Consider the following 111,002-nt stretch of genomic DNA (forward strand, 5'->3'; position numbering starts at 1 on the left):
GAGGCGCTGGCGCTGTGGCGCGGTCGCGCGCTGGCCGATCTCGAGGACTGGGAACCCGGCCGCACCGAGGCCGAGCGGCTCGAAGGTCTGCGGATGGACGCCCAGGAGCTTCGGGTCGAGGCCGAGATCGCGGCCGGGCGGGCTCGCGCGAACCTCGAGGACGCGCGGGCACTGGTCAAGGAAGCGCCGTACCGCGAGCGCCGTTGGGCCCTGTTCGCCCGTGCGCTCTACCAGTCGGGCCGGCAGACCGAGGCGCTCGACGTGCTCGCCCGGGCACGGCGGATGCTGCGCGAGGAGCTCGGGCTGGACCCCGGCGCCGAGCTGCTCGCGCTCGAAGCGGCGATCCTCCGGCAGGATCCCGAGCTCGACGGTGTGGAGGCGCTTCCGAGCCGCCTGGTCTGCCCGTACCGCGGGCTCCTTCCGTACGAGAGCGAGGACGCCGAGACGTTCTTCGGCCGCGAGCTCGACATCGAGGCGTGCCTGTCCAGGTTGCGCACCCAGGGAACCGTGTCCGTCGTGGGCCCGTCGGGCATCGGCAAGTCGTCGCTCCTCCGGGCAGGCGTCGTCGCCACGCTCCAGGGCGAGGGATCGAGCGTCCTGGTCACGACGCCGGGCAGCCGGCCGCTCGACTCCCTGGCGCTCCTGCCGTCGCTTCCGCCCTTCCCCGTGCTGGTCGTCGACCAGTGCGAGGAGGCGGTCACCCTGTGCGGCGACGAGGCGCAGAGGACGGCCTACCTCGACTGCCTCGCGGAGTACGGCGGGCCCGTCGTGATCTCGCTGCGTGCCGACCGCATCGGCGAGCTGTCGACGCATCCCGGTTTCGCGCGGCTCGTCGAGCGAGGTCTGTACCTCCTGTCCCCCATGAGCGAGGACAACCTGCGAGCGGCGATCGAGGGACCGGCCCGACTGGCCGGGCTGAGGCTCCAGCAGGGCCTCGTCGACCTCCTGGTGCGCGAGGTCGAGGGCGAGCCGGGAGCGCTGCCGATGCTCTCGCACGTGCTGCGGCAGACGTGGGAACGGCGGGAGGGTGCAACGCTCACGGTCGACGGGTACCGGGCCACCGGAGGGATTCGCAACGCCGTCGCGCAGTCGGCCGAGAACCTCTACGCCGGTTTCGACGAGCAGCAGCAAGCCCAGGTTCGCGCGATGTTCCTGCGGCTCGTGGCGCCGAACGACGACGGCGAACCCGTCCGCGCACGCGTACCGCGCGAGAAGCTCGCTCTGGACGTGGCCCACGAGCGACTCATCGACCTCCTGGCCGCTGCCCGCCTGGTCAGCAGCGACGAGGGGGACGTCCAGATAGCCCACGAGGCACTCGCGCGCGAGTGGCCGCGGCTGAGGGGATGGCTCGAGGACGACGTCGAGGGCCAACGCGTCTTCCGCCACCTCGCCGCCGCGGCCGAGGGCTGGGAGCTTCTGGGTCGGCCCGACAGCGAGCTCTACCGTGGCGTGCGCCTGGCCGCCGCGGCCGAGTGGGCCGACCCGCACCACGGGGAGCTGACCGAGACTGAGCAGTCGTTCCTGGATGCGTCCGCTATCAACGCCGATCGAGAGCTCAGGGCGAGAGCGCGCAGCAATCGTCGGCTACGGCTCGCGCTCGCGGGCGTCGGCACGATGCTCGTCGCCGCTCTCGTCGCGGGCCTCATCGCGGTCGACGCGGCGGGGCGGTCCGACGCCCAGGCGCGGATCGCCGCCCAGCAGGCAGCGATCGCCGACGACCAGGCGCGGCTCGCCGACTCGCGCCGGCTCTCAGCCGTAGCCCTGACCACGACAGAACCTGATCTCGCTGTGCTGCTCGGCGTGCAGGCCGTGCGGCTCGACGACTCGTTCGCAGCGCGCTCGGCCCTGCACGACGTGCTCGAACGAGCCGGAGACCTCGTCGCGATCGCCCATGGGGCGGGCAACTTCCTCGACGTCAGCCCCGACGGGCGAACTGTCGCGGTCGCCAGCGCGATCGGTGCCGACGTCCCAGGTCAGGAGACCTTCGACGCGCAGGACCTGACGAGGACGGGCGGAAGGCGCGACCTCACCGCGCTCACTCTCGCGTACTCACCGGACGGTACGCGTCTCGCCGTCGCTGTCGTCAACCAGGACCCGTCAGGGAGCAGCATCGACCTCCCTGACCCGCACCCCGTGCGCATCCTGGACGCGCAGTCGCTCGAGGAGGTGGCGACCTTGGGCGGTTTTGCCGACGGCTCGATGGTGGATCGCGACGCACTGGTCTTCAGCGAGGACGGGTCGCGGATCGCGGCCGTCACATGGAGAGACAACTGGACCGACGAGGCCCTGGTCTGGGACACGGACAAGCCCTCCGAACCGGTTCTGCGCATCGACATGCCGGAGATCTATGGCCGGGTTCTGCTCAGCCCGGACGGGGAGACCGTCTATGTCGCCCAGAGGTCCGGCATCGACAGCCTTCGCGCATTCGACGTCGACACGGGCGCACGGAGGCTGGCCACGACTCCCGAGTATCGGGGCGAACGAGAGGCGATCGTCGCCCTCAGTCCGGACGGCTCGACACTCGCTCGTTCCGGCGTCGACGGGGTGGTCGTCCTGGACGCGGCGACGTTCGAGCGACGGTTCACGCTCGTCGGTGAGTCCGAGGGGGTCAACGCGCTGGAGTTCGGTCCGGACAGCGATCGGCTCGCAGCAGGCTACGCAGACGGGAAGATCGTGGTCTGGGATCTCCCCACCCGTGGTCAGGTGCAGTCGTTCCTCGGGCACACCACAGAGGTGACCGACATGGCGTTCAGCCCCGACGGCCACACCTTGTACTCGGTTGCACCGGACCGGATGCTTCTCGCGTGGGACCTGGACGGGACGCGCGGGTTCCCCGGGTGGCGCTCGTTCTCGGCTGAACCGTCCGGCCTCGACCTCGCACGCTCCATCCCGTCGCCGGACGGCTCGAAGGTGCTGTACCAGTCGTACGGCAGCGGTGCGGAGGTGCAGTCGATCCAGTTCCGTGACCTCGCGACGGGCGCCCTCACTCCGCTGACGGCAGTTCCCGGCCGGCTGCCCTCCGAGTTCGAGTGGAGCCCCGACTCGAGCATGGTGCTCAGCGCGCAGACCGACCCGACGACGAAGGTTCGCTGGCTGGAGTCGTGGGACCCCGACACCGGAGCATCGGTCCGGCGGAAGGTCGGTACGCCGGCAAGCTGGCTGACGTTCACGAGCGACGCAGAGCTGGTACTGGCGGTGGACCCTAAGAAGTCGGTCTGGCGGATCGACCCGACGACGCTCGAGGTCGTAGGTCCGCCTATCGTCCTACCCGCGCTGAACGCCGAGGAGTGGGACTACCCCCTCCTCAGTCCCGACGACCGCACTCTGCTGGTGCGTCGATGGAGCAGCAACGAGTGGCTCGCCGTGGTGGATCTGCCGACCGAGACGATCCAGGACCTTCGTCTCGACGGGTTCCCGGCCACGATGGCCTTCTCCCCCGACGGCACCGAGCTCGCGGTCTTCTACGGCAACGAGAGTCAGTGGGGCGTCATCGACGTCGCCGCCCTGCGCGAAGGGCGACTCGAGTACCGCACACCGATGCGCCAGTTCCCGAGAAACCACGTCTGGGAGATGACCTACAGCACCGACGGCTCGAAGATCATCACGACGGGCAACGGGGTGGTCGACCTCTGGGACTCGCAGACCCTCGACCAGCTGGGCAGCCTCACCGCCGGCAGTCGCGACGACGTCGCCACGGCACGGCCGATGGGCGGGCAGTCGTTCGTCATCGCCCAGCCACGAGGGAAGGTGCTCACCTGGGACTCCAGCCCGCAGCACGTGATCGACATCGCCTGCCGGCTCGCCGGCCGCAACCTCACTCAGGGCGAGTGGAACCTGTACCTCCAGCACCGCACCTACGAACCTGCGTGTCCGCTGTTCGGCGGAACCCCGTGGAGACAGGTGCCGATGTGACGGCGCGACAAGGCCGCGACCTGGGCGGGCACGGGTGCGCTCCCGGGGTGAGACTGAGCCCGTGAGCGACTGGAACCAGCAGATCATCGACGAGTTCCGCACCAACGGTGGCACGGTGCAGACCAACGGCTTCGGTCGCGGTCTGGTGCTCCTGCACCACAGAGGCGCACAGAGTGGCGTCGAGCGCATCAACCCGGTCGCGGGGATCCGCACGTCGCCCGATACCTGGCTGGTCGCCGCTTCCGCGGCCGGCCGCGACCACAACCCGGCCTGGTACCACAACCTCGTCGCGCACCCCGAGGTCACGATCGAGACCCCGGACGACGGCACGGTCGAGGTGGACGCGGTCGACCTGCCACGCCCGGAGCGCGATGCGGCGTGGGCGCTGTTCACAGCGCGGTCGGCGGGATTTCGCTCCTACGAGCAGAAGACCTCCCGCGTGATCCCCGTGCTCGAGCTGCGCCGGAGGTAGACCGGGCCGACGTCCTGGTGGGATGGCGTCACTATCGTGACAAACCGTTGTGGCGGCAGTATTGTCGCCCTGACGGATAGCGTCATTATTGCCGCCACCACGAGGCAGGGGCCATGGCCGACGAGAACATCTGGGCACGCCCGCGCAGCGCCGCCGACCTCGGCGCGTTCCTGCGCGGGGCACGCGAGCGCGCGAACCTGTCGCAGGATGCGCTCGCGACCGAGCTCGGCATCGACCGTCGGGTGCTGCAGCGCATCGAGGCGGGCGTTCCGACCTTGTACGCGACGCGTCTGTTCGCCCTGATGAACCGCCTCGACGTCGAGCTCGAGCTGCGTCAGCGATGACGGTCGACGCGCTGGACGCCTGGCTGTACGGCACCCTGGTCGCGAGCATCGCGACGGGCCGGGACCGCCGACCCGAGCTGGCGTTCACCGGCGACGCGCTGGATCGTTGGGGCCTGAACTCGTCGGTCGTCTCGGGGCTGCTCCCCCTGTCCACCCGCGCCCCGAGCTCGGCACGGGTCGGTGCCTGGCTGCGGGGGCTGCTGCCCGAGGGGCGCGCGCGCACGGAGCTCGCGAACCGGGCGGGCGTCGACCCCGACGACGTCGTCGCGTTCCTCGGCGTCTACGGGCAGGACACCGCGGGCGCACTCGTCCTGGTCCCGCAGGGCACCGACCCTGCGGCCGGCGGCGACGCGCGTGCAGCGACCGGCGAGCGCATCGGCGAGCTGCTGGACCAGGCGCGAGTCAGCGGCGCGGCCGACCAGCTGAACTCCCTCGGTGGGCTCGAGACCAAGATCGTGCTGGTCCGCACGCCGGACGGCTGGGCCGAGCCGAGCGGGCGCACGCCGTCCACGCACATCGTCAAGCTCTCCCGTCCCGCCGACTCACGAGCGGCCGACCTGATCGATACCGAGGCCGCCGCCCTCGCGCTCGCCCGCGTGTGCGGACTGAGCACGGTCCAGGCGAGCATCGCGACGTTCGCGGGTCGGCGCGCGATCGTCGTCGAGCGCTACGACCGGCGCGTCCTGCCCGACGGGACGGTCGACCGGATCCACCAGGAGGACGGCGCCCAGCTGCTCGGCCTGGACACCCGCGACCCGGACAGCAAGTTTCAGTGGGGGCGTCGGCTCCCCTCGCTCAAGGCGCTGGCGGAGCGGCTCGTCGCGATGGGCGATGTCCGTCCGACTGGGCTGCTGGCGCTGACGACGTTCAACCTCGCGATCGGCAACACCGACGCGCACGCGAAGAACATCTCCCTCGTGCACCACGACGACGGGTCCGTCGCGCTCGCGCCCGCCTACGACGTCGCGATGCACCGTCACCTCGCCCAAGCGAGCACCCGGTTCGCGATGGACGTCCACGGGGCACGCGACACCGAGACGCTCTCGGCCGACGACCTGGTCGCCGAGGGGCGCACCTGGGGGCTGACGGCGCGCGACGCGACCGGCACGGTCCACGCGACCTTGACGGCCCTGACGGCCGCACTCGAGACGATCGACCACGGGGAGCACCCGGGCGTCGGCGAGCCCGCCTGGGAGATGGTGCGGTCGCGCACCCGCAGGCTCCTCGACGGGGCGAGCGCTCCGGCACCTCGACCCACGCGGGCCACCGGCCGTTCCGCCCAGGCCCGCGCACCACGCGGCACACCGACCGGCGGACGGTTCACGGCCGAGCCGTCCTGACTGGTCACGACACCTGCACGCCCGTGCACACAACGTGCACGCGACCCCCTCCGGAGTGCCGGACAGGGAGCTCACAGGATTCCTAGCGTGACCCCATGACCGATGCGAGCCACCCAGCACAGGTTCCGTCCTTCCGCCCATACGGCACTCCGTCGCCGGTCTACGGCCCGCCTGAGCCGCCCGGGCGGCTCGTCACCCTGCTCGCGACGTTCCGGTCCGCCACGCGCGAGAGGCCGATCACGAACCTCGTGCTCGGCACCTGCCTCGTCGTCGGCGCACTCGCCGGGTTTGCGCTCGTCGGTCACCAGCCCGGGCTCGGGGCGGCCCTCGCCGGCGCGCTCGTGTGGACCGCTGCCGGACCGACGCTCTGGCGGCGCCGGTCTGCGTCCGACCTCGCCACGGCCGCGCTCTCGGTCGCGCTGCTGTCGGTCGTCGCCCTCCGTTCCGCCGGTTGGGTGGCCGGTCTCTGCGCGGTCGTCGCCGCTTGGACGGGTGCGTCGGCGATCATCGGAGCGAGGTCCTCCTCGGCGCATCTCACCGCGCCCCTGTCCTGGGTGGCCGGTGCTTGGCGTGCCACGCCCTGGCTCGGGGCCGGGGTCGGTCGCTTGGCGGGGTCGCGACGAGCACAGCTGCTGGTCGCACTGCGCAGCGTCGGGATCACCGTCGGGTTGCTGCTCGTGTTCGGTCTGCTGTTCACCAGCGCCGACAGCGCCTTCGCCAGCGCCGTGCCCACCGTCGACGCCCGGTGGCTGCCTGCCCAGCTGGCCGTCGGCGCCGTCGTCGTCCTCGTCGCAGCGACGTTCGCGCAGCTCGCGACCGCACCACCGAGCTGGTCCGACGCCCGGCTCGCACCTGCGGCCGCGGCCCGACGAGGCGAGTGGCTGCTCCCGATCGTGGCGCTCGACGCGCTCGTCGTCGCATTCGTGCTCGTCCAGGCGGACACGCTGGTGCGCGGCGAGATCGGGGACCGTACGTACGCCGCGTACGCGCGGCAAGGGTTCTGGCAGCTCGTCGTCGCGACGGCGCTCGCCCTCGTCGTCGTCGCCGTCGCCGCCCGACGGGCACCACGCGCGACCGGACGAGACCGGCTCCTGACCCGAGCCGCGCTCGCCGTCCTGTGCCTCGCGACGCTCGGCGTCGTCGCGTCGGCACTGCGCCGGATGGACCTGTACGTCGACCAGTACGGCCTCACCCGGCTGCGGTTGCTGGTCGCGGTCGCCGAGGTGGTCCTCGGCGTCGTGCTGGTGCTCGTGCTCGTCGCCGGCGTGCGGTGGAAGGGTGGCTGGCTGCCCTCTGCGGCAGTCCAGGTGGTCGCCGTCGCGATGCTCGGCCTCGCGCTCATCAACCCCGACGCGCAGATCGTGCGCCACAACGCCGCGAGCGAGCAGAACGCGCCGGTCGACGTCCTCTACCTGTGGAGCTTGTCGTCGGACGCGGTGCCCGCGATGGATCGGCTCGACGAGCCGCTGCGGTCATGCCTGCTCACAGGTGCGGACCGAGCACCGACGTGGGGCGGACCGATGGCGTGGAACCTCGGGCGGAGCCGGGCAGCCGACGTCCAAGCGGTTCGCTGGAGCGCCGACTGCCCGACGATCAGCCCGCAGCTTCCGTGAGCTCCTCCGTGCTGCTCGGCCGAGCGAGCAGCGTGACGATTCCCAGGATCAGGAGCGCGACCACGGCGACGGCGAACACCGCCTTACCCGTCAGGCGGTCGGCCAGCACCAGGACGAGGACCGCGAGGCCGACCACGACGACGCGGATCAGCACGCGCTGGTTGTACAGCCACGCGCCGACAGGGCCGGTGCTCACGCCGTGCCGGTCGCCGAGCCCCCGCACCCACGCGGCGCCCTTGCCGGACGTCTCGCGCACGGACCGCGCCGCCGACGTGCCACCGGCCAGGAACGCGATGATCGCCACGATGAGGCCCAGCACGAGCCCGACCCGGAGCTCGACGCGCAGCAGCGAGATGACCTGGTCGTAGATGGTGATCGCGACGTCGGGTCGCTGGACGGTCGGCGGCAGCGAGTTCGTGTAGAACCATCGACCGATCGCCAGACCGACCGCCAGGATCGCCATCGACCCCGCGAGCGCCAACCCGGCGATGACCAGAGCACGCGACCGCCGCTGGGCGACCAGGACGCCCGCCGCGAGCAGCAGGAGCGAGATCCACGGGAGTGCCCTGCCGCCGATGTCGACTGCGTTGTACGCGTTCTGCAGCTTGACGAAGTCGGCGCTGGACGCGACCGGGAACGTCACCTTGACGGTCGGGATCCTGCCCGCGAGCTCGAAGCCGGCGTCGACGAGCGACTGCTTGACCTGCTCGATGATCGGCGTGATGTCGATGACGAGCTGGCCGCTGTCGCTGATCTGCCCGATTGCGTCAGGGTCACCGCGCAGCGTGGCGACGATCTGCTCGTGCGCGGTGCGGTTGGCTTCGGTCCACGTCGCTGCGAAGGCGTCGGAGCTGACGATCTTGGCGACCTGCTTGTGGACGAACCCGGTGACCGCGTCCTCGAGCGGCCCCTTCAGCGACTGGATGCCGGTCGCCACGATGGGCGGCAAGTCCAGCTGGGCCAGTGCATCGCCCACCTGGGTCGTGAGGTCGTCGACATTCAGTGCGTCGACAACGGCGGTCGTGACCCGGTTGGTGACGGCGGCCTGAACCCCGGGGTCACTGGCGATCGGCGCGACGGTCTCAACGTAGGCGTCGGTGTCGACGACCAGCTGGCGAGCCCACGCACCCACGACCGCGACGGGCGCGAGCAGCGCGCCGATCAGGATGAGGACGATGGCGGCGGTCGTCCGCAGCGGCTTACGACGACGGCGGACGGGCGGCCCAGCGACCGTCGCGGCGCGCAGTGCAGCGTTCTCGGCCTCGAGCGCCTCGAGGCGGGCGAGCAGGTACGCCGAGCCGTCGGCGGGCTCGGGCACAGGCGCGGCCTCGGTGACGACGATCGGCGCTGTGTCGTTCTGCGAACCGACCACGATCGGTTGCGTGTCGTTCTGCGAGCCCACCACGACCGGCTCCGTGTCGTTCTGCGCCGACTCGACGGACTCCTCGACGACGACTTCCTCGACCGGTTCCTCGACAAGCCCGCCCTCGGCGGTCTCGTCGGCAGCGATGTCCGACGCGATCTCGTCTGCGGGCCCCTCGACCGGGACCTCGGCCGCCTCAGCCGGGGTGACCTCTTCCGGCTCTGCGGCCGGGGATGCCGTCGCATCCGGCTTCCCGCGGGGGCTCCTCGGCTTGCGAGGCGTCGGACTGTTCTCGACCACGGGCCCTCCCGGCACAGGTGAACTGCTCGTCTGGAACCGCGCCATGTCCTGTGGGCGCGGTCTCCTGCAGCATGGCAGTTCCGCTGGTCAGAGCGCGAGGGCATCCCGAGAATGAACGCCGAGATCAGCCGTAGAAGACGCGTTCCACGACGGCGCGGGCCCGTCGCGCGGTCCGCAGGTAGTCCTGCTCGAGCTCGCCGCCGGAACCGGCGGGATAACCGACGACCCGGGCCAGACCGGCCAGCGCCTGCCGGTCGTGCGGTAGAAGGTTGGCGTGGGCGCCGCCGCGACCGGTCCACAGCACGTTGGCGTCCCTGAGCCGCGACGCGAGCTGCCACGCATCCGTCAGAACGAGGGCGTCGTCCTCGTCGAGGAGCCCCGCCTCCGCCGCCGCATCGAGCGCCTCCAGGGTGCCCGTGGTGCGCAGGCCCGGAGCCTCGTACGCGTGCTTCAGCTGCAGGAGCTGAGCGGTCCACTCGACGTCCGAGATCCCGCCACGGCCGAGCTTGAGGTGCCGAGCGGGCTCGACGCCGCGAGGCAGCCGCTCCGACTCGACGCGTGCCTTGATGCGGCGGATCTCGCGCTCGACCGACGGGTCGATGCCACCCTCGGGGTAGCGCAGCGGTGCCACGAGCTCGACGAACCGCTCCCCCAGCTCCTCGTCACCCGCTACCGGGCGCGCGCGGAGCAGCGCCTGGCTCTCCCACGGCGACGACCAGCGGTCGTAGTACTCGGCGTAGGAGTCGAACGACCGCACCATCGGCCCGTTGCGGCCCTCCGGACGCAGGTCGGCGTCGACCTCGAGCGCGGGCTCCGGCCCGACCGACCCGAGCAGCGTGCGCAGCGTCGTCGTGACGGACAGCGCGAACTCCTGAGCGAGCACCTGGTCCGCACCTGGCACGGGGTCGTGCACGAACAGCACGTCGGCGTCCGAGGAGTAGCCCATCTCGGAGCCGCCCCAGCGCCCCATCGCGACCACGAGCATGCGCGTCGGGTTCTCGTCGAGACCACGGGTACGCCTGGCCTCCCACTCGGCGACCCGCAGGGCGCCGACGAGCACGACGTCCGCCGCCACGCTCAGGCTGCGCGAGGCGCGGGTGCCGGTGACAGCACCGGTGACGTCCGCCGCCGCGGTGCGCGCCAGCTCCCGCCGACGAAGGCCCCGCAGCGCCGTCGCAGCCTTCACCGGCTCGTCCGACCTCGTCAGGATCGAGTCGGCCTCAGCCGTCAGGCGCTCGTGGCTGCGCGGCTCGAGGTCGGCGTCGTCGGCCAGCCACGTCACGGACTCGGGCGACCGCGTCAGAGCGTCGGCCACGTACCTGCTCGTCGAGAGCACGCGCGCGAGCCGCTGGGCCGCGGTCCCGGAGTCGCGCAGGAGCTTGAGGTACCAGTGCGTCGCGCCCAGCTCGTCGGAGAGCCGACGGAACGCCAGCAGCCCGCCGTCGGGATCGGCGCCGTCCGCGAACCAGCCCAGCATCACCGGCAGCAGCTGACGCTGGATCGCGGCGCGTCGCGAGAGGCCCTCGGTCAGGGCAGCGATGTGTCGCATGGCGCCCGCGGGGTCGAGGTACCCGATCGCGGCGAGGCGAGCGCGGGCCTCGTCGGGCGACAGGTTCGCCTCCTCCGTCGACAGCTGGGCCGTCGCCGGGAGCAGCGGGCGGTAGAACAGCTCCTCGTGCAGGCGTCGGACGTCGCGCTTGGCGGCCTTCCACCGTTCGACGAGCCCGTCGGCCCCCTCCGAGCGCATCCCCACGGAGCGCGCCAACCTCCGCAGGTCGGGCTCGCTGGTCGGCATGAGGTGCGTCCGACGCAGCCGGTGCAGCTGGATCCGGTGCTCCAGGGCCCGCATGAGCCGGTAGCAGACGGCCAGCTGCGCGGCGTGCGACCGCCCCACGTAGCCGCCCGCGGCGAGCGCCGCCAACGCGGTCAGGGTGCTGGGGCTGCGGATCGACTCGTCGGCGCGCCCGTGCACCAGCTGGAGGAGCTGCACGGTGAACTCGACGTCCCGCAGACCGCCGACGCCGAGCTTGATCTGCCGGTCGGCCTCGGCCGCGGGCACGTAGCTCTCGACGCGCCGGCGCATCGCCTGCGAGTCCTCGACGAAGTGCTCGCGGGTCACCGCGCCCCACACGAACGGCTGAGTCATCTCGACGTACTCCTGGCCGAGCGCCCGGTCGCCCGCCAGCGGCCGGGCCTTGAGCAGGGCCTGGAACTCCCACGTCTTGGCCCAGCGCTCGTAGTACGCCTTGTGGCTCGCGATCGTGCGCACCAGCGGGCCGTTCTTGCCCTCCGGTCGCAGCGCGGCATCGACTGGCCACAGCGCGGGTTCTAGCGACGGCGTCGAGCACGCTCGGGCCAGCCCCGCCGCGAGCCGTGCTCCCGTGGACAGTGCCTCGGCCTCGTCGACGCCATCGGCAGGCTCGGCGACGTAGATCACGTCGACGTCGCTCACGTAGTTGAGCTCGCGACCGCCGCACTTGCCCATGCCGATGACGGACAGCCGGACACCGAGACCGAAGTCGTCGAGGTCCGCACGTGCGAGGGCGAGGGACGCCTCGAGCGCCGCGGCGGCGAGGTCCGCGAGCGCGGCCGCGACACCCGGGAGGCGGCTCAGTGGATCGGTGCTCGTGAGGTCGGTCGCGGCTATCCGCAGCAGGCGGAAGCGGTACGCCTTGCGCATCGCGTCGATCCCTGGCTGACCCGCCACCGAGGCGACGGGAACGTCGGCGTCCGGGTCGGCGCCCACCGCGGCCAGGAGCTCGGCGCGGACCGCGTCAACGGCGACACCGGTGCCCGGGGTCTCGTCCTGCAGGATGGCCAGCGCCTCGGGATGCGCGACGAGCGTGTCGCCGAGGGCGACCGACGCGCCGACGACGGCGAGCAGCCGCGCGCGCGGCCCGCCGTCGTCGACCAGGATCTCGCGCAGCACGTCCCGGAGCTCCGGGTCGTCCACGACCGCGCCCGCCAGCTTCGCGAGCGCGAGCAGCGCCTGGTCGGGGTCGGCGACGTCCGTGAACGACCCGAGCAGCAGGTCCGCGGGCTGCTCGACGATCGCCAGCAGCGCGGCGTCCGCGAGCAACCTCTCGGCGCGCGGCGCGTCGGCGACGCCCACGCGCGTGAGGCGCCCGGCGAGCGTCGCGCCCCGGCCGGACGACGAGATCGTCACAGCACCGGCAGGAACCGCCGCAGCTCGTACGGCGTGACCTGTGCGGCGTAGGCGTCCCACTCCTGGCGCTTGTTGCGCAGGAAGTAGTCGAACACGTGCTCGCCCAGCGTCTCCGCCACGAGCTCGGACTTCTCCATGATCGAGATCGCGGCGTCCAGCGACGTGGGCAGCGGCTCGATGCCGAGCGCGCGGCGCTCCGCGTCGGTCAGCTCCCAGACGTCGTCCTCGGCGCCCTCGGGCAGCTCGTAGCCCTCCTCGATGCCCTTGAGGCCTGCGTTGAGCAGCACCGCAAACGCCAGGTACGGGTTCGTGGCCGAGTCGACCGCGCGGTACTCGATCCGGCTGGAGTTGCCCTTGCCGGGCTTGTACATGGGCACGCGGACCAGCGCGGAGCGGTTGTTGTGACCCCAGCAGATGTAGCTCGGCGCCTCGGCGCCGCCCCACAGCCGCTTGTAGGAGTTCACGAACTGGTTGGTGACGGCGGTGATCTCGGCCGCGTGCTTGAGCAGTCCGGCGATGAACGACCGCGCCGTCTTGGAGAGCTCGAGGCGTCCGCCGGCCTCGTGGAACGCGTTCGCGTCGCCCTGGAACAGGGACAGGTGCGTGTGCATCCCGGAGCCGGGTTGGTCGGCGAGCGGCTTGGGCATGAACGAGGCGAAGACGCCCTGCTCGAGCGCGACCTCCTTGACGACCGTGCGGAACGTCATGATGTTGTCGGCCGTGGTCAGCGCGTCGGCGTACCGCAGGTCGATCTCGTTCTGGCCCGGTCCGGCCTCGTGGTGGGAGAACTCGACCGAGATGCCCATCGACTCGAGCATCGTGATCGCGGCGCGCCGGAAGTCGTGCGCGGTGCCGCGCGGGACGTGGTCGAAGTACCCGCCCTGGTCGACCGGGACGAGCGGCTGGGTCGGGTCCGCCGGGGCGTCGAAGAGGTAGAACTCCACCTCGGGGTGCGTGTAGAAGGTGAACCCCTGCTCGGCCGCCCGCGACAGCGCGCGCTTGAGCACGTTGCGCGAGTCCGCGAGCGACGGCTCGCCGTTCGGGGTCAGCAGGTCGCAGAACATGCGCGCGGTCCCGTGCCGCTCACCGCGCCACGGCAGCACCTGGAACGTCGACGGGTCCGGGCGGGCGATCATGTCCGCCTCGTAGACGCGCGTCAGGCCCTCGATCGCGCTCCCGTCGAACCCGATCCCCTCCGAGAACGCGGCCTCGAGCTCAGCCGGGGCGACCGCCACCGACTTGAGGATCCCGAGCACGTCGGTGAACCAGAGGCGGATGAAGCGGATGTCCCGCTCCTCGACTGTGCGGAGCACGAACTCCTGCTGCCTGTCCATGCGGTACATCCTGCCTGATGAACTGCGGTTCCGAGCGTCACTGTCCGTGATGGGTGTCCTGCGTGAGTCGCGCCACGCGACCACGTGAGTCTCCGACGTGATGGTTAGGCTCGACCTCATGCCTCACGCTCGCGTCGCCCTGGCGCAGATCGACACACGGGTGGGCGACGTCGACGCCAACGCGGCCGCCGTCCTCACGTGGTCGCGCAAGGCCGCCGACGCCGGCGCCGACCTCGTCGTGTTCCCCGAGATGACGCTGACGGGCTACCCGATCGAGGACCTCGCGCTGCGCGCGTCGTTCCGACGAGGCGCCGAAGCAGCGCTCCAGTCCACGGCCACGGCGCTGGCTGACGCCGGACTCGGTGACCTCGCCGTGCTCGTCGGAACCGTCGGCGAGCGGTCCGTGACACCCGTGCACGAGCCCCACGCTCCGGAAGGCCCTCGGCGGCCGACCAACCAGGCGGCCCTGCTGCAGTACGGCACGGTGCAGGAGCGCTACAACAAGCACCACCTGCCCAACTACGGCGTCTTCGACGAGTACCGGATCTTCGCCCCCGGCGACGACGTGCTCGTCATCGACGTCCGTGGGCGCCGGGTCGGCGTCGTGATCTGCGAGGACATCTGGCAGGACGGCGGGCCGGTCTCGCAGATGGACGAGCACGAGGTCTCGCTGCTCGTGGTGCTCAACGCGTCGCCCTACGAGGAGGGCAAGGGCCACCAGCGCGTCGAGCTCGCAGCGCGGCGCGCGCACGAGGTCGAGGCGCCCGTGGCGTACGTCAACCTCGTCGGCGCCCAGGACGACCTCGTGTTCGACGGCGGCTCGTTCGTGATCGCGACGGACGGACGCGTGCTGACCAACGCACCCCAGTTCGAGGAGCACCTGCTGGTCTGGGACCTGCTCGACGACGACGACGCACCGTCGGAAGGCCCGAAGGCCCGGACGCTCGATCCCGACGAGGAGGTCTACCAGGCCCTCGTCGCGGGCCTGCGCGGGTACGTGCGCAAGAACGGGTTCCGCTCCGTGCTGCTCGGCCTGTCCGGTGGCATCGACTCCGCGCTGGTCGCGGCGATCGGTGCGGACGCGATCGGCGGCGAGAACGTGGTCGGCGTCTCCATGCCGTCGGTGTACTCCTCGGAGCACAGCAAGGACGACGCGCAGGACCTGGCCAAGCGGATCGGGGCGGACTACCGGGTCCAGCCGATCAGGTCGATGGTGGACGCGTTCGAGGGCGAGATCCCCCTGGAGGGCGTCGCGGCGGAGAACCTGCAGGCGCGCGTCCGCGGCGTGATCCTCATGGCGATCTCCAACCGCGAAGGTCACCTCGTGATCGCACCGGGCAACAAGTCGGAGCTCGCGACGGGCTACACGACGATCTACGACGCGGGCAGCATCGGCGGCTTCGCCCCCATCAAGGACGTCGACAAGTCACGCGTCTGGGCGCTGGCCCGGTGGCGCAACAACGCGGCGCTCGAGGCGGGCGAGCTGCCACCGATCCCGGAGTCGTCGATCACCAAGCCACCGTCGGCGGAGCTGCGTCCCGGGCAGGTGGACCAGGACTCGCTCCCGCCGTACGACCTGCTCGACGAGGTGCTGGACGCCTACGTGGAGCACGCGGAGGGCCGGCCCGAGCTCCTCGCGCGAGGCTTCGACCCGGCCGTCGTCGACAAGGTGCTCGCCCTCGTCGACCGCGCCGAGTGGAAGCGCCGGCAGTACCCGCTCGGCACCAAGGTCACCGCTCTGGCGTTCGGGCGGGATCGGCGACTTCCCATCACGACTGCATGGCGCGAAGCATGAGACTGACCGACAACAGGAGCCTCGAACGATGAGCCAGACCCCGAAGCGCGTGCGCGTGCACCACCTCCGCGAGGCCAAGGAGCGCGGTGAGCGACTGACGATGCTCACGGCCTACGACGCCGTCACGGCGCACATCTTCGACGCCGCGGGCATCGACATGCTCCTGGTCGGCGACTCGATCGGGAACACCATGCACGGGCACACGACGACGCTGCCGGTCACGGTCGACGACCTGATCCCCCCCGCCCGCGCGGTGGCCCGAGCGGCCCAGCGTGCGTTCGTCGTCGCCGACCTGCCGTTCGGCTCCTACGAGGCGGGAACCGAGCAGGCGCTCGCCACCGCCGTGCGGATGATGAAGGAGACCGGAGTCGCCGCGGTGAAGTTCGAGGGCGGCAAGCGCGTGGCGCCGCAGATCCGGGCGATCACCGACGCCGGCATCCCCGTCGTCGCCCACCTCGGGTACACGCCGCAGTCGGAGAACCTGCTCGGTGGCCCGCGTGTCCAGGGTCGTGGCGACCACGCCGCCGAGGTGCTGTGCGAGGACGCGGTCGCCGTCGCTGCCGCGGGTGCCGTCGCGGTGGTGCTCGAGATGGTGCCGGCACCCGTGGCCGCACGGATCACCGAGATCGTCGCCATCCCGACGATCGGCATCGGCGCAGGCGCCGGCTGTGACGGGCAGGTGCTCGTCTGGGTCGACATGGCCGGTATGACCGACTGGTCGCCGCGGTTCGCCAAGCGCTTCGGCGAGGTCGGTGCCGCACTGTCGGCTGCCGCGTCCGCGTACGCGGACGAGGTCCGCAACGGCACGTTCCCGGACTCCGGGCACCAGTTCGACGCATGACGGCACGCCGCACGGTCCTCGTCGCCGGGATCGTGCTCGGTGTCGTGCTGCTCGGACTCGCCCTACCCGTCGCGTCCGGCGTCTACCCGGTCGCCCAGCTCGTCTCGTTCCGCGCGATCCTCGGGCTCGGGGCGCTCACGGCCGCGATCCTGCTCGTCGTCGTGCCGGGCACACGTCGCACGCTGCTCCCCCTGGTCCTCGCGTTCGCGGTGGGCGCCGTCGCTCAGGCGGCCGTTCTCGTGTGGCGCAGCGTTCCGCAGGAGACCACGGCGGCACCGCGCTCCGACGCCGTCGTCGTCCTGTCGTTCAACACACTCGACATCGTCCCGCCGCACGACATCTTCGACCTCGTCGACGCGTACGACGCCGATGTGGTCGTCCTGCCGGAGACGTCCCCGCACACCGGCCTGAAGGTCGCCGCCCTGATGGCGCAGACCGGCCGGCCGATGCGCACCTTCAACGGGACCGGCAGCACCCCGGACGTCGCCTCCACGACGCTCCTCGTGAGCGAACGTCTGGGTGCCTACGGCGACGCCGAGGAGCTGACTACCCACTTCGGCTCGGTGCGCGTCGACCCCGTGGACCCGGCCGACTCCCCCGTCCTCGTCGCGGCGCACCCGATCTCCCCGGGCGCACGCTCGACGATGTCGGCATGGCGCGACGACACCCGGCTCATCGCCCAGCAGTGCGCGAGGACGCCCGGCGCCATCGTCGCGGGCGACCTGAACGCGACCCTGGACCACCCGGGTCTGCGCGACCTCGGTCCGTGCGTCGACGCGGCCCGACAGGCCGGTGAGGCGGCGTTCGGCACGTGGCCCTCGTCGGCACCGAGCCTTCTGGCGGCACCCATCGACCACGTCCTCGTCGACGGACGCGCGTGGCGGGTCGTCGACTTCCAGGTCCTCCCGGCGACAGGTGGCAGCGACCACCGCCCCATCGTCGCGACCGTGGAACGGCGCTGACGCTCAGCCCTTCTCGTCCTGCTCGTCCCACGCCTGGTTGCGCCGACGCGCCGTCTCGAGCGCCTGCGCCGCCGCCTCACGCGTGGGGTACGGGCCCATGAGCTTGGTGTAGTCGCTCTGTCGGCCCTCCTCGACCTGGTGGGTCTCGATGTTGAAGTAGAACCCGTCAGCCATCGCGCACTCCTCTCGTGGCGGGCATCCACGGACAGCCTCGATGCCCTCCTGTCCGTAGACTGCCAGGTATGTCGTCCGTGCACGCGCCGCGAAGCGCCCTGGTCCCGGGCACCCTCAGCTCCCGTCGGCCCGTCCCGTCGTCGATCGCCCGCCCCGAGTACGTCGGCCACCCAGGTCCCGCGCGCTGGACCGGCCCGAACGTCTTCGACGACGAGATGATCGGCCGCATCCGCGTCGCCGCGCGCCTTGCCGCGCAGACGCTCGCACTCATCGGAGAGCACATCGAGCCCGGCGTGACCACCGACCGGCTCGACGCCATCGGCCACGAGTTCCTGCTGGACCACGGCGCGTACCCCTCGACGCTCGGCTACCGCGGGTTCCCCAAGTCGCTGTGCACCTCGCTCAACGAGGTCATCTGCCACGGCATCCCGGACTCGACCGTGGTCGAGGACGGCGACATCGTGAACATCGACGTCACCGCCTACATCGGGGGCGTGCACGGGGACAACAACGCGACGTTCCTGGCGGGCGACGTGGACGAGGAGTCGCGCCTGCTCGTCGAGCGGACGCAGGAGGCGCTCGCTCGCGCGATCAAGGCGGTCGTCCCCGGGCGCGAGGTGAACATCATCGGTCGCGTGATCGAGAAGTACGCGGCCCGGTTCGGCTACGGCGTGGTCCGCGACTACACCGGGCACGGCGTCGGCCCCGCGTTCCACACCGGACTCGTGATCCCGCACTACGACGCGGCGCCGGCGTACGACACCCTCATCGAGCCCGGCATGGTCTTCACGATCGAGCCCATGCTGAACCTGGGCACACCGGACTGGGTCATGTGGGACGACGACTGGACGGTCCTGACAGCCGACGGTCGCCGCAGCGCCCAGTTCGAGCACACCCTGCTCGTCACCGAGACCGGAGCGGAGATCCTGACCCTGCCATGAGCCACGACACCTTGCACGCGACTGCGTTCGGCATCGACATCGGCGGCAGCGGGATCAAGGGAGCCCCCGTCTCGCTCAAGGACGGCGAGTTCTCAGCCGATCGGCTCCGCATCCCCACCCCGCAGCCCGCGACGCCCGACGCGGTGGCAGCGACCGTCGCGGAGATCGTGGACTCCTTCGACCTCGACAAGCACGTCCCCATCGGCGTCACGTTCCCCGCGGTGATCCTGCACGGCGTCGCGCAGTCGGCTGCCAACGTCGACAAGTCGTGGATCGGCACGAACGTCGAGAAGGCCGTGCAGCGCGCGACCGGCCGCAAGGTCCTCGCCGTCAACGACGCCGACGCCGCGGGCTACGCCGAGGTCCTCTACGGCGCGGCCAAGGGTGTCGACGGCGTGGTGCTGGTCGCCACGCTCGGTACCGGCATCGGGTCGGCCTTGATCGTCGACGGACGCCTGGTCCCCAACACCGAGCTCGGCCACCTGGAGATCGACGGGCACGACGCCGAGTCGCGTGCCGCCGACAGCGCGCGCGACCGGGACGGGCTCGACTGGGCCGGGTGGGCCGAGCGGCTGCAGCGCTACTTCACGGTCGTCGAGAACCTGTTCTGGCCCGACCTGATCGTCGTCGGTGGCGGCGTGAGCAAGAACCACGAGAAGTTCCTGCCCCTGCTCGACCTCCGCACCAGGATCATCCCCGCCGAGCTGCGCAACGCCGCCGGGATCGTCGGCGCCGCCGCGCTCGCCGCCGAGTACCGCGGCTGACTTGCACGTCCTGTCCGAGGTCGCAGACGGAGTCCATGTCGCGACGAGCGCCGTGTACATGACCACGTCGACGGTGATCGTCGCGCCCGACCGGTCGTGCCTCGTCGTCGACCCCGGCGTCACGGCGCACGAGATCGACATGCTCTCGTCCGCGATCCGCGTGCACGGCTGGCGTCCGGTCGCCGTCTGGTCGACGCACGGGCACTGGGACCACCTGCTCGACGGCGGGATCTTCGCCGGCCTGCCGCGCTGGTCCGCCGGCTTCCCGACGGATGTCGAGACCCTCATGTCAGAACGCGACGAGGACGAGGAGCTGGCCCGCGTCCTGCTCGCGGCGCCGGGCGACGCACCCGCGCCGGTCGTCGTCGAGCCGCCCGTGCGGTTCCCCGCGGTGGACGGTGACCAGGTCGACTGGACCGGCCCGGCCGTCCGCGTGATCACGCACGCGGGCCACGCACCGGGCAGCACGGCGCTGGTGCTTCCGTCGGCCGACGTGCTCGTGGCTGGCGACTTGCTCTCCGACGTCGAGATCCCCTTGCTGGACATGTCGGCGCCCGACCCCGTCGCGACCTACCGTGCCGCGCTCGACCTGCTCGACGGCACCGCGACCCTCGTGATCCCGGGCCACGGGCGGGTCGGCCCGCTGGCACCCCGCGTCGCCGCGGACCGCGCCTATCTCGCAGGCGCCGCGGACGACCCGCGCCTGAGCGACCCCTGGCTCGCTGCGGTGCACGAGTCGCAGGCAGCCGCGCTCGGCGACTGACCCCGTGCGACGATGGCTCGATGGACAGGCCGCTCGCGCTCGTCATCGGCGGCACCGCGCTGGTCGCGATGGTGCTCTTCGCCGTGGACCGGATGGTGGCGCGCGGCTGGTTCGACCGCGAGCCGCCGGAGCGTCCGGTGATTCCCTCCGGCAGCGGCAGCGGCTTCCTGGGTGACCTGATCGACGTGTTCCAGCCCAACCACGTGCACCTGACGGCCGAGCAGGAGCGTCAGCAGGCGGACATCCAGCACGCCGAGGATGCCGCCCCGCCGATCGACCTCGACTCCGGTCGCGTCCGCATCAGGCCTCGCCCTTGAATCGCAGTAGCGGGTGTCGGCGCCCGCCTCTAGCCTGCGACGCATGGCACCCGTGATCTCCCAGCTCACGATCGACTGCACGGATCCGCACGCCCTTGCCGCCTGGTGGCGCGACGTCCTGGACTGGACCTACACCTGGGAACCTGCGCCGGACGACGACGAGATCGGCATCGCCCCGGACGACGGCTCAGCGACCGCGTGGCTCTTCATCAAGGTCCCCGAGCTGAAGTCGGGCAAGAACCGGCTGCACGTCGACATCCGCCCGCCCAACGGCTCCTCCCAGCCCGCGGAGCTCGAACGACTCCTGTCTCTGGGCGCCACCCGCGTCGACATCGGCCAGGGCGACGTGCCCTGGCACGTCCTCGCCGACCCGGAGGGCAACGAGTTCTGCCTCCTGAGGTCCACGCCCGACGAGCTCGCGGCGCGCATGGCCGAAGCCGTCGGCTAGCTCTTCAGCGTCCGAGCACCAGGTCGACGCCCTTGTTGGCGAGCGCGTCCGCGCGCTCGTTGCCCGGGTCGCCCGCGTGACCCTTGACCCAGACCCAGTGCACCGTGTGCCGCGCGACTGCCGCATCCAGCGCCTGCCACAGCTCCTGGTTCTTGACCGGCTTCTTGTCGCTCGTGCGCCACCCGTTGCGCTTCCATCCCGTGACCCACTTGGTGACGCCGTTCATCACGTACTGCGAGTCGACGTGCAGCGTGACGTCGCTCGGCCCCTTCAGCGCGCCGAGTCCCTCGATGACCGCCTGCAGCTCCATGCGGTTGTTCGTCGTGGCCGGGTCGCCGCCGAACAGCTCCCGCTCGTGCGGACCCGACCGCATCCACACACCCCAGCCGCCCGGGCCGGGGTTGCCCTTGCAGGCGCCGTCGCTCCACATCTCGATGGCAGGACGGGCGGGCGAAGCAGGCTCGGTCACGGCGCCCACCGTAGTTCGTCGTCGCCAGACCGTCGGGCTGCAGCGCCGCGCTCCGGCGTGAGTGTCGTCGCGGGTCAGGAACCGGCGAGAGTGCGGATGAGTCAGTCGATACGCCGGGTTCTGGCTAAACAGCCTCTGACCTGCACTGATGCCCTTGTGGGTGCTCTCTTGGTGCTCTGGGCTTCGCTCAAGACTCCCCCGGCTCCCGGATCAGCCCGTCCGTGGCGTCCCGCATCCGCTCGTCGTCGTCCGGCCACAGATGCGCGTAGGTGCGCAGCGTCTCGTTCGCGTCCTTGTGCCCCAGCCGGTGCGCGACGGCCACCGGCGAGCACCCGGCCGCGATCAGCAGCGACGCATGGAAGTGCCGCAGCTCGTGCCAGCCGTCGCCCCGCGCGATCCCGAGCCCCTCCGCCGCCTTGCGCCAGATGTCCCACGCGACCGTCTGCGTGATCGCCCCACCCTTGGTGGTGGTGAACACCAGCCCGTGCCCGCGGAGGCCGAGCGCCGCCACCGTCGCCTTCCCGATCGAGATCGTCCGCGGGCTGTACTTCGTCTTGAGCGGTCCCCACTTGGGCTCCATCGCACGGATCCCCGCAGCAGCTGCCGGTCGACCCGTAGCAGCGCCCCGCCCGGCGTCTCGGTGACCCGGTCCCACGTCAGCCCGCGCAGCTCGGCCGGCCGAAGCCCGCTCGCCGCCGCAAGGATGAACATCGCCCGGTACCGCTCGGGTGCCGCGTCCGTGAGTGCCTGCACGAGCTCGACGCGCATCGGCACGACCGGCTCCCCCTCGGCAGGCGGAAGGTTGATCTTCCGGCACGGCGACACCGCGACCCGCCGCTCCTCGACGGCGTGCGCACAGATCGCCGCGAGATAGACGTAGCCCACACGCACCGTCGATGGCTGCAGATCCCGCGACCACCCCGACACCGCACGCTGGATCACGGCCCGGTCGATCCGCGACCACGGCAACCCACCGAGCGAAGGCAAGATCGTCCGGTCCAGACGCCTGCGGATCGCCCCCAGCGACGTCGCCCGCTGGTGCGCCTGCTCCTCGAACCAACGCTCCGCCACCTCACCGAACGTCACCGCGCTCGCGACCGGCGACACGTAGGTCCCGGACCGCTGGTCGACGCCGACCTTCTCGAGGTGCGCGGTCGCCTCGTCCTTGTTCGCGAAGGCCTTGTTACGTCGCTGGCCGTCCGCCTCGGCCCAGCACGCCTTCCATCGCTTCCCGACGCCGTAGCGCGGTCCCCGGACGCGCCGGCCGTGCTCCCCAACGACCGTCCAGCGGTCCTCTACGTGCGCCACGTCAGTTGACCGTGAGCACCATGTCGAGCCCGCGGTCTGGGTGGTAGCTCCACGTCGCGTCGATCCCGTCCCAGGCGGCCTCTTGCTGGCCATCTAGGGAGGTGGTCTGCTCGATCCGCGACATCACGGAATCGGGCACGCCCAGCTTGGTCAGCACGCACAGGCCGTAGACGATGTCCGTCCCGCTTGAGTCCTCTTCGCCCTGGGTGTCGATCGTGAGCGTGCGACCAGAGTCTCCGATTTCCAGTCCGAAGCCGGTGCCGGAATCCGTGCAGCTCTGAGTCGCGCGCTCGAGCGCACTGTTGTGGGTACGGGACGCCAGAACCTGCTGTGCGACGAACAACCCACTCGCACCCACCAGAATCCCGACGGCGCACCCCAAGAGCGCCGGGAGCAGCCACGCGGCCGGCGCCCTTCCAGGCGCTGGGGTCACGGGATCGGGTTCGGTCGCCAGCACAACTGACGGAGCCGGCTCCCCCGCAGCTTCAGGCTCGACCGGTTCGAGCCCAGCATCGTCCGTCGTCGTCACGTGTCCCCCTAGTTCGAGAATGCCTCTCGTCGGCGACGCTAGCGCCGCGGCGACCGGTGCCCGCTGGCCCGATCGGGTGATCTTGCGTCAGTGCCCTCATCCCAATCGCCCCGCGCAGTCCGCCTTGTCATGGAATCCGCGGCGATCAGTGTCCTGGCCCGGCGCAACCATCGATCAAAAGCAAAACGATGGGGAACATCGAGGCGTTGGACGCCCTGACGCAGGTCGAGCGGGACTCCAGGTTCTGGGTCGAGGCGATCACCGGGTCACCGGCGAGGATGCCGGTCGAGGATCTCGTCGCAGCGCTCTCGGAGAAGGTCACGCTGGCGGACCGGGACGACGTCCGCTCGATCGACCACGACGTGCTGCGGTTCTGGGCTCGAGCCCGGATCGTCACGACGTGGGACTCCGAGCCGGCCAAGCCTCACGTCCCCTGCATGAACTGCGACGTCCGCGGGAAGCTCCGAGTCGACCTGGCCAAGAACATCGCCGTCTGCCTGGGCTGCGGTGCGGCGTGGGACTCGACGACGATCGGCATCCTCGGCGAGCACATCCGCATCGCGTCCGACACCGCTCCGCTGCGCCGGCCGCCAGCGTCGGTGTGGCCAGCCAAGGACGGCCGCCCGGGCCACGGCGCGACGCCGCTCCCGGTCTGGCCGGCCGAGGACGGGACCCACGGACACGGCAAGACGCCGTTCCACTGCTCGTGCCACGGCGACCAGCACTTCCCGGCCCGCCTCGCGGCAGAGTGCGAGTCCCGAACCGCCCAGGCCCGTGCGGTTCTGGCGCTCGGGCGTCAGCGATGAACGACGAGGAGCGAGACCTCGACTGGCAGTGCTCGGTCTGCAAGGAGTGGAAGCCCATCAAGCCGCTCGCACGCGAGTGCGAGCGACGTCACGCGGCGCAAGCTGAGGAGAGAGCATGAACCAGCAGGACCACCCGGCGTCGGCGTGCGAGGATCGCCCCATGCGGCTCGCGAACGGATCCAACGTTCTCGGCTGGGGCTACGAAGGCCGCAGTCCTGACGACCTGGTCGACGACGCTCAGCGTTGGGGCGTCGCTACCGTCGTCGACGTCAGGCTGAACCCGATCTCTCGCAAGCCGGGCTTCTCGAAGCGTCGGCTCGCCGAACGCCTGGACGCGGCGGGGCTGAGCTACGTGCACATGCCGGCGCTCGGCAATCCTCGCGACAACCGGGAGGGCTTCTCCGATCCGAGCGGCGAAGCTGGTCGGGCCGCTCGGCAGCGGTTCGCCGACGACGTGCTCGCGCAGTCGGAGGCGGCGGAAGCCGTGGCGCAGCTGCTCACGCTCTCGGACTCCGGCTCGGTCTTGCTCCTCTGCTACGAGGCTGCGGAGAGGTGCTGCCACCGTTCGTTGGTGCTCGAGGCGGTTCGCGACCGCGCAGTACTGATGCCGGTCTAGAAGAGCAGCATGCCGCCGGTGGCAACCTGGTTGGCGGCCGGATAGTACGTGCCGAGGACCGTGAACGACGCACGTCGTTGTACGGACTCCTGGTTACCGACGAACAGCAGCGGCCGCTTGTGGTCGGCGTACATCATCTCGAAGAACTTCTCGTTGATGACGCGCTCGAGGACGTCGTCGGACTGGTTGAGGTGCCTCCGCTGCAGCGCGGTGAGCTCCCAGTCGATGATCCGCTGACTGTGAGTACCGCAGCCGGGCGACTCGCACCGGTAGACGAGGTTGACCTTCATCCTGGGTGGGTCGAGCAGCTGTGGTGGCGTGTCCGTGAAGAGGTCTCCCTGCTGCGAGTACTTCTCGAACCGCGCTAGCTCCGCCGCGGTCCATCCCGGATGGTGATCGATGTCGAGCCGGATCATTTCGCGCGGCCGAACGGCGGCGAGCGACATCACGTTGAGGTCGTCACGGACGGCTGCTCGGATGTCGCACATGTTGGCGACGTTGAGTGGCTCGATCCACTTGGAGCGGTTCGGCCAGCCGTCGACGTGCCCCTCGATGCACAGAGACTGCGCGTCGATCTTGAGACTCTCGTGCCGCTTGTCCCCACCCGCGTCACGCACCTTGACGTCGATCACGTCGTACTTCCGGAACTGCAACTGGCCATCGAGATGGCGGAACGGGACTGGGTAGAGGCGCACCCAACGCAGTGGCCCAGGGTCGAGCACGACGCCGGCGACGCAGACCGTGTCGCCGTAGGTTGCCGAGGGCTGGGGCGAAGCCTTCACGAGCACCATCACGCGAAGTCGCCGAGAGGCTCGGTCGAGCTCCCTGTGCAGGCTGACCTGGTCGTCCATGTCTTGAGAGTGGCGGGCGAGCGGGACCTTGAGGGCGCTCTTCCCGGGTGAAAACCGAGGTCAGTAGAGTCCGAGGCATGTCGCCTGACGCAGCCGCCGCTCTCGCCCAAATCGTCCCTGTCGCGCTCTTGGCGATCGTGCTCGAAGGCTTACAGGTGAACCCTCGCCTGACAGGGTGGAACCGCGCTGGGACTGCACTTGTGGCGACCGTGGTCGTGCTGTGGATCGTCGCCGCCGAGGTTCTCTTGGTTTGGGCCGTGATCGACGACGACCACCTCTCCAAGGGGCAGACGAACTTTGTGGCGCAGGCACTGGCCCTTGCGGTGGGCGTGATCGTGCTGCCGTGGGTCCTCACCGCGTGGGGGCTCGACCCGATCGAGCGGCGGAGCCGGAGGGAAGATCGCGCACGGCAGACAGCGCACGATCTGGCAATGGAGCAGAGCGAGGCACTACGCCTGCAGCTTGAAGCGGCGCTCGAGGTGCTCGCCGCGACACGCCCGGTCAAGCCCGTTGTTGACGACGACGGGCGCCAGACCGCAGAATGACAGCGGTGTAGTTCGCGACCCCAGAGTCAGGAGCCCCGAGCCGGTCACGGCGTCGGGGCTTCGTGCTTCCCGGGCCTGTACGAGGGCGTCGCCGGGAGCAGGCCGTCCCACTCAGCGTGGGTGCGGCTGGCGGGCACCGTCGGGGGGACGGTTGTCGTCGAAGCGTCGAGCGGCCCGACGTCGCCAGCCTTCAGCCCCCAGCTCGCGCGTCCAGGGTCGGACACACTGCATGGGTCGGGCGCGAGTCGAAGCCGCCGGCCGACGCGTTCACACCGGCGGTCGACCCGACGATCGCGTTGTGCAGTTGCGTCAGCAGGGGTGCGTGGTCGATGTCCAAGGCCCGAGCGCCGAGACGCTGCCCGACACCGTCGAGGAGCGCCCACCCGCACAGCGAGCACACCGGCACCCCAGCATGCGCCGGCAGCAGCGGGACGACCTCGGCCAACACCGGCAGGTGCGGGCTCGGGCAGTCACCAGCGTGCGCCGGCACCCACTGCGTCTCGTGAGTCGTCCATCCCTGCAGCAGCTCGTCGAGGCGATCGCGGATCCGCTCGACGACGACCGAGGACGCAGCACGCTCGTCCTGCCGGTCCTGGGCCTGGTTCGTGCTCATCGGTCTCCTCCTGGCCTGCGGGTGTTGCGGGAGCCACCACGGCGTCCACGACGACGAGGGGCTGGTGGTCGGTCTGGCGAGGGTGGGTCAGGTGGAGGACGGTCAGGTGGTGGGTCGCCATCCAGACCCAACCCCTCCAGACCAGAACCCGACCCGACCCGACCCGACCCGGCAGAACGAGTTCTGTCGACCTGCCCATTCGCATTCGGTGCCGCATTCGGCGGAGTCGTGGCGCCATCACCTGCGGGGCCGTCGCTGCGCTGCGTCGCGGGCCGCACACCGTCACCGGGTGCTCGCTCCGCGCCGGCAGCGCGCGCTGGTCGCTGGTCGTCGCCGTCATCGCTCAAGCGCACGTTCTGCGCTGTCGGGTGATCGTGCTCGGTCAGGTATTTCGCCGTCGTCGCGCCCCAGTTCGGTCGCTCCGGTGCGGGGCGCAGCTCGTGATCCGCGGTCCACGTGTCGACCTGGTCCTTGCGGCCCGAGTTGCATCCCAGGCACGCCACGACCATCGTGGCGACCGTCCCCGGCTCGTCCGGCACGAGGTGGTCCAGGGTGCCGCGCCGGTTCGACCGGCGGCCGAGCCACTGCACGAGGACGCCGCACCAGCGGCAGTTGTCCCCGTCGCGTCTCAGGATCGGGACCTTGAGCCGCGGGTCGCGCGTGTCGTCGCGCTGTTGCCGCTCGTGCTCGACCTCCTTGCGGAGGCGGATGTGGATGAACTCCGGGTCGTCGATCATCACGTAGACCTTCAGACCGCCGCGACGCTCCTCCGTCAGCAGGCCGGTCTTCTTGCACAGCCGCACCAACTCGGCCGTGCGCGGCCCGCCGAGCATCTCCGCCGTGCCCACGTCGATCGTGTAGTCCGTCATGTGACCTGCGGACTGCGTGGAGCAACGCCAGAGCCAGCCAGCGACCTCGTTGACAGCACGCTCGTCGGACTTCGAGTCCGCGCGCACGCTCAGCAACTTCGGGTAGGTCGCAGCGTTATCGCCGCTCCGGAGCCAGGGCACAGTGAGTAGATCTCCTCAGCGAGACGTCAGGGGGGCGGTCAGGCGGACGCGTGGCACGCGCAGGCCCGCGGCAATCGCCGATCCCCCTCCTCGTCCCAAGCGTCGCCACCACACGCACGGTGCGAGCCGCTGGCGGGGTCAGGGTTGGACGTACCGACCTCGGGCCGAGACGCGACGTCTTCCAGCACTCCCACACCAACGGCTACGGATGCGGTTGACTTCGCTCCGTGGAGATCAGCCTCAGCTCCGACGCTTGTGGCGTCATCGCGACCGTCATCCCGATCTACCTGATCGTGCTTGTCGCGGGTCGCGACCGGTTGCTCAATGGATCGCGAGGTACGCCGAGGAGGGCGGGGGTCGACGGGATCGCTATGGCAATGGCCGTCTTCCTCAGCCTCGCAGAGGTGGTCACGCTCTGGGGTCTCGTCAACGACCAAGGGCTTCAGCTCATCGGAACCGCGATCGTCGCCACGACGCTCCTCTACGCCGTGACCATGACCGGCATAGGTTTCGCGATCGATATCAATCGCGATGCGGCCAACCGCGATGCGATCGATCGACTCTCGCCGCCCGGCGACGAGTAGCGCCGCTGGCGAAATGCCTGTGCTGCTCACAGCGGCCTCCACCTGATTACGACGGGCGGAGGGAAGTAGCCGTGGCACAGACCGCAGGTCATCGGTGAACCCCGGCGTGCAGCGGCCTCGCGGTCGATCTTGTGGTTGTCGCACATCGGGCCCGAGCACCCGCACGGCGGGGTCGCGTACCAAATCGGCACGCGCGCACACTTCCCGGCCAGGCACTTGAGATGGAGGTCGACGTCGACGAGCTCGTCGATCCGAGCCTCCTCGTCGAGGGCGGTCACGGCTGGTCGATCGGGAACGTTGGTCGCCAGCCCAGCGTGACGAGCATCTCCGCGAGCGCGGGGGTGTTCAGGGGGCCAGTGCGCGTGGCTCGGCGGATGTCGGCGGTGAGCATGGTGACGAGTTGGGCGGAGGGTGGCGGGTTCGGGTCGACGTGTGGGAGGACGGCGGGGTCGAAGTACTCGCCCCTTGAGTTCTCATCGGTGGTGCTCATGTTGGTCGGCTCCCGGTGAGGTCGTCGTGGATGGATGGCTTCGGTGAGGAGGTCGAGAGGGCGCCAGACCTTGGCGTCCTGACCGGCGCGGTTCAGGGCTTCGAGCCACGCCGTCTGCTCCGGGCGGGGACGACCCCGCTGGGTCTTGAGCTCGCGGTACAACACCCGGCCCTGCTTCGCGTGGACCAGGACCAGGTCAGGGAACCCGGGCTGCGAGCGCCGCGAGTCGTGGGTGTGGTAGACGAGCCAACCCAGGGCGCGGGCCTGCGCGATAACACGAGCCTGGAGGGTCGACTCGGACATGTCGCCGGCGACGCTGGCGCGGTACTCCGACTGGGTGAGCATCAGGCAACCGCCGCGCCGTCGATACCTGCGCCGCGTTCGGCTGCTTGTGGTTCGACGTCGTGAGGTACACCATCGGACCGGCCGAGCGTCCCGTGGCGGGATTGCGCACGGGGCCGAGAACGGAGAAGCACATGCCCTTGCGCAGCCCGGTGTACCTCGACATCGACCTGCTCGTCGATGTTGCCGACTACCTCGGCCTGGACTATCCCGTCGAGACGAAGGTTCGAGAGACTGGAGCCCGCGAGCGGAGTGGCTCGGCGGGCGTGGCCGTTCCTGGGACGTCGCTTGGCGTGAAGGGGGCGATGGCCTCCACGAACGAGGTGGAGCGCACCTACGAGACCCCGGTCCGGCCAGTTAAGGTGCTCAACGAGGTCATCGATCGTGCTCTCCTCGCGCAAGACCTTCTCGACTTCACCGGGGGCGCGAACGAGGTCGGAGCGGTGTCCCGGCGCAGCCTGGTTCAGATCGAGGGAGTCGCACGCCTCTCCGCCGCCAGCGACGGTGCTCAAGTGCTGAGCGGGTTCATGTCCATGGTCGAGGACCCGCAACTTGCGCAATTCCTCAACACCGGGGACACCCCTCTCGGATTGATGCAGGAACTCCTGGGTGGTGCCACCGGCGAAGAGCCCGTCCTGTTCGAGCTGGATACCGACACCGTGCCGGTTGCGGTGCTCTTCGAGCTGCAGCCGGGCTTGTTCCACCGCAGCGCCGGGATGGAAGACATCAGCGGCGACCTGACGCTGTTCGCGCTGGTCGACCAACTCGTGCCGGAGGGCAGCGAACTCGACCTGGTCCGGTTCTTGCTGCCAGGCGCCAACCGCGCAGCGCGACGCACTCTTGGCCGAGAACAACTTGACGACCTGCTGTCCAAGATGCCGAATCAGACCGGCGGCAAGGCAGTGGTGGAAGGGCCGGCGTGGTTGCTTAAGCCCGTGGCGGTTTACTAGAACCACCACCGCGCGCGACCGGCCAGTCACGAGGCCTCCCCGTACTTGAACGTCCAGACGTGGAGGGAGTCGAGGTGCTTCAGGCGGTGCTCAGCCACTCCCTCGGCGTCGTCGCCGTACTGGACGACCGCCCGGATCCGCTCCCGGTCCGCGCCGAGCCGGACCCGCTCCGCGAAGTCGTCAGCCGACTCCTCACGCTCGGCGCGCCGGCGAACCGCGTTGCGGTACGCGTAGCCGAGCTCGTCCTTCAGCGGGCCCGCGACCATCGCGTCGATGTGCGCGGCCGACACGTACAGCACGACCGACTCGCCCCGGACCTCCTCGAGGCGGGTCACGACTCCGGCTCCTCGTCCTCGTCGCGGTCGTCGCGCTCGGCGCTTAGGCGATCGAGGTTGACCTCGAAGACGTTGCCCTCGACGAACGTGAAGACACCGCCGTCCTTCATCGCCTTGCGGAGCGCGTCAGCCGCCACGGCCCGCGCCGCAGGGTCCGCGTCCGGTCCAGCCGCGAGCGCGAGGATTGCGGCGTCCCTGGCGTCCGGGGTGACGAGCACCTCGCGGGCGCGGGAACCGTCGGTGGGGCCGACGATGCCGGCCCGCTCGAGGTCGTTGATCAGGGCGCCGGCCTTGGCGAACCCGACGCGGAGCTTGCGCTGGAGCATTGAGACTGACCCGAACTGGGTGGTGATGACGAGCTCGGCCGCTTCCAGGAGCAGCGGGTCGGGTGCGTCGTCGTCGGGCTCGTCGGACTTGGAGCGGTGGCCGAAGCAGTAGGACGGCTCGAGGATCTCGGCCGGTGGCACGTAGTCGTCGTCGAGACCGAGGCGCGCGTCCCACGCCTCAACGTTGCGCTTCGCTTCGAGGCGGGCGTCCTCGTCCGCTGAGATCGGGCAGACCATCCCGAGGAACGACTCACCGCAGCGCACCGACCACGTCGTCGACAGCCCAGCCGTCACGTCGATGATCAGCGGGTCGGCGTAGCAACGCTGCGCGACCTGGAACTTCGCGAGGTGCTTCGCGTGGAACCACGTGCCCCCCGACTGGGGCGTTCCGCCGCCGTGCAGGACGTTGCGGGTGAACAGGGTCCGGACGTTCGGGAACGACTCGTCCGGGACGGTGCGCGGCAGCGTGAGGGACTTCCCATCGATCAGGCCCGCGACGTCGGTGAACGTCACGTCCGCCGCGGTCGAGCGGATCTCGATCGCGACCTCCTCACCGTCGACCGGTGACGGGAAGACGGCGAGGACCTGGCGGACGTCCTCCGGGAACAGGTCGATGACCTCCGCCTCGCCGTCGGACTCCCAGATCGACACGAGAGCCAAGCCGAGGGTGTACCGGTCGGTCGCGGAGACCTCGAGGTTCATCCCGAACGGCGCCAGCCGGACCCGCTTGAGGCGGAACTCCTTCTTCGCCAACGACATGTGCGGGGCCACCGACACCAGCGCGGCACGCATGTCTGACAGGTCGACAGTGATCATGGTCGGACACCCCGCAGCTTCGCGATCAGGCGTGCGTTCGTCTTCGCTGACTGCGACTCGAGGGCGTCCGCGACGTCGTCCGCGCGGACCCACAGGACGTCGCCCTCACGGCGGCCGCGGATCTGCGGGAGCGGCTTGGCCGGCGGTGTCCCGACGCGCTCAGGACCGCTCGACGACGTCGGCCGCGGGCGTGGCGAACCTCCGAAGAGACCACCGATACCGAACGGGTCGCTCATCGCTGGCCGCCGATCTGCTGCAGCTCGCGCTGCATCTGGTCGTTGACGTCGGCCGGAGACGCGAACGTGAACCCGACACGGGTCCGGTCCTCCACCGGGTCGTGGTGCGCGTACAGCGCGACCATCGGCTCACCGAACGTGTTCGGACCCATCACCGGGGCATCCATCACCTCGGCCGACACGTCCCCGACGTACTTCGCGAACCGGTGCGCGAACCGCGGCCGCGGCTCCGCCGGCGGCGCGATCGACAACAAGGGCGGCACAGCGAGACGCCGGGCCGCGCGAGCCTGCTTGCTGCTCACGAGTCCTCCTTGGTCGGGACGGGCGTCACCAGGGCGTCGACGGCCTTGGAGTCGCCGCAGACCGCGCAGCGGCCCTGCTGGGCGGCGACCTGGTGCAGGTGCTGGCGCTCGTCCGCGCGGATTACGGACTCCCAGCACTCACCGCACGCCATCCCACCGACCGAGCGGCCGACCTTGTGCTTCAACCGCCGGCAGCGCGCGGCCGCGAACGAGCTCAGCGCGTGGTCAGGACCCAGGTGCCACGCCCTGGAGACGCCCTTCTTCCCGACGTGACCCGACGCCACCCGGGCCATCCGCACCGCGGCACCCGTCTTCAGGTAGCCCGACCGGACCGCCTCCTGCTCCTCGACCGGCAGCGACAGCAGCTGCAACCGCGCGGACACCGTGGGCTGCGAGCGCCCGACCTCGCGGATGACTCCCCGTGGGGATTCGTGTCGGTCGACCTGCGCAAGCCGCACCACCCCGTCACAGTCCTGATCGGCGGGGTCGAGCGTCACGTGCCCGTCAAGACCCTGATCGGCGGAGTACTCCGGTAGCCCACCTCCCCAGCTCGCGCGCGCCCCGCTCTCCTTCGGGAGGGCGGGGCCAGTTCTTGCGTCTGCGCTCGCGGCGTGGAGCGCGAGCGCTAGCGGCCTGAGCGGGCTACAAGAAAGCCGAAGTCGACACCCCTCCGTCTGGGCCTCAGACCTGACGATCCGATTCCGCGCGGCGCCGACGCGCCTGACCAGGCACATCTCACCCCGTCGAGTCCCAGACGGCGGCACCACCAGGGTGGTTACATGGTCCCGCGGACCACGCGGCTTTCGAAGGGGAGGGCTAGGCATGTCCAAGGACCGGTCCCACCGATCCCTGCGTCGTGCCGCTCCCCGGCCGCACCCTCTCGCTCAGCCGCCAGGTGTCCGGACCTGCATGCAGAAGGACCCGACGGACCCCGCCGAGCTCATCCCGGGCGACGGAGGAAGCTGGTCCTACCCGCGCGATCGCGCGACCGGCTCGAACCTGTGGCTTGTCGAGAAGGCGAGCGCGCTCGGGCAGATCCTTGAGGGTCAGCCGCGTGCGATGCTCGCGGCCGAGATCACGGGAAAGCTCGACCGCGGCAGCCAGGGCAAGCTCAGCTACGGCTCGGGGCGTCAGCACGACGTCGAACAGATGGGCATCTGCGACGACGTCCTTGAGATCCGTCTCACAGTGCAGCTCGGGGCCGGCGGCGGCAAACTCCACACACGGATCTACTTCAACGAGCCATCCGACCAGGTAGGGCGTCTGCTGTTGCTCAAGATCGCAACGAAGACACCCGATGCGATCGGCAAGAAGGAGCAGGATCTGCACGCGCTCGCGGCGCAGGGGCGTCTCGCCTCGTGCGACTTCGAGCCGCTGAGTATGACAGCATGACTTCTACGTCATAAGGAGGCGCGCCGTGAACATCGCAGAGTTGCTCGGGATCGACTCGACCGACCCAGACTTCGTGCTGGCGAGGCGACTGGTCCGTGGCGACGACAAGCTCCTCGACGACCTCGTCGGCATGCGCAGATCCAAGGGCCTGACCCAGAGCGACATCGGCGAACTGATGGGCGTCTCGCAGAGCGCGGTAGCGCGCATCGAATCCGGCGAGCGCGATCCGCGGCTCTCCACACTTCGTCGGTACGCCCTCGCAGTCGGCGCAGACGTCGACCACCGGGTCGAGCCGTTCGATGCCGTCGCGGACAAGCGGACGGAGTTCGCGACGAAGGTCGTTCGCTACACGACGACGGCACACAACGGGTGGTGGACCCCGGGCTTCAGGGAGCGGTTGAGCGCGCCTGTCGGACGGGCCCGGTGAGCCCTCGGAAGGCGAAGCCCTCGTTCGGCCCCTGGCTCGCCGGCGTGCAGGTCGTCCGATGCCAGGCCCAACCTTCGTCGTTCGACGAGGACGCCATCCACTGGAGCATCGAAGGGCTTCCGTTCAGCGACACCGGAAGCAACTCCGAGGCCGCTCTCGGTCTCTTCGGAGAGTTGTTCGTACACACCTCCGAGGCCTCGGTCGCGGTCACGGTACAAGGCTTTCTCGACTACGGCCGCGGTGGCGACGCGTCGGCACTCTTCGACGATGATCGAGACCGGGCACTCGAAGCCTTCAAGCCGATCGCCGCGCACTACGGTGAGGCACTCTGGGACATCGCAGCCGATCAGGCACGCGTTCTCGCAGCCACGACCCGGTTGGAGATCTCCGTCCCACTCAAGTCGCCCGAGCCCGACGCCATCACGATCGTCCGCAGCCCTGAGGAGTTCGAGGCCGACGCGCGTGCGGCCGAGGAGGCAGCAGAAGAGGAGACGGCGGCGGGCGCCTCGCCCGCGTAACTGCCGCTCGTACACTTGTTCGATGCCGCGGGATCGACAGAGCATCGAGCAGGTCCCTTTGCACGACGCCCCGGTCGACGCCCCGGAGGCCGCACGAGCCGGCGAGCATGTGACCGTCCCGGACAACCCGCCTGCCGTCCTCGTGTGGATCGTGTCGGGCCGCGGCCGTGCGATCCACGCCGAGGGAAACGCCATCGCGTGGACTCCTCGCCAAGTCCACGTCAGCTACATCGACCCCGGCGGACGGTTCGGGCGCGCGTGGGTGTGGGCCAACGCGGTCACCCGGCGGTGATCCACGGACTAGTCGTTGTCGAGGTAGTCCAAGTACTCGGGGTACCCCGGGTCGGGCATTGGCGGGTCACCGTCCGCGCTTAGGAGCACGTCGTCGTCGACGTGTCGGCGTTCGAACTTGCCAACCAGCCACATGGCCGCCGCTGCCCCCCCGAAGGCACCGAGGAAGATCGCGATCAGGCTGCCGCCGCTGATCCATCCGACTGCTAGGGCGCCAACGATGGGGCCGAGCATGGCCACCGTGAAGCGTCCGATCCACATGATTCGGACGTTCCTCGCATCCGCCGCGACGATCAAGCGTTGGCCCGGGTGATTCATCCGCAAACGGCCGGGCTCTTCCTCTGGACGCCTCGGACGGGCGTGGGTGTGGGCCAATGCCGTCACCAGACGCTGAGCAGCGCCGGGTGCTCGTTGGGTGCTGCGCGAACTCACAGCCGCCCAAACCCCGCAACATTCCGCAACACCCGTCCAAGCACCCAGGCTCCAGGTTCCGAGCTATGAGGACACTAATGTGCAGGTCAGAGGCGGTAAAGTGCGGATGAGTCAGTCGATACGCCGGGTTCTGTCCTCGCGCGCGGTTGCCCGCAGCTGCGCGAGTGGCGGCCATCCCTCTACGACGTACGTTGCCGCACGCCTCCAGCGGCCTACCCGGGAGCTCGGGCGAGCAGCCCTCGAGCGCTCCCTGTCTGGCCTTGCTCCGGGCGGGGTTTACCTAGCCGCACCGGTCACCCGGCACGCTGGTGGTCTCTTACACCACCGTTTCACCCTTACCGGCCCAGCGAGCTGAGCCGGCGGTCTGTTTTCTGTGGCACTGTCCCGCGGGTCACCCCGGGTGGGTGTTACCCACCGCCCTGCTCTACGGAGCCCGGACGTTCCTCGGCAGGTCCGAAGACCTGACGCGACCGCCTGACTGACTCATCCGCACCGCCAGCCTAACTGGTACCCATCCGCTGGTGGGACGGCACCGAACCATCCCCATGGACACCACACCGCCCCTGACCCAGCGCGAGCGCGTCATCCTCGCGCACCTCGCCCTCCCCCTGACGCTCGGCGAGATCGCCTCGTCGCTCTACGTCACCCGCAACACCGTGAAGTCGCAGGTCCGGTCGATCTACATGAAGCTCGGCGTCGCCGACCGGCAGTCGGCCCTGTCCGCCGGACGCGCGTGGGGGCTCGTGCCCGAAGGACTCGGGGAAGCCGATGAGGTCGAACCCAGGCCGCGCGTGACGGACGTGCCGAGGCCGTCGGTTCAGACGTCGAGGCGGTAGTCCAGCGACAGCTCGTCGCCCGAGACCCCGCGGATGCCCCAGTTCTCCGGCGGGCTCTCGATGATGATGATCTCGAGGTCGTCGGCGGCGAGGCCGAGGGTCGGGGCGACGTCGTCGTAGAACGCCGCGATCAGCGCGCGCCTCGCCGAGCGGGACCGTCCCGTGAAGCAGAGGATCTCGACGACGAGGTACTCCTTGGCACGCGGTGCGACCAGGTCGTCGGCGTCGAGGAGCAGGAACCGGTGGAACCGCTTCTCAGGTGGAAGGCCCCAGGTCCCGACGATGGCCCGGTGCACCGCGTCCGACACCGAACCGCGCCGGTCCTGCCAGACGTCGCGTCGGCCGTAGATCTTCACGTGTGCCATGCGGTCCTCCCAAGGCTGCCTCGTCGCGCGGAGCCTACAGTTCATGCGTGCTCGTCCTCCTGCCGCCCTCCGAGGGCAAGACTCCGCCGCGCCCACGCGGTCCCCAGCTCGACCTCGCCGCCCTCGGCGCACCTGGCCTGACGCCGCTGCGCGAGAAGATCCTCGACGCCCTCGCACAGTCCAGCGCCGCGCCTGACGCGCTCCGGGTTCTCGGTGTCGGGCCGAGCCTTGCCGACGAGGTCGCGCGCAACATCGACCTGCGGACCGCGCCGACCGCACCGGCGAAGAAGGTCTACACCGGCGTCCTGTACGGGGCGGCGGGCCTGGACAGGTTGACGCCGACGGGGCGCGCCCGGGCCGCCGAGTCCGTCCGCATCGTGTCGGGGCTGTGGGGACTCGTGGCACCCGACGACCCGATCCCCGCCTACCGGCTGTCCATGGGCACCGACCTGCCGGGCATCGGGCCGCTGGCGGGCGCCTGGAGGTCGTCGCTGGGCGTGGAGCTCCAGGAACGGGCTGAGGGCGAGCTGATCGTCGACTGCAGGTCCGCCACCTACCTCGCCGCCTGGCACCCACCGACGAACGCCCACTGGGTCGCCGTCCGCGTCCTGCGCGAGGAACCTGACGGGTCGCGGTCCGTCGTCTCTCACAGCGCCAAGCACACGCGGGGCGTGCTCACCCGGCACCTGCTCACGCGCCGGGGCAAGGCACCGCACGACGCAGCCTCGCTGGCGCGCGTCGCGACCGAGCTCGTCGGCACCGACCTGCTCGCGGTCGAGCTGGGTCCGCGCGGCCGTGGAGCCCGGACCCTGTCGCTCGTCGTCGCGTGAGACGAGTCCCCTGGTGGCTCGTCGCGGTCCTCGTGACCGCACTGGTGGTCGTCGCCGGCTGGCTGCCGCAGGACGACGCGCGAGAGCTCGCCGAGCGCACGCTGCCGATCCTGGTGCTGGTCGCCGGCCTCACCGTCGTCGCCGAGATGTGCGCAGGGGCCGGGCTGTTCGAGCAGGCGGCGGGGCTCGCCGCCCGGCTCGCGAGGAACCGGCGCTGGGCCCTGTGGGCGCTCGTCGTCCTGCTCGCGGTGCTCAGCACGGCGGTCCTCTCGCTCGACACGACGGCGGTGCTGCTGACCCCTGTCGTGATCGCGCTGGCCCGACGCACCCACACTCCCCCGCTGCCGTTCGCCCTGGCCGTCCTCGCCCTGGCCAACACGGCGTCGCTGGCTCTTCCCGTCTCGAACCTGACCAACTTGCTCGCCGACCACGTCCTCAAGCAGGCCGGCGTCGGCTACCTCGGCCTGATGTGGGCGCCGGCGATCGTGGCGATCGTCGTGACGGTCGCCATCCTCGCGATCCGCGACCGTCGTGTGCTGCGCGGATCCTTCGACCCGAACCCGCCGCGCGCCCCGCGCGACAAGCCGCTGCTGGTGGTCACGGCGGTGACGGTCGGCCTCCTCGGCATCGCCTTCGCCGCGGGCGTGCCGACCGCACCCGCCGCGGTCGCCGCGGCGGTGCTCCTGCTCGTCGTCACGCTGGTGCGCCACCAGAAGCTGCCGGTGAAGGCCCGTGACCTCGTGCCGTGGCGCACGCTGCTCGTCGTGCTCGGCCTGTTCGCCGTGGTCCAGACCCTGCACGCGCACGGGATGGGGACCCTGCTCGCCGACGCCTCGGGCACCGGGACCGGCCCCTGGGACCTACTCCGGGTAGCCGGCGTCGGAGCACTCGCCGCGAACGGTCTCAACAACCTGCCCGCCTACCTCGCGCTCGAGCCCGCGATGGGCGGCGACCCGCTGCGGATCGCCGCGCTGCTCATCGGCACCGGCGTCGGTCCGCTCGTGACGCCGTGGGGCTCACTGGCGACCGTGCTGTGGTGGCAGCGGTGCCGCGCGGTCATGCTCGACGTCCCGGCCAGGACGATCGTGCGCCAGGGTCTCCTGCTGGCGCCGGTCGCCGTGATTCTGTCGACGTCGGCGCTCGTCGCGAGCCACTAACGCTCGGTGTACCAGCCCTCGCTCGGCACGCCGACGACGGCGACCTCGTTCCGACGGTCCTCGAACAGCCGGATGATGCTGACGGAAGCCGGCGCGACCCGCAGCTGGCTCCACGACGACGCCTGCGCGCCCATGGTGACGCCCAGTGCCGCACGGATCGAGACCGCGTGGCTGACGACGACGACCGTGCGGTCCACGCCCTCGGCGAGCAAGGAGTCCAGGCCCGCGCGCAACCGGACGCCGACGTCCTCGATCGACTCACCGCCCGGCGGGCGGACGTTCGCGGAGGTGTGCCACGGCTCCAGCTGACCGGGCCAACGCTCCTCGATCTGCTCGGCGGTCAGTCCCTGCCAGTCACCGAAGTTCGCCTCCTGGAACGTGGCGTCGGTCCGGACGGGCAGACCGAGCTTCTCGGCGATGACCGCGCTCGTCATCTGGGTCCGGACCATCGGCGAGGCGACGACCAGGCTCGGGTAGGGGATGTCGCCCCAGAGGTCACGGCCGACGCGGTCGACCAGGTCGGCGGCGTCGTGCGCCTGCCGCATGCCGGTGTCGTCGAGCGGCGGACCGGGCTCGCCGGAACCGGAGTACCCGCGCGACACCGTCATCGTCGTCTGCCCGTGCCGAACGAGCACCACCGTGACCGGCAGCTCCTCGTCGAAGCGCACGCCGGCGCCGGACGGACGTGCAGCCCGACCGCTCGCAGGGACGGGTTCCAACGCTCCGGCTACGTCGCTCATGCCCGCAGTCTGTCGGTCTCGCGCGACCTTGTCAGCCGCGAGCCGGCTCCGGCAGCCGGACGAGGATGCGTCCGCACTCCTCGCACCGCACGACCTGGTCCTCGGGCGCCTTGCGGATCGCCTCGACGTCCAGCGGGTTGAGCTCGAGACGGCAGCTCTCGCACCGTGACCCGCGCAGCGCACCCGCACCGCGACCACCCAGCTGGGCGCGCAGCTTCTCGTAGAGGGTGACCAGGCCGGCGTCGAGCCCCTCGGCCGCGACCGCACGCTCGGCACGAACCTTCTCGGCGTCGGCGTCGAGCGAGGCGAACGCGGCGTCGCGCTCCCCTTCGACCGCGGCACGCTTGCCGGCGAGCGAGTCGTGGGCCGTCGTCACCTCGGCGAGCGCGGTCTCGTGAGCCTCGAGCCGCTCCATCACGTCGAGCTCGACCTCCTCGAGGTCCGCCTGCCGACGACCGAGGGTCACCAGCTCGCTCTGCAGCGCCTGCAGGTCCTTCGGGCTGCCCTGCCCCGAGTCGAGCCGCGCCTGGTCGCGCGCTGCGCGGTTGCTCACCTGCTCGACGTCGGCCTCGGCCTTGGTCAGCTCCCGCTTGAGGTCGCCGACCGCGGTCCGGCTCGTGACGAGCGCAGTGTGGAGGTCACCGACCTGCGAGTCGAGCTCGACCAGGCGCGCCAGCTCCGGCAGCGTCCGCCGCTTGTGCGCGATCTGGTCCAGCCGCGTGTCGAGCTCCTGGACGTCGAGCAGTCGGCGCTGGTCCGCTGCGGGGGCTGTGGTCACGGGTGTCCTTCGGTCGAGGCGTCTGGTGCGGTCGGCTCGGGGCTGGCGACGCGACCCGTCCACGGGTCGGTGCTCAGCGTGCTGACGCGCGTGACAACCGTAGCCCCCGCGGCGGCGGCATCCTGCTCCAGCGCCCGTGCGGCGTGCGCGAGCCACGGCCACTCGGACGCGAAGTGCGCGACGTCGACGAGGTAGGGCTTCCCAGCCTCGTGCTCGGCACGCTCGCGCAGCTCGGATGCGGGGTGGTGACGCAGGTCCGCGGTGACGTAGGCGTCGACACCGGAAGCGCGCACGGCGTCGAACAGCGAGTCGCCCGATCCGCCGACGACGGCGACGCGCTCGACGCGACCGTCCGGGTCTCCCGCGAACCTCACGCCCTGGGCCGTGGCAGGCAGGACCTGAGCGACGAGAGCCGCGAACGCGCCGAGCGTCGTCGGCGCCGCCAGGCGCCCCACCCGCCCGATGCCGGAGGTACCCGGCCACGACGCCTGCTCCAGCACGCTGAAGGCGGGCTCCTCGTACGGGTGCGCGGCGCGCATCGCGGCGATCACCGCAGCCCGGAGCCGGCGCGGCGCGACCATCTCCACCCGCGCTTCGACGACGGTGGACGCGACCCCGGCCGACCCGATCGCAGGGTTCGCGTCGCCCGAGGGCGTGAACGTCCCCTCGCCCGTGGTCGTCCACGCGCACCGCGAGTACTCCCCGATCGCCCCTGCACCTGCGGCCGAGAGCGCGTCGACCAACCGCTCCGCCTCACCGACAGGGACGAAGACCACGTGCTGGTCGAGCGCCTCCGCGGGCGCCGCGTCCAGCGGGCCGGTCTCGACGAGCCCGAGCGCCTCGGCGAGCGCGTCGGCGACTCCCCCGGACGCCGCGTCGGCGTTGGTGTGCGCCGTGTAGAGCCCGATCCCGCCGAGCACCAACCGGTGCAGCAGGGCGCCCTTGAACGTGGTCGCCGCGATCGAGTGCACGGGCTTGAGGAGCAACGGGTGGTGGGTCACGACGAGGTCGGCGCGCCACTCGGCAGCCTCGTCGACCACGGCCGCGACGGGGTCGACCGCGAACAGGACGCGCGCGACGGTCTGCGCGGGATCGCCGGTCACGAGCCCGACCGCGTCCCACGACTCGGCCGTCGACGGCGGGTAGCGGCGTTCGAGCAGCCGCACCACGTCGGCCAGGGTCGCAGCAGTCACGTCTGCACCGTACCCAACCCGGGCCTCGTCACCGACGACCGTCCGGGGGGCCGGTTCGAGTCCTGCGCCGACGGACCTAGCGCGAGGGTGGCGCTTCGACCGAGGCGCCCTCGACGAGCCGGCCGCGGACCCACACCTGCTCGATCGCTCGCGTCGGCTCGCGCATCGTCGCCAGGAGAACCCGGGCCGTGCTCTGCGCGATCTCGGCCATCGGCTGGACGATCGTGGTCAACCGCGGGTTGTAGTAGTCGGCCACGTCGAGCCCGTCGAACCCGACCAGCGACACGTCGGCCGGCACCGAGAGGCCCGCCTCGATCAGCGCGCGCCCGGCGCCGATCGCCGCGGTGTCGCACACGCCGAAGAACGCCGTGGCGCCGGCCCCGCCGCCCTGCAGCCATCGGCGCATCGACTCGTAGCCGTTGCGCATGGTGTACACCTGCCCTTCCACGGCCGACGCCACCACGAGGGAGTCGTCGAACGGGATGCCGGCGTCCTGCAGCGCCGCCCGGTAGCCCGCCAGACGCAGGGCCCAGGCGTGCTCGCGGTCGGGCTCGGCCCCTGCCCCGACGAACGCGATGCGGCGGTGCCCCCGGGAGATCAGGTGCGCGGTGAGGTCGCGGGCGCCGGCGTGGTCGTCCACCGAGATCGACGAGTGCTGGGCGGCCGTTCCCGAGTAGTCGGGGGTCGTGCAGAACACCATCGGCACGTCGATCTCGCCGAGCCGGCGGCTGAGCTGCGCCGAGGCCTCGCGGTCGGCGCTGCCGTACCGGCCGAGGAAGACGACGCCGCCGAACTTCCCCTCGCGCACGATGCGCTCGACCAGACCGGCGTGGTCGTTCTGCTTGTCGGCGACGTGCGAGAGGGTCACGTCGTAGCCGGCCTCGGCGAACGCGACCTCGAGGTGCTGGAGCACCTCGATCAGCAGCTGACCGAACTCACCCTGGATGAAGACCGCGATGGTCTCGGTCGAGCCGATCTTCAGGCGCCGCGCACTCGCGTTGGGGACGTAGCCGTACTTCTCGGCGGCAGCCCGGATACGGGTCCGCGTCTGCGGGTTGACGTCGGCGCGGTCGTTCATCGCGCGCGACACGGTGGAGACGGCGACGCCGCAGATGCGCGCCAGCTCTTTGATGGTCATCTCGGACACGGCGCGTTCCTCCTCCGTGTCAGCCCTTGACGGCGCCAGCGACGACGCCCCGGATGATGTGCCTCTGGCTGGCCAGGTAGAACACGATCACGGGGATCATAGCCAGCACGAGGACGCCCATCATCGCGCCCATGTCGACGGACCCGTACCCGCCCTTCAGGTACTGCACGGCGATCGGGATCGTCTTGTAGCTCTTCAGGTCAAGGGTGAGGTACGGCAGCAGGTAGTCGTTCCACAGCCACATCACCTCGAGGATCGCGACGGTGATCACGGCCGGCTTCATGATGGGCAGGACCACCAGGAAGAAGGTGCGCACCGGGCCACATCCGTCGATCGTGGCGGCCTCCTCGATCTCGAACGGGATGCTCTTGACGAACCCGGTGAAAACGAAGACCGCGAGCCCGGCCCCGAAACCGAGGTAGATGATCCACAGGCCGAACGGATTGCTGAGGCCCAGGTAGTCGGCAAACCACGAGAGTGTGAACATCACCATCTGGAACGGCACGACGAGGTTGAAGAGGAACGTCGTGTAGAGGCTCCTGGCGTAGATGTTGTCCATGCGCACGATCCACCAGGCGGTCATCGAGGTGCACAGCAGGATCAGGAAGGTCGACCCGATGGTGATGACCAGCGACCAGCCGAACGACGCGAAGAAGTCGGTCAGGTCGACGCCGCGCACATAGTTGTCCCAGCCGACGAAGCTCTCCGCGTCGGGCAGCGAGAACGGCTCGGACGCGATGTAGACCTTGCCCTTGAAGGAGTTGATGAGCACCAGGGCGATCGGGTACAGGTAGGCGAGCGCGACGACGGCGAACACCGTGGTCCACAACCAGGGACGGCGCACCTTGTCGATCACGCGATCGCCTCCTTCGAGCGGGCGAAGCGGTTCTGCGCGAGCGCGAGGGTCGCGACGATGACGAGGAAGACGACAGCCTTCGCCTGACCGACGCCCTCGAAGCCCGGGCGGCCGTAGAACGTGTTGAAGATGTTGAGCGAGAGCAGCTCGGACAGCCGCGACGGCGCACCGTTGGTCAGCGCGAGGTTCTGGTCGAACATCTTGAACCCGTTGGTGATCGTCAGGAACGTGCACACGGTGATCGCGGGCATGACCAAGGGGATGATCACGCTGCGCAGTCGCCTCGACGACGAGGCGCCGTCCATGTCAGCCGCCTCGAGCAGCTCGGTGGGGATCGACTGCAGCCCGGCGATGTAGATGACCATCATGTAGCCGATCTGCTGCCAGCACATCAGGATGACCATGCCCCAGAAGCCGTAGGCGGGGCTGAACGTGATGGAACGCGCCCACATCGCCAGCACGCCGTTGAGCAGCAGCAGCCAGATGTAGCCGAGGACGATTCCCCCGATCAGGTTCGGCATGAAGAACACCGAGCGGAAGGTGTTGCGTCCACGGAACTTCTTCACCAGCAGGTAGGCGATCGCGAACGCGAAGACGTTGATGAGGATCGTCGTGACCACGGCGAACGACGACGTGTACCAGAGCGAGTGCAGGAAGACGTCGTCGCCGAACAGCTTCTTGTAGTTGTCGAGGCCGACCCAGGTGCTGTGCGTGACCGTGCGGAAGTCAGCGAAGGACAGGTACACCCCGAGGACGAACGGGACGACGAAGCCGATGATGAATGCCAGGACCGTCGGCCCGGTGAAAAGCCAGCCCCATCGGGCCAGGGACTTCTTCATGGTGTGCGCTCCTTGCTGCGCCGGCGCGGACGGATGCGATCGTCCACGCCGGCGCAGCCGCGGGAGGCTGACGCCTCCGTGAGGGGTGGGACAGGTCAGCCGTTGGCCAGCTCGTACTCGCTGGCCCAGCCGTCGACGAACGCCGTGTCCACGCCGTCCCACTCGCCGGTGCCCTGCGCGTACTGGAGCAGTGCCTGGCCCACGCCGTTCTTCCACTCCTCCGAGGGCATGACCGTGAAGTTCCACGAGACCGCCGTCTTGCCTGCGGCCGTGTACTCGGCGTCAGCCTGGACGAACGGGTTCGACGGCAGGAAGTCGGCGAACGTGTTGAACGGCGTCACGAAGCCCATGGTGTTGGCGAGCGCGTCGCGCCCCTTGTCGGACGTGATGACCCACTCCAGGAAGTCCTTGGTCGCCTGCTGGTCGGCGTCGGACGCCTGGTTGTTGACCACCCAGTAGTTCTCGGAACCGGTCGTCAGGCCCTGCTTCTCCTCGCCGTCGGCACCGATGTAGATCGGCAGCATGCCGAGGTCCTCGTCGGCGACGGCCTGGCCCTTGATGTCGTTGTAGGCCCAGGTGCCGTTCTGGTAGAACGCCGCCTTGCCCAGCGCGAAGTCCGCGTTCGCGTCCTCGATCGTCTTGCTCGACAGGAGCGTGGGCTCGGTGGTCGAGTTGTTGATGTAGAGGTCGAAGATCTTCTTGTAGCTGTCCAGGTACTCGTCCGTCACGGTGGCGGGCTGACCCGTCACGTCGTCCGCCTTGAACTGGTAGTACAGCGGGAGGTTGGCGAGGTGGGTCTTGAAGCGCCAGTCCGACGACGAGTCGAAGCCCGCCGACGTGAACGCGCCGTCGATGCCGAGCGCGTCCTTCTCCGACTGCATGCCCTCGACGACGGCCTTGAGCGTGTCGAAGCTGTCGATCTCGTCGATCGAGGAGACCGCCGCCCCCGGGAGGGCGATGTAGTCGTTCACGAGCTTCTTGTTGAAGATGATGCCGTAGGTCTCCATGACGTACGGGATCGCCAGGACGGCGCCGTCGTCGCCGGTCAGGGCGATCGACTGGTCGTTGAGGTCCTTGTAGACCGCGGTCTCGGACAGGTCGGCGGCGAAGTCCTTCCACGTGGCCAGACCGACCGGGCCGTTGACCTGGAACAGCGTCGGAGCCTCGCTCTTGGCCATCTCGGACTTCAGCGTGGGCTCGTACGTCCCTGACGCCGCTGTCTGCACGTCGACCGGCACGCCGGTCTCCGTCGTGTACTCGGCAGCCAGCGCGGTCCAGTCCTCGGCCTGCTCGGGCTTGAAGTTGAGGTAGTAGACCTTGCCCTTGTCGCCACTCGCGTCGGAGCTCACGTCGCTGTCGTTGCTGCAGCCGGTGAGTGCACCCGCCACCGCGGTCAGGGTGATCCCGGCGGCGAGCATGGTCGCCATCCTGCGGTTCATCATCGTCTAGAGCCTTCCGTCATTGGATAGGGAGACGCCCACATGCGATGCATCGATGCACCGCACGAGAGACAATCTTCGGAAACGGTTCCGTGCCTCTGCGGCGAGAGCATACGGGCACGGTTCCGCCCCGCGCAACGCTCCGTACGGGGTACCTGCGACGCGGTCAGACGGTGCCGGCGTCGGCCTCGGTCAGGAGCGGCGCGATGGCGCGCTCGAGCAGCGGCGTCGAGGCGAACACCGCCAACGGATAGCCGAGCAGGAGCAGGAGAGCGACGATCTGCGGCATGTAGACCCAGGTCGCCACGACGACCGCGACGACCCCGAGCTGGATCGCTGCGACGCCGAGCGCGAACGGCAGGCGTCCGACGGCGACGAAGGTCGCGTTGCGGAGCATGCGCCCCACGCCGTTCTCGAAGCGAGCCTGCATCGCCCAGATGAAGGGCCAGACGAGCACGCATACGCCTGTGAGCAGGGTCTTGATGACCGCGAGCCCGGCGATGGGGAGGAAGAGCCAGCTCGCCAGCACGGCCAGCCCGACGGCCCCGACCACGAGCCAGAGCAGCGTGGACTGGCCCAGGTTGGCGCGGAACGACCGGCGGAAGGTGCGCGCAGCGCCGTCGTGGTCGTCGCCTGCCTGCAGGCGGCGCGCGGTGTCGTAGGCGGCGGTGAGACCCGCACCGAACGTGACGACGGGCAGCGCGCTGAGCACGAGCAGCACGTTGACGACGACGATCTCACCGAGCGTCTCCGCCGCGTTCCAGAGCGGCGCCCCACGCTCGAAGAGACGCGAGATCACAGGCGCAGCCTAACCGCTGAACGCGTCCCTTCGGAACCGATTCCCGCCCACGACACCGCAGACGTTTCCGGTGACCCGGAGCGTCAGCCGACGCTGGCTTCCTCGCCGACCGAGAGCGTGCCGAACCGCACCGGCACCATCTGGATCCCGAACCACACCTCGCCGTCCCTGCGCCGGTGGCGAGCGAGGGTGCGCAGCGGCTCCTTGCCCTTCGCCTGCGTGTCGGGGTCGATCGTGGTGAGCACGCACCGGCCACACGTGTCGGCGAACCGCAGCTCGACATCGCCGACGGTCAGGGTGGACCAGCCGTCCTCCGCGAACGGCTCGAGGTCTCCGTCGATCACCAGGTTCGGCCGGAACCGACGCATGTCGAGCAGCTGGTGCGGCTCAGGTGCCGGCTTCCCGGCCTCGAGGTGGACCTGCACGCGCTCGTCGTGGATCTCGGCCGCCCAGGCGTTCAGACGAGCCAGGGACGCCGTCGTCGTGACGTGGAGCGGCCCGCTGTCGGTCAGGGACATCGGGTCGTCGGCCGTTCCGCCGTGCCGCTCCGCCATCCCACGCCGGGCCGGGTCGTCGAGCCACACGAGTCGCACCGACCGCCCGAGCAGCTCGGAGCACCACTGCGCCGCCTGCGGCCCCGCGAACGTCGCGGTCGAGACGCGGGACAGCCCGACGGGCACGTCCGCGGGTCCGGTGGGCTCGGGAACGGTGATCGTCGACAGGCCTGCGCCGGAGAGCTCGACTCCCCCGTCGTCCACGGAGCGCGCGTGTGCCGCGAGCATCCGGGGGAACTTGCGCGCCGTCAGGGTGTCGCCGTCGTCGTCGACGAGCATCCAGCGGCGGTCTCCGCGCGGTCCGGACCGGTCCACGACCATGCTCGTCAACGGCAGCCCCGCGAAGGACTTCACCGGAAACACCGTCAGGGCGGAGACGATCGGGACTCTCGCAGGCACCTGCGGACCTTAACAACGAGGCGGCCCGCCCGCGCTGACGACCGCGCCGTGAGCGCTGCGAGCGCTGCGAGGCGGTGAGCGTCGAGCAGGGGACGTGGGTGGGCCCGGCCGGTTTCGAACCGGCGACCTCCGCGGTGTAAGCGCGGCGCTCTGACCAGCTGAGCTACAGGCCCCGACAGACGACGGGCGCACAGCCTACCGGGCAGCCGCGCCGATCAGGCAGCGGTCAGTGCCGCGACGGCCGTGCGGTACTCCGAGAGGCCCCGGGCGCGCCCCGGAGGGTTCACCACAGACCACCGCAGGATGCCCTCACCGTCGACCAGGAAGCTGCCGCGCCCGGCCATCCCCTTGGCCTCGTCGAAGACCCCGTACGCGCGGGCGACCTCGCCGTGCGGCCAGAAGTCCGAGAGCAGGTCGAAGCTGAAGCCTTCCTGCGCGGCCCACGCCCGCAGGGAGTGCTTCGGGTCGCAGGAGATGACGGCGACGTGCACACCGGCCTGCTCGAACTCGGCGATGTTGTCGCGCAGCTCGCACAGCTCACCGGTGCAGGTGCCCGAGAACGCGAAAGGCACGAAGACGAGCACGGTCGGCCCACCTCGCAGGCCGCTCAGCGTCACGGGCGTGCCGTGCGTGTCCGGCAGGGAGAAGTCGGGAGCGGGTTCACCGATGGCAGGAGTCGTCATCGGGCGACCCTAACAACCGTCAGCGACCGCGGCCTCGGGCCGCGAGCCGGGTGGCCGACCAGTCGGTGGCGATGGACAGCGTGCTCATCGCGTGCAGGCCCGACGTGGTCGCGGCCTCCTCGATGTCGCTGTGCGAGACGTGGCCGTCCCGCCCTGCCTTCGGGGTGAGCACCCAGATCGGGCCGTTGTCGTCGAGCACGGTGAGCGCGTCGACGAGTGCGTCGGTGAGGTCCCCGTCATCTTGGCGGAACCAGATGACGGCACCGTCCGTGACGTCGTCGTAGTCCTCGTCGACGAGCTCAGTGCCGGTGATGGCCTCGAGGCCGGACCGCAGCGTGTCGTCGACGTCGTCGTCGTAACCGAACTCCTGGATCACCTGACCCGCGGCGAAACCCAGACGAGACGCCGCCTTCGCAGCGTCGTCCGTGGTGGATGACACGTCCTGAACCGATCCCTTCCCTCGCTCGCCCCGGGCCGGGGCGACGCTTCCTGATGCCAAACCGTAGCCCACCGCACCGGGGCGTGGCCCGGCAAGACACGACGGGTGCGACAGGTGTTGCCGGCCCGATGTCACGGACGTCACGTGCGCCTTCCTGGTACTCGGTGTGACTTTCGGGCCTCAGGGGTCCGAGAATGGGTCGACGACCCCGCACCCACCAGCGGCCTACCCAGGCACGGCCGGTGGACCGGGGCACAGATGCGCCGCCGATGCCGACCGGGCTCGTGCGCGCGGACGAGACGCAAGGAGCGCAGGTGGCTTCGATCGACGAGACGGGACCGCTCATCGGCGGCCTGCTCAGCCAGGTCCCGGACATCGACCCGGACGAGACCGGTGAGTGGGTGGAGTCCCTCGACGGACTCATCGACGAGAAGGGCGGTCCGCGCGCGCGGTACGTGCTGCTCAGCATGCTGCGGCACGCACGACAGCGGAACGTGGCCATCCCGGCCTCGCTCAACACGCCCTACGTCAACACCATCGCGGTGCACGACGAGCCCTACTTCCCTGGCGACGAGGCTCTCGAGCGTCGCTACCGGTCGTGGATCCGTTGGAACGCGGCCGTCATGGTCACGCGGGCGCAGCGTCCCGGCGTCGGCGTCGGCGGGCACATCTCGTCGTACGCGTCCGTCGCGACGCTGACCGAGGTGGGCCTCAACCACTTCTTCCGCGGCAAGGACCACCCCGGCGGCGGTGACCAGGTCTACTTCCAGGGCCACGCGTCACCGGGTGTCTACGCCCGTGCGTTCCTCGAGGGTCGCCTGTCCGAGCACCAGCTGGACGGGTTCCGCCAGGAGCTGTCGCACCCCGGCGGCGGTCTGCCGTCCTACCCGCACCCGCGCCTGGCGCCGGACCTGTGGGAGTTCCCGACGGTGTCGATGGGCCTCGGCCCGTCGTCGGCGATCTACCAGGCGTGGACCAACCGCTACCTGCACCTGCGCGGCATCAAGGACACCAGCCAGCAGGACGTCTGGGCGTTCCTCGGCGACGGCGAGATGGACGAGCCCGAGTCTCGCGGCATGCTCCAGCTGGCCGGCCAGCAGGGCCTGGACAACCTCACGTTCGTGGTCAACTGCAACCTGCAGCGTCTCGACGGCCCCGTGCGCGGCAACGGCAAGATCATCCAGGAGCTCGAGGCGCAGTTCCGCGGCGCCGGCTGGAACGTCATCAAGGTCGTCTGGGGCCGCGAGTGGGACGCCCTGCTCAACGCCGACAAGGACCGCGCGCTCGTCAACCTGATGAACAACACGCCGGACGGTGACTTCCAGACGTTCCGGGCCGAGGACGGCGCCTTCATCCGCGAGCACTTCTTCGGTCGCGACCCGCGCACGAAGACGCTCGTCGAGAAGATGACGGACGACGAGATCTGGGCGCTCAAGCGTGGCGGGCACGACTACCGCAAGATCTACGCCGCGTACAAGGCCGCTCGTGAGCACACGGGCCAGCCGACGGTCATCCTGGCCCACACGATCAAGGGCTACGGCCTGGGCTCCGGCTTCGCGGGGCGCAACGCCACGCACCAGATGAAGAAGCTCAAGTCCGACGACCTCAAGACCCTGCGCGACTCGCTGCACATCCCGATCTCGGACGAGCAGATCGACGCGAACCCGTACCTGCCGCCCTACTACCACCCGGGCACCGAGGACGAGGGCATCAAGTACCTGCTCGAGCGCCGTCGCCAGCTGGGCGGGTTCGTGCCCGAGCGGCGCACCGTCCACAAGCCGCTGACGCTCCCGGACGACAAGGTCTACGAGGGTCTGGCCAAGGGCTCCGGCCACCAGGACGTCGCGACCACGCAGGCGCTCGTGCGTCTGTTCAAGGACCTGGTCCGCGACAAGGGCTTCGGCCACCGCCTGGTGCCGATCATCCCCGACGAGGCGCGCACGTTCGGCCTGGACTCGATCTTCCCGAGCGCCAAGATCTTCAACACGAACGGCCAGAACTACATGGCCGTGGACCGCGAGCTCATGCTCTCCTACAAGGAGTCCGAGTCCGGCCAGATCATGCACACGGGCATCAACGAGGCCGGTAGTGCGTCGGCGTTCCAGGCGGTCGGCACGTCGTACGCCACGCACGGCGAACCGCTGATCCCGTTCTACTTCTACTACTCGATGTTCGGGTTCCAGCGGACCGGCGACCAGTTCTGGGCAGCCGGCGACCAGATGGCTCGCGGGTTCCTCATCGGTGCCACCGCCGGCCGTACGACGCTCACGGGCGAAGGTCTGCAGCACGCCGACGGCCACTCCCCGCTCCTGGCCGGCACCATGTCGCACGTCGTGCACTACGACCCGGCCTACGGGTACGAGATCCGGCACATCGTGCGCGACGGCATCCAGCGCATGTACGGCGAGGGCGACCCGCGCGACCCCGACGTCATCTACTACCTGACGGTCTACAACGAGCCCATGCCGCAGCCGGCAGAGCCCGAGAACGTCGACGTCGACGGCATCCTGCGGGGCATCCACCAGGTCGCGTGGGCCGAGGGCGACGGGCCGAAGGCTCAGATCCTCGCCTCGGGCGTCGCGGTGCCGTGGGCGCTCGAGGCCAAGCAGCTGCTGGCCGACGACTGGGGCGTCCAGGCGGCGGTCTGGTCCGTCACCAGCTGGAACGAGCTGCGCCGCGACGGCCTCGCTGCGGACCAGCGTGCGTACCTGCATCCCGGCGAGGAGGAGCGGGTCCCGTACCTCACGCAGAAGCTGCAGGGTGCCGAGGGTCCGTTCGTCGCGACGACGGACTACGACCACCTCGTGGCCGACCAGGTTCGTGCCTGGATCCCCGGCACCTACGCGACGCTGGGCGCCGACGGCTTCGGCTTCTCGGACACCCGCGCGGCGGCCCGTCGGCACTTCAAGATCGACGGCCCGTCGACCGTGGTCCGCGTGCTGCAGCAGCTCGCACGCACCGGAGCAGTCGGCCCCGACGTGCCCGCGCAGGCGATCGAGCGGTACCGCCTGCACGACGTCACGGCCGGCACGTCCGGCAACGCGGGCGGCGACAGCTGACGTCCTGACGTCCTGACACGACGAAGGCCCGGACGGACCAACCGCCCGGGCCTTCGTCGTGGGTGCTCGTCGGTGCTCCTGGGCTCCGCACCGAGCACGGCAGGCTCAGGTACCGGGGATGTTCTGCTCGGCGTGCGCCAGGTCGCGGCCGAGCTCGCCCCGGAGTTCCTGAACGGCCGGCTGGTCCGGGTAGAGGTCGAGTGCGGCGATGTGCTGCTTGGCCTCGAGCGGACGACCGGCCTCGATCGAGGCGAGCACGAGCTGCCGAGCCACCTCGGGGTCGTGCTCGCGCGGACGCCAGTGCCCGACGCCGAGGCCGAGCGCCTCGACGGGCAGGTCCGCGTCGCGCAGAAGGCTCAGCGCAGCCACGAGCGCCCTGCCGGACGGGTCCCGCTCCACGGCCGTGGTGAGTCGGCGCAGGGTGCCTTCGTGGTCGTCGGCGACCGACAGTCGCGCGACCTCGATGAGCGGGTACCAGGCACGCGGGTTGCCGGCGAGCTCCTCGCCGAGCGCCCACACGGCGAGGTTGGCAGCGTGCTGGCGTTCGCCCTCGTCCGGGGGCGCGGCCAGCGGGTCGTCGTCGGGAACCGTGGACTCGGCGGCGCGGCGACGCACGATCTCGGCCAGGGCGACGAAGGCCCGCTCGTTGTTCGGGTCGTCGCTCAGCATCGAGCGCAGAGCGTCCTCGTGCAGGGTGTCACCGCGCCGCGCGGCCGTCGTCGGACGACGCGCACCGACCCGCGAGGCCGAGGTCGGCCGTCGCATGAGCTGACGTAGGCGGGGCAGTAGAGCCATGGTGCGACCCTATCCGTAAGGGACGAACCACACCGGCGGAAAGCCCGAAGACACGGCTGTGCGTGAGGCAACGTTTGTCGACTTCCCACAACATGTTCCCTATGCTCGCCCCATGTCCAGCACCCTCAGCGGGCAGGCCGCGCCTTCGCCTGCCCCGTCGGCCCGCCCGCGGCGCACGCCGCCCGCCCGGGTCAAGGCCCCGGCACTCGAGGCACGAGGTGGCCCGGAGACCCAGCGTCGGGTGCGCGAGGGCGCCGGCCTCCTGTCGGCGGCGGCGATGCGGCGGCTCGACGAGGACCTGGAGTGGTACCGCGAGCTGCCCGCCGAGGACCGCTCCTGGGTCGGGCTCATCGCCCAGGCGGGCATCACGGCGTTCGTCACCTGGTTCGCCGAGCCGACCCGGCCCCCGCACGGTGTGGGCGACATCTTCGCCACGGCGCCGCCCGAGCTGACGAGGTCCATCTCCTTGCAGCACACGCTCCAGCTCGTGCGCGTGGTGGTCGACGTCGTGGAGACCAACAGCGACCGTCTTGCGGCGCCCGGTGACGAGCGCGAGGTCCGCGAGGCCGTCCTGCGCTACTCGCGCGAGGTCGCCTTCTCGGCCGCGGAGGTCTACGCCCGCGCCGCGGAGATGCGCGGGGCGTGGGACGCGCGGCTCGAGGCGCTCGTCGTGGACGCCCTGGTCAGGGGCGACGTCGACGACGCCCTCCGCTCGCGCATCGCAGCTCTCGGGTGGAGCGGTCGGGGATCGACGCTGGTCATGGTCGGTACGACGACCTCGGCGCTCGACGACGTGCGCGCCGCCGAGCTTCGTCGCGCGACGCGTCGCACCGCCGACGACGCGCTCGTCGGCATCCAGGGCGACCGCCTCGTGGTCTTCCTGGGTGGCGAGGGCGACCTGCGTGCCGCCGCGTCGACTCTGCTCCCCCGGTTCGGCCCCGGCCCCGTGGTCATCGGCCCCGTCGTGGGCGATCTGACGGACTCGGCACGGTCCGCCCGCGCAGCACTGTCGGGCCTGGTAGCCGCGCCCGCGTGGGAGCAGGCGCCGCGGCCGGTGCAGGCGGACGAGCTGCTGCCCGAACGCGTGCTCATCGGTGACCAGACCGCCCGACGCACGCTGGTCGCACAGGCGTACGCGCCGCTCGCCGCCAGCCAGGGTTCACTGCTCGAGACGCTCTCGGCCTATCTGGGCACCGGGCGCTCGCTCGAGGCCGCTGCCCGCACTCTCTACGTGCACCCGAACACGGTGCGCTACCGCCTGCGGCGCGTGGCGGACGTGACCGGCTGGGACCCGCTGGACGCGCGCGAGTCGTACGTGCTGCAGACCGCGCTGGCCCTCGGACGCCTCGACGCCGCCGAACCGCAGTAGCCGCCCAGTTGTAGGACATCGACAAGGCACCCCCAGAAGGTTGGTGCCTGCCGTGAGCCGGTCCCGACGGACCGAGAAGGAAGAGTGGAGCGCGTGCTCGTCGTCGTCTGCCCCGGTCAGGGCGCCCAGTCCCCCGGCATGCTCGCCCCGTGGCTCGAGCTGCCGTCCGTCGCCGAGTCGATCGCCCGTGCGTCCCGCACGACGGGGCTCGACCTGGTCGCCCACGGCACGACCTCGGACGCGAACACCATCCGTGACACTGCCGTCGCGCAGCCGCTGCTGGTCGCCTCCGCGCTGGCCAGCCTGCGGGCCGTCCTCGACCTGGACGCCGACGCCTCGCTCGCCCTGGCGGCGCAGCCGCTCGTCGGAGCGACCGCAGGGCACTCCGTCGGCGAGCTCGCCGCAGCCGCCATCGCCGGGGTACTGACCGACGACGAGGCGCTGCGTCTCGTCGCGGTCCGCGGCGCTGCGATGGCCCGGGCCGCCGCTGCCACCCCGACCGGCATGAGCGCCGTCCTCGGTGGCGACCCGGACGAGGTCCTCGCACTGCTCGCGCAGCACGGGCTCGTGCCCGCGAACGTCAACGGCGGAGGGCAGGTGGTCGCTGCGGGCACCCTCGACGCGCTCGCCGCGTTCGCCGCCGCACCTCCCGCCAAGGCGCGCGTCATCACGCTGCAGGTGGCCGGTGCGTTCCACACGGAGCACATGGCGCCCGCGGTCGACGAGCTGCGCGCGGCCACCGAAGGCGTGACGCCGGGCGAGCCGTTCGTGCCGCTCCTGACCAACTCCGACGGCTCGGTGGCGGCGTCCGGCGCACGCGCGCTCGAGCTGATCGTGGCGCAGGTGGCCAACCCCGTCCGCTGGGACCTGTGCCAGGCCACCCTGCAGCAGCTCGGGGTCACCGGGCTGCTCGAGGTCGCGCCCGGCGGTGTGCTCACGGGTCTGGCGCGGCGTACGCTGCCCGGGGTCGAGACGGTCGCCGTCAAGACCCCCGCCGACCTGGACGCAGCACGCGACCTCATCCGTCGGCACGCCGGAACCCCCCAGAGCCCTGACACGAACTCGGAGAACCCGTCGTGACCCGTCCCACCCTCACGCAGGCCACCGGACCGGCGCACACCCGCATCCTGGGTCTCGGCGGCGTCCGTGGCGAGAACCTGGTCACCAACGACGACATCGCCGGCCCGATCGACTCGTCCGACGAGTGGATCCAGCAGCGCACCGGCATCGTCACGCGCCGTCGCGCCGGAGCCGGCACCGACGTGCTCGACCTCGCGACCGACGCGGCCGTCCTGGCCATCAAGGACGCCGGTCTCACGGGTGCGGACATCGACGTCGTCATCCTGTCGACGGTCACGTACTTCCACCAGACGCCCGCGGGCGCCGCGATCATCGCCGACCGCATCGGTGCCACCCCGGCCGCCGCGTTCGACATCTCCGCGGCGTGCGCCGGGTACTGCTACGGCATCGGTCAGGCCGACGCCCTCGTGCGGGCCGGCGCAGCGCGCAACGTGCTGGTCATCGGCGCGGAGAAGATGAGCGAGTTCATCGACCCGACCGACCGCACGATCTCGTTCCTGCTCGGCGACGGCGCCGGCGCGGTCGTCATCGGCCCGTCGGACACGCCCGGCATCGGCCCGACGATCTGGGGCTCCGACGGCGGTCAGGCACAGGCGATCCGCCAGACGCACTCCTGGTTGGCCACGCGCGACGAGGGCGCCGGCTGGCCGACCCTGCGCCAGGAGGGCCAGACCGTGTTCAAGTGGGCCGTCTGGCAGATGGCCCCCGTCGCGCAGAAGGCGATGGACGCAGCCGGTGTGACCGCCGACGAGATCGAGGCGTTCATCCCGCACCAGGCCAACATGCGGATCATCGACCAGATGATCAAGACCCTCAAGCTCCCGCCGTCCGTCGTGGTCGGCCGCGACATCGCCGACACCGGCAACACGTCGGCCGCCTCCATCCCGCTCGCCACGGAACGTCTGCTCCGCGAGGGCCAGGTGTCCAGCGGCGCACTCGCGCTCCAGATCGGCTTCGGTGCCGGTCTGGTCTACGCAGCGCAGGTCGTCGTCCTGCCCTGAGATCACCCCGGGTACGGCCCCCCGCTGTACCGTTCGTCCGACCCCACACAGCACGATCCCGACAAACGAGGAGACACCGATGGCGTACAGCGAGCAGGAGATCCTGGCCGGACTGGCCGAGATCGTCAGCGAGGAGACCGGCCTTCCGACGGACTCCGTCCTGCCCGAGAAGTCCTTCACCGACGACCTCGACATCGACTCCCTGTCGATGATGACGATCGTCACGCTGGCCGAGGAGAAGTTCGAGGTCACCATCCCGGACGACGAGGTCAAGAACCTCGCGACCGTCGGCGACGCCGTCACCTTCATCGCGGGCGCGCAGGCCTGAGCCTGTTCCACCCGGCCGGTCAGAGCGGGCACGCCGCACCACGTGCGGCGTGCTCGCCCGGACCGATCCACCCCACATCCGATCTGGAGCACCGATGAGCCACTTCCCTGACGTCGTCGTCACCGGACTGGGAGCGACCACCCCACTGGGTGGAGACGTTGCCAGCACCTGGGCCGCCGCACTGAATGGTGAGTCCGGCGCTCGGCGCTTCGACAACGACTGGTCGGAGCGGTTCGGCATCCCTGTCGAGTTCGGTGCGACCATCAAGGTCGAGCCTGCCGACGTCCTGACGCGGCCCGAGCTCAAGCGCATGGACCCGTCCGCGCAGTACGCGATCATCGCGGCGCGCGAGGCGTGGGCGGACGCGGGCTCGCCCGAGGTCGACGGCCACCGGCTCGGCTCCGTGGTGTCGTCCGGCATCGGCGGCATCCGCACGATCCTCGACGCCTGGGAGAAGCTGCTCGCGGCACCCGAGAACGGCGCTCGCCGCGTCCTGCCGATGACCGTCCCCATGCTCATGCCCAACTCGCCGACCGCCTACGTGTCGCTCGAGTTCGGCGCCAAGGCCGGTGCGCACGCGCTGGTGTCCGCGTGCGCGTCGGGCGCAGAGGCCATCGGCTACGCCGCCGACATGATCCGCACCGGCCGCGCCGACATCGTGATCGCCGGCGGGACCGAGGCGTCGATCCACCCGATGCCGGTCGCCGCGTTCGCGGCGTCGCGCACGCTCTCGCTGCGCAACGACGACCCGCAGGGCGCGTCACGCCCCTACGACATCGACCGCGACGGGTTCGTCATCGGCGACGGCGCCGGCGTCGTCATCCTGGAGAGCGCCGAGCACGCCGCCGCGCGCGGGGCTCGCGTCTACGCGCGCATCGCCGGCGTCGGCCTGTCCGCCGACGGCTACCACATCACGTCCCCGGAACCCACGGGCGAGGGCCAGATCCGCGCGATGAAGGCTGCCATCGAGGAGTCCGAGATCGCGAACATCGACATCGTGCACGTCAACGCGCACGCCACGTCGACCGTCGTGGGCGACCTGATCGAGGCCCGCTCGATCCGTGGCGCGCTCGGCGACGACGCGGACCATGTCGTGCTCTCCGCCACCAAGTCGATGACCGGGCACCTGCTCGGCGGTGCGGGTGCGCTCGAGACGATCTTCACCGTGCTCGCGCTGTACGAGCGCCAGGCGCCGCCGACGATCAACGTCGAGAACCCCGACCCCGAGCTCGTGCTCGACCTGGTCCGCGACAAGCCCCGACCGTTGCGTGACGGCCAGATCGCGGCCGTCAACAACTCCTTCGGGTTCGGCGGCCACAACGTGGCCCTCGTCGTCGCCTCGGTCTAGCCGAACGGGCCGTCGGTCCGGCCGGCCTCAGTAGCCGCTGAACGCGTCCGTCCGCACCCGGGGCACCCCTGCGCTGCGCAGGACGGTGCGCGTGTGGTCGACCATGCCGGGCGAGCCCGAGGCGTACGCGACCCGCTTCGGGGCGTCGGGCACCTCGTTGCCGACGATCGCACGATCGATGGTCGGCGCCGCGACGTGCGTCCACCCGTCCGGCAGGTCCTCGGGAGCCGACGGGGAGACGACGACCACCCGAGCACCGGACGCGAGCAGCACCTCGGCGTAGGCCAGCGCATCGCCCTCCTTCAGGACCAGGACGACGACGACGTCGCGCGGGTCTCCGGACCGGGCAACCGCCGACAGGTGGCTCACGAAGGGCGTGATACCGATACCGCCGGCGACGAGCAGCAGCGGTACCGACGGGTCGCGCGGGAGCAGGAAGTCGCCACCGACGGCGGTCGCGCGGACCAGGCCACCCTCGGGTACGGCGCTGAGCGCGGCCTTGAACGTGCTGGGCGCGTCCGAGAGCCGGAACGCCACGGCCACGTCGTCCCCGGGTGGGCTGGCGACGGAGAACACCCGCCGCGAGCCGCGACCGTCGGGGTCCGCGTGCGGGACGTGCAGCTCGATCCACTGGCCGGGCTGGAACCGCATCGGGTTCTCAGGCCCGAACGCGACCTCACGGACACCGGGCGCGATCGTGCGATGACCCCGCACACGCAGGTGCACAGCGCGTCGCTGACCGAACGCGAAGGCGAGGGCGTTGCCGACCACGAGGGCGAGCTCCGGCGAGTTGTACAGCGACCCGATGGAGAACGGTACGTAGGTCAGCACGCCCACCAGGGCAGCCTCGCTGAGCTGCTGCCACCGCCGAGGGGGCAGCGTCAGCGGCTCGGTGAGCATGAAGCACGCGGCGAACACGAGCGGATAGGACTGGAACGCGGTGAGCAGGGCGTCGACCGGCTCGGTACCGCTCGAGACCAGGCGTGGGAGCAGCACCGCCAGCGCTCCGACGACGTACGTCACGACGAGCAGGACCCGACCCGTCCGCAGGACGACGACCAGACCCGCCATCGCGACGAGGGGCAGCAGGGTCGGTGTCGCAACCCACCACGCAGCCGGGAACCCGCCCCAGAGCTGCGCGGCCAGCCCGGCGACGAGCGCGCCCGTCGCCGCCGGGTTGAGCACGTGCCGGGAACGGACCGCGATCACGAACTTGGACACACCCGCGACGGCGGCGGCTGCTGCGAGGGTGCCGAACGAGGTCAGGTCGAGCCGCGGCCAGAAGAGCAGCGCAAGGATCAGTCCGGTGATCACCGACGACTCGACGTGCACCTGCGTCCGCCACAACCGCCCGCACAGCAGGCTGGTCAGCAGCGTGACCCCGACCGCGACGAGCGCGAACAGGAAGATCGCCAGAGGGTCCTGCTGCAGCGACCCGAACAGGGACAGCAGGATCGCCGAGAGCAGGACGGCGCCGAGCGACCACGTCATGACGCGGTACATCGTGGTCCGGCCGAGCACCCCGTCGAGGACCTTCATACGAACACCTCTCCGGGCAGGCCGAGCGAGTAGTGGAGCCGCCCGTCGGTGAGCAGCCGCGCATACGTGTGGTCGACCGCCGCCTCGAGCAGGTCGGCGTCGGCGAAGAAGTGGGCCGTGGCCAACCCGTCGGCCAGCATCGCACTCTCGGCCACCACCCACGTGGCGGCGACAGAGGTGGCCGGCTCGCCGGTCCGTGCATCGAGGACATGGTGCAGGCCGTCGCCCCACGCCCGCCGGTCCACCGCGGACCCGCACAGCGCGGCGTCAGCGAGCTCGACGACGCCGACGGCTCGAGTGGGGTCGCCTGGCTGCTGAAGCGCGACGCGGAACGGTTCCCCACCGCGGTGCACCAGGTCCCCACCGGCGTCGACGACGTACCGGTCGATGCCGCAGTCCCGCAGCTCGGCCGCCACCAGGTCGACCAGCTGGCCCTTGCCCGCCGCGCCGACGTCCAGCAGGACGGGCTCGCGAGCGACCAGCACGTCACCGTCGCGCTCGAGCGCCTCGTGCCAGGCGGGCGCGGGCTCGGGTGCACCAGTGGGGCGCAACGAGTAGCCGGCGTCGTACCCGAGCGTCACCAGGCTGCTCCCGACCAGCGGAGACATCGCGCCGCCCGTGACCCGGCCGAGCAGCTCGTACAGGTCGAGCAGCGGACCGGCCTCGGAGGGGAACCGGTAGGTGCCGGCCTCGCTCGCCATGCGGCTGACCAGCGAGTCGACGCGGAACCGGGACCAGACCGCGTCGTAGGCGTCGATCCGGCCGCGGACCCGCGCCGACGTCGCCGCGTCGAGCGGACCGTCGACGTAGATCGACCAACGGGTGCCGATCGCGTCGAAGGTCGACTCAGGCCTGCGCATCGGCCGCGATCTGTGCGAGCGCGGCGTTGAACCCCTCCGACGTGAGCGACGACCCCGAGACCACGTCGACGTTCGCGTCGTCGATCGACCTGCCGACGACCTCGTCGGCGATCCCTGAGGCGAAGGCCGTCTGGTACTGCTTGCTCTGCGGGTTGGTCGCGTTCGGCGTGACCTCGACCGCGGTGATCACACCGCCCTCGAGGGCCACCGAGACCTGGACGGACTCCTCACCGGCCGGCGACTGGTAGGACCCGGACTCCGTGTACGTGCCGTCCGTGTAGCCCGAGGCGTCCGGGTCCGCCGGAGCCGGGTCGGCCTCGGTGACCGTGGCACCGTCGTCGACCGTGCTCGTCGACGAGTCGTCCGCAGGCGTGCCGTTCGTCGCCGCCGCGTCCGAGCAGGCCGCGAGGGCCGCGATGACGGAGGCTCCGGAGACGAGCGCGATCGTGGTCCTGCGTGGTGTCCTCATGGGGATGCTCCCTGTTCATGCCGACCAGCTGCGCGTGTTCGCGACTCTGGTCATGACTGTAGGGAACGTCCCTGGAACCCCGCTGTGCAGGTCCAGTGCTCGGGCGTGGGCTGCGGCGGCGCTCAGCCGACCGTCAGCCGACCCGGTGCAGCCAGCGCACCGGAGCGCCGGCGCCGGCGTACCGGAACGGCTCGAGCTCGTCGTCCCACGCCTGGCCGAGCGCGAGATCCAGCTCGATGCGCAGCCGGGCCGGGTCGGCCGCGTGCTCGAGGGCGGCACGGATGCGGTCCTCAGGTACGACGATGTTGCCGTGCACGTCGGTCGCGGCGTGGAAGATGCCCAGCTCAGGGGTGTGACTCCACCGAGAGCCGTCGACGCCGTGGCTGGCCTCCTCGGTGATCTCGTAGCGCAGGTGCGCCCAACCCCGCAGTGCGGACGCCAGCCGGGCACCGGTGCCCTGCGGACCCTGCCACGAGTGCTCGGCGCGGTAGAAGTCGGGTCCGGCGGGCTGCGCCGTCCAGTCGAAGGATGCGCGTCCGCCCAGCACGTTGCCGGCCGCCCACTCGATGTGGGGGCACAACGCGCGGGGTGCCGAGTGCACGAAAAGTACACCGCGGGTGATCGCACCTGCCATGTCGTCCTCCTGAACGGGCTTCGAGGTTCGTCTTCCCCAACGACCTCAGCTTGTCCAAGCGGCGACGCAGTCGAAACACACATCTCTCGCGGCGTGCTGGAGACAGCATGCACGACGCCTCGTCCGAACGCCAGCGTGGCCCTCGGAGAGTCCTGGGAGAGCGAGTTCGGGAAGGCGAGTCCGCGAGGAGCGATCCTCAGAGCTGGTCGCGGACGGCGCGCATCGCCTTCTTGCGCACGGAGCGCTCGAGGCGGTCCAGGTAGAGCATCCCGTCGAGGTGGTCGACCTCGTGCTGCAGGCATCGAGCCATGAGCTCGGTGCCCTCGACGACCACCTCGTTGCCGTCGAGGTCCGTCCCGACCACGCGTGCGTACCAGGCGCGTCGTGTCGGGTACCAGAGGCCCGGGACCGACAGGCAGCCCTCGTCGCCGTCCTGGTACTCGTCCTCCGACAGCTCGACGATCTTCGGGTTGAGCACATAGCCCACCTCGTCGTCGATGTTCCAGGAGAACGCCCGCAGTCCGACGCCGATCTGGTTGGCGGCGAGGCCGGCGCGACCGTCGGTGTCCACGGTCTCGACGAGGTCCTCGACGAGCCCGCGCACGCGCGCGTCGATCGTCGTGATCGGGTCGCACGGGGTGCGCAGGACGGGGTCTCCGACAGTGCGGATCTCTCGCATGGCCATGCGGTGATCCTTTCATGGCCGATCGTCTGCCGACGCGCGAGCAACCCCGGGGAGCGTGTCGGTGTGAGCAGGACGACAGGCACCGGGCAGCGCTCCGCGATCGAGGTCGGCGTAGTCTTGTACTGACCGGTCAGTTTAAGGAGTTCGATGTCCCACCAGACCACAGCCGACGAGGTAGCCGTCACCGACACAGCCGCCCCGCAGGTAGCCGTCACCGAGGCAGCAGTGCCGGCAATCGAAGCACTGCCCGTCCGCCCGGCCGTCGAGGCCCGAGGCCTGCATCTGACCGGTGAGCGGGGCAGCATCTACGGTCCGCTCGACCTGGACGTCGCGCAAGGGACCCTCGCGGTCCTGCGTGGACCGCAGGGCTCGGGACGGAGCAGCCTGCTGCTCACGCTCGTGGGCCGGATGCTCCCGGACGCCTCGTCGAGCCTCGTCGTGCTGGGGCACACGCTCCCCGTCGACCGGGTGGCCGTGCAGCGCGAGGCCGCACTGGCCGGCTTCGCCGGGATCGACGAGCTCGACGACTCCGTGACCGTCGCGGACCACGTCCGCGAGCGGCTCGCCTGGCTGTCTCCGTGGTACCGGCGGCAGCGCCGGCCCGACCAGGCGGTCGTCGACACGGTCCTCGGTCCCGTGTTCGGCGACCTCCCGGTTCCTGCAGCCGAGACGGTCGTCTGGCACCTGGATGAGGTCGAGGCCCTGCTGCTGCGCGTCGGGCTCGCGATGGCCCAGGCCCCGCGCCTCCTCGTCGTCGACGACCTGGACCAGGTCCACGACCCTGCCCGACGCCGGCTCGTCTGGGACCGGCTCGAGGCGCTCGCCGACGACGGACTCACCGTGATCGCCTCCAGCGCCGCCCCAGCCCCGCACACACTCCTCGACTTCACGAACTGAGGGATCCTCATGCTCTCCCTGACCTCGGGCACCGAGCTCCGCCGGTTCCGGCGCGGGCGCCTCCCCCGGCTCGCCGTCGCAGCGATGCTCCTGGTGCCGCTCCTGTACGGCGCGCTCTACCTGTGGGCTTTCTGGAGCCCGACGTCGCACCTCGACAGGCTGCCCGTCGCACTGGTGAACGCCGACGCCGGCGCCACCCGGTCCGACGGGACCCGGCTCACGGCAGGAACCGACCTCACCGAGGAGCTGACCGACGCCGACGCGCTCGACTGGCACGTGACCGACGCCGCGGACGCGTCGGCGGGGGTCGCCGACGGCGACTACTACTTCGCCGTGACGATCCCCGACGACTTCTCGTCGTCGCTCGTCTCGGCGGGCGGCGACGCACCGACCAGCGCGCAGATCGACGTCACCTACAACGACGCCAACTCGTTCATCGGCACCACGCTGGGCCGCTCGGCGATGACGCAGGTGCGCGACGCCGTCGCCGCGACGGCCGGCGAAGAAGCCGTCGACCAGGTGCTGGTCGGGCTCGGCTCCGCGCGCGACGGGTTCGTGCAGGCGTCGCAGGGTGCGATCTCGTTGCGCGACGCCACGACACAGCTGAGCGACGGCGCGTCCCAGGTCGCCTCCGGCGCCGCGCAGACCCGCGACGGGTCGGCGGCGCTCGCCGACGGCACGGCCGCGCTGAGCACGGGTGCTACCCAGGTCGCCGACGGGAGCACGTCGCTGGCCGACGGTGCCAGTCGGCTCGCCTCGGGCGCGGGCACGGCGAGTGCGTCGAGTGCGTCGCTGGCGGACGGCGCGCAGCAGGTCGCCGACGGGGTGCATGCTGCCGTCGGGACGATCGACACACTCACCACCGGACTGCTCCCCCAGGTCGGGGCGTACCTGACGGCTCAGGCCGCGTCCGGTGACGCCGACGCCGCGGCGCTCCTGGGCGCGATGGGCGGTGCGGACCCGGCGACGCTGGCCGAGCAGCTCCAGACGCTCGACAGCGGCGCGGCGCAGGTCGCCTCCGGCGCCGCTGCGCTCGACGGCGGGCTCGGAACGCTGGCCGGCTCTGCTCAGACGTTGTCCGCGGGAGCGACGTCCCTCGCCGACGGCGCCTCCCGAGTGGCGAGCGGCGCGTCCGACGCGGCCGACGGCGCCGCGGCCCTGGCGACGGGCACCACGACGCTCGCCGACGGGGCGTCGCAGCTGGCGGACGGGACGACGCGGGCCGGCGACGGCGCTCAGCAGCTCGTGGAAGGTCTCTCGTCCGCCGCGTCGCAGATTCCCGACGACTCGGACGACCTGCGGTCCGCCCGCGCGACGACGATCGCGAACCCGGTGGCGCTCGACACGACCGACCTCGCCACCGCGGACAGCCTGGGCGAGGGGTTCGCGCCGTTGTTCCTGCCGATGGCCCTGTTCGTCGGCGGGATCATCACGTGGCTCCTGCTGCGGCCGCTGCCCACCCGGGCACTGGCGACCCCGGCGTCAGGCTGGCGCGTCGCGATCGCCGGCTACCTGCCCGCGGTGGCCATCGGTGTCGGTCAGGTGGCGGTGCTGCTCGGCGTCGTCGGCCTCGGTCTCGGGCTGAGCATCGGGTACCCCGTGGGGACGATCGCGTTCCTGGTGCTCGTCGCGGCGACGTTCCTCGCCGTGCAGCAGATGCTCATCGCCGTCCTCGGCTCCGCTGCCGGCAAGGTCGCGACGATCGCGCTGCTCATGCTGCAGATCACGTCGGCCAGCGGCACCTACCCGGTCCAGACGACGCCCGCGTTCTTCCAGGCCATCCACCCCCTGCTGCCCATGACGTACGCGGTGCAGGGGCTGCGCGACCTGGTCACCGGGACGCCGGACGCCCGGCTGTGGATCGCCGTGGGCTACCTGGTCGCCGTCCTGCTCGCCTCGCTGGCCGTCACCGCCTGGCAGGCCGGACGCATGCGCACCTGGTCGGTCGCGAGGCTTCACCCGGCATTGTCCATCTGAGCGCCCGGACGATCTGAGACGCTGCGGCCATGCCTGCCACGGAGACCAAGGAGCTGATCGTCGAGGCCGCCCTCGCACTCGCCGCGGAGCGCGGGTTCACCGCGACGTCCGTCGAGGACATCGCTGCGAAGGCGGGCGTCGCCAAGGGCAGCATCTTCTACAACTTCGGGTCCAAGGCAGCCCTGTTCGAGGACATCATCAGCCAGGGTGTCGATCGGCTCACCCAGGCGCTGCGCGCGGCATCCGACGGCCTGCACGGGCGCGTGGCGCTCGAGGCCCTCGTGACCGAGCTCCTCACCCAGATCCAGGCCCACCCGGACTTCGCCAAGCTCATGGCCGCGGAGACGTTCCGCAGCGGACGCAGCTGGCAGGACGCGATCCGGCACTTGCGCGAGGAGTCGATCGGCGCGTTCGCCGACGTGGTCGCGGAGGCGTGGCCCGAGCGCAACGCCCTGCTCGCGGCCGCAGCCCTCTTCGGTGCGACCTTGCTGGCCGGGCTCGAGTGGCTGGTGTTCCAGCCGTACCGCTCTCTCGCCGAGGTGCGGCAGGCGGTCCTGGCTACCGTCGTCTGACGGTCCTCACGGTCTCGACATGCAAGAAGCCCGCCGTTACCGGCGGGCTTCTTGCGATGTCCCGAAGGACGTCAGATCTGGGGTGCGGTCACTCGGCGCGCTGCGTGGGAACACCGGTGAGCAGCGAGCGGACCTCGGACTCGTGGAAGCGGCGGTGGCCACCCAGGGTCCGAACCGCCGAGAGCTTGCCGGCCTGGGCCCAGCGCGTGACCGTCTTGGGGTCGACGCGGAAGAGCACCGCAACCTCACCGGGGGTGAGAAGTGCGCCCTGCGAGAGGGGGGCTTCGATGGTGTTGAGAGCCATGGTCTTTCTCCTGTCGTTCGGTAGCTCGGCTGGCCTCATGGGCCCCGTGGCTTTGCGTCCCTGCCTTGCAGCAGGTTTGCCGTTTGTCGCTGACAACGGGAACTATGCCCGGTTCTGCGTACCTGTGCAAGCGTCCAGGTTCGGCGATTCGCGGGCAAACGGGTGATTCAAACCTGTAGGAACCGGACGTCTCCCCTGGTGTGACTTCCCACGGGGCCCAGTCATATGCCTTCGCTGCCATGCGCCGGAGGGCACACAGACGGTGCCCGCGTCACCACTCGTTGGAGGAACGAAGCGACCCTGTTGCCCGTCTGACCTGCTGATATGTCGGCGCTCGAACAAATCCGTCGCGTGTCCGTTTCGTCATAGCGCGCACCGCGAGTCGCACGACTGCCATGACTCCCGAGCGACGGACCGGACAAGTTCGTACAGACCGGGGCAGACTTCCGACACGTGACGCATTTCACCCGTTTGCCGTAGGGGCTCAGCGCGTCGCGGCGCCGGATTCGGCCGCAGAGGGCGCCCGGAGGTCGGGCGAGATCGCCTACGCCGATCGGCTACCGGCCATCTCACGCGCCGCTCCGAAGAACCTGCGGCGCGGTCGCGAGGTGAACATGGTCGCGTCCGGGGAGCACCCGTCGTACCCGGAGGGGTAGAAGACCAGGTCCGGCCGGAGCGTCGAGACCTGCGACAGTCGCGACCCACGGGCGAACGCCTGCGCCAGCCCGTCGTCCGATCCGACGTAGGTCAGCGTGTTGTCGTGCTCCTGGACCACGTGCTCGCCGGTGCAGACCTCGCCGCGGCGCGGAGTCCAGCCCCATGGGCTTGCGGGCTCCTGTGACGAGCCGGTGGTGATCCGGTAGATGTCGAACCCGTAGCGCACGTCGTCGTGCTCCCTTCCGGAGGCCCACTTGCAGCGCCGTCGCCGCAGGTGATCTAGCGCCATCGACGCCCGGCACCGCCCGCTGGACGCGTGCCGGCCCCGTTCGCTCGGACGCAGCACAGGTTCACTCCCCCGTGTCGAACCCGGGCCTTCGGTAGGGTTCCTGTGCCCCAGTAGCTCAGCCGGTCAGAGCGCCAGACTCATAATCTGAGAGGTCGTCGGTTCAAGCCCGACCTGGGGCACTCCTCGGCGCGGGTACCGTGCTGCCGTGGCCCTGTTCTCTCGTAGCCGACGACTCCCCGACGCCGTCCGGGCGCGCCTCGAGCTGCGGCGGGGCGATGCCGTCCTGGTCGCCACAGAGCTGACCGGCGAGCGCTGGGTCGTGGCCAGCCGACTCGCCCTGCACGTCCTGGACCCCGGTGAACCCCTCGTGCGCCACCCGTGGTCCGACGTCGACCACGGCGCCCTGGACCCCAGCACCCGGACCCTGAGCGTGCGCTGGGTCTGGGGACGCACCACCCGCTTCGTGTTCGCCGACTCCCCCGGCTCCACCGCCTTCGCGCAGACCTTCCGCGAACGCGTCCAGCAGTCGGTCGTGCACGCCGTCGCCGCGACCCTTCCCGACGGTCAGCGCATCCGCGTCGCGCTGCGTCGCGGCGAGGAGGGCGAGCTGTTCACGCAGGTCCTCGGCGAGGCTTCCGTCGACCTGTCCGACCCCGCCGTGGCCGCCGTCGTCGACGCCGCCGAGGACGAGGTGCGCGACGCCGCGGGGCTCCCGTTGTGAGTGCAAGGGCACCCTCTAGCGGCTGCTAGAGTTTTCCCCGCACGATCCCTCGTAGCTCAATTGGCAGAGCATCCGACTGTTAATCGGACGGTTACTGGTTCGAGTCCAGTCGAGGGAGCCAGTATCACCGCAGGTCAGGCCGCCTCTCTAGGCGGCCTTCGTGCTTTCGTGCCCACGACCTGCCCCGCTGAACCGTCACACGGTTCCACCTGGCACGTGACCTGTGCAGACTGGGTCGCGGGTTTGTCCATGTTCGGCGCCGGTTCGCCCCTCCCGCGCCCGGCAGTGCCCACGTAACGTCGACGCATGCTCACCGCCGAGTCTCGTCCTGTCCCACACCTGAGCCATTCCGGCAGTGGTGGGATCGCATGAGGGCAGCCGTGGAGACCGGTGTCTCGGACCTTCGGGGTGGCACCGCCGCGGCGGTGCCCGCCCACCTCCCTCCCCGGCTCGCCATCACGCTCTGGGACTTCTCGTGGTACGTGCGCACCGGAACGGATGAGCCGTTCGAGGACCTGGAGCGCGCGTTCGTGCGCGCCCGAGAGCTCGGGTACAACGCGGTGCGGATCTGCGCGATGCCGTTCCTGCTGTTCCGCTCCGGACTGGACACGACCGCACTGCACCTCGAGCCCGTCGGCGGTGGATACGCGTCTCGGGTGCGGTGGTACGACGTGCAGAGCCCCACGACCATCGACGCCCGCCAGCACCTGCTCGACTTCTTCCGCCTCGCCGACCGCCACCAGATGGTGGTGATCGCCTCCTCGTGGGAGTACCAGCAGAGCCCCGCGTTCGCGGCGGACCGCGCGTGGTACGACGCACTGGAGGCCGTCGACCCGGACCGACGGCTCGTCGTCCTTGGCGAGGCCATGGCCGACCTCGTGGACCTGCTAGCGGAGCATGGGCTGCAGCACACGCTCGCGCTGGTGGAACTGCACAACGAGGTCCAGGCCGGCCATCTCACCGCGGGTCTGCCCGGCCACGACGACCCGGTCGTCGAGCTGCAGGGACGGCTCGAGACCGGGATCGCAGCCTTCAAGGCCCGCCACCCAGATGTCCTGTGCGGCCCGAACTACGCCGCCGTCCCTGTGACCGCGATGCGAGGCGTCCCGCGCAACGCCGACGTCCTGGTCGTGCACCCGTATGTGTACGGCGTGCTCGACGACCTGGTCCACGAGTTCGCCCTGCGCGGTGAGCCGGCGGACTTCCCGCAAGAACGAGCCGACGCCGAGCTCCTGCGCCCCGGGGCGCCGCGTCTGGCCGACTGGGCGCCCCCACCGGCGCAGGAGTGGAAGCGCCGCTCCTCGATCGTCGGGAACACCGAGATCTACGTGCACGACTGGTGCGACGCCGCCGCCGTCGACAGATGGCTGTACGAGCGGTACGGGCAGCATCGCATCGCCATGGCCATCCGACTGCGCGAGTGGATCGGCGTGGCCGCTGACACCGCCAGGCGTCTCCAGATCCCGCTCGTGCTCGGTGAGGGATGGATCGGCTACACGCCCAGGGACTCTCGCTTCGAGGAGGGGCCCGTCGGCGCTCAAGTCTGCCGAGACGCCGTCCAGCTCGCTGTGCAGGCGGGCGCCTGGGGCACAGTGGTGTGCTCGAACGCTGCACCGCACCACGCGATGTGGGCGGACGAGAAGCTGCAGCAGGAGTGCACCGCCACCTTCCTGAACGCGCCAGCGGCGCTCGCGCGCACCGGCGCCCTGCCGTCGGGCCCTCGTTAGGCACGCGAGGCCATACGGCGGCACACGGAGTGTGCACCTCGACCAGGATGGGGTTGACGGCGTGCCGGATGCCTCCGCGTCAGGTCGGCGGCGCGGAGAACACGAGAGGAAGGTTGCCTTGGGCGAGATCGTGGTGGTGACGGGGCCGCCCGGGGCCGGGAAGTCGACCGTGTCCGCGCTGTTGGCGTCCGGGTTCCCCGCGAGTGCGCTGGTGGCCGGAGACGAGTTCTTCGCGTTCATCAAGCAGGGTTTCGTCTCGCCCTGGCTCACGGAGGCGCACGAGCAGAACCGGGTTGTGACACAGGCGGCTGCAGCGGCCTCGGGTCAGCTCGCACAGGGCGACTTCACCGTGGTCTATGACGGGGTTGTCGGGCCGTGGTTCGTTGCCGAGTTCGTCGCCGCGTGTGGGGTGCCGCGGGTGCACTATGTCATCTTGATGCCGCCAGAGGCTGTGGCCATCGACCGTGTACGGACCAGGCAGGGGCACGGGTTCACCGATCTGGACGCGGCGCGGCACATGTACCGGAACTTCCGGGATGCGGAGGTCGACAGTCGGCACGTCGTGGCGACGCACCCTGGCGACCCGCAGACGGTGGCTCAGCTGGTGCGGCAGCACATGGAGGCGGGCCGCCTTCTGCTGGGGTGAGGCCGTTGTGCGGTTGGGGGCGCGACGACGACGCCAGCAGCGCGCGCAGCGCGGGGCCTTCGACTCTCTGGACTCTGCACGAAAGAACAACTCAAGCCCCCGCCAAGCAACCGCCTGCCAAGCCTCGACGGCAGGCTCGCACGGCCCGCGCCCTGGGAGCGCAGGTCGTACAGGGTCTGTGTTCTCACCGACATGTACGCGACGAGCTCGGACAGGGTCATCGCTGGCTGCCCACGACGAACTCCGGCTCGTCGGGCACCGGGTAGGGCGTCGCTGCCAGCGCGCCGGACCAGAACGCCATGACGTCGGCGAACCGGTCGGCGGGTGCATCGATGATGACCTCGCGCAGGAGGATGCGGTGCATCGTTCGATGCTAGGACGACACCGCACCGCAGGCCGCGCCGCCCGGAGACTGGGCGGCGCGGCCTCTTCACCGTCCGGCGCGAGGTGCCTCTCGCGCCGAAGGTCTTGTACGGGCACAGCCGTCGGCGAGTCAGCTCTCTCGCAGGACGACGACACCTCTCGCTGGGACGACCGCGCCCGCCTGGTGCTCCCGGCCCGCCACGAGGTCGTACCCCGAGGCCTCCAGCGGCGCATCCGTCTCGGTGTGGTTGAGGGCGAACAGCCAGCTGCCGGTATCGCTCGTGCGCCGGACGACCTCCAGGCCACCCGTTGACGGCACGACGGAGGACACCGTGGACGCTGCCAGGACGCGTTCGAGCAGACCGGCGAGCGACGGCTCGTCGAGGCGCGTCGACAGGTACCAGGCGGCACCGCCCGACCGCGTGCTCCGCCGCGTGATCGCAGGACCGCCTGCCGAGGGTCCGTCGACGTAGCTCGCGAGGGCCTCGGCTCCCGTCGTCGTCAGACGCTCGGTCCAGACCTCCCCGGTGCTCCCGTCGCTCAGAGTCGTGGTCCCGTGCTCCGCGAGGGGGGCGAACTCCTCCACGCGCACGGCCAGCAGATCCCGGAACGCTCCGGGGTACCCGCCCAGCAGGACGCGGTCGGAGGCGTCGACGATCCCCGAGAAGTACGAGACCAGCACCTGCCCTCCGCGGGCGACGACCTCGGTCAGCCGGTCCGACAGGTCCTCCGGGGCGAGGTAGAGGGTCGGGACCAGCACGACGGCGTACCCGTCGAGGGTCGCGTCCGCGGGCAGGACGTCGACCGCGACACCCGCGTCGAGCAGCGCGCCGTGCATGCGCTTCGCGAGGTCGAGGTAGCGCAGGTCGACCGTGGGATGCGCCTCGAGCTCGGAGGCCCACCACGCCTGCGTGTCCCACAGGAGCGCGACCCGGGCCTGCTCGACCGTGCTCCCCTTGACCTCGGCGAGCCGACCGAGCGTCGCGCCGAGGTCGACGACGTCCCGGAACAGCTGCGAGTCGGGACCCGCGTGCGGCACCATCCCGGAGTGGTACTTCTCGGCGCCGGCACGGGACTGCCGCCACTGGAAGTACAGGACCCCGTCGGAACCGCGGGCGACGTGCTGCAGCGCGTTGCGCAGCATCTGCCCCGGCTCCTTGGCGATGTTGCGCGGCTGCCAGTTGACCGCACTCGTGGAGTGCTCCATGAGGATCCACGGGTGTCCCCCGGCCAGCCCGCGGGCGCGGTCCGCGCTGAACGCCAGCTCGGCCCAACCTCGCGGGTCCTCGCCCCACAGGTAGTGGTCGTTCGAGACGATGTCGAGCAGGGGGGTCGTCGTCGTGTAGTCGATCTTGTTGAAGTCGCCCATGACCATGTAGTTCGTCGTCACGGGAAGGTGCGGCGTGACCTCGCGCAGCACGGCCGCCTCTGCCTCGAGGTGCTCGACGAACGCGTCCGAGGAGAACCGCTCGAAGTCGAGCCGTTGCCCGGGGTTCGAGATCGTGGTGGTGCGTCGCGGCGGCAGGATCTGCTCGAAGGAGGCGTACCGCTGCCCCCAGAACGCGGTCCCCCACGCCAGGTTGAGCTCGTCGACGTCCGCGTACCGGGCACGCAACCAGTCGCGGAACGCCGCGGCGGACACGTCGCAGTAGCAGCGGCCGTTGTGGCAGGCGAACTCGTTGGACACGTGCCACATGCGCACCGCGGGGTGCGAGCCGTAGCGCTCCGCGACCACCCGAGCGATGCGCGTCGCGTGCTCGCGGAGCACGGGAGAGCTCGGGCACCAGGACTCGCGGCTGCCGTGCGTGTACCGAACCCCGTCGGCGTCGACCGGAAGCATCTCGGGGTGGGCCAGGTGCAACCAGACCGGCGGGGCGGCGCTGGGCGTCGCCAGGTCCACGCTGATCCCCGCCTCGTGCAGCAGGTCGAGCACCCGGTCCAGCCAGCCGAACTCGAAGCGGCCTTCCTCGGGCTCGAGCTCGCCCCACGAGAAGATGCCGACGCTCACCAGGTTCACACCTGCCTCGCGCATGAGCGCGACGTCCTCGGCCCAGACCTCCTCCGGCCACTGCTCCGGGTTGTAGTCCGCGCCGAACGCGATGCCATCGGTCGGCCACGGCCCTGCCCAGCGGGCGCTCACCGGGTCACTGCCACAAGCAGCTCCTGCGCGCCCAGCTGGACGGTCGTGATCGTCGGTGTCGACATGCTCCACTCCCTTGTAGAAACGTTCTCTCTGCGGTGTGCTGCGCCACGAGCAGGAGCCCGTCACGCGATACGGCCGTCAGGACGGCCTGTGGTCTCTCCCCCGCTACCGCCGTGGCGGCGGTGCGGACGTCGTCTCCCGGACGACGAGCTCGACCGGGACGTTCTCGCGGCGGTCCTGCGGCCGCGGGTTCTCGATGGCGTCGATCAGCAGAGCGACGCCGAGGGTGGCCAGGTGCTGGAGGTCCTGGCGCACCGTCGTCAGTGATCGGGTGAGGTAGGCGGCTTCGGGGATGTCGTCGAAGCCGACGACGCTCACGTCCTCGGGAACGCGGCGATCGGCGTCGGCGAACGCCCGCAGCAGTCCGACGGCCATCTGGTCGTTGGCCGCGAAGACGGCCGTGACGTCCGGGTCGGCGGCAAGGCTCCGGCCCAGGTCGTACCCCGAGCGGACCGACCAGTCCCCGCGCACCACGTACGGCACCTGCGCACCGGCGGCTGTGAGAGCGTCGCGCCAGCCGTCGTGCCGGAGGTCGGCGGAACGCCATGAGATCGGTCCGCCGAGGTGGTGCACGGTGCGGTGCCCGAGGCCGAGCAGGTGCTCGGTAGCCCGTCGGCCACCGCCGACCTGGTCCGCGTCGACGACGATCTCCGTGCTCGAGATGCCATAGCTCCCCGAGAGGCTCAGGACGGGCAGCTCACCGATCGCGCCCGCTGCGAGCGTGAACAGCCCGACCGGCTCGTTGACGACGATGCCGTCGACTCCCTGGTCGACCAGATCGCGCAGCGCCGCGGTGATCGACTCCGGCTCCTCCGCGACCATGTTGATCACGGACATGGCGTACCCGGCGCTGCGCACCGCGTGCTCGGCCGCGACCAGCAGGGTCGACGGACCGTAGTAGCTCGACCCGCCGGACAGGACGCCGATCGTCCGGCTGCGACCCAGCACGAGATTGCGGGCCGCGCGGTTCGGTCGGTAGCCGAGCGTGGCGATGGCCTCGTGGACTCGTGCGCGGACGTCGGGACTGACGTGCGGGTCGCCGTTGATGACCCTGGACACCGTCTTCTGGGAGACACCGGCGGCGCGAGCGACGTCCACGGCCACGACGGGCCGGTCGGCGCGCCTGACACCGGTCTCCACGGCGACGGACTCGTCGGTCACGGTGCCCCTTTCGACTGCGGTGTCGGATGACTACGTAGTCAACGCCTCGGATGACTACGTAGTCAAGGGAAACACGCCTACCGTGGGAGGGTGAGCGCGCGAGCGGCGTCGACGGCCGGTCCTCCGGTGGACGTCCTCGTGGTCGGCGCCGGTCCGACAGGGCTGGCGCTGACAGCCTTCCTCGTTGCGGAGGGGGCGACCGTCCGGCTCGTCGACCGGCTCCCCGACCGGGTGCACGAGTCACGCGCGCTCGCGATCCAGCCGCGCACGCTCGAGGTCCTCGCCGGCCTGGGGGTGAGCGCTGAGCTCGTCGCGCGAGGCAACCGCGGAGCACGTGTGGTGATGCACTTCTCGCGACGCGACGTCCAGGCCGACCTGTTCGAGCTCGGGCTCGAGGACACCTCCTACCCGTTCCTGCTGTTCCTCTCCCAGGCCGTCACCGAGGACGTCCTCGGTGACCATCTCGCGGCGCGGGACGTGTCGATCGAGCGCCAGGTCGAGCTGGTCGCGCTGCAGCAGGACGAGCGTGGCGTCAGCTGCACCCTCCTGGGACCCGACGGCCGGCCGGAGCGGGTGCGTGCCCGGTTCGTCGTCGGCTGCGACGGTCAACGGAGCACCGTGCGACGGCTCACAGGCATCCGCTTCGGCGGGTCGGCCTACCCGCAGACCTTCGTGCTGGCGGATGTCGAGGCGGACGGGATCGCCCAGGGGTCGGCGCACGTGTTCGTCGCCCCGCAGGGCCTGCTGTTCTTCTTCCCGCTCGGCAGCCCGGCGTCGTGGCGGATGCTCGCCATGCGCCCGCCGGGCGACAGCGAGCCGCTCGACGACGCGCCCACGCAAGCCGAGCTGCAGATCCTGTGCGACACCTACACCGGAGGCGACGTCTGGCTGCACAGCCCCGCGTGGACCAAGTGGTTCCGGATCCATCACCGACGCGCCGAGCACTATCGCGCAGGGCGCGCGTTCGTGGCCGGCGACGCGGCCCACGTCCACAGCCCGGCTGGGGCGCAGGGCATGAACACCGGCATCCAGGACGCCGCGAACCTTGCCTGGAAGCTCGCGGCGGCGTGCCGAGGGAGCGCCTCCGACGCCCTGCTCGCCACCTACGAGACCGAGCGGGCACCCGTCGGACGCGAGGTCCTGCGGTTCACCGACCGAGCCTTCCGGATCGCGACGTCCACGAGCGCTCCCGTCCGACTCGCACGGGGACGGGTCGCGGCGTACGTCGTCCCGCTTGCGCTGCGTCTCACCTTCGCCCGTGCGCGAGGAGTCCGGCTCGTCACGGAGCTCGACATCCGGTACCGCCGCAGCGCACTCTCGGTCGACGCCCCCGACGCCCCGCGTCACGGACTTCGCGCGGGCGACCGGCTCCCCGACGCCCGCGTCGTGCTCGACGGGGAACCCACCACGCTGCACCACGTCCTCGGCGCGCCAGGGTTCCATCTCCTGCTGGCCGCCCCCGCGGGCACCTGGACGGAGGAGACCGTGTCCGCACTGGCCGACCGGATCGGCTCCGCAGTCGCGCTCCACCGCCTCTCGGACGACCCGCGGCCGGGCTTCCTGCACGATGCGGACGGGACGGCCCACAGGCGCCTCGGCGCGGATCGGGGCCGCGCAGTGCACCTGCTGGTCCGCCCCGACGGGTACCTCGCCTACCGCGGCGGAGCGGACCTCCGCGGCGTCGAGGCCTGGCTCCGCGTCAACGGTCTCTTGGCGCGAGCCTGAGTCCGGTCGATCGCCTCGTCACTGATCGGGCGAACCCCGCGGCCCACCCCGGGTGCCGTGCAGCGCGTCTCGCCGGCGGGTGAACTCGTCCTCGTCGATCTCGCCCCGAGCGAACCTGTCCGCGAGCACGCTGTCGGGGCTCGGAAGCTTCGACTCCAGGGTGCCCTGCGCAGCCGTGCTCTTCGAGGCGCTCGAGACGACCCAGACGAGCAGCGCTGCGACCAGCCCCGCGAAGAGCAGCATCATCAGCGCCATGGCTACCCAGCCACCCGCACCCCATCCGCCGTGTCCCCACCACATCATGGCGAACCTCCTCCCGGGTCGTGGCGTCGAGAACACCCCGGCGCCGCCCTCTTGCCAGGCTTTGCCCGGACTCGTCGGCGGCATAGAGGCAAACGTCCCGAGGACGTCGCAGTCGGTGCCCCCACGGCCGTTCTGTGACGGCCATCGCCCGGGCCTGCCGAGCCCTCAGAGCTCGACGGTGACCGAGGGGGCCAGGAACGCCCGCAGGTCCTGCTCGATGTCGAGCGACTCGCGGTCGAGCAGCCACTGGAGCTGGAGCCCGTCCCAGAGCCCGATCATCGTCCGCGAGAGCTGCGCGGCGTCCACGTCGTCGACGAGCTGACCGTCCGCAGCCATCTGGAGGAACGCCCTCTCGAGGAGCTCCCGGAAGTCCTGGTACCGCCGCACGAAGTAGGCGTGCGCGGGATGGTCGGCGTCGGTCGCCTCGGCGGACAGCACGCAGTGCAGCTCGATGAGGCCGGGACTGCGGCGGTCGTCGTCGATCAGCTGGAGCAGCCCGCGGACGGTCTCCACCCCGCGCCCCGGTCGGACCGTCTCGAGCTGGAGCTCGCCGCGTCGCTCCAGGATCGCGGCGAGCAGCTCGGTCTTGCTGGAGAAGTGGTGCAGCAGGCCCGCCTGGCTCATCCCGACGCGTTCGGCGATCTCACGGATCGACCCACCCCGGAAGCCGGAGGCCGCGAACACCTCGATGCCAGCCTCGATGATCTCCCGACGGCGGGTCGCCGACTTCGCGTAGGAACCCCGGGACCGCGTGCTCGGCGCGTCTCGGGTCTCGTCGTCGGGCACTCCCACCTCCACGGGGCCATCGTGCGTCATCGGAGCCATACGCACGCACGATACGCGAATTTCGAATGAGCACTCGCTTTTCGGCTATCCTGGCGCCGCGGCCCGACGACGGACCGCACGAGCCGAACTCTCCCTGGGAGCGAGATGCAGCTTCTTGCAGCAGAAACGCCACGACTCCGCCCTGGTCAGGCCTGCCGGATCTGGGTCTGGGACCGCACGACGGGTGCGACACGACTCGTGTTCGAGACGACCTCGACCCTGTTCGAGGCGCCCAACTGGGTGGGCGACCAGCTCCTCGTCAACGGCGACGGGTCGCTCTGGTCGCTCCCCGCAGCAGGCGGCGAGGCGCCTCGCAAGGTCGAGATCCTGGACATCCCGAACCTCAACAACGACCACGTGCCGGCCCCCGACGGGACCCGGATCTTCCTGTCGGCGTACGACGGGCACATCTACGAGGCACCGATCGGCGGCGGCGGGTCGCGCCGGATCACGCACGGCACCGACGTCTTCCACTTCCTGCACGGCGTCCATCCGGACGGGGACCGGCTCGCCTACACGCGGGTCGTCGTCGAGGGCGACGCGTGGGGTCCGGCGACCGAGGTCACGATCCACGAGATCCGCGTCGACGGGTCGGGCGACCGACAGGTGACGAAGCCACCGGGGCCGGCAGACGGCTCGGAGTACTCCGTCGACGCGGAGTGGATCTACTTCAACACCGAGCAGTTCTCGTCGCGCCCGGGGCACGCGCAGATCGCTCGCGTCCGTGCGGTGCCCGGCGCCGAGCCCGAACAGCTGACCGTGGACGAGCGCGTCAACTGGTTCCCGCACGAGTCGTCCACCGGCGGCGACTTCGTGTACCTGAGCTTTCCCGAGGGAACCCTCGGACACCCGGGCGACCTCGACGTCGAGCTCCGGATGGTCTCGGACGGCGACTGGACAACGCCCCGCACGGTCGTCCGCCTCTTCGGGGGCCAGGGAACGATCAACGTCAACAGCTGGGCGCCGGATGGTTCGGCGTTCGCGTTCGTCGACTACCCGATCAGCACAGAAGGGGAACGAGCATGAGCCGGACAACAGAGGTACCGGAGTTCACGCGACTCGACGCCGACGTCGTGTGGCGGATGGGGGTGGCGCTCGTCGACGAGTGCCGGGCCGCCGGCCACGCCGTCACGATCAGCGCCAGGCTCGGCAAGCAGCGCGTGTTCCATGCCGCGCTGCCGGGCACGAGCGCGGACAACGACGCCTGGGTGGAGCGCAAGCTGCGGATCGTCGAGCACTTCGGCATCTCGTCGCTCGAGGTGTACGAGCGGTTCGTCGGCGAGGGAGGCAGCTTCGGCGACTTCCTCACCGCCTTCGCCCTGCCGGGCGAGCTCTACGCGCCCGCCGGCGGCGCGGTCCCGCTGCGGGTCGCCGGGGTCCTCGCGGGCGGCCTGGCCGTCTCCGGCCTCGACTCGACGACGGACCACGAGCTGGCCCTCGAGGCGATCCGGAGGTCGGCCGCATGAGCGCCCTCGAGGATCTCCAGCACACCGGCGTCTTCCGTCCGGCCGACGAGCCCGCCCTGCGCTGGGGCGTGCTCGGAACCGGCTGGATCGCCGGAGCCTTCGTCGACGCCGCGCACCGCCACACCCACCAGCGGTTCGTCGCGGCCGCGTCGCGCACGCCCGGCCGGTCGGCCGAGTTCGCGGCTGCGCACGAGGTCGCGCGCGCCTACGACAGCTACTCCGCGTTGATCGACGACCCCGAGGTCGACGTCGTGTACCTGGCGATGACGGCGGACCAGCACTGCGGGGTGGCCCTCGAAGCCATCGCGGCGGGCAAGTCGGTGCTCATCGAGAAGCCGATCGGGGTGAACGCCACCGAGGCTGCGCTGATCCGCGAGGCCGCGCGGTCGGCCGGCGTCTTCGTCATGGAAGCCCTCTGGTCGCGCTACCTCCCGCAGTACGACGCCCTGCGCCTGCTGCTGGAGCGTGGTGACCTCGGCGAGATCGAGCTCGTGAGCGCCGACCACGCCCAGCCTGCCGCGGCCGACCCGGCGTCACGGATGCTCCGCGCCGATCTCGGCGGTGGTGCACTGCTCGACCTGGGCGTCTACCCGCTCCAGCTCGCGTCCTGCGTCCTCGGCAACCCGGCGTCCGTGCTGGCCAGCGGGCACATCATGCCGAGCGGTGTCGACGGCACGGTCGCGATGATCTTGTCCTACCCGGGGTCGACCGCGAAGGCGCTGCTGTCGACCAGCCTGATGGTGCGCTCACCGACGACGGCCGAGATCTCGGGCACCGAGGCACGGCTCGAGATGGCGGGGCCGTTCCACATCCCGACCGGCTTCACCCTGACGACCCCGGGCTGGGGCGACGAGCCGCTGCGGTGGCAGGACGAGTCGGGGATCGCCTTGATGGACGGGCTGTCTTACGAGGCGACGGCGCTCGCACGGTTCGTCGCGCAGGGGCGCACCGAGTCCCCCGTGTTCGGGCTCGACGACTCGGTCGCGATCCTGGAGACGATCGACACGGCCCGGGAGATGCTCGGCGCCTGAGCAACGAGCCACCTCGGGTTTCGACGCGATCGGCGGGTTCCCTGTCCAGGACGGGAACCCGTCGATTAGTGTGACGATTCACCAGTTCGAGGGGGCGACGATGGCCAGGTCAGTGACCGCGAAGGATGTCGCCCGCGAGGCGGGCGTCTCGCAGGCGACGGTGAGCTACGTCATCAACAACCACCCAGGCCAGAAGATCTCCGAACCCACCCGGGAGCGCGTGCGCGCGGCGGTCGAGCGCCTCGGGTACACCCCGTCGGAGTCCGCGCGAGCACTGCGGACGGGGAGCACGAACGTCGTCCTGCTGGTGCTCCCGGACATCCCGTTCGGCCCGACGCTCGCGCACCTGATCGAGCAGGTCGCGGACGAGCTCGAGAAGTTCGGACTCACCACGGTGACGCGCCGCGTGCGCGACGGCAGCCCGCTCGCCTCGCTGTGGCGAGCCCTGCAGCCGGTCGCCGTGGTGAGCATCGCCGCCATCTCGCTCGACGACGAGGCCGAGATGATCGAGGCCGGGATCGCCGTGGTGAGCACGCTCCTGTCGCCGACGTCGGGGCGCGAGGGCATCAGCGTGCCGCAGACCCTCATCGGGCGGTTGCAGGTGGAGCACCTCGCCTTCACCGGGCACCGGCACATCGGCTACGCGGCGCCCGACGACGCCCGCGTCAGCGGCTTCTACAACCTCCGCCTCGAGGGCATCCGGATGACATGCCTCGAGCTCGGTCTGGACCAGCCGGACATCCTGCCCGTCGCCTTGGACGCCTCGAGCGGCGAGCGCGCGGTCGCGAAGTGGCGTTCCCGGCGCGAGCCCGTGACCGCAGTCGCCGCGTACAACGACGAGACGGCGTTCGCCGTGCTCGCCGGCATGCACCGGCTCGGGCTGCGCGCCCCGCAGGACATCGCCGTGATCGGGGTGGACAACATCCCGCTGGCGGCGCTCGCCAGTCCCCCGCTGACGACGATCGACCAGAACATCGAGGCCGTGGCGTCGTTCGTGGCGCGCCAGATCGCGAGCGTGACGAACGGGACGCCCGCGCCAGAACCGTTGCGTTCGGATGCCATCACCCTCGTGCTGCGCGAGTCCGCGTAGTCGCCGCCTCGTTCATCGAGCGTGAGTCCGCCTGGTCGCCGCCACGGGTTCAGGCGCACGCGTCGGTAGCCACTGGCACCGTCACGCTCGGCTGACCAGCACGTCCACGTCGCGCGCGTCGTTCTGACGCCCGCCCGCGCAGCTCGCGCACTCTCCGGCACTCGTCGGACTTCTCCCCCAATTCGACCGATCCCTTGCGCGCCCGCTCTCCGAGTCGTAGTTTACTTAATCGTATTACCTACACGTATCAGTAACGAGACGTCCTCAAAGGAGAGCCATGCGCAAGCGTCTGCTGGTCGCCGGTCCTGTCGCACTCACGTTGGCTCTTGCAGCCTGTTCCGGGGGAGGTGGTTCCTCGGACGGCGGCTCGGGATCGAGCGGCGGAGGGACGCTGACCCTCGCGCCCGTCGTCGTCGCCCAGCCGTGGGACCTCAAGGACGCGGGCCTCGGGAACAACACGATCTACTACCAGCCGGTCTACGACCAGCTGTTCCGGCTCGACCCGGAAGCGAACCCGGGGCCGAACCTCGCGACGAAGTGGGAGTACGACGACGCCCTGACCACGCTCACCGTGACGCTGCGCGACGACGTGAAGTTCACGGACGGCACGCCGTTCGACGCCACCGCCGTCCAGGCCAACCTGATGAACACCAAGAGCGGGACGAACGAGGCCGCCAACCAGCTCAAGTCGGTCGAGAGCGTCGACGTGGTCGACGCCACCACCGCCGCGATCCACCTGACCGCGCCGGACCCGTCCCTGGTGCCGAACCTCGGCTCGACCGCGGGCATGATGGCGTGCCCCTCGGCGATCGGCACCCCTGAGCTGCAGACCACCCCGTGCGGCTCCGGCCCATACGTCATGGACAAGGCGAACACCACCACCGACGCCAAGTACACGTTCACGCGGAACCCGGACTACTGGAACTCCGAGGCGTTCCCGTTCGACACGATCGTGCTGACGCCGCTCACCGACTCGTCCGCCGTCCTCAACGCACTGCAGGCGGGTCAGGTCGACGGGGCGCTGATCACCGACTCGAAGAACATCGCCACGGTCAAGGGCGCCGGTCTCAACACCATCGAGTACGAGCCCGGCTCGATCATGGGCTTCTACATCTGGGACCGCGCCGGCACGATCCAGCCCGCGCTGAAGGACGTCCGGGTGCGCCAGGCGATCAACATGGCGTTCGACCGCCAGACGATCATCGACACCGCGCTCCAGGGCGCCGGCAAGCCGCAGGCCCAGCTGTTCAACGCACAGACCGCCGCGTACGACGCGTCGCTCAACGACCTCTACCCGTACGACCCGACGAAGGCCAAGCAGCTGCTCGCCGACGCCGGCTACGGCGACGGGTTCGAGCTCACCATGCCCGACCTGTCGGCATTCAACGCCGGCGCCCAGGCAGCGATCGTCGAGCAGCTCGGCGCCATCGGCATCAAGGTGACGCTCGACAACGCGCCGCTGGACACCGTCATCAACGACATGCTGGCCGGCAAGTGGGCCACGAGCTTCTTCCAGCTCGACTCGTTCCGCCCGTGGGACACCATCCAGATCCAGCTCACCAAGGACGCGCTCTGGAACCCGTTCCACACCGAGGACCCGAAGCTCACCGACCTGATCAACCAGGCACAGGTGGCTACAGGTGACGCTCAGGACGCGCTGTTCAAGGAGATCAACACCTACGTCACCGAGCAGGCATGGGACGCACCGTGGACCGCCGCGCAGAGCACCTACGCCTACGCCAGCACCGTGAAGGTCGTGGCACAGACCTTCGCCGCCACCCCGTCGCTCTACAACTTCACGCCTGCGGGCTGATGAAACGGCGTCCGTGGGTGGGCCGCACGCCCGGCCCACCCACGGATCGCCCTCCTCACTCGACCCAGCCCTCATGTCACAGCCGTCAAGGGGCAAGCCATGCTGATGTTCATCCTCCGCCGACTCCTCGCCGGCCTCGTCCTCGTCTTCTTCTCCGCGCTGGTCGTCTTCTGGCTCATGAGCCTGTCGAACGACACGGTGGCTCGCACCCTCGCCGGGCAGAGCGCCAGCCAGGCCCAGGTCGCCCAGAAGGCCACCGAGCTAGGTCTCGACCAGCCGTTCTTCACCCGGTTCTTCGACTGGCTCTCCGGGCTGCTGCACGGTGACCTCGGGTCGTCCTGGGTCAACGGCCAGCCGGTCACGACGATCGTTGCCGACAAGGTGCCCGTGACGCTGTCCATCCTGCTGGTCGGACTGCTCGTCGCCGCGGTTCTCTCGGTCCTGATCGGTGTCGCCGCCGCGGTCCGGGGTGGCTGGCTCGATCGCGCTGTCCAAGGTCTGGCGATCCTGGGGTTCGCCGTTCCTGCGTTCCTCGTCGCACTCCTGCTCGCGGTCGTGTTCGCCGTGCACTGGAAGATCTTCCCCGCCGTCGGCTACACCCCTCTCGCTCAGTCCCCCAGCGGCTGGCTCATGTCCATCACCCTGCCGGCGATCGCCCTGGCGATCGGCGCGATGGCTGCCACTGCCCAGCAGGTCCGCGGCTCGATGGTCGACGTGCTCGGCGCGGACTTCGTCCGGACCTTGCGGAGCCGCGGCCTGTCCGAGCGCAGCCTCCTGTTCCGGCACGCGCTGCGCAACGCCATCCCCCCGGGTCTGACGGTTCTCGCGCTGCAGTTCATCGGGCTGGTCGGCGGCGCCGTGATCGTCGAGAAGGTCTTCGGTCTCTACGGCATCGGCACCGCCATCACCTCGGCGTCCACCAGCCACGACCAGCCGGTCGTGCTGGGCATCACCTTGGTCCTGGTGATCATCGTGGTCGTGGTCAACCTCGTCCTCGACCTGGCCTACGGCCTGCTCAACCCGAAGGTGCGTGTGGCATGACCATCCCCGAGCTGTTGTCGACACCCGCCGCCGCCCCGGAGCCTCTGCCGAAGCGGGCCGGCCGGTTCAAGCGCCTCGTGTCCGACCCCATGGCCTTCACCGCGATCGTGGTGCTGGTGGTCATCGTCGCGGCGAGCTTTGCCGCCCCTCTCCTCACCAGCGCCGACCCGAACGCCCCGTCGCTGGAGAACACCCTGGGCCCGCGTGCCCCCGGTCACCCGCTGGGCTTCGACGGGGTCGGTCGCGACGTCTGGTCCCGGCTGCTCTACGGCGGCCAGATCAGCCTGATCGGCGCCGTCCTGGCAGTCGTCGTCGCCCTGGTCGTCGGTGTGCCGACGGGCCTGATCGCCGGGTACTTCAAGAGCTGGTTCGACGGCATCTCTGCCTGGATCGCGAACCTCCTGATGACCCTGCCCGCCATCGTCATCCTCATCGTCGTCGGGCAGTCGATCGGATCGAGTGTCAACACCGCGATGGCCGTCTTCGGCGTGCTCATGGCGCCGGGTGTCTTCCGACTGGTGCGCGGCTCGGTGATCGCGGTCCGCGAGGAGCTGTACGTGGACGCGGCCCGGGTCTCGGGCCTGGGCTCGTCGCGGATCATGCGCCGCCACATCCTGCCGGTCGTCATCAAGCCGACGATCATCCTGTCCGCGCAGATGTTCGGCATCGCGATCCTCATCCAGGCCGGTCTGCAGTTCCTGGGGATCCTGTCCTCGACGCAGGCCTCCTGGGGCGGGATGCTCGCCGACGCGCAGGCCAACATCTACATCGCACCGCGCCTGCTGATCTGGCCCAGCCTGGCGATCGTGCTGACCGTCGGGGCGTTCGCCGTGCTCGGCACAGCGCTTCGTGACGTCCTGGGCGCCCAGGCGGTCAAGCAGTCGCGGGCCGCCCGCCGCGCGGCTCGCGCCGCGTCCAAGCTCGCAGCAGCGAACCGCGTCGCGGGATCGACGATCGAGGCCACCCACGCCGGTGTCGTCCCTGTCGTCACCGATCCCGACGTCCTGCTCGAGGTCGACGACCTGCGCGTCGCCTACCCGAAGCTCGACGGCGAGTCGGTCGTCGTCGACGGCGTCTCGCTCGTCGTCCGCCGGGGCGAGGTCCTCGGACTGGTGGGCGAGTCCGGGTCCGGCAAGTCGCAGACCGCGTTCTCGATCCTGGGCCTGCTCCCGCCCGAGGCCAAGGTCTCGGCGGAGAACATCACCTTCGGCGGCGAGGAGCTCGCCGGGATGAGCCGTGCGGCGATGAACCAGCTCCGCGGATCACGGATCGCCTACGTGCCGCAGGAGCCGATGTCCAACCTGGACCCGTCGTTCAAGATCGGGTTCCAGCTCACCGAGCCGATCCGCCAGCACCTGGGCCTGAGCAAGAAGCAGGCCAAGGCCAAAGCGATCGCGCTGCTGGCCCGGGTGGGCATCGCCGACCCCGAACGCACCTTCAAGGCCTACCCGCACGAGATCTCCGGCGGCATGGCCCAGCGCGTCCTCATCGCCGGTGCGGTCTCCTGCGACCCCGAGCTGCTCATCGCGGACGAGCCCACCACCGCTCTGGACGTCACAGTCCAGGCCGAGGTGCTCGACCTCATGCGCTCGCTGCAGGAGGAACGGCAGATGGGGATGATCCTCGTGACCCACAACTTCGGTGTGGTTGCCGACATCTGCGACCGGATCGCGGTCATGCAGACCGGTCAGATCGTCGAGACCGCACCCGCCCGGGAGCTGTTCGCGAACCCGCAGCACCCGTACACGCGCATGCTCCTCGACTCCACACTCGAGGACTCCGTCCCGCGACCGCAGCTCGTGACTGCTGGGACCGGCACATCCACCGCACCGACGACCCGGGGGGAGGGCGCATGAGCGCCATCCAGGACGCCAAGACCGCCGAGCCGCTTCTCGTCGCCGACGACGTGGTCGTCGAGTACCCGATGAAGGGGTGGCGCAAGCCTCCGTTCAAGGCCCTCAAGGGAGTGTCACTGTCGATCCGTGCCGGCGAGACCGTCGGGCTGGTCGGCGAGTCGGGCTCCGGCAAGACGACCCTCGGGCGATCCATCCTCGGCCTGGCCCCGGTGACCGGCGGGCAGATCCGCTACGCCGGCCGCAGGATCGACTCGATCGGGGCGAAGGAGCGTCGCGGCCTGAGCGAGGACATCCAGGTGGTCTTCCAGGACCCGTACACCTCGCTCAATCCCGCGATGACGGTCAACGACATCCTCACCGAGCCGCTGCTCGTCGCCGGGACGGACCGCAAGACCGCCACCAAGCGCGTCCGCGACCTGCTCGACAGCGTCCACCTGCCCGCCGACGCAGGCGAGCGGCTCCCCCGCGAGTTCTCGGGCGGTCAGCGACAGCGGATCGCCATCGCCCGGGCGCTGAGCCGTGAACCCAAGCTCATCGTGTGCGACGAGCCCGTCAGCGCCCTGGACCTGTCCAACCAGGCCCGCGTGCTCGACCTGTTCATCGAGATCCAGGAGCGCACGGGCGTCGCGTACCTCTTCATCACGCACGACCTCTCGGTCGTGCGGCACATCAGCCACCGCGTCGCGGTGATGTACCGCGGCGAGATCGTCGAGAGCGGCGACGCCGCCACGGTCACCTCGACCCCCGAGCACCCCTACAGCCAGCGCCTCCTGCTGGCTGCGCCGGTGCCCGACCCGGTCCGCCAGCAGCAGCGTCGTGCCGACCGCCTGCGCCTCGCAGCCCAGCTCGCCGAGCAGGACGAGCAGGCGGGCGCCGGCACCGGGGGCACGGAGGCCCTGCCGAAGTCCGCCTGACCACCCGACCTAACCAGAGGGGCTTCACCGTGCTGCTCAACCCTGCCGTCTCCGGCTTCCACCCCGACCCCAGCGTGGTCCGCGTGGGAGACGACTACTACCTCGCGTGCTCGAGCTTCGAGTACTTCCCCGGCGTCCCGCTGTTCCACAGCACCGACGCGGAGCACTGGACGCCGATCGGGCACGTCGTGACCCGTCCGGGCCAGCTGGCCATCGAGGACGTGCCGACGGGCGGCGGCGCCTGGGCCCCGACCATCCGGTTCCACGACGGGCTGTTCTACCTGACCGTGGCCGACGCGATGGGCCGCGGTGGCCTGATCTTCACGGCGAGCGATCCCGCGGGCCCGTGGAGCGACGGCGTGGTCATGATCGGCGCCGACGGCATCGACCACGACATCGCCTGGGACGCGGACGGCACGTGCTACGTGACGTACTCCGGCCTGCTGCTCACCGGACCGGAGTTCGGGACGCACCTCGGCATCCAGCAGGTGCGCATGGACCCGACGACCGGCCAGGCGCTCGAGGAGCCAAGGTCGCTCTGGTCCGGTACCGGGCTGAAGTTCCCCGAGGCACCGCACCTCTACGAGATCGACGGGACCTGGTACCTGATGATCGCCGAGGGCGGGACCGAGCGTGGGCACGGCGTCTCGATCGCGCGCGGCACCTCCCCTGCCGGCCCGTTCGCGGGTGCTCCGGTCAATCCGGTGTACTCGCACCGGTCGACGAGCCACCCCGTGCAGAACGCCGGGCACGGCGACCTCGTGCGCACCGACGACGGCTGGCAGATGGTGCTGCTCGGCACCCGCCCGGGCGGGATGAGCCAGATGTTCGCGCCGCTGGGCCGCGAGACGTTCGCGACCCGGGTGGACTGGGTGGACGGCTGGCCGGTCGTGGAGCGGTTCGAGCTCACCGAGGGCCTCCCGGCGGTCGCGGTGACGACGTCGTTCGCGGAGCCGCTCGGCCTGGAGTGGCTCTCGATCCGGGATGCCGAGCGCTCCTGGGCCGCGCAGACGGACGGACGCCTCGTGATCACGGCACCCGACGACGCACCTCCCGTCGCGATGGACGCGCACCGACCGCACTTCCTGGGCCGTCGCCAGCAGCACCTGGCGAGCCGCTGCAGCGTCCGCGTCGACGCGTCCTCCGGCACCGGCGGGCTGTCCGTGCGGTACGACGAGCGCCACCACTACGACGTCGAGGTCTCGGCGGGACGTGTCCGCGCACGGGTGGTCCTCGACCAGATCGTCCAGACGTGGGAGGCGAGCATCCCCGAGGGAGCGGCCGAGGTGTGGATCGCGACGACCCCGGTCGTACCGGCGGCCGGCATCGACATGCCCGACCTGGTCACCTGCGACCTCGTCCGGCTCGGCCACGGCACGGGAGGGGACGCGGTCGAGCTCGCGACCGTGGACGGCCGCTACCTCACCTCCGACGTGACGTCGTCGTTCACCGGCCGGGTCACGGGGATGTACGCAGCCTCGGGCACGGTCGCCTTCGAGAGCTTCGGTTACGAGGGCAGCGATGATTGACGGCCCGCTGCTGCCCGACCGGATCCGGGTCGGCGCCGCCTACTACGCCGAGTACCAGCCGTACGACAGGCTCGACGCCGACCTCGACCTCATGGTCGCCGGCGGGTTCTCGGTGATCCGCGTCGGTGAGTCCGTGTGGTCGACGTGGGAGCCGAGGGACGGAGAGTTCGAGCTCGACTGGCTGCAGCCGGTGCTCGACGGCGCGCACGCGCGGGGCATCGACGTGATCGTCGGCACGCCGACCTACGCGGTTCCGCCGTGGTTGCGCCTCGCCTACCCGGAGACGACGGCCCACGTGGCCACGGGTGCACCCATGCCGTACGGCGCCCGGCAGGACGTCAACTACGCCCACCCGGCGTTCCGACGGCTCGCCGAGCGCGTCGTCGGCAAGGTCGTCGGGCGCTACGCCGACCACCCCGCGGTGGTCGGCTGGCAGGTCGACAACGAGCCCGGGAACAAGATCTTCTTCAACCCGGACGTCTTCGCAGGGTTCGTCGCGACGCTCCAGGAGAAGTACGGCACGGTCGAGGAGCTCAACCGCCGCTGGGGCCTCACGTACTGGTCGCACCGGATCGCCGACTGGTCCGAGCTGTGGACCCCGGACCTCAACACCACCCCGGCGTACGACCTGGCCTGGCGCCGCTACCAGGCGACGCTGGCCGACGACCTGATCGCCTGGCAGGCGGACCTTGTCAGGACGCTGGCCCGCCCGGACCAGTACGTGATGACCTGCATCGCGCCTCACCACAAGGCCCAGGACCTGACGACGATCGCCCGTCCGCTCGACGTGGCCGGCGTGAACATCTACTACGCCACCCAGGAGTCGCTGACGCACCCGGGTCCCGACGGCCTCGTCGGCGGGATCGCCGACGACTTCGTGCCGTGGGCGGGCCCCGCGTTCCCGGCCCTGCAGGCCGACCTCGCGCGCGGCACCAGGGACGAGCCGTTCCTCGTCACGGAGACCAACGCGACCTCGATCGGCGGCGCGGGCGACAACCTGCCCTGCTACGACGGCCAGTGGCGCCAGGCAGGCTGGCTCATGGTCGCGCGCGGCGCACGGATGCTCGAGTACTGGCACTGGGCGACGCAGCACTACGGCGCCGAGTCCTACTGGACCGGCATCCTCGGCCACAGCCTCACACCGAGCCGGACCTACGCGGAGCTGTCGTCGCTCGCCCGCGAGCTGACGGCGGCCTCGCCCGAGCTCGCGGACCTGCGGGCGCACAGTGACGTGGGCCTGCTCGTCAGTCCCGAGAGCCGATGGGCGCTCGAGTTCCAGGGCCCGCTCGCGAGCGCGCCGCACACCTGGTTCGGCGACCCGACCTCGTACGAGCAGATCCTCGCGGCGTACTACCGCGGCCTGTTCGACGCGGGACTGGCGGTCGACGTGGTCGGACCGCGGCAGCTCCCCGACGACCCCGAGGCGCTCGTGCGCCGATGGCCCGTGCTCGTCGTGCCGGCCCTGTACGTCGCCTCGGACCAGACGCTCGACCTGCTGGCACGGTACGCGGACGCGGGCGGTCACCTGGTCCTGACGCCGCGCACCGGGTACGCGACGGAGGAGAACGTCATCCGACCCGTCATCGCCCCCGGGGTCCTGCGAGGGCCGGCCGGCGTGCACTACCTCGAGTTCACCAACCTGCCGGCCGACGTGCCGGTCACCGGATGGACCGGTTCCGCGCAGCTGTGGGCGGACGGGTTGCTGCCCGACGACGCCGAGGTGCTCGCCGGATACGACCACCCTCACCTCAAGCAGTTCGCGGCGATCACCAGCCGCAGGCACGGCGCGGGCCGCGTGACCACGGTCGGCACGATCCCGGACCGCACGCTCGCAGCCGCGCTGGCCACCTGGATCGCCACGACCTCGTTGCGCGCCGACCCCTGGCGCGACGCTCGACCGTCGAGCGTCACGGTGCACACGATGTCCGCCCCCGACGACGGGGCTCTGCGCATCGTCCACAACTGGGCCTGGGACGAGGCGACCTACGTGCTGCCGGCGGCGGTGCGTGACGTCGTGAGCGGCGAGCACCTGCGCGCCGGCGACCAGCTCACGCTCGGCCCGTGGGACGTCCGAGCTCTTCGCGAGACACCCGACCACCTCGATGCACCAGCCGACCGGAGAACCTCATGACCACCCTGATCATCACCTCAGCCTCCGCCGTCGACGAGGCCGACCTCGCCCGCCGCCTCTCCGCGCTCACGCTCGAGCAGAAGGTCCGCCTCATGACCGGCGCCGACTTCTGGTCGCTGTACCCCGAGCCCGCCGCGGGCCTGCGCCGGCTCGTGGTCTCCGACGGCCCGGCCGGGATCCGCGGGGAGTTCTGGGACGAGCGGGACACGTCCGCGAACGTGCCCTCGCCGACCGCCCTCGCAGCGACGTGGGACCCCGAGCGGATCGAGGCCCTCGGGCTGCTGCTCGCCTCGGAGGCCCGGCGCAAGGGCGTCGACGTGCAGCTCGCGCCGACGGTCAACCTGCACCGCACGCCGTACGGCGGCCGGCACTTCGAGAACTTCTCCGAGGACCCGTTCCTGACCGCCCGCATCGGCGTGGCGTACGTGCGCGGCGTCCAGGCCGGCGGCGTCGGCGCGACCGTCAAGCACTTCGTCGCCAACGACACCGAGACCGACCGCATGAGCGTCGACGCCCACGTCGACGAGCGCACGCTGCGCGAGCTGTACCTCGCGCCCTTCGAGGCGATCGTTCGCGAGGGCGGAGTGTGGGCCGTCATGGCGGCGTACAACCAGGTCAACGGCACCACGGCGACCGAGACCCCGCTGCTGCGGGAGATCCTGCAGGACGAGTGGGGGTTCGACGGGGTGACGATGTCGGACTGGTTCGCCACCCGCTCCACCGTCGCAGCTGCCACGGGAGGACTCGACCTGGCGATGCCGGGTCCAGTCGGCCCGTGGGGTCAGGCCCTGGTCGACGCGGTGCGCGCCGGCGACGTCGACGAAGCCCGTATCGACGACCACGTGCTGCGCATCCTGCGCCTGGCCGCCCGCGTCGGCGCGCTCGACGGCATCGACGGGGTGGCCCAGGCGCCGGTCTTCACCGAGGACGAGGTCGCCGCCCGCCTGCGGGCCGACGCGGCCGCGGGCTTCGTGCTGGCCCGCAACGACGGCGTCCTGCCCCTCTCGGCACAGGCCTTGAGCACGGTCGCCGTGCTGGGCCCCAACGCTGAGGTCGGGCGCACCCTCGGCGGCGGCAGCGCGACCGTCTACCCGCCGTACACGGTCTCCCCGCTCGACGGGATCCGGGCCGCCCTCGGCGACGTCCACGTCACCTTCGGCGAGGGCGTGCGGGCCCACCACCGCACCTCCCCCGCCCGGGACGCCTTCACGAGCCGGACCGACGGCACCCCCGGCGTCGAGATCACGTACCTCGCGGCCGACGGCACGGTCCTGCTGACCGAGGCTCGCTCCGGCGGCACCTACAACTGGCTCATGGGCTTCCCGCCCGCCGCGGCCGGCACCGCCACGATCGAGGTCAGGACCCGGGTCACTGCGACGACGTCCGGCACGTGGGAGATCGGCGGTTCCGGCCTCGGCCGGTTCCAGCTCGTCCTCGACGGCACCCAGGTGCTCGACGACGAGCTCGTGCTGCCCCCGGGCGCCGACCTGGTCGAGGGCATGATGACCCCGCCGCAGGGGGTTCACGGGCTCGAGCTCGCGGCCGGAGAGTCGGTCGACGTCGTGCTCCGCCACGACGTGGCACCGCCGACCTCGGACGGTCCGGCCCTCGGCACCATGCTCCAGCTCAACGTCGAGCCTGCCCACGCGACGGACGACGACGCGATCGCCGCGGCCGTCGAGCAGGCCGCCGCCGCGGACGTGGCCGTGGTCGTCGTCGGGACCAACGAGGAGGTCGAGTCGGAGGGGTACGACCGCGAGTCGCTCGCGCTGCCCGGACGCCAGGACGAGCTCGTCGCGCGGGTCGCGGCCGCCAACCCGCGCACCGTCGTGGTGGTGAACGCGGGCGCCCCGGTGCTCATGCCGTGGGCCGACGACGTCTCCGCCGTGCTGCTCGCGTGGTTCCCCGGGCAGGAGTTCGGGGATGCGCTCGCCGACGTGCTGCTCGGCGCGACCGAGCCGGGTGGCCGCCTCCCCACCACCTGGCCGCTCGACGAGGAGAACCTCCCGTCGGGCACCCCGGTCGACGGCGTCGTCCGGTACGACGAGGGCCTTCTCGTCGGCTACCGCAACCCCGACCGCACGGCCCGGTACGCGTTCGGGCACGGTCTCGGCTACACCACCTGGGCGTTCGAGTCCCTCGGCGTGCCGCTGACGCCGACGAGCGACGGCCCCGGTGAGATCGAGGTGACCGTCCGCAACACCGGCAGCCGCGCGGGCCGCGAGGTCGTGCAGGTCTATGTGTCCCGCCCGGGCAGCGAGGTCGAGCGGCCCGTGCGGTGGCTCGTCGGGTTCGCTGCGGCGGTCGCCGAGCCCGGGCAGTCGGTCACCGTCCAGGTCCCGCTGCCCAGCCGTGCCCTCGCGCACTGGGACGTCGACACGCACGCCTGGGTCGTCGAGCCGGGAACCTTCACGCTCGAGGTCGGACCGTCGAGCGCCGACCTGCCGCTCGTCGAGGAGCTCGCCTGGACGGAGGTGCGCTGATGGCCGCTCGGCTGCGGGTCATCAGCGACAACGACTACTCGGGCGATCCCGACGGACTCGTCCAGCTCGCGCACCTGCTCCTGTCCCCGTCGGTCGAGGTGCGGGCCGTCATCGGCTCCCACCTGCGTGCCGGCGACCCGTTCGACCCCTCGACCACCACCGCGACCAAGGCACGGGCCGCGGCGGACGTCGTGGTCGACCTGCTCGGCCTCACCGGCCGGGTGACCACGGTCGAGGGCTCGAACGAAGCGCTGGCGGACCGGATCACGCCGATCCGGTCCGCCGGCGCGGAGGTGATCATCGCCGAGGCGATGCGCGACTCCGACCTCCCGCTGTACGTCACGCTCGGCGCCGGCCTCACGGAGCTGGCCAGCGCCTACCTGATCGAGCCCCGCATCGCCGAACGTCTGACCGCGGTGTGGATCGGCGGCCCGGAGCACCCCGGCCTGGCCGTCGCCCCGCCGCGGCCGGACGGCCCGGAGGTCTCTGAGTACAACCTGCGGATCGACATCGCTGCGGCGCAGGTCGTCTTCGACTCCCCCATCCCGCTGTGGCAGGTGCCGCGCGACGCTTACCGGCAGGCGATCATGAGCTTCGCCGAGCTGGAGACGCGTGTGCGCCCGCACGGCGCGATCGGTTCCCACCTGGTCGACCGGCTCCAGGACGTCGTGGACATGGCCGCGAGCCACGGGTTCGACTCCGGTGAGGTGTACATCCTCGGCGACAGCCCCTTGGTGCTGCTCACGGCCTTGCAGTCGTCGTTCGAGCCCGACCCCTCGTCGTCCCGCTACGTCACGGTGCCGGCACCGGCAATCGACGACGAGGGCCAGTACGTCGCACGCCCTTCCGGCCGACCGATCCGCGTCTACACGCATCTCGACCTTCGCCTGATGTTCGAGGACCTGGTCGCCAAGCTCACCCGGCACGGGGCATGACCACCCGCGTCGCGGCCCTGTGGGTCGGGGACCGGGGGCGACCCGAGTTCCTGTCGACCGGCAGCCCGTCGGTGTCGTGGGCGGTCGAGAGCGAGACGACCGGGTGGGAGCAGTCCCGCGCGGAGCTCGAGCTGCGGCACAACGGGACGGTGAGCCTCGCCGAGGTCGCCGGGCCCGTCGCGCAGAAGGTCGCCTGGCCGTTCGCAGACCTCGGCCCCTACGCGACGGCCGAGCTCCGGGTGCGGGTGCTCGACGACTCCGCGAGCAGCGGCTGGAGTGCACCGGTCGCCCTGCGCACCGGGCCCCTGGGTCCCCAGGACTGGCGGGCCCCGTTCGTCACGGTCGACCCAGCCCTGGGCTGGCCCCAGCGCGCGACCGCCCGGTTCCGCACCGAGCTGTCGGCCCCGAGCGGTCTGGTCAGCGCGGTGCTCTCGCTGAGCGCGCACGGCATCGTCGAGGCGAGCCTGGCCGGGACGCGGGTGGGTGACGAGGAGCTCGCCCCGGGCTGGACCGCCTACCGGGACGTCCTGGCGTTCTCGACGTTCGACGTGACCGCGAGCCTGGCCGCCGCCGGCGGTGAACCCGTGGTGCTCGGCGCCACCGTCGCCGAGGGCTGGTACGGGGAGCGGTTCGGCTTCGACGGCGACTTCCACCGCGCCTACCCCGGGCCGGTCGCGCTCGCCGCGCAGCTACGCATGGTCGACGCCGCAGGTGCCGTGACCTGGATGACCACAGGCCCCGGCTGGACGGCGACGACGACCGGTCCGGTCACGTCCGCGAGCATCTACCAGGGCGAGGACCACGACGCCCGGCTCGCCGACGACGCACTGCTCGCGCCCGGCACCGCGCTCCCGGACGCCCGGCCGGTCGTGCTGCTCGACGACGTCGTGGGCGACGACCCGGACGTGCGCCTGGGCCGGCTGGTGCCCGCCGGCGCGCCGCCGGTCCGCGTCGTCGAGACCGTCGCGGTGCGCAACCTCATCCGGACGCCGTCCGGCGCGACCGTCCTCGACCTCGGGCAGAACCTGGTCGGGCGCATGCGCCTGCGGGTCGACGGGCCGAAGGGCACGACGATCACCCTGCGCCACGCCGAGGTGATGGAGGACGGCGAGCTCGCGGTGCGCCCGCTGCGGTTCGCGAAGGCGACGGACACGCTCGTACTGGCTGGCGACGGCCCGCTCGACTGGCACCCGCGCTACACGTACCACGGGTTCCGCTACGTGGAGGTGAGCGGGTGGCCGGGCGACCTGGATCCTGCCGACCTCGTCGCCGAGGTGATGCACACCGACCTCGTCCGCACCGGTCACCTGAGCACCTCGGACCCGCTGCTCAACCGCTTCCACGCCAACGTCGTCTGGGGGCTGCGCGGCAACGTCGTCTCGCTGCCGACGGACTGTCCCCAACGCGACGAGCGGCTGGGCTGGACCGGAGACATCCAGGTGTTCGCGCCGACCGCGAGCTTCCTGTACGACGTGTCGGGCCTGCTCGGCTCCTGGCTGCGGGACCTCGGGGCCGAGCAGCGACGCGGGCCGTCGGTGCCTGTCGTCGTGCCCAACCCCCTGCCGTTCCCGATGCCTCCGGCAGCGGCATGGGGAGACGCGGCGACCCTCGTGCCCGACGCGCTGTACGAGAGGTACGGCGACGCGACGGTTCTGGCGTCGCAGTACACGAGCATGCGCGCCTGGGTCGAGGACGTGCGCGCCCTCGCCGGTGACCGCAACCTGTGGACCGGCGGCTTCCAGTTCGGCGACTGGCTCGATCCCGCAGCCCCGCCCGACCGCCCGGCGGACGCCCGCACGGACGCGGACATCGTCGCGAGCGCCTACTACTACCGCTCCTGCGTGGCGCTGGCGCGCGCGGCGCGGGTCCTGGGGCTCGACCGCGATGCCCAGGAGTACGGCACGCTCGCCGAGCGCGTCCGGGCCGCGTTCCGCGCCGAGTACGTGACGCCCGCGGGCCGGATGATGTCCGACGCCCACACGGCCTACGGGCTCGCGATCGGGTTCGGCCTCGTCGACGACGACCGTCGCGCCGCGCTTGGCGACCGCCTCGCCGAGCTCGTGCGCGCCCACGGCTACCGGATCGGCACGGGGTTCGTCGGGACACCCCTGGTCACCGACGCGCTCGAGGTCACCGGGCACGCCGACGTCGCCTACCGCCTGCTCCTGGAGCGCGAGTGCCCGTCGTGGCTCTACCCCGTGACGATGGGTGCGACGACCGTCTGGGAACGCTGGGACTCGATGTTGCCCGACGGCTCGATCAACCCCGGCGAGATGACCTCGTTCAACCACTACGCGCTCGGGGCGGTCGCCGACTTCATGCACCGTCGGATCGGCGGCATCGCATCAGGCGAGCCGGGGTCGCGCGTGGTCGACGTCCGGCCCGTCCCCGGGGGCGGCCTGACCTCCGCGGAGTGCACCTTCGACTCGGGCTACGGCGTGGTCGAGGTGCGGTGGGCCCTCGACGGCGACGACCTCACGGTGCACGTGCACGTGCCGGCCAACATGCGCGCCCGCGTGATCCTCTCGACCGGAGCGTCCACCGAGGTGGGCTCAGGTGAGCACGACTTCTCCTGCACGCTTCCCGCGGCGCCACGCTCCGCACAGCGGACCTGGGACCTGGACGCGCCGATGGCGGCGTTCATGGACGACGACGCCGCGCGTGACGCGCTGCTGGCGGCGTGCGCCGACGAGGGGTACGGCATGGCGCTGGGCTGGGTCGCGGACGGCCGGTGGCGCAGCGACACCACTCTGCGGCAGTCGCTCATGCTCATGGCGCCCGACGGCATGGCGCGGATCGAGGCTGCGCTGGCCACGGTCGGCGGACCCGATGACGCCCGCTGACGAGCTCGTCCTCGCCGTCGACCTGGGTACCACCAACGCCAAGGCCGTCCTCACAACGCTCGCCGGTGCGGTCGTGGCCCGGGGGTCGTGCCCGCTCGGCATCTCCTTTCCGGCACCTCGCTGGGTCGAGCAGGACGCCGACGAGATCTGGTCGGCGACGCTCGCAGCGGTGCGGTCCTGCCTCGACGCCGCCGGTGGCCGGGTGCCGGTCGCGCTGGCGGTCTCCAACCAGCGCGAGTCCGTGGTCGCGTGGCACCGTCGGACCGGTGCACCACTCGGTCCGGTGCTCGGGTGGCAGGACGGACGGACCGCCGACGAGTGCGAGCGGCTCGTCGCCGAAGGCCATGGCGGCGTCGTCCGTACACGGACGGGGCTGTTCCTGGACGCCATGTACTCGGCACCCAAGATGCGCTGGCTCCTCGATGCGGCGCTGGCGGACGGCGTGGACGTGGCCGACGTCTGCCTGGGCACGGTCGACTCCTGGCTCGTGTGGAAGCTCACTGGGGGCGAGGTCTTCGCCGCCGAGGCCGGGAACGCGTCGCGAACGCTCCTGCTCGACCTCGTCGACCTGGACTGGAATGACGAGCTGCTGGCGGTGTTCGGGCTGCCGCGGTCGGTGCTCGGCGAGGTCCGGCCGTCGGACGGCAGCTTCGGCACGACCGCCGACCTCGGCGTGCTCCCGGCCGGCGTGCCCGTGGTGGCCGGGCTGGCCGACTCGCACGCCGCGCTGTACGCGCACGGGTCGGGCGTGCCGGGCCGCGCCAAGGTCACGTACGGCACGGGGTCGTCGGTCATGGTCCTGTGCGCTGCCCCCGACGGCGCACCCGACGGGATCGCGACGACGCTCGCCTGGCTCACCGTGGACGGACCGATGTACGCACGCGAGGGGAACATCCTCGCGACCGGCGCCGCCCTCGACTGGATGGCGACGATCCTGGGCCTCGACCCCGCCGTACCCGGCGGCGCCGCACTCACCGAGCTCGCCGGCGAGGACTCCGGCGGCGTGGTCCTCGTCCCCGCGTTCGGGGGTCTAGGCGCACCCCACTGGGACCGGACGGCCACCGCGGTGCTGACCGGCATGACGGCCGGAACCACCCGTGCGCACCTCGCACGCGCGGCGCTCGAGGCCGTCGCGCACCAGGTCGCCGACGTCGTGCAGGCGATCGCCTCCGGTCCCGGCACACCCGTCCGCGAGATCGTCGCCGACGGCGCAGCCACTGCGAGCGGCACGTTGATGCAGATCCAGGCCGACCTGTTGGGGCGCCCGGTCACCGTGGCCGACGCCGCGGAGGCGTCGGCCGTCGGTGTCGCGATGCTGGCCGGCACGACGCTGACGGGCTCGCCTGCCCGACCCGCGTCACGGGGTGCTCGCGTTGCGGTGCCGGCACTCGACCCGGAGACGCGCCGCTCCCGACGGTCCGAGTGGGCTGTCGCGGTCGCCCGTGCGCGGCTCACTGATACGTAACAGTCACAGACCCTTCCGGCGGACCGCACGTCCTGCTACCGTGGTTGCATCAACGATCGGAGATGAATAGATATGACTCAACTCCCTAGGTTCGGCGCCGGGCTGTGGCACTTCGCCAGCTACGTCGACCGCTACGCCGTGGACGGCTACGCGCCGCCGGTGACCACGCTCGAGCAGATCGCCCGCGCCGGCGAGGTCGACGACCTCTCGGTGGTCGACGTCCCGTACCCCTTCACCGAGGGCGTCACGGTCGACCAGGTGCGCGACGCGCTCAAGGAGAACGGTCTGGAGGCGATCGGGGTCACACCCGAGATCTACATGCGCCGATTCAGCAAGGGTGCGTTCACCAACCCCGACGCGGCGATCCGCGCCGAGGCCCTCACCGTGCTTAACGAGGCCGCGGACGTCGTGCGGGCGTTGGGTGCGAAGTATTTGAAGGTGTGGCCGGGTCAGGACGGCTGGGACTACCCGTTCCAGGTGGATCACCACACGCAGTGGGAGCTGGCGGTGTCCGGCATGCGCGAGCTCGCGCTGGCGAACCCGGACATCAAGATCGTGATCGAGTACAAGCCGCGTGAGCCGCGCAACAAGATGTTCTGGGACTCCGCGGCCAAGACGGTCCTGGGGATCCAGGCGATGAAGGTCGACAACGTGGGGGTGCTGCTGGACTTCGGGCACGCCCTGTTCGGTGGGGAGTCCCCGGCGGCGGCGGCGCAGCTGCTGATCGACCACGGCCTGTTGTGGGCGATGGACGTCAACGACAACCTGCGCAGCTGGGACGACGACATGGTCGTCGGCACCGTGCACCCCGTGGAGGTCTTCGAGTTCTTCTACACGCTCAAGATCAACAACTGGGAAGGGGTCTGGCAGCTCGACCAGTTCCCGTTCCGCGAGGACACCGTGCAGGCGGCGAACCTGTCGATCCGGTTCCTCAAGGGCATCCACCGCGCCCTGGACGAGCTGGACATCGACGCCCTGCGCGCCGCCCAGGAACGCCAGGACGCGATGGGCGCCCAGAAGCTGGTCCAGGACGTGCTGTTCTCCTGCCTGCGGGCCGACGCATGAGCGTCGAGGAAGACCTCATCCCGCACCTGGAGCCCGACACCGCCCCCGCCGACCTGCTGCCCGTCCTGGGACGGGTCCCGGCGGGCGCCGACCGCGACGTCGTGGTCGCCCACCTGGCCGAGGCGGCCCGGTTGGTGCGCCGCCAGGACCTGGCCATGGTCCGCGCCGCGGGGCTGGGGCACATCGGTGGCGAGTTCTCCGTGATCGACATCCTGGTCACCCTCTACCTGCACACGATGAACGTCAGCCCCGAGACGCTCGGCGACCCGGACCGGGACCGGTTCATCTTGTCCAAGGGGCACGCCGCCGCCGCCCTCTACACGACCCTGGCGATCGCCGGCTACCTGCCCCCCGAGCAGCTGGCCACGTTCATGCAGCCGCTGTCGCAGCTCAACGGGCACCCCGCCCGGACCAAGATCGCCGCGGTCGAGGCCTCCACCGGGCCGCTCGGGCACGGGCTGCCCATCGCCGTCGGCACCGCATTCGCCGGCCGCCTGGACCACTCCGAGCGGCGCACCTTTGTGGTGGTCGGCGACGGTGAGCTGCAGGAGGGCTCCAACTGGGAGGCCCTGATGACCGCGGGCAACCACCACCTGGACCACCTGTGCGTGATCGTCGACCGCAACCGCCTGCAACAAGGCGCCCGGGTGGCCGACACCAACGACCTCGAACCCCTGCCGGACAAGCTGGCCGCGTTCGGGATGCAGGTCCTGCAGGTCGACGGGCACGACCACGGCGCCCTCGCAGACGCGTTCGCGACCGTCCCGGCGACCTCCGGCAAGCCGACCGCGATCATCGCCCACACCTTCAAGGGCCACCCGATCTCGTTCATGTCCGACAACGTCGCCTGGCACCACAAGGTCCCCACCACGGACCAGGTCACCCAGGCCCTGGCCGAGCTGGAGACCCCATGACCACGACCACCGCCCCGGTCCTGCACGACTGCCGCGACGCCTACGTCACCACCCTCATCGAGCTCGCGCAGGCCGATCCGCGCATCGTCGCGGTCGTGAACGACTCGGTCGGGTCCTCCAAGCTCGGGCCGTTCGGGGACCAGTTCGGCGACCGCCTGGTCAACGTCGGCATCGCCGAACAAGACATGGTCGGCGTCGCCGCCGGCCTGGCCAACGGCGGCAAGATCCCCTTCGTCTCGGCCGCCGCATGCTTCCTGACCGCACGCGCGATGGAGCAGATCAAGGTCGACGCCGCCTACTCCAACACCCACATGGTCTTGTGCGGGATGAGCCCCGGCATGGCCTACGGCGAGCTCGGCCCCACCCACCACTCCATCGAAGACCTCGCCTGGCTGCGCACCATCCCCGGCCTGACCGTCATCGTGCCGGCCGACCCGGTCGAGACCGCTCAGGCCGTGCGCTGGGCCGCCCAGCACGACGGACCCGTGTTCCTACGCATCAGCCGCATGGGCGTGCCCGACGTCAACCCCGACGGCTACCAGTTCGTCCCCGGACGCGCGGTGACCCTGCGCGAGGGGAACGACCTCACCCTGATCGCCACCGGCACCGTCGTGTCCCGCACCCTGCAGGCCGCCGACCTGCTCGCCGAGCACGGCATCCACGCCCGGGTGCTGTCCATGCCCACCATCAAACCCCTCGACCAGGACGCCATCCTGGCCGCCGCCCGCGAGACCGCCGGGATCATCACCGTCGAGGAAGCCCTCACCAGCGGCCTGGGCGGCGCCGTCGCCGAGCTCGTCGTGCAACACCACCCCGTGCCCATGCGCTTCGTCGGCGTCCCCGACACCTTCGCCCCCACCGGATCAGCCACCTGGCTCCTCGACCACTTCGGCATCAGCCCCCACGGCATCACCACCACCGCCCACGACCTCCTCGCCACCACAACACGAGCAACCGCCTGACCGGCACAGCGGTCAGCCGACCGGCTGTCGGTCCACGACGACCATGTGCTGCCGGAAGAACGCCGCCAGCTCGTCGGTAGCCTCGAGCGGCAGGACGGCCGCGACGTACTGGTCCGGCCGGACGACGACGACGCACCCCGAGCGATCGACTCCGCGCAGCTCGAAGATGTCCTCGTCCGGGTGCGTGGCGAACACCTTCTCGTGGTCGACGAGGCCGAACGGCCCGGTGCGCGGACGAAAGAGGTCCGGCACGGACGACCCGTCCACGTCGACGTGCCGCTGCTGGTAGACGACCTTGACGTCCAGGATGCTGTCGAGCTCCTCGCCCTCGCGCAGGTGGGCGAGCACGGGAGAGCTCGGCGAGCCGACCATCCACTCGGCCCACGCCGCGAGCGCGGGCGACTCCCCGGCGTCGGCGAACGCGTACACGCGCCACCGGCCGTCGGCGCGGTGCTGGTGCCCGAGGTGCACGGGGTTCGCGTCGGCGACCCGGACGACCGGCGCGGACTTGAACCGCCTCCCCACCGGGAAGCCCGTGGCGAGCGCCTGGTGCGCGGGCTCGGCGACGAGCATCGACGGCTGGTACTGCGTCATGAACCCGAAGAGGAACTTCGTGGTCCGCACGTAGAAGTCGGCGAGCTCGGCCTGGTCGGCGAGCTCCTCGGGCCTCTTGGCCATGAGCGACGACCACTGCTTGTCGAAGTCGATGAGGTTCTGTGCGATGACCTGACGCTCGGCGGAGTAGGTGGCCAGCAGGCTCTCCGGGCTGCGGCCGGACAGGACGTAGCCGAGCTTCCACCCGAGGTTGAACCCGTCCTGCATGGACACGTTCATGCCCTGGCCGGCCTTCGCGCTGTGCGTGTGGCAGGCGTCGCCCGCGATGAAGACGCGCGGGGTGCGCACGCCGATCTCGTCGAGCGGGACGTCGTCGAACCGGTCGGTGACCCGGTGGCCGACCTCGTAGACGCTGTGCCAGGCGACGTCCTTCACGTCCAGTGAGAACGGGCTCAGGATGGCGTTCGCGTGGGCGATGATCTGCGCGACGGTCGTGCTGCGCAGCGCATCGTGGTTGTCCGGCCGGACCTCTCCCAGGTCCACGTACATGCGGAACAGCTGGCCGCCCTCGCGCGGGATGAGCAGGATGCTGCCGCCGATGCCGGACTGGATCGCGCACTTGCGGCGGATGTCCGGGAAGTCGGTCACGGCGAGGACGTCCATGACCCCCCACGCGTGGGCCGCGCTGCCACCCGTCGCCGTGCAGCCGATGGACCGCCGGACGCCGCTGTGCGCGCCGTCGGCGCCGAGGACGTACCTCGCGCGGACGACCTTCGCCTGCCCGGCGTCGTCACCGGACGTCCGCACCAGGTGGACGGTGACCGGGTGCTCGCCGCCGTCGGCGATCTCGAGGTCGCGGAACTCGTAGCCGTAGTCGGGCGTCATCCGCGTCGGGGCGTTCGCCATGAACTCGGCGAAGTAGTCGAGCACGCGGGCCTGGTTGACGTACAGGTGGGGATGCTCGCTGATCCCCGACGGGTCGTCGGGCGTGCGCTCCCCGCGCACGATCCGCGTGGGGTCGGCCGGGTCCGGGTGCCAGAAGCAGACCTCCATCACGCGGTAGGACTCCTCGGCGATGCGCCCCGCGAAGCCGAACGCCTGGAAGGTCTCGACGCTGCGCGGCTGGATCCCGTCCGCCTGGCCGATCTCGAGGCGCCCCTCCCGCCGGTCGACGATCCGCGTGGTGATGTCCGGGAACTGCGACAGCTGCGCGGCGGCGATCATCCCGGCCGGGCCGGTACCGACGATGAGGACGTCCACCTCGTCGGGGAGAGCGTCGGGCCGACGGAGGCCGACGCCTGCGGCCGGCTGGATGCGCGGATCCCCCGAGACGTAGCCGCGATGGTGGAACTGCATGAGAACTCCCAGACGTCGATGTCGGAAAGTGAGCGTCGCGGCGAGCCGTTCGATGACGGACATGGCTTGATGGTGAGTACGCCATTGTATATGGTTTCAAACACCCGACAAGAGCGGAAAGAGTCGATGGCGACGACGAAGATACCGAGGACGGAGTCTACGGACACCCGACCCGACGCCGACGACGACCAGCGTTTCGCCGGCCTGCCGGGCCGGCCCGGGAAGGTCGTCGCGGTCCACGTGAGCTACACCTCGCGTGCGGACGAGCGCGGCCGACGACCTTCGCACCCGTCCTACTTCCTCAAGCCGTCGAGCTCGATCGCCGCGTCCGGCGGAGTCGCCGAACGGCCCGCCGGCACCGAGCTGCTCGCGTTCGAGGCCGAGATCGCGCTGGTGATCGGCACCCCCGCCCGGTCGGTCTCGATCGAGCGGGCGTGGGACCACGTGGGGTGGGTCACCGCCGCCAACGACCTCGGTGTGTACGACCTGCGCGCCAACGACCGCGGCTCGAACGTCCGGTCCAAGGGACGGGACGGCTACTCCCCCATCGGCCCTGCGCTCCTCGACGCCCGGACGATCGACCCAACCGCGATCCGCGTGCGCGCATGGGTCAACGGCCGCCTCGCGCAGGAGGGCACGACGGCCGATCTCTTGTTCCCTCTGGAGCAGATCGTCGCCGACCTGTCCCAGCACCTCACGCTCGAGCCCGGCGACGTCGTGCTCACCGGCACGCCCGCCGGATCCAGCGTGCTGGTCCCGGGTGACGTCGTCGAGGTCGAGGTGGACGCCGGCGGGGCGAGCACCGGTCGCCTCGTGACGACAGCGGTCGAGGGCGAGCTGCCCTTCGACCCGGAGATCGGCTCCCTGCCCGCAGCGGACGATGCGCAGCGCACGGATGCCTGGGGGTCTCGCGAGGCTGCCGGGCTGGCGCCGTTGCCGAGCCACGGCCTGCCGCCCGAGCTGCTCGACAAGCTCAGGCGTGCACCGGTCGCGGCGTTGTCGGCACAGCTGCGCAAGCGCGGACTGAACCTGTCGACCATCGACGGGGTCCACCCGCTCCACCCTGACGCCAAGATGGTCGGCGTCGCTCGCACGCTGCGGCTCGTGCCGGGCCGTGAGGACCTCGTCGCCTCGTACGGCGGCGGGTACAACGCGCAGAAGCGCGCGTTCGACGAGCTCGGCGAGGGTGAGGTGCTCGTCGTCGAGGCGCGTGGCGACGCGAGCTCCGGGACGCTGGGCGACGTCCTCGCGCTGCGGGCGAAGGCCCGGGGCGCAGCCGGGATCGTCACCGACGGCGGTGTTCGCGACGTCGCCGCCGTCACGGACGTGGGCCTCCCCGTCTACACCGCCGGTGCGCACCCGGCCGTGCTGGGACGCCGGCACGTGCCGTGGGAGACGGATGTCGCGGTCGCCTGCGGCGGGACGACCGTCGAACCGGGCGACGTCCTCGTCGGGGACGCCGACGGTGTGGTCGTCATCCCGCCGGGGCTCGTCGCCGAGGTCGTGGACGCCGCACTGGCACAGGAGGACGAGGACGACTGGGTCGCGCAGCAGGTCGCCGCAGGCCATCCCGTCCGGGGACTGTTCCCCATGGACGCCGAGTGGAGATCGAGGTACGACGCATGGCGCTCGAGCAGTCGCTGACGAAGCCGGGGATGAGCAAGTCCCAGCAGGCGTACCAGTGGATCAAGGGACGTATCGCGAGCCAGGACTTCACTCCCGGGTACCGGCTCGTCCTGGGCACGATCGCCAACGAGCTCGGCATGAGCGTGGTCCCGGTGCGCGAGGCCGTGCGACAGCTCGAGGCGGAGGGCCTGGTCACCTTCGAGCGCAACGTCGGCGCTCGGGTCTCGATGGTCGACGACACCCAGTACCGGCACACGATGCAGGCCATCAGCATCATGGAGGCCGCTGCCACCGCACTCGCCGCCCGCGCGCTCACGGAGAACGACCTGCGCCGAGCACGGGCCGTCAACGAGGCGATGGTCGAGATCCTCACCAACTTCGAGCCTCGGGCGTTCAGCGCCCTGAACCAGCAGTTCCACCGGATCCTCTACACCCGGTGCGCAAACCCGCGGCTGGCCGAGATCGTCGACGCCGAGTGGGCGCGGCTCGGCCAGATGCGCGACTCGATCTTCGCCTTCGTCCCCGGCCGCGCCGCCGAGTCCGTGCAGGAGCACGAGGACATCGTCCTTCTCATCGAGCGCGGCGCGCCGTTGGACGAGATCGAGCGGGCCGTGCGGCGCCACCGGACCGGAACGCTGCGGGCGTTCCTGGTGCACGAGCATCCCGACGAGACCCTCGGTCTGCCGAACTTCTGACGGACCACCCAGACCCTGAGCCGACGAACCACTCGGACGAGGAGCAGCCATGACGGACACCAGCACCGCGAGGCAGGTGACGCACGTCCCCCGCGACCTTCCGGACCGCGTGCGCCACTACATCGGCGGCCGCGATGTCGACTCCGTCGACGGTGGCACGTTCGACGTGCTCGACCCCGTGTCCAACCAGGTCTACCTCCGGGCCGCGGCCGGCAACCAGGCGGACGTCGACGCTGCGGTCACCGCGGCCCGGCTGGCCTTCACCGAGGGCCCCTGGCCCCGGATGCTCCCCCGCGAGCGGTCCCGCGTCCTGCATCGCGTCGCCGACATCGTGGAGTCCCGCGACGCGCGCCTGGCCGAGCTCGAGTCGTTCGACTCCGGGCTGCCCATCACGCAGGCGCTGGGCCAGGCGCGCCGGGCTGCCGAGAACTTTCGGTTCTTCGCCGACCTCGTCGTGGCCCAGGCCGACGACGCCTACAAGGTGCCGGGACGCCAGCTCAACTACGTGAACCGCAAGCCGATCGGCGTCGCCGGGCTGATCACGCCGTGGAACACGCCGTTCATGCTCGAGTCCTGGAAGCTCGCCCCGGCGCTCGCCACGGGCAACACGGTCGTGCTGAAGCCGGCGGAGTTCACGCCGCTCTCGGCGTCGCTCTGGGCGGGGATCTTCGAGGAGGCCGGCCTGCCGACCGGCGTCTTCAACCTGGTGCACGGCCTGGGCGAGACGGCCGGCGACGCGCTCGTGAAGCACCCCGACGTGCCGCTCATCTCGTTCACCGGAGAGAGCCGCACCGGTCAGGTGATCTTCGCCAACGCCGCGCCCCACCTCAAGGGCCTCTCCATGGAGCTCGGGGGCAAGAGCCCGGCGGTCGTCTTCGCCGACGCGGACCTCGACGCGGCCATCGACGCCACGATCTTCGGCGTCTTCTCCCTCAACGGTGAGCGGTGCACCGCGGGGTCTCGCATCCTCGTCCACCGCTCCGTCTACGACGAGTTCGTCGAGCGCTTCGCGGCCCAGGCCTCCCGTGTGGTCGTCGGCCTGCCGCACGACCCTCGGACCGAGGTCGGTGCGCTCGTGCACCCGGAGCACTTCGCGAAGGTCATGTCGTACGTCGAGATCGGTCGGTCCGAAGCCCGACTGGTCGCGGGCGGTGACCGCCCGCCGGAGTTCGCCACCGGCAACTTCGTCGCCCCGACCGTCTTCGCGGACGTCCCGCCGACGGCGCGGATCTTCCAGGAGGAGATCTTCGGCCCCGTCGTCGCCATCACGCCGTTCGACACCGACGCGGAAGCCCTCGAGCTGGCCAACGCGGTCCAGTACGGGCTCGCCGCCTACGTCTGGACCAACGACCTCGCGCGCGCCCACACGTTCGCCGACGGCATCGAGGCAGGGATGGTGTGGCTCAACTCCAACAACGTCCGCGACCTGCGCACGCCGTTCGGAGGCGTCAAGGCGTCGGGTCTCGGGCACGAGGGCGGATACCGCTCGATCGACTTCTACACCGACCAGCAGGCCGTGCACATCACGCTCGGCCCGGTGCCCAACCCCACCTTCGGCGCGGCTCCTACCAGCTGACCACCATCGGACTCGAGGCAAGGACGCTGACACGATGACCCCACCACCGACCTCTGACCCGGTCCCGACCCCCTCGGTGCCGCCGCCGGACGTGCTGCGCTGCGCCTCGATGGAGCTTGTCGTGACCGACCTGCAGCGGTCGCGCGCGTTCTACGCGGACGTCCTCGGCCTGGTCGTCACCGAGGAGGACGAGGAGACGGTCTACCTGCGCTCGTTCGAGGAGTTCATCCACCACAACCTGGTGCTCCGGCAGGGACCTGTCGCGGCGGTCGCCGCGTTCTCCTACCGCGTGCGGGCGCCGGAGGACCTGGACAAGGCCGAGGCGTTCTACCGGGAGCTCGGCTGCCGCACCGAGCGCCGGGCGCAGGGCTGGGTCAAGGGCATCGGGGAGACGGTCCGGGTCGAGGACCCGCTCGGCTTCCCCTACGAGTTCTTCCACGACGTCGAGCACGTCGAGCGCCTGGCCTGGCGGTACGAGCTGTTCACCCCGGGCGCCCTCGTGCGGCTGGACCACTTCAACCAGGTGACCCCGGACGTGCCCCGCGCGGTGGGCTACATGGAGGACCTGGGGTTCCGCGTGACCGAGGACATCCAGGACGACGAGGGCACGGTGTACGCGGCCTGGATGCGTCGCAAGCCGACCGTCCACGACACCGCGATGACCGGGGGCGCCGGGCCGCGCATGCACCACGTCGCGTTCGCCACGCACGAGAAGCACAACATCATCGCCATCTGCGACAAGCTCGGGGCACTGCGCCTCTCCGACTGCATCGAGCGCGGACCGGGCCGGCACGGCGTCTCCAACGCCTTCTACCTGTACCTGCGCGACCCCGACGGGCACCGGATCGAGCTCTACACGCAGGACTACTACACCGGCGACCCCGACAACCCCGTCGTGACCTGGGACGTGCACGACAACCAGCGCCGTGACTGGTGGGGCAACCCCGTCGTGCCGAGCTGGTACACGGACGCCTCGCTCGTCCTGGACCTCGACGGCAACCCGCAGCCGGTGATCGCTCGCACGGAGGCCAGCGAGATGGCGGTGACGATCGGAGCGGACGGCTTCTCCTACACCCGCAGCGACGACGAGGAGGGCCTGCCCGACTGGAAGCTCGGCGAGTACAAGCTCGGCCACCAGGTCTGACGCCCCGACGGAGGAAGGAGGCACCGTGCTGACCTCGGACACGATCGCCGCGATCGCCGCGGAGCTGGCCGGCGCCGCGCGGAACCGTGCCATGATCCCGCGGATCACGGCACGGTACGAGGGCCTGACGATCGAGGACTCGTACGCGATCCAGGGCGTCTGGCGCGACCAGCGCCTCGCCGCGGGCGCGCGGCTCGTCGGACGCAAGATCGGCCTGACGTCCCGCGCGATGCAGGCCGCCACCGGAATCGACGAGCCCGACTACGGCGTGATCTTCGACGACACGGTCTGGCAGAGCGGCTCGGTCATCCCGTTCGACGACTTCTCGAACGTCCGGGTCGAGGTCGAGCTGGCGTTCGTGCTGTCGGCACCCCTCAAGGGCCCGCACTGCTCGCTCTTCGACGTGCTGCGCGCGACCGAGTACGTCACCCCCGCGCTGGAGATCCTCAACTCCCACATCGAGCTCGAGGGCCGCACGATCGCCGACACGATCGCCGACAACGCCGCCTACGGGGGTCTCGTGCTGGGCGGTCGGCCCGTCCGTCCCGACGCGATGGACCTGCGCTGGATCTCGGCGCTCCTCTACCGGAACGAGACGATCGAGGAGACCGGGGTGGCGGCGGGCATCCTCGGCCATCCCGGCACCGGGGTGGCGTGGCTGGCCAACAAGCTCCACCAGCACGGGGCGTTCCTCGACGCCGGAGAGACGATCCTGGCCGGCTCGTTCACGCGACCGGTGTGGATCTCGCGGGGCGACAGCGTCCTGTGCGACTACGGACCGATGGGGACGATCTCGTGCCGATTCGCCTGAGCCCGACCTTCCGAGACGTCCTCGCCGGCGCGGACCGGCCCTTGGCGGGAATGTGGGTGAGCACGGGCAGCCCGCTCGTCGCTGAGATCTGTGCCGGGAGCGGGCTGGACTGGCTGCTCATCGACATGGAGCACGGGCCCAACGGGATCGAGTCCGTCCTCGCGCAGCTGCAGGCGGTCGCGGCCTACCCGATCACGCCGATGGTGCGCGTGCCGGCCGCCGACCCCGTGACGATCGCGCGAGTGCTGGACCTCGGGGCCCAGAACCTCCTGGTGCCGATGATCTCCTCGGCCGAGCAGGCCCGTGCGGCCGTCGAGGCGGTCCGCTATCCCCCGCACGGCCGCCGAGGCGTCGGCTCTGCGCTCGCTCGCTCCGCGCGATGGAACCGGGTGGATGACTACCTTCTGGAGGCCTCGGCGCACGTCGCGCTCTATGTCCAGGTCGAGACGGTCGCCGGCGTCGACGCGGCTGCGGACATCGCCGCCGTGGACGGCGTCGACGGGGTCCTGGTCGGACCGTCCGACCTCGCAGCGTCGATGGGCCTGCTCGGTCAGCAGACCCATCCGGACGTCACCGCCGCGGTCCTCCGGGTCTTCGACGCCGCCGGCCGGGGCGGAGCCGGCGTCCCGGTCGGTGTCAACGCGTTCGACCCGGCCGTGGCGGACAGCTATCTGGCCGCAGGGGCGTCGTTCATCCTCGTCGGGGCGGACGTCACCGTGCTCGCGCGCAGCTCAGAGGCCCTGGCAGCGCGCTACGTCCGTCGGTGAACCGGCACGGTGCCGTCAGTGGGCCGGCGCAGCCTTCCGGCGCCGTGGGATCACGTGCATGACCGCGACGATCACGGCACCCACGACGAGGCCCACGAGTGCCGAGCCCAGGGTGTCGACGAGCCAGGCGAGCAGACCACCGACGGCGGGAATGCCGTCCACGGCTTCCTCGAGGTGATGGAGGAGCTCGAACGGGCCGTGCCAACCGAGCTCGTCGACGCCCGCGAGCAGGATGTGCCCGCCGACCCACAGCATCGCGACGATGCCGACGGTCGACAGGACCGACAGGATCTTCGGCATGGCGAGCACGAGCCCGCGCCCGGTGGCGGCGACTGCGCGGTTGCTGCGACCTGCGAGGTGGAGGCCGATGTCGTCCATCTTCACGATGAGCGCGACGACGCCGTAGACGAGCGCCGTGATGGCCAGCGCGACGACGGCCAGGATGATCGCGCGGGACACGAACGGCTCGTCGGCGACCTCGTTGAGGGCGATGACCATGATCTCGGCCGACAGGATGAAGTCGGTGCGGATCGCGCCGCTGACCATCGACTTCTCGGTGTCCGCGCCCTGCGTCGCGACGGGGGCGGTGGTGTGCTCCTTCGCGTGACCGCTGACCAGCTCCCAGATCTTCTCCGCGCCCTCGTACGAGAGGTACGCGCCGCCGACCATGAGGATCGGCGTGAGCAGCCACGGCAGGAACTGGCTGAGCAGCAGGGCGGCCGGGAGGATGAACAGCAGCTTGTTGCGCAGCGACCCGACGGCGATGCGCCGGATGATCGGGAGCTCACGGTCCGGCGTGAACCCCGTGACGTAGCGGGGCGTGACGGCCGTGTCGTCGATCACGACGCCCGCGGCCTTGGCGCTCGCACGGCCGGCTGCGGCGGTCACGTCGTCGACCGACGCCGCCGCGAGCTTCGCGAGCGCGGCGATGTCGTCCAGGAGCGCGGCCAGACCGCCTGCCATCAGTTCCCCCTCGGTCACACCTACGCGTCACGTCCGGGAGATCCTGACACAGTCACCTACCCGCGGACGGGCACCGCACGCCGTGCCGTGCTTCATCCGCGGGTCCGCAGACCTGGCCCGGCTACTCGGGCTTGTACTTGAACGACAGCTGGATCCGCGTCCGGTAGACCAGCGCTCCGTCCTCGCCCACGACGACGTCCTGCTTCGTCACCTCCGCGACCCGGAGGTCGTGAAGGGAGCCCGACGCCGTGGTGATGGCCTCCGCGGCGGCCTCCTCCCACGACGAGGCGCTGGTCCCGATGACGTCGATCACTCGGTAGACGCTCATGCTGACCTCTCCTTGCTCGATGCGGACCGTCCCATCGTCGTCGCGGTCGTCCGAACCAGCGAGCCGAGAACGCCTGCGTTCGTGAGCGATCAGGGCGAGGCGGCCGCCTCGAGACGTCCCGGAGCGAGGGCGCCCTCCAGCACCGCGGTCGCGTGCTCGGTCCGCTGGAGGTAGTCGCACAGGGTGCGGCGGCTCTTCGTCACGCACGCGATCCGCTCGTCGAGCCCCGAGAGCTCCTCGGCCAGCATCTCGGCGACCTGCCGGGTGCACGACGCGGCGGGCTCCTCGGCGCGGGTGTCCTCGAGGTCGAGCAGCACCCTGGCCAGCCGGGTCGGCACGCCGGCACGGACGAGGCCGACGACCTGCTCGACGCGGGCGACGTCCGCTCGTCGTACGTGCGGTAGGTGTTGCCCGTTCTCGGCGGTAGACCCGGGCGGGGTTCAGGCCCCCTTGGCGGCCTTGACCCGACGGTCATGTGGAGACCGCTTCACACGGTCGGCGGTCCGGCACTCCTTGCCCGGCTTCGCGGCGCAGCGGGGACACTCGACGTCCAACGGCGACTTGCTCACGGCTCCGGCCTCTCACTCGTCCGTGGAGACGCCCTGCGCCTCCGGGTAGGCATTCGGCTGGACGATAGTCCAAGGAGATGAACGGCACGACGGAGCGGCTAGGGCAGCACCAGGACCTTGAGGGACTCGCGGGAGTCCATCGCGCGGTACCCGTCGGCGACGTCGTCCAACGAGACGGTGCGGTCGAAGACCCGGCCCGGGTTGATCGCCCCGGACAGCACGCTCGGCAGCACGTCCTCGATGTAGGCGCGCGCCGGGGCGGGTCCACCGGTCAGTGTCACGTTCTTGCCGAAGAGCGATGCCCAGCCGACCGGCGCCTGCTCGTACTGCGGGACACCGACCCGGGAGATGACCCCGCCGACCCGGACGATGCCGTAGGCCTGCTCGTAAGCGGGCATGTGCCCGACGGCCTCGATCACGACGTGCGACCCCTCACCCTCGGTGAGCTCACGCACCCGCGCCACGCCGGCGTCGCCACGCTCGGCGACGACGTCCGTCGCTCCGAACTCGACACCGAGTGCGGTCCGGTCGGCGTGGCGCCCCATGAGGATGACCCGTTCCGCCCCGAGCAGCCGGGACGCGAGGACCGCGGAGAGGCCCACGGCTCCGTCGCCGATCACCGTGACGGTCGTACCGGGCCCGACGCGACCGAGGTGCGCCGCATGGTGCCCCGTCAGGAACACGTCCGACAGGGTCAGGAGCGAGTTGAGCAACGCCTCGTCGGTGTCCTCGAGGGCGACCCCGGCCTTGACCAGCGTGCCGTCGGCCAGCGGGATCCTCACGAGCTCGGCCTGCGCGCCGCCCACGTCGCCCGTGCCGAAGAAGTGCCCCTGCACGCACGAGGTCTGGAATCCCTCGCGGCAGTACGCGCACGTGTTGTCCTGGATGGTGAACGGGCAGATGACGAAGTCCCCCGGCCGAACCGTCGCTACGTCCGAGCCGACCAGCTCGACGACGCCGAGCAGCTCGTGCCCCATCGGTCGACCGACGGCCGTGACGGGGAAGTCGTGCCATCGATGCAGGTCTGACCCGCAGACGCACGCGCGCACCACCGCGTCCTGCGGAGCCTGGATGGTCGGATCGGGCACGTCCTCGACACGGATGTCGCCCGCGCCGTACAGGAACGTCGCTCGCATCGTCGTCCTCTCAGCGGTGGGCACCGATCGACGCCCGGCGGAGTCGATGTTCCTACGACTTCAGGGCAGCGACCAGCGCGGACGCGTTCTGGGCTCACACAGTGGCCGGCTCGCGGTCACGGGCGGTGGGAGCGTTGCGGCCGGGCACGGTCGTCGCCACGGCACGCTCTCGCCAGGTGGCGATCGTCAGCGCGACGAGACCGGCGCCCGTGACCGCCGCGCCGGCCCACAGCGGCGACGTGTACCCGAGCCCGGCGGCGATCGTCAGGCCGCCGATCCAGGCGCCGAAGGCGTTGCCGACGTTGAACGC

110 protein-coding genes, 3 tRNA genes, 1 other RNA gene and 1 riboswitch (2 of these 115 only partly in view) are annotated in these 111,002 nt (G+C 70.8%); of the genes, 63 read left to right on the plus strand and 51 right to left on the minus strand.

Annotated features, from left to right (window positions below):
- The 5 genes from AC1DPN_RS12185 to AC1DPN_RS12205 all read left to right on the plus strand — a co-directional run.
- Positions 1-3,912, plus strand: partial view of an nSTAND1 domain-containing NTPase gene (locus AC1DPN_RS12185; RefSeq protein ID WP_477085002.1) — the 3' portion only. It extends 360 nt beyond the left edge of the window; only the last 3,912 of its 4,272 coding nucleotides appear in the window; the start codon falls outside the window, past its left edge; its stop codon occupies positions 3,910-3,912.
- 61 nt (positions 3,913-3,973) lie between these two features.
- On the plus strand, positions 3,974-4,384 hold the full coding sequence (locus AC1DPN_RS12190) for a nitroreductase/quinone reductase family protein (RefSeq protein ID WP_477085003.1): 411 nt from the start codon (positions 3,974-3,976) through the stop codon (positions 4,382-4,384).
- Between the two features lie 113 nt (positions 4,385-4,497).
- The gene (locus tag AC1DPN_RS12195) at positions 4,498-4,728 is read left to right on the plus strand and encodes a helix-turn-helix domain-containing protein (protein WP_477085004.1); all 231 of its coding nucleotides are present in this window, start codon (positions 4,498-4,500) and stop codon (positions 4,726-4,728) included.
- Positions 4,725-6,068 (plus strand): HipA domain-containing protein, encoded by a 1,344-nt coding sequence (locus AC1DPN_RS12200; protein WP_477085005.1) that lies wholly within the window; start codon positions 4,725-4,727, stop codon positions 6,066-6,068. Before AC1DPN_RS12195 ends, AC1DPN_RS12200 begins: the two co-directional genes overlap by 4 nt.
- A gap of 95 nt (positions 6,069-6,163) precedes the next feature.
- Positions 6,164-7,681 carry a DUF4153 domain-containing protein gene (locus tag AC1DPN_RS12205; protein ID WP_477085006.1) on the plus strand — a complete coding sequence of 506 codons (1,518 nt, stop codon included), beginning with the start codon at positions 6,164-6,166 and terminating at the stop codon, positions 7,679-7,681.
- On the opposite strand, the gene AC1DPN_RS12210 is transcribed toward AC1DPN_RS12205, so the two are convergent.
- From AC1DPN_RS12210 to AC1DPN_RS12220, 3 genes are all read right to left on the minus strand, one after another.
- Positions 7,662-9,344 carry a hypothetical protein gene (locus tag AC1DPN_RS12210; RefSeq protein WP_477085007.1) on the minus strand — a complete coding sequence of 561 codons (1,683 nt, stop codon included), beginning with the start codon at positions 9,342-9,344 and terminating at the stop codon, positions 7,662-7,664. The genes AC1DPN_RS12205 and AC1DPN_RS12210 overlap by 20 nt on opposite strands.
- A gap of 124 nt (positions 9,345-9,468) precedes the next feature.
- Positions 9,469-12,504, minus strand: a complete 3,036-nt coding sequence (locus AC1DPN_RS12215) for a bifunctional [glutamine synthetase] adenylyltransferase/[glutamine synthetase]-adenylyl-L-tyrosine phosphorylase (RefSeq protein ID WP_477085209.1) — start codon at positions 12,502-12,504, stop codon at positions 9,469-9,471.
- Positions 12,505-12,506: 2 nt separating this feature from the next.
- The gene (locus AC1DPN_RS12220; RefSeq protein ID WP_477085008.1) at positions 12,507-13,844 is read right to left on the minus strand and encodes a glutamine synthetase family protein; all 1,338 of its coding nucleotides are present in this window, start codon (positions 13,842-13,844) and stop codon (positions 12,507-12,509) included.
- Between the two features lie 118 nt (positions 13,845-13,962).
- Here AC1DPN_RS12220 and AC1DPN_RS12225 point away from each other — a divergent pair, with 118 nt between their 5' ends.
- The 3 genes from AC1DPN_RS12225 to AC1DPN_RS12235 are packed head-to-tail and all read left to right on the plus strand — an operon-like array spanning position 13,963 to position 17,442.
- A complete protein-coding gene (locus tag AC1DPN_RS12225) occupies positions 13,963-15,639 on the plus strand; it encodes an NAD+ synthase (protein WP_477085009.1) in 1,677 nt (558 codons plus the stop codon).
- 28 nt (positions 15,640-15,667) lie between these two features.
- The gene (panB, locus tag AC1DPN_RS12230; RefSeq protein ID WP_477085010.1) at positions 15,668-16,480 is read left to right on the plus strand and encodes a 3-methyl-2-oxobutanoate hydroxymethyltransferase; all 813 of its coding nucleotides are present in this window, start codon (positions 15,668-15,670) and stop codon (positions 16,478-16,480) included.
- A complete protein-coding gene (locus AC1DPN_RS12235; protein ID WP_477085011.1) occupies positions 16,477-17,442 on the plus strand; it encodes an endonuclease/exonuclease/phosphatase family protein in 966 nt (321 codons plus the stop codon). The genes panB and AC1DPN_RS12235 overlap by 4 nt, the downstream gene beginning before the upstream one ends.
- Positions 17,443-17,445: 3 nt before the next feature.
- Here the strand turns inward: AC1DPN_RS12235 and AC1DPN_RS12240 are convergent, their stop codons facing one another.
- The gene (locus AC1DPN_RS12240) at positions 17,446-17,616 is read right to left on the minus strand and encodes an SPOR domain-containing protein (RefSeq protein WP_477085012.1); all 171 of its coding nucleotides are present in this window, start codon (positions 17,614-17,616) and stop codon (positions 17,446-17,448) included.
- Between the two features lie 68 nt (positions 17,617-17,684).
- Here AC1DPN_RS12240 and map point away from each other — a divergent pair, with 68 nt between their 5' ends.
- The 5 genes from map to AC1DPN_RS12265 are packed head-to-tail and all read left to right on the plus strand — an operon-like array spanning position 17,685 to position 20,849.
- A complete protein-coding gene (map, locus tag AC1DPN_RS12245) occupies positions 17,685-18,557 on the plus strand; it encodes a type I methionyl aminopeptidase (RefSeq protein ID WP_477085013.1) in 873 nt (290 codons plus the stop codon).
- The gene (gene ppgK, locus AC1DPN_RS12250; protein WP_477085014.1) at positions 18,554-19,321 is read left to right on the plus strand and encodes a polyphosphate--glucose phosphotransferase; all 768 of its coding nucleotides are present in this window, start codon (positions 18,554-18,556) and stop codon (positions 19,319-19,321) included. The genes map and ppgK overlap by 4 nt, the downstream gene beginning before the upstream one ends.
- Positions 19,322-19,379: 58 nt before the next feature.
- A complete protein-coding gene (locus AC1DPN_RS12255) occupies positions 19,380-20,084 on the plus strand; it encodes an MBL fold metallo-hydrolase (protein ID WP_477085015.1) in 705 nt (234 codons plus the stop codon).
- A 20-nt stretch (positions 20,085-20,104) separates the two neighbouring features.
- On the plus strand, positions 20,105-20,401 hold the full coding sequence (locus AC1DPN_RS12260; RefSeq protein ID WP_477085016.1) for a DUF6191 domain-containing protein: 297 nt from the start codon (positions 20,105-20,107) through the stop codon (positions 20,399-20,401).
- A gap of 43 nt (positions 20,402-20,444) precedes the next feature.
- Complete coding sequence (locus tag AC1DPN_RS12265; protein WP_477085017.1) at positions 20,445-20,849, plus strand: VOC family protein; 405 nt, start codon at positions 20,445-20,447, stop codon at positions 20,847-20,849.
- A gap of 4 nt (positions 20,850-20,853) precedes the next feature.
- On the opposite strand, the gene rnhA is transcribed toward AC1DPN_RS12265, so the two are convergent.
- The 3 genes from rnhA to AC1DPN_RS12280 all read right to left on the minus strand — a co-directional run bounded on the left by rnhA (position 20,854) and on the right by AC1DPN_RS12280 (position 23,155).
- On the minus strand, positions 20,854-21,279 hold the full coding sequence (gene rnhA, locus AC1DPN_RS12270; protein WP_477085210.1) for a ribonuclease HI: 426 nt from the start codon (positions 21,277-21,279) through the stop codon (positions 20,854-20,856).
- 226 nt (positions 21,280-21,505) lie between these two features.
- Entirely contained in the window at positions 21,506-21,898 is a 393-nt protein-coding gene (locus AC1DPN_RS12275) for a tyrosine-type recombinase/integrase (protein ID WP_477085018.1), read from the minus strand.
- 729 nt (positions 21,899-22,627) lie between these two features.
- The gene (locus tag AC1DPN_RS12280; protein ID WP_477085019.1) at positions 22,628-23,155 is read right to left on the minus strand and encodes a hypothetical protein; all 528 of its coding nucleotides are present in this window, start codon (positions 23,153-23,155) and stop codon (positions 22,628-22,630) included.
- A gap of 188 nt (positions 23,156-23,343) precedes the next feature.
- On the opposite strand from AC1DPN_RS12280, the gene AC1DPN_RS12285 reads away from it, so the two are divergent.
- Positions 23,344-23,961 (plus strand): hypothetical protein, encoded by a 618-nt coding sequence (locus tag AC1DPN_RS12285; protein WP_477085020.1) that lies wholly within the window; start codon positions 23,344-23,346, stop codon positions 23,959-23,961.
- A gap of 115 nt (positions 23,962-24,076) precedes the next feature.
- On the plus strand, positions 24,077-24,577 hold the full coding sequence (locus tag AC1DPN_RS12290) for a DUF488 domain-containing protein (protein ID WP_477085021.1): 501 nt from the start codon (positions 24,077-24,079) through the stop codon (positions 24,575-24,577).
- On the opposite strand, the gene AC1DPN_RS12295 is transcribed toward AC1DPN_RS12290, so the two are convergent.
- Entirely contained in the window at positions 24,574-25,428 is an 855-nt protein-coding gene (locus AC1DPN_RS12295; protein WP_477085022.1) for a hypothetical protein, read from the minus strand. The two genes, AC1DPN_RS12290 and AC1DPN_RS12295, sit on opposite strands and share 4 nt — an antisense overlap.
- Positions 25,429-25,505: 77 nt before the next feature.
- Between AC1DPN_RS12295 and AC1DPN_RS12300 the strand changes: the two genes are divergently transcribed.
- Entirely contained in the window at positions 25,506-25,973 is a 468-nt protein-coding gene (locus AC1DPN_RS12300; protein WP_477085023.1) for a hypothetical protein, read from the plus strand.
- A 190-nt stretch (positions 25,974-26,163) separates the two neighbouring features.
- Here AC1DPN_RS12300 and AC1DPN_RS12305 read toward each other — a convergent pair whose 3' ends face one another.
- Together AC1DPN_RS12305 and AC1DPN_RS12310 are read right to left on the minus strand one after the other, a co-directional pair.
- Positions 26,164-26,586: a hypothetical protein gene (locus AC1DPN_RS12305; protein WP_477085024.1), complete on the minus strand. Its 423-nt coding sequence runs from the start codon at positions 26,584-26,586 to the stop codon at positions 26,164-26,166.
- Positions 26,583-27,455 (minus strand): hypothetical protein, encoded by an 873-nt coding sequence (locus AC1DPN_RS12310; RefSeq protein ID WP_477085025.1) that lies wholly within the window; start codon positions 27,453-27,455, stop codon positions 26,583-26,585. The genes AC1DPN_RS12305 and AC1DPN_RS12310 overlap by 4 nt, the downstream gene beginning before the upstream one ends.
- Positions 27,456-27,823: 368 nt before the next feature.
- Between AC1DPN_RS12310 and AC1DPN_RS12315 the strand changes: the two genes are divergently transcribed.
- Positions 27,824-28,180: a hypothetical protein gene (locus tag AC1DPN_RS12315; protein ID WP_477085026.1), complete on the plus strand. Its 357-nt coding sequence runs from the start codon at positions 27,824-27,826 to the stop codon at positions 28,178-28,180.
- Positions 28,181-28,454: 274 nt separating this feature from the next.
- On the opposite strand, the gene AC1DPN_RS12320 is transcribed toward AC1DPN_RS12315, so the two are convergent.
- Positions 28,455-29,015, minus strand: coding sequence for a VRR-NUC domain-containing protein (locus tag AC1DPN_RS12320; RefSeq protein WP_477085027.1), 561 nt, complete (start codon positions 29,013-29,015; stop codon positions 28,455-28,457).
- Between the two features lie 131 nt (positions 29,016-29,146).
- Between AC1DPN_RS12320 and AC1DPN_RS12325 the strand changes: the two genes are divergently transcribed.
- Complete coding sequence (locus AC1DPN_RS12325) at positions 29,147-29,962, plus strand: DUF6414 family protein (protein WP_477085028.1); 816 nt, start codon at positions 29,147-29,149, stop codon at positions 29,960-29,962.
- A gap of 26 nt (positions 29,963-29,988) precedes the next feature.
- Here AC1DPN_RS12325 and AC1DPN_RS12330 read toward each other — a convergent pair whose 3' ends face one another.
- Genes AC1DPN_RS12330 through AC1DPN_RS12350 form a run of 5 tightly spaced genes read right to left on the minus strand, consistent with a single transcriptional unit; the run spans position 29,989 to position 32,474 of the window.
- The gene (locus tag AC1DPN_RS12330; RefSeq protein WP_477085029.1) at positions 29,989-30,297 is read right to left on the minus strand and encodes a hypothetical protein; all 309 of its coding nucleotides are present in this window, start codon (positions 30,295-30,297) and stop codon (positions 29,989-29,991) included.
- Positions 30,294-31,439: a DNA translocase FtsK gene (locus AC1DPN_RS12335; protein ID WP_477085030.1), complete on the minus strand. Its 1,146-nt coding sequence runs from the start codon at positions 31,437-31,439 to the stop codon at positions 30,294-30,296. Before AC1DPN_RS12335 ends, AC1DPN_RS12330 begins: the two co-directional genes overlap by 4 nt.
- Positions 31,436-31,675, minus strand: a complete 240-nt coding sequence (locus AC1DPN_RS12340; RefSeq protein ID WP_477085031.1) for a hypothetical protein — start codon at positions 31,673-31,675, stop codon at positions 31,436-31,438. Before AC1DPN_RS12340 ends, AC1DPN_RS12335 begins: the two co-directional genes overlap by 4 nt.
- A complete protein-coding gene (locus tag AC1DPN_RS12345; RefSeq protein ID WP_477085032.1) occupies positions 31,672-31,977 on the minus strand; it encodes a hypothetical protein in 306 nt (101 codons plus the stop codon). Before AC1DPN_RS12345 ends, AC1DPN_RS12340 begins: the two co-directional genes overlap by 4 nt.
- On the minus strand, positions 31,974-32,474 hold the full coding sequence (locus tag AC1DPN_RS12350) for a hypothetical protein (RefSeq protein ID WP_477085033.1): 501 nt from the start codon (positions 32,472-32,474) through the stop codon (positions 31,974-31,976). Before AC1DPN_RS12350 ends, AC1DPN_RS12345 begins: the two co-directional genes overlap by 4 nt.
- A 412-nt stretch (positions 32,475-32,886) precedes the next feature.
- On the opposite strand from AC1DPN_RS12350, the gene AC1DPN_RS12355 reads away from it, so the two are divergent.
- The 4 genes from AC1DPN_RS12355 to AC1DPN_RS12370 are packed head-to-tail and all read left to right on the plus strand — an operon-like array spanning position 32,887 to position 34,606.
- Positions 32,887-33,369 carry a hypothetical protein gene (locus AC1DPN_RS12355; RefSeq protein ID WP_477085034.1) on the plus strand — a complete coding sequence of 161 codons (483 nt, stop codon included), beginning with the start codon at positions 32,887-32,889 and terminating at the stop codon, positions 33,367-33,369.
- Between the two features lie 25 nt (positions 33,370-33,394).
- On the plus strand, positions 33,395-33,796 hold the full coding sequence (locus AC1DPN_RS12360) for a helix-turn-helix domain-containing protein (RefSeq protein ID WP_477085035.1): 402 nt from the start codon (positions 33,395-33,397) through the stop codon (positions 33,794-33,796).
- The gene (locus AC1DPN_RS12365; RefSeq protein WP_477085036.1) at positions 33,742-34,314 is read left to right on the plus strand and encodes a hypothetical protein; all 573 of its coding nucleotides are present in this window, start codon (positions 33,742-33,744) and stop codon (positions 34,312-34,314) included. Before AC1DPN_RS12360 ends, AC1DPN_RS12365 begins: the two co-directional genes overlap by 55 nt.
- Positions 34,315-34,336: 22 nt before the next feature.
- Positions 34,337-34,606 (plus strand): hypothetical protein, encoded by a 270-nt coding sequence (locus tag AC1DPN_RS12370; RefSeq protein ID WP_477085037.1) that lies wholly within the window; start codon positions 34,337-34,339, stop codon positions 34,604-34,606.
- A gap of 8 nt (positions 34,607-34,614) precedes the next feature.
- Here AC1DPN_RS12370 and AC1DPN_RS12375 read toward each other — a convergent pair whose 3' ends face one another.
- Both AC1DPN_RS12375 and rnpB read right to left on the minus strand, forming a co-directional pair.
- Positions 34,615-34,839 (minus strand): hypothetical protein, encoded by a 225-nt coding sequence (locus AC1DPN_RS12375; RefSeq protein WP_477085038.1) that lies wholly within the window; start codon positions 34,837-34,839, stop codon positions 34,615-34,617.
- Between the two features lie 301 nt (positions 34,840-35,140).
- Positions 35,141-35,523, minus strand: an RNA gene (gene rnpB / locus AC1DPN_RS12380) — RNase P RNA component class A.
- A 59-nt stretch (positions 35,524-35,582) separates the two neighbouring features.
- Between rnpB and AC1DPN_RS12385 the strand changes: the two genes are divergently transcribed.
- The gene (locus AC1DPN_RS12385; protein ID WP_477085039.1) at positions 35,583-35,873 is read left to right on the plus strand and encodes a LuxR C-terminal-related transcriptional regulator; all 291 of its coding nucleotides are present in this window, start codon (positions 35,583-35,585) and stop codon (positions 35,871-35,873) included.
- On the opposite strand, the gene AC1DPN_RS12390 is transcribed toward AC1DPN_RS12385, so the two are convergent.
- Positions 35,855-36,238, minus strand: coding sequence for a tautomerase family protein (locus AC1DPN_RS12390; RefSeq protein WP_477085040.1), 384 nt, complete (start codon positions 36,236-36,238; stop codon positions 35,855-35,857). The genes AC1DPN_RS12385 and AC1DPN_RS12390 overlap by 19 nt on opposite strands.
- Positions 36,239-36,285: 47 nt before the next feature.
- On the opposite strand from AC1DPN_RS12390, the gene AC1DPN_RS12395 reads away from it, so the two are divergent.
- Together AC1DPN_RS12395 and AC1DPN_RS12400 are read left to right on the plus strand one after the other, a co-directional pair.
- On the plus strand, positions 36,286-37,068 hold the full coding sequence (locus AC1DPN_RS12395) for a YaaA family protein (RefSeq protein ID WP_477085041.1): 783 nt from the start codon (positions 36,286-36,288) through the stop codon (positions 37,066-37,068).
- Positions 37,065-38,225, plus strand: coding sequence for an SLC13 family permease (locus AC1DPN_RS12400; protein ID WP_477085042.1), 1,161 nt, complete (start codon positions 37,065-37,067; stop codon positions 38,223-38,225). The genes AC1DPN_RS12395 and AC1DPN_RS12400 overlap by 4 nt, the downstream gene beginning before the upstream one ends.
- Here the strand turns inward: AC1DPN_RS12400 and AC1DPN_RS12405 are convergent.
- The 12 genes from AC1DPN_RS12405 to AC1DPN_RS12460 form a co-directional block, all read right to left on the minus strand.
- Complete coding sequence (locus tag AC1DPN_RS12405) at positions 38,222-38,965, minus strand: histidine phosphatase family protein (protein ID WP_477085043.1); 744 nt, start codon at positions 38,963-38,965, stop codon at positions 38,222-38,224. The two genes, AC1DPN_RS12400 and AC1DPN_RS12405, sit on opposite strands and share 4 nt — an antisense overlap.
- Before the next feature lie 31 nt (positions 38,966-38,996).
- Positions 38,997-39,743, minus strand: coding sequence for a zinc ribbon domain-containing protein (locus tag AC1DPN_RS12410; protein WP_477085044.1), 747 nt, complete (start codon positions 39,741-39,743; stop codon positions 38,997-38,999).
- Positions 39,740-40,936, minus strand: a complete 1,197-nt coding sequence (locus tag AC1DPN_RS12415; protein ID WP_477085045.1) for a Nif3-like dinuclear metal center hexameric protein — start codon at positions 40,934-40,936, stop codon at positions 39,740-39,742. The genes AC1DPN_RS12410 and AC1DPN_RS12415 overlap by 4 nt, the downstream gene beginning before the upstream one ends.
- Positions 40,937-41,012: 76 nt before the next feature.
- Complete coding sequence (locus AC1DPN_RS12420; protein ID WP_477085211.1) at positions 41,013-42,074, minus strand: LacI family DNA-binding transcriptional regulator; 1,062 nt, start codon at positions 42,072-42,074, stop codon at positions 41,013-41,015.
- 28 nt (positions 42,075-42,102) lie between these two features.
- The gene (locus AC1DPN_RS12425; RefSeq protein WP_477085046.1) at positions 42,103-42,939 is read right to left on the minus strand and encodes a carbohydrate ABC transporter permease; all 837 of its coding nucleotides are present in this window, start codon (positions 42,937-42,939) and stop codon (positions 42,103-42,105) included.
- Positions 42,936-43,778 carry a carbohydrate ABC transporter permease gene (locus tag AC1DPN_RS12430; protein WP_477085047.1) on the minus strand — a complete coding sequence of 281 codons (843 nt, stop codon included), beginning with the start codon at positions 43,776-43,778 and terminating at the stop codon, positions 42,936-42,938. Before AC1DPN_RS12430 ends, AC1DPN_RS12425 begins: the two co-directional genes overlap by 4 nt.
- A 95-nt stretch (positions 43,779-43,873) precedes the next feature.
- On the minus strand, positions 43,874-45,220 hold the full coding sequence (locus AC1DPN_RS12435; protein WP_477085048.1) for an ABC transporter substrate-binding protein: 1,347 nt from the start codon (positions 45,218-45,220) through the stop codon (positions 43,874-43,876).
- 163 nt (positions 45,221-45,383) lie between these two features.
- The gene (locus tag AC1DPN_RS12440; RefSeq protein WP_477085049.1) at positions 45,384-46,016 is read right to left on the minus strand and encodes a DUF624 domain-containing protein; all 633 of its coding nucleotides are present in this window, start codon (positions 46,014-46,016) and stop codon (positions 45,384-45,386) included.
- An 83-nt stretch (positions 46,017-46,099) separates the two neighbouring features.
- On the minus strand, positions 46,100-46,969 hold the full coding sequence (locus tag AC1DPN_RS12445; RefSeq protein WP_477085050.1) for an MOSC domain-containing protein: 870 nt from the start codon (positions 46,967-46,969) through the stop codon (positions 46,100-46,102).
- A gap of 99 nt (positions 46,970-47,068) precedes the next feature.
- Positions 47,069-47,142, minus strand: a tRNA-Val gene (locus AC1DPN_RS12450).
- A gap of 42 nt (positions 47,143-47,184) precedes the next feature.
- On the minus strand, positions 47,185-47,652 hold the full coding sequence (locus tag AC1DPN_RS12455) for a peroxiredoxin (protein WP_477085051.1): 468 nt from the start codon (positions 47,650-47,652) through the stop codon (positions 47,185-47,187).
- Between the two features lie 19 nt (positions 47,653-47,671).
- Positions 47,672-48,091, minus strand: a complete 420-nt coding sequence (locus AC1DPN_RS12460; protein ID WP_477085052.1) for a DUF3052 domain-containing protein — start codon at positions 48,089-48,091, stop codon at positions 47,672-47,674.
- Positions 48,092-48,405: 314 nt separating this feature from the next.
- Between AC1DPN_RS12460 and aceE the strand changes: the two genes are divergently transcribed.
- Positions 48,406-51,150, plus strand: coding sequence for a pyruvate dehydrogenase (acetyl-transferring), homodimeric type (gene aceE, locus AC1DPN_RS12465; protein WP_477085053.1), 2,745 nt, complete (start codon positions 48,406-48,408; stop codon positions 51,148-51,150).
- A 105-nt stretch (positions 51,151-51,255) separates the two neighbouring features.
- Here the strand turns inward: aceE and AC1DPN_RS12470 are convergent, their stop codons facing one another.
- Positions 51,256-51,945, minus strand: coding sequence for a hypothetical protein (locus AC1DPN_RS12470; RefSeq protein ID WP_477085054.1), 690 nt, complete (start codon positions 51,943-51,945; stop codon positions 51,256-51,258).
- Between the two features lie 112 nt (positions 51,946-52,057).
- On the opposite strand from AC1DPN_RS12470, the gene AC1DPN_RS12475 reads away from it, so the two are divergent.
- From AC1DPN_RS12475 to AC1DPN_RS12495, 5 genes are all read left to right on the plus strand, one after another.
- Complete coding sequence (locus AC1DPN_RS12475) at positions 52,058-53,314, plus strand: PucR family transcriptional regulator (RefSeq protein WP_477085055.1); 1,257 nt, start codon at positions 52,058-52,060, stop codon at positions 53,312-53,314.
- 93 nt (positions 53,315-53,407) lie between these two features.
- On the plus strand, positions 53,408-54,394 hold the full coding sequence (locus AC1DPN_RS12480) for an ACP S-malonyltransferase (RefSeq protein WP_477085212.1): 987 nt from the start codon (positions 53,408-53,410) through the stop codon (positions 54,392-54,394).
- Positions 54,391-55,395, plus strand: a complete 1,005-nt coding sequence (locus AC1DPN_RS12485; protein WP_477085056.1) for a beta-ketoacyl-ACP synthase III — start codon at positions 54,391-54,393, stop codon at positions 55,393-55,395. The genes AC1DPN_RS12480 and AC1DPN_RS12485 overlap by 4 nt, the downstream gene beginning before the upstream one ends.
- 79 nt (positions 55,396-55,474) lie before the next feature.
- Positions 55,475-55,723 carry an acyl carrier protein gene (locus AC1DPN_RS12490; RefSeq protein ID WP_028046583.1) on the plus strand — a complete coding sequence of 83 codons (249 nt, stop codon included), beginning with the start codon at positions 55,475-55,477 and terminating at the stop codon, positions 55,721-55,723.
- Positions 55,724-55,817: 94 nt separating this feature from the next.
- Positions 55,818-57,071, plus strand: coding sequence for a beta-ketoacyl-[acyl-carrier-protein] synthase family protein (locus AC1DPN_RS12495; RefSeq protein WP_477085057.1), 1,254 nt, complete (start codon positions 55,818-55,820; stop codon positions 57,069-57,071).
- Between the two features lie 27 nt (positions 57,072-57,098).
- On the opposite strand, the gene AC1DPN_RS12500 is transcribed toward AC1DPN_RS12495, so the two are convergent.
- The 5 genes from AC1DPN_RS12500 to def all read right to left on the minus strand — a co-directional run bounded on the left by AC1DPN_RS12500 (position 57,099) and on the right by def (position 61,258).
- Positions 57,099-58,610: an FAD-dependent oxidoreductase gene (locus tag AC1DPN_RS12500; RefSeq protein WP_477085058.1), complete on the minus strand. Its 1,512-nt coding sequence runs from the start codon at positions 58,608-58,610 to the stop codon at positions 57,099-57,101.
- Positions 58,607-59,470, minus strand: coding sequence for an FAD:protein FMN transferase (locus tag AC1DPN_RS12505; protein ID WP_477085059.1), 864 nt, complete (start codon positions 59,468-59,470; stop codon positions 58,607-58,609). The genes AC1DPN_RS12500 and AC1DPN_RS12505 overlap by 4 nt, the downstream gene beginning before the upstream one ends.
- Positions 59,457-59,939, minus strand: a complete 483-nt coding sequence (locus AC1DPN_RS12510; RefSeq protein ID WP_477085060.1) for an FMN-binding protein — start codon at positions 59,937-59,939, stop codon at positions 59,457-59,459. Before AC1DPN_RS12510 ends, AC1DPN_RS12505 begins: the two co-directional genes overlap by 14 nt.
- Positions 59,940-60,072: 133 nt before the next feature.
- Entirely contained in the window at positions 60,073-60,573 is a 501-nt protein-coding gene (locus AC1DPN_RS12515) for a DUF3145 domain-containing protein (RefSeq protein WP_477085061.1), read from the minus strand.
- Between the two features lie 196 nt (positions 60,574-60,769).
- A complete protein-coding gene (gene def, locus AC1DPN_RS12520; protein ID WP_477085062.1) occupies positions 60,770-61,258 on the minus strand; it encodes a peptide deformylase in 489 nt (162 codons plus the stop codon).
- Between the two features lie 147 nt (positions 61,259-61,405).
- On the opposite strand from def, the gene AC1DPN_RS12525 reads away from it, so the two are divergent.
- Genes AC1DPN_RS12525 through AC1DPN_RS12535 form a run of 3 tightly spaced genes read left to right on the plus strand, consistent with a single transcriptional unit; the run spans position 61,406 to position 64,704 of the window.
- Complete coding sequence (locus AC1DPN_RS12525) at positions 61,406-62,155, plus strand: ATP-binding cassette domain-containing protein (protein WP_477085063.1); 750 nt, start codon at positions 61,406-61,408, stop codon at positions 62,153-62,155.
- A gap of 9 nt (positions 62,156-62,164) precedes the next feature.
- A complete protein-coding gene (locus AC1DPN_RS12530; RefSeq protein WP_477085064.1) occupies positions 62,165-64,132 on the plus strand; it encodes a YhgE/Pip family protein in 1,968 nt (655 codons plus the stop codon).
- A gap of 29 nt (positions 64,133-64,161) precedes the next feature.
- Complete coding sequence (locus AC1DPN_RS12535; protein WP_477085065.1) at positions 64,162-64,704, plus strand: TetR/AcrR family transcriptional regulator; 543 nt, start codon at positions 64,162-64,164, stop codon at positions 64,702-64,704.
- Positions 64,705-64,792: 88 nt separating this feature from the next.
- On the opposite strand, the gene AC1DPN_RS12540 is transcribed toward AC1DPN_RS12535, so the two are convergent.
- A complete protein-coding gene (locus AC1DPN_RS12540) occupies positions 64,793-65,008 on the minus strand; it encodes a BldC family transcriptional regulator (protein WP_477085066.1) in 216 nt (71 codons plus the stop codon).
- Positions 65,009-65,024: 16 nt separating this feature from the next.
- Positions 65,025-65,099, minus strand: a riboswitch (cyclic di-GMP riboswitch).
- Positions 65,100-65,552: 453 nt separating this feature from the next.
- Positions 65,553-65,891: a hypothetical protein gene (locus tag AC1DPN_RS12545; protein WP_477085067.1), complete on the minus strand. Its 339-nt coding sequence runs from the start codon at positions 65,889-65,891 to the stop codon at positions 65,553-65,555.
- Between the two features lie 167 nt (positions 65,892-66,058).
- Here AC1DPN_RS12545 and AC1DPN_RS12550 point away from each other — a divergent pair.
- The 5 genes from AC1DPN_RS12550 to AC1DPN_RS12570 all read left to right on the plus strand — a co-directional run bounded on the left by AC1DPN_RS12550 (position 66,059) and on the right by AC1DPN_RS12570 (position 69,048).
- Positions 66,059-66,133: transfer RNA gene (locus AC1DPN_RS12550), tRNA-Ile, on the plus strand.
- Between the two features lie 26 nt (positions 66,134-66,159).
- Positions 66,160-66,675 carry a hypothetical protein gene (locus AC1DPN_RS12555; protein WP_477085068.1) on the plus strand — a complete coding sequence of 172 codons (516 nt, stop codon included), beginning with the start codon at positions 66,160-66,162 and terminating at the stop codon, positions 66,673-66,675.
- Between the two features lie 45 nt (positions 66,676-66,720).
- A tRNA-Asn gene (locus tag AC1DPN_RS12560) sits at positions 66,721-66,796 on the plus strand.
- Between the two features lie 247 nt (positions 66,797-67,043).
- Entirely contained in the window at positions 67,044-68,402 is a 1,359-nt protein-coding gene (locus AC1DPN_RS12565) for a cellulase-like family protein (RefSeq protein WP_477085069.1), read from the plus strand.
- 118 nt (positions 68,403-68,520) lie between these two features.
- Complete coding sequence (locus tag AC1DPN_RS12570) at positions 68,521-69,048, plus strand: AAA family ATPase (RefSeq protein WP_477085070.1); 528 nt, start codon at positions 68,521-68,523, stop codon at positions 69,046-69,048.
- A gap of 217 nt (positions 69,049-69,265) precedes the next feature.
- Here AC1DPN_RS12570 and AC1DPN_RS12575 read toward each other — a convergent pair whose 3' ends face one another.
- The 3 genes from AC1DPN_RS12575 to AC1DPN_RS12585 form a co-directional block, all read right to left on the minus strand.
- Positions 69,266-69,412, minus strand: coding sequence for a hypothetical protein (locus AC1DPN_RS12575; RefSeq protein WP_477085071.1), 147 nt, complete (start codon positions 69,410-69,412; stop codon positions 69,266-69,268).
- Positions 69,413-69,541: 129 nt separating this feature from the next.
- Entirely contained in the window at positions 69,542-71,551 is a 2,010-nt protein-coding gene (locus AC1DPN_RS12580; protein ID WP_477085072.1) for a beta-galactosidase, read from the minus strand.
- A 168-nt stretch (positions 71,552-71,719) separates the two neighbouring features.
- Positions 71,720-72,775 carry a LacI family DNA-binding transcriptional regulator gene (locus AC1DPN_RS12585; protein WP_477085073.1) on the minus strand — a complete coding sequence of 352 codons (1,056 nt, stop codon included), beginning with the start codon at positions 72,773-72,775 and terminating at the stop codon, positions 71,720-71,722.
- Positions 72,776-72,865: 90 nt separating this feature from the next.
- Between AC1DPN_RS12585 and AC1DPN_RS12590 the strand changes: the two genes are divergently transcribed.
- On the plus strand, positions 72,866-74,500 hold the full coding sequence (locus AC1DPN_RS12590; RefSeq protein ID WP_477085074.1) for an FAD-dependent monooxygenase: 1,635 nt from the start codon (positions 72,866-72,868) through the stop codon (positions 74,498-74,500).
- Positions 74,501-74,518: 18 nt separating this feature from the next.
- Here AC1DPN_RS12590 and AC1DPN_RS12595 read toward each other — a convergent pair whose 3' ends face one another.
- Both AC1DPN_RS12595 and AC1DPN_RS12600 read right to left on the minus strand, forming a co-directional pair.
- A complete protein-coding gene (locus AC1DPN_RS12595) occupies positions 74,519-74,803 on the minus strand; it encodes an SHOCT domain-containing protein (RefSeq protein WP_477085075.1) in 285 nt (94 codons plus the stop codon).
- Positions 74,804-74,968: 165 nt separating this feature from the next.
- Complete coding sequence (locus tag AC1DPN_RS12600; protein ID WP_477085076.1) at positions 74,969-75,601, minus strand: TetR/AcrR family transcriptional regulator; 633 nt, start codon at positions 75,599-75,601, stop codon at positions 74,969-74,971.
- A 225-nt stretch (positions 75,602-75,826) separates the two neighbouring features.
- On the opposite strand from AC1DPN_RS12600, the gene AC1DPN_RS12605 reads away from it, so the two are divergent.
- The 17 genes from AC1DPN_RS12605 to AC1DPN_RS12685 all read left to right on the plus strand — a co-directional run bounded on the left by AC1DPN_RS12605 (position 75,827) and on the right by AC1DPN_RS12685 (position 99,166).
- Positions 75,827-76,654, plus strand: a complete 828-nt coding sequence (locus AC1DPN_RS12605; RefSeq protein WP_477085077.1) for a TolB family protein — start codon at positions 75,827-75,829, stop codon at positions 76,652-76,654.
- Positions 76,651-77,094 carry a heme-binding protein gene (locus AC1DPN_RS12610; protein ID WP_477085078.1) on the plus strand — a complete coding sequence of 148 codons (444 nt, stop codon included), beginning with the start codon at positions 76,651-76,653 and terminating at the stop codon, positions 77,092-77,094. The genes AC1DPN_RS12605 and AC1DPN_RS12610 overlap by 4 nt, the downstream gene beginning before the upstream one ends.
- Complete coding sequence (locus AC1DPN_RS12615; RefSeq protein ID WP_477085079.1) at positions 77,091-78,125, plus strand: Gfo/Idh/MocA family protein; 1,035 nt, start codon at positions 77,091-77,093, stop codon at positions 78,123-78,125. The genes AC1DPN_RS12610 and AC1DPN_RS12615 overlap by 4 nt, the downstream gene beginning before the upstream one ends.
- A gap of 100 nt (positions 78,126-78,225) precedes the next feature.
- Positions 78,226-79,215, plus strand: a complete 990-nt coding sequence (locus tag AC1DPN_RS12620) for a LacI family DNA-binding transcriptional regulator (protein ID WP_477085080.1) — start codon at positions 78,226-78,228, stop codon at positions 79,213-79,215.
- A gap of 277 nt (positions 79,216-79,492) precedes the next feature.
- Positions 79,493-81,028, plus strand: a complete 1,536-nt coding sequence (locus AC1DPN_RS12625; RefSeq protein ID WP_477085081.1) for an ABC transporter substrate-binding protein — start codon at positions 79,493-79,495, stop codon at positions 81,026-81,028.
- A 99-nt stretch (positions 81,029-81,127) separates the two neighbouring features.
- Positions 81,128-82,069 carry an ABC transporter permease gene (locus AC1DPN_RS12630; protein WP_477085082.1) on the plus strand — a complete coding sequence of 314 codons (942 nt, stop codon included), beginning with the start codon at positions 81,128-81,130 and terminating at the stop codon, positions 82,067-82,069.
- Positions 82,066-83,925, plus strand: coding sequence for a dipeptide/oligopeptide/nickel ABC transporter permease/ATP-binding protein (locus AC1DPN_RS12635; protein WP_477085083.1), 1,860 nt, complete (start codon positions 82,066-82,068; stop codon positions 83,923-83,925). The genes AC1DPN_RS12630 and AC1DPN_RS12635 overlap by 4 nt, the downstream gene beginning before the upstream one ends.
- Entirely contained in the window at positions 83,922-84,839 is a 918-nt protein-coding gene (locus AC1DPN_RS12640) for an ATP-binding cassette domain-containing protein (RefSeq protein WP_477085084.1), read from the plus strand. The genes AC1DPN_RS12635 and AC1DPN_RS12640 overlap by 4 nt, the downstream gene beginning before the upstream one ends.
- Positions 84,840-84,868: 29 nt before the next feature.
- A complete protein-coding gene (locus AC1DPN_RS12645; RefSeq protein ID WP_477085085.1) occupies positions 84,869-86,368 on the plus strand; it encodes a glycoside hydrolase family 43 protein in 1,500 nt (499 codons plus the stop codon).
- Positions 86,361-88,499 (plus strand): beta-galactosidase, encoded by a 2,139-nt coding sequence (locus tag AC1DPN_RS12650; protein WP_477085086.1) that lies wholly within the window; start codon positions 86,361-86,363, stop codon positions 88,497-88,499. The genes AC1DPN_RS12645 and AC1DPN_RS12650 overlap by 8 nt, the downstream gene beginning before the upstream one ends.
- Positions 88,496-90,982 carry a beta-glucosidase gene (locus AC1DPN_RS12655; protein ID WP_477085087.1) on the plus strand — a complete coding sequence of 829 codons (2,487 nt, stop codon included), beginning with the start codon at positions 88,496-88,498 and terminating at the stop codon, positions 90,980-90,982. The genes AC1DPN_RS12650 and AC1DPN_RS12655 overlap by 4 nt, the downstream gene beginning before the upstream one ends.
- Positions 90,982-91,917, plus strand: a complete 936-nt coding sequence (locus AC1DPN_RS12660) for a nucleoside hydrolase (RefSeq protein WP_477085088.1) — start codon at positions 90,982-90,984, stop codon at positions 91,915-91,917. Before AC1DPN_RS12655 ends, AC1DPN_RS12660 begins: the two co-directional genes overlap by 1 nt.
- Positions 91,914-94,760, plus strand: coding sequence for an alpha-L-rhamnosidase (locus tag AC1DPN_RS12665; RefSeq protein ID WP_477085089.1), 2,847 nt, complete (start codon positions 91,914-91,916; stop codon positions 94,758-94,760). Before AC1DPN_RS12660 ends, AC1DPN_RS12665 begins: the two co-directional genes overlap by 4 nt.
- Positions 94,747-96,225: an FGGY family carbohydrate kinase gene (locus tag AC1DPN_RS12670; protein WP_477085090.1), complete on the plus strand. Its 1,479-nt coding sequence runs from the start codon at positions 94,747-94,749 to the stop codon at positions 96,223-96,225. Before AC1DPN_RS12665 ends, AC1DPN_RS12670 begins: the two co-directional genes overlap by 14 nt.
- 72 nt (positions 96,226-96,297) lie before the next feature.
- A complete protein-coding gene (locus AC1DPN_RS12675; RefSeq protein WP_477085091.1) occupies positions 96,298-97,290 on the plus strand; it encodes a sugar phosphate isomerase/epimerase family protein in 993 nt (330 codons plus the stop codon).
- Positions 97,287-98,204 carry a transketolase gene (locus AC1DPN_RS12680; protein WP_477085092.1) on the plus strand — a complete coding sequence of 306 codons (918 nt, stop codon included), beginning with the start codon at positions 97,287-97,289 and terminating at the stop codon, positions 98,202-98,204. Before AC1DPN_RS12675 ends, AC1DPN_RS12680 begins: the two co-directional genes overlap by 4 nt.
- On the plus strand, positions 98,201-99,166 hold the full coding sequence (locus AC1DPN_RS12685) for a transketolase family protein (RefSeq protein WP_477085093.1): 966 nt from the start codon (positions 98,201-98,203) through the stop codon (positions 99,164-99,166). The genes AC1DPN_RS12680 and AC1DPN_RS12685 overlap by 4 nt, the downstream gene beginning before the upstream one ends.
- 12 nt (positions 99,167-99,178) lie before the next feature.
- On the opposite strand, the gene AC1DPN_RS12690 is transcribed toward AC1DPN_RS12685, so the two are convergent.
- On the minus strand, positions 99,179-101,077 hold the full coding sequence (locus AC1DPN_RS12690) for an FAD-binding monooxygenase (RefSeq protein WP_477085094.1): 1,899 nt from the start codon (positions 101,075-101,077) through the stop codon (positions 99,179-99,181).
- A gap of 126 nt (positions 101,078-101,203) precedes the next feature.
- Here AC1DPN_RS12690 and AC1DPN_RS12695 point away from each other — a divergent pair, with 126 nt between their 5' ends.
- Genes AC1DPN_RS12695 through AC1DPN_RS12720 form a run of 6 tightly spaced genes read left to right on the plus strand, consistent with a single transcriptional unit; the run spans position 101,204 to position 107,696 of the window.
- Complete coding sequence (locus AC1DPN_RS12695) at positions 101,204-102,721, plus strand: fumarylacetoacetate hydrolase family protein (protein ID WP_477085095.1); 1,518 nt, start codon at positions 101,204-101,206, stop codon at positions 102,719-102,721.
- Entirely contained in the window at positions 102,700-103,398 is a 699-nt protein-coding gene (locus tag AC1DPN_RS12700) for a GntR family transcriptional regulator (protein ID WP_477085096.1), read from the plus strand. Before AC1DPN_RS12695 ends, AC1DPN_RS12700 begins: the two co-directional genes overlap by 22 nt.
- Positions 103,399-103,447: 49 nt before the next feature.
- Complete coding sequence (gene hpaE / locus AC1DPN_RS12705) at positions 103,448-104,974, plus strand: 5-carboxymethyl-2-hydroxymuconate semialdehyde dehydrogenase (RefSeq protein WP_477085097.1); 1,527 nt, start codon at positions 103,448-103,450, stop codon at positions 104,972-104,974.
- Positions 104,975-105,008: 34 nt separating this feature from the next.
- Positions 105,009-106,118 (plus strand): 3,4-dihydroxyphenylacetate 2,3-dioxygenase, encoded by a 1,110-nt coding sequence (gene hpaD / locus AC1DPN_RS12710; RefSeq protein WP_477085098.1) that lies wholly within the window; start codon positions 105,009-105,011, stop codon positions 106,116-106,118.
- A gap of 25 nt (positions 106,119-106,143) precedes the next feature.
- A complete protein-coding gene (hpaH, locus tag AC1DPN_RS12715; protein ID WP_477085099.1) occupies positions 106,144-106,929 on the plus strand; it encodes a 2-oxo-hept-4-ene-1,7-dioate hydratase in 786 nt (261 codons plus the stop codon).
- Positions 106,914-107,696 carry an HpcH/HpaI aldolase family protein gene (locus tag AC1DPN_RS12720; RefSeq protein ID WP_477085100.1) on the plus strand — a complete coding sequence of 261 codons (783 nt, stop codon included), beginning with the start codon at positions 106,914-106,916 and terminating at the stop codon, positions 107,694-107,696. The genes hpaH and AC1DPN_RS12720 overlap by 16 nt, the downstream gene beginning before the upstream one ends.
- A 15-nt stretch (positions 107,697-107,711) precedes the next feature.
- Here AC1DPN_RS12720 and AC1DPN_RS12725 read toward each other — a convergent pair whose 3' ends face one another.
- The 6 genes from AC1DPN_RS12725 to AC1DPN_RS12750 form a co-directional block, all read right to left on the minus strand.
- The gene (locus tag AC1DPN_RS12725) at positions 107,712-108,659 is read right to left on the minus strand and encodes a DUF808 domain-containing protein (RefSeq protein ID WP_477085101.1); all 948 of its coding nucleotides are present in this window, start codon (positions 108,657-108,659) and stop codon (positions 107,712-107,714) included.
- 121 nt (positions 108,660-108,780) lie between these two features.
- On the minus strand, positions 108,781-108,987 hold the full coding sequence (locus tag AC1DPN_RS12730) for a dodecin domain-containing protein (RefSeq protein ID WP_477085102.1): 207 nt from the start codon (positions 108,985-108,987) through the stop codon (positions 108,781-108,783).
- A gap of 89 nt (positions 108,988-109,076) precedes the next feature.
- Entirely contained in the window at positions 109,077-109,325 is a 249-nt protein-coding gene (locus AC1DPN_RS12735) for a hypothetical protein (RefSeq protein ID WP_477085103.1), read from the minus strand.
- A 102-nt stretch (positions 109,326-109,427) separates the two neighbouring features.
- On the minus strand, positions 109,428-109,556 hold the full coding sequence (locus tag AC1DPN_RS12740) for a zinc finger domain-containing protein (protein ID WP_477085104.1): 129 nt from the start codon (positions 109,554-109,556) through the stop codon (positions 109,428-109,430).
- Between the two features lie 98 nt (positions 109,557-109,654).
- Complete coding sequence (locus AC1DPN_RS12745; protein WP_477085105.1) at positions 109,655-110,692, minus strand: zinc-binding dehydrogenase; 1,038 nt, start codon at positions 110,690-110,692, stop codon at positions 109,655-109,657.
- A gap of 94 nt (positions 110,693-110,786) precedes the next feature.
- On the minus strand, positions 110,787-111,002 hold the final stretch of the coding sequence (locus AC1DPN_RS12750) for an MFS transporter (RefSeq protein WP_477085106.1). The gene runs 996 nt beyond the window's last position; only the last 216 of its 1,212 coding nucleotides appear in the window; the start codon falls outside the window, past its right edge — the gene reads right to left on this strand; the stop codon is at positions 110,787-110,789.

This window comes from Cellulomonas sp. P4_H4, from assembly GCF_056400865.1.

What these genes read in the sequence shown, in the direction of transcription:
- AC1DPN_RS12490 (WP_028046583.1), top strand. Translation starts at nt 55,475, where the DNA reads ATGGCGTACAGCGAGCAGGAGATCCTGGCCGGACTGGCCGAGATCGTC.
- AC1DPN_RS12310 (WP_477085025.1), bottom strand. Translation starts at nt 27,455, where the DNA reads ATGACGGACTACACGATCGACGTGGGCACGGCGGAGATGCTCGGCGGG.
- AC1DPN_RS12685 (WP_477085093.1), top strand. Translation starts at nt 98,201, where the DNA reads ATGACCACGACCACCGCCCCGGTCCTGCACGACTGCCGCGACGCCTAC.
- AC1DPN_RS12730 (WP_477085102.1), bottom strand. Translation starts at nt 108,987, where the DNA reads ATGAGCGTCTACCGAGTGATCGACGTCATCGGGACCAGCGCCTCGTCG.
- AC1DPN_RS12275 (WP_477085018.1), bottom strand. Translation starts at nt 21,898, where the DNA reads ATGGAGCCCAAGTGGGGACCGCTCAAGACGAAGTACAGCCCGCGGACG.
- AC1DPN_RS12435 (WP_477085048.1), bottom strand. Translation starts at nt 45,220, where the DNA reads ATGATGAACCGCAGGATGGCGACCATGCTCGCCGCCGGGATCACCCTG.
- AC1DPN_RS12405 (WP_477085043.1), bottom strand. Translation starts at nt 38,965, where the DNA reads ATGAGCGACGTAGCCGGAGCGTTGGAACCCGTCCCTGCGAGCGGTCGG.
- AC1DPN_RS12420 (WP_477085211.1), bottom strand. Translation starts at nt 42,074, where the DNA reads ATGACCATCAAAGAGCTGGCGCGCATCTGCGGCGTCGCCGTCTCCACC.
- AC1DPN_RS12565 (WP_477085069.1), top strand. Translation starts at nt 67,044, where the DNA reads ATGAGGGCAGCCGTGGAGACCGGTGTCTCGGACCTTCGGGGTGGCACC.
- AC1DPN_RS12575 (WP_477085071.1), bottom strand. Translation starts at nt 69,412, where the DNA reads ATGCACCGCATCCTCCTGCGCGAGGTCATCATCGATGCACCCGCCGAC.
- AC1DPN_RS12225 (WP_477085009.1), top strand. Translation starts at nt 13,963, where the DNA reads ATGCCTCACGCTCGCGTCGCCCTGGCGCAGATCGACACACGGGTGGGC.
- AC1DPN_RS12700 (WP_477085096.1), top strand. Translation starts at nt 102,700, where the DNA reads ATGGCGCTCGAGCAGTCGCTGACGAAGCCGGGGATGAGCAAGTCCCAG.
- AC1DPN_RS12695 (WP_477085095.1), top strand. Translation starts at nt 101,204, where the DNA reads ATGGCGACGACGAAGATACCGAGGACGGAGTCTACGGACACCCGACCC.
- AC1DPN_RS12535 (WP_477085065.1), top strand. Translation starts at nt 64,162, where the DNA reads ATGCCTGCCACGGAGACCAAGGAGCTGATCGTCGAGGCCGCCCTCGCA.
- AC1DPN_RS12525 (WP_477085063.1), top strand. Translation starts at nt 61,406, where the DNA reads ATGTCCCACCAGACCACAGCCGACGAGGTAGCCGTCACCGACACAGCC.
- AC1DPN_RS12320 (WP_477085027.1), bottom strand. Translation starts at nt 29,015, where the DNA reads ATGCTCACCCAGTCGGAGTACCGCGCCAGCGTCGCCGGCGACATGTCC.
- AC1DPN_RS12285 (WP_477085020.1), top strand. Translation starts at nt 23,344, where the DNA reads ATGGGGAACATCGAGGCGTTGGACGCCCTGACGCAGGTCGAGCGGGAC.
- AC1DPN_RS12355 (WP_477085034.1), top strand. Translation starts at nt 32,887, where the DNA reads ATGCAGAAGGACCCGACGGACCCCGCCGAGCTCATCCCGGGCGACGGA.
- AC1DPN_RS12475 (WP_477085055.1), top strand. Translation starts at nt 52,058, where the DNA reads ATGTCCAGCACCCTCAGCGGGCAGGCCGCGCCTTCGCCTGCCCCGTCG.
- AC1DPN_RS12430 (WP_477085047.1), bottom strand. Translation starts at nt 43,778, where the DNA reads ATGAAGAAGTCCCTGGCCCGATGGGGCTGGCTTTTCACCGGGCCGACG.
- rnhA (WP_477085210.1), bottom strand. Translation starts at nt 21,279, where the DNA reads ATGTGGAGCGACGGCGCCTGCAAGGGCAACCCCGGCCCGGGCGGCTGG.
- AC1DPN_RS12620 (WP_477085080.1), top strand. Translation starts at nt 78,226, where the DNA reads ATGGCCAGGTCAGTGACCGCGAAGGATGTCGCCCGCGAGGCGGGCGTC.
- AC1DPN_RS12375 (WP_477085038.1), bottom strand. Translation starts at nt 34,839, where the DNA reads ATGCTCGGCCCCATCGTTGGCGCCCTAGCAGTCGGATGGATCAGCGGC.
- AC1DPN_RS12370 (WP_477085037.1), top strand. Translation starts at nt 34,337, where the DNA reads ATGCCGCGGGATCGACAGAGCATCGAGCAGGTCCCTTTGCACGACGCC.
- AC1DPN_RS12340 (WP_477085031.1), bottom strand. Translation starts at nt 31,675, where the DNA reads ATGAGCGACCCGTTCGGTATCGGTGGTCTCTTCGGAGGTTCGCCACGC.
- AC1DPN_RS12690 (WP_477085094.1), bottom strand. Translation starts at nt 101,077, where the DNA reads ATGCAGTTCCACCATCGCGGCTACGTCTCGGGGGATCCGCGCATCCAG.
- AC1DPN_RS12300 (WP_477085023.1), top strand. Translation starts at nt 25,506, where the DNA reads ATGTCGCCTGACGCAGCCGCCGCTCTCGCCCAAATCGTCCCTGTCGCG.
- def (WP_477085062.1), bottom strand. Translation starts at nt 61,258, where the DNA reads ATGGCCATGCGAGAGATCCGCACTGTCGGAGACCCCGTCCTGCGCACC.
- AC1DPN_RS12220 (WP_477085008.1), bottom strand. Translation starts at nt 13,844, where the DNA reads ATGGACAGGCAGCAGGAGTTCGTGCTCCGCACAGTCGAGGAGCGGGAC.
- AC1DPN_RS12515 (WP_477085061.1), bottom strand. Translation starts at nt 60,573, where the DNA reads ATGGCAGGTGCGATCACCCGCGGTGTACTTTTCGTGCACTCGGCACCC.
- AC1DPN_RS12495 (WP_477085057.1), top strand. Translation starts at nt 55,818, where the DNA reads ATGAGCCACTTCCCTGACGTCGTCGTCACCGGACTGGGAGCGACCACC.
- AC1DPN_RS12665 (WP_477085089.1), top strand. Translation starts at nt 91,914, where the DNA reads ATGACCACCCGCGTCGCGGCCCTGTGGGTCGGGGACCGGGGGCGACCC.
- AC1DPN_RS12385 (WP_477085039.1), top strand. Translation starts at nt 35,583, where the DNA reads ATGGACACCACACCGCCCCTGACCCAGCGCGAGCGCGTCATCCTCGCG.
- AC1DPN_RS12660 (WP_477085088.1), top strand. Translation starts at nt 90,982, where the DNA reads ATGGCCGCTCGGCTGCGGGTCATCAGCGACAACGACTACTCGGGCGAT.
- AC1DPN_RS12610 (WP_477085078.1), top strand. Translation starts at nt 76,651, where the DNA reads ATGAGCCGGACAACAGAGGTACCGGAGTTCACGCGACTCGACGCCGAC.
- AC1DPN_RS12295 (WP_477085022.1), bottom strand. Translation starts at nt 25,428, where the DNA reads ATGGACGACCAGGTCAGCCTGCACAGGGAGCTCGACCGAGCCTCTCGG.
- AC1DPN_RS12335 (WP_477085030.1), bottom strand. Translation starts at nt 31,439, where the DNA reads ATGATCACTGTCGACCTGTCAGACATGCGTGCCGCGCTGGTGTCGGTG.
- AC1DPN_RS12635 (WP_477085083.1), top strand. Translation starts at nt 82,066, where the DNA reads ATGACCATCCCCGAGCTGTTGTCGACACCCGCCGCCGCCCCGGAGCCT.
- AC1DPN_RS12530 (WP_477085064.1), top strand. Translation starts at nt 62,165, where the DNA reads ATGCTCTCCCTGACCTCGGGCACCGAGCTCCGCCGGTTCCGGCGCGGG.
- AC1DPN_RS12540 (WP_477085066.1), bottom strand. Translation starts at nt 65,008, where the DNA reads ATGGCTCTCAACACCATCGAAGCCCCCCTCTCGCAGGGCGCACTTCTC.
- AC1DPN_RS12390 (WP_477085040.1), bottom strand. Translation starts at nt 36,238, where the DNA reads ATGGCACACGTGAAGATCTACGGCCGACGCGACGTCTGGCAGGACCGG.
- AC1DPN_RS12260 (WP_477085016.1), top strand. Translation starts at nt 20,105, where the DNA reads ATGGACAGGCCGCTCGCGCTCGTCATCGGCGGCACCGCGCTGGTCGCG.
- AC1DPN_RS12200 (WP_477085005.1), top strand. Translation starts at nt 4,725, where the DNA reads ATGACGGTCGACGCGCTGGACGCCTGGCTGTACGGCACCCTGGTCGCG.
- AC1DPN_RS12675 (WP_477085091.1), top strand. Translation starts at nt 96,298, where the DNA reads ATGACTCAACTCCCTAGGTTCGGCGCCGGGCTGTGGCACTTCGCCAGC.
- AC1DPN_RS12680 (WP_477085092.1), top strand. Translation starts at nt 97,287, where the DNA reads ATGAGCGTCGAGGAAGACCTCATCCCGCACCTGGAGCCCGACACCGCC.
- AC1DPN_RS12455 (WP_477085051.1), bottom strand. Translation starts at nt 47,652, where the DNA reads ATGACGACTCCTGCCATCGGTGAACCCGCTCCCGACTTCTCCCTGCCG.
- AC1DPN_RS12255 (WP_477085015.1), top strand. Translation starts at nt 19,380, where the DNA reads ATGACCACGTCGACGGTGATCGTCGCGCCCGACCGGTCGTGCCTCGTC.
- AC1DPN_RS12510 (WP_477085060.1), bottom strand. Translation starts at nt 59,939, where the DNA reads ATGAGGACACCACGCAGGACCACGATCGCGCTCGTCTCCGGAGCCTCC.
- AC1DPN_RS12505 (WP_477085059.1), bottom strand. Translation starts at nt 59,470, where the DNA reads ATGCGCAGGCCTGAGTCGACCTTCGACGCGATCGGCACCCGTTGGTCG.
- AC1DPN_RS12470 (WP_477085054.1), bottom strand. Translation starts at nt 51,945, where the DNA reads ATGGCTCTACTGCCCCGCCTACGTCAGCTCATGCGACGGCCGACCTCG.
- AC1DPN_RS12745 (WP_477085105.1), bottom strand. Translation starts at nt 110,692, where the DNA reads ATGCGAGCGACGTTCCTGTACGGCGCGGGCGACATCCGTGTCGAGGAC.
- ppgK (WP_477085014.1), top strand. Translation starts at nt 18,554, where the DNA reads ATGAGCCACGACACCTTGCACGCGACTGCGTTCGGCATCGACATCGGC.
- AC1DPN_RS12670 (WP_477085090.1), top strand. Translation starts at nt 94,747, where the DNA reads ATGACGCCCGCTGACGAGCTCGTCCTCGCCGTCGACCTGGGTACCACC.
- AC1DPN_RS12235 (WP_477085011.1), top strand. Translation starts at nt 16,477, where the DNA reads ATGACGGCACGCCGCACGGTCCTCGTCGCCGGGATCGTGCTCGGTGTC.
- AC1DPN_RS12195 (WP_477085004.1), top strand. Translation starts at nt 4,498, where the DNA reads ATGGCCGACGAGAACATCTGGGCACGCCCGCGCAGCGCCGCCGACCTC.
- hpaD (WP_477085098.1), top strand. Translation starts at nt 105,009, where the DNA reads ATGACCCCACCACCGACCTCTGACCCGGTCCCGACCCCCTCGGTGCCG.
- AC1DPN_RS12205 (WP_477085006.1), top strand. Translation starts at nt 6,164, where the DNA reads ATGACCGATGCGAGCCACCCAGCACAGGTTCCGTCCTTCCGCCCATAC.
- AC1DPN_RS12240 (WP_477085012.1), bottom strand. Translation starts at nt 17,616, where the DNA reads ATGGCTGACGGGTTCTACTTCAACATCGAGACCCACCAGGTCGAGGAG.
- AC1DPN_RS12655 (WP_477085087.1), top strand. Translation starts at nt 88,496, where the DNA reads ATGACCACCCTGATCATCACCTCAGCCTCCGCCGTCGACGAGGCCGAC.
- map (WP_477085013.1), top strand. Translation starts at nt 17,685, where the DNA reads ATGTCGTCCGTGCACGCGCCGCGAAGCGCCCTGGTCCCGGGCACCCTC.
- AC1DPN_RS12625 (WP_477085081.1), top strand. Translation starts at nt 79,493, where the DNA reads ATGCGCAAGCGTCTGCTGGTCGCCGGTCCTGTCGCACTCACGTTGGCT.
- AC1DPN_RS12325 (WP_477085028.1), top strand. Translation starts at nt 29,147, where the DNA reads ATGCCCTTGCGCAGCCCGGTGTACCTCGACATCGACCTGCTCGTCGAT.
- AC1DPN_RS12305 (WP_477085024.1), bottom strand. Translation starts at nt 26,586, where the DNA reads ATGAGCACGAACCAGGCCCAGGACCGGCAGGACGAGCGTGCTGCGTCC.
- AC1DPN_RS12500 (WP_477085058.1), bottom strand. Translation starts at nt 58,610, where the DNA reads ATGAAGGTCCTCGACGGGGTGCTCGGCCGGACCACGATGTACCGCGTC.
- AC1DPN_RS12725 (WP_477085101.1), bottom strand. Translation starts at nt 108,659, where the DNA reads ATGGCAGGCGGTCTGGCCGCGCTCCTGGACGACATCGCCGCGCTCGCG.
- AC1DPN_RS12290 (WP_477085021.1), top strand. Translation starts at nt 24,077, where the DNA reads ATGAACCAGCAGGACCACCCGGCGTCGGCGTGCGAGGATCGCCCCATG.
- AC1DPN_RS12630 (WP_477085082.1), top strand. Translation starts at nt 81,128, where the DNA reads ATGCTGATGTTCATCCTCCGCCGACTCCTCGCCGGCCTCGTCCTCGTC.
- AC1DPN_RS12640 (WP_477085084.1), top strand. Translation starts at nt 83,922, where the DNA reads ATGAGCGCCATCCAGGACGCCAAGACCGCCGAGCCGCTTCTCGTCGCC.
- AC1DPN_RS12265 (WP_477085017.1), top strand. Translation starts at nt 20,445, where the DNA reads ATGGCACCCGTGATCTCCCAGCTCACGATCGACTGCACGGATCCGCAC.
- AC1DPN_RS12595 (WP_477085075.1), bottom strand. Translation starts at nt 74,803, where the DNA reads ATGATGTGGTGGGGACACGGCGGATGGGGTGCGGGTGGCTGGGTAGCC.
- AC1DPN_RS12650 (WP_477085086.1), top strand. Translation starts at nt 86,361, where the DNA reads ATGATTGACGGCCCGCTGCTGCCCGACCGGATCCGGGTCGGCGCCGCC.
- panB (WP_477085010.1), top strand. Translation starts at nt 15,668, where the DNA reads ATGAGCCAGACCCCGAAGCGCGTGCGCGTGCACCACCTCCGCGAGGCC.
- hpaE (WP_477085097.1), top strand. Translation starts at nt 103,448, where the DNA reads ATGACGGACACCAGCACCGCGAGGCAGGTGACGCACGTCCCCCGCGAC.
- AC1DPN_RS12615 (WP_477085079.1), top strand. Translation starts at nt 77,091, where the DNA reads ATGAGCGCCCTCGAGGATCTCCAGCACACCGGCGTCTTCCGTCCGGCC.